Origin of the sequence: Rummeliibacillus sp. TYF005, from assembly GCF_003844195.1 — a bacterium.
In the GTDB taxonomy this organism is placed as follows: domain Bacteria; phylum Bacillota; class Bacilli; order Bacillales_A; family Planococcaceae; genus Rummeliibacillus.
The window spans coordinates 1-115343 of sequence record NZ_ML122542.1 but is presented as its reverse complement, the minus strand read 5'-3'; the positions used below and the strand labels follow the sequence as shown (position 1 = coordinate 115343).

Below are 115343 nucleotides of genomic sequence, written 5' to 3'. Positions count from 1 at the left end.
TGCTTTACCAATCCTTATTTTAAGGTATTTAGAACTTTTTCTAAATTTAATAAAATGAGCAGTCTTTTTTCTACTTTCGCAACACCTGATATAAATTCTTCTTCATAAGATCCCACTACTTCAGGTTGAGGTTCAATAGAAGATGTCGGAATATCCATTACATCGTTCGCAGCATCTACGATAAATCCTACTTCCATATCATCCAGTGTAATAATGATAATGCGTGTATTGTCATCTTCCACTGATGATTTCACATTAAAACGATCTCGAAGGTCAATAATTGGCGTAACGACTCCTCGTAAGTTGATAACGCCCTTAACATATCTTGGTGTCTTCGGTACTCGCGTAATATGCATCGTTTTTTCGATTCCTTGAACTTGACTAACAGGAATCGCATATTCTTTATCCCCTAATTGAAATATAATTACTTTTACACTTTCCACATCAAGTGTAGTTTTCATTAGTAACACCTCTTTCTAAAAAGATATATTATTTAATAAGTGAATTACAGTCTATGATCAATGCAACTTCGCCATTTCCAAGGATAGTTGCACCTGAAATAGCAAATACATTTGTCAAATAGTTTCCTAGAGATTTCAAAACAATTTCTTGTTGTCCAATAAATGAATCGACTACTAAGCCGGCCATTTTTTCTCCTTTTCGAACCAAAACTACAGAATGGAATTCATCATCAGCAGGTTCAGTACGTGTTACTTCAAATATTTCTTCTAAGAAGACAAGTGGAACCACTTTACCACGGAAATCAATTACTTTTTGGTTATGTGCATTCATAATATCTGAATTACGGATGATAGATGTTTCGATAATTGAAGATAGTGGGATTGCATAGATTTCTTTTTCGATTTCAACCAACATAACAGAAATAATAGATAATGTTAGCGGTAATTGAACAGAGAACAATGATCCTTTTCCTTCTGTAGATTCAATTGTGATGTTACCACCTAAAGATTCAATAGTAGATTTTACAACATCAAGGCCTACACCTCGTCCAGATATATCCGAAATTACGTCTGCTGTTGAGAAACCAGATGCCATGATTAACTCATTTACTTGTTTATCTGTCATTGTTTCGGCTACTTCTGGTGTGACAATCCCTTTAGAAAGGGCTTTTTCTAATACTTTTTCACGATTAACTCCTGCACCATCATCTTCCAGTTCGATAAACACATGATTACCACTATGGTAAGCACGTAATTCTACTTTACCTTCTTCTGGTTTTCCAGCAGCCTTACGTACTTCAGGACTTTCAATACCATGATCTAAAGCATTACGAATAAGGTGTACAAGTGGATCTCCTAATTCATCAATTACAGTACGATCTAATTCTGTTTCTGCACCAATTATCTGTAAATTGACTTTTTTATGTAAATCACGAGTTAACTGACGAACCATTTTAGGGAAACGATTAAATACCGTTTCTACTGGAACCATCCTCATTGTCAAAATAATATTTTGTAAATCACCTGATACTCGAGACATTCTTTCCACTGTTTCATTTAATTCACTATGATTCAATTCTGAAGCAATTGATTGTAGACGTCCGCGATCTATAACAAGCTCTTCAAATAGATTCATCAAAATATCTAATCGTTCAATATTAACACGAATTGTTTTACTACTTGCATGAGTAGCTCTCTTTTCAGGAGTTTTCTTTGGTTTTGCCTTTGTCGCTACTGGTTTTGTATTTTTAGGTTCTACGGGTTGAGTAACTTTTTCTTCAGTAGCAGTTGAAGCTAATTCTTGATGGACAAGTGATTGATAATCTAAAGCTTGAATTTTTACATCCTCAACTTCAGATACTTTCAACAATTTTTTTTGTATATCTTCAGAAGTTTCTTTAGTAACTACCGCTACGGAAAATTCACTATCAAATTGTTCTTCTTCTAACTGTTCAACGGTTGGCGATGATTTTATAACATCCCCTAATTTTTCTAAAATATCAAATACCATGTATACGCGTGCAGCTTTTAATAAGCAATCATCACGAAGTTGTATAGCAATTTCATAAGTATTAAAGCCTTGTTCATGGGATTGTTGAATAACGGTTAACTCAAACTCATCAAACTTCATGGAGTCGGTTGTTAATACCTCTTCAACTGTTGGAACTTTTTCTGATTCATTTTTATCAGTATCAGACCCAATTGCTTCACCATTTTCAATTCGTTTTAACTTAGCTACAGTTGCTGATACATCTCGTTTACCATCTCCACCGTTTGCAATATCATCTATCATCGCTTCTAAATGATCGACTGATTCGAAGACAACATCTAAAATATTTGAGTCTACCGTAATTTTTTCATTTCGAATAGCATCCAAAACGTTTTCCATCTTATGTGTTAAATCTGCTAAATCTTCGAACCCCATTGTTGCTGACATGCCTTTTAAGGTATGCGCATTACGGAATATTTCATTGACAATTGCTAAGTCTTGCGGGCTTTGTTCCAATGCTAGTAAATTTTCGTTACAAGATTGAAGATGTTCTTTACTTTCATCTAAAAAAATATCTAAATATTGGTTTGTATCCATTTAATGATCCCCCCTAAGGCAAATATCTCATTATAATAGTCGCAATATCATCAACATCTACTACTTCATCAACTAATCCTGTTGCAACAGCAGATTTAGGCATACCATAAACAACACTTGTATTGGCTGATTCTGCAACAGCAATGACATTACCTTTATTTTTTAAAGCTTGTAATCCTTTTGTCCCATCAGATCCCATGCCTGTCATAATAACAGCAATTTTATCAAAATCATTATAATTACTATTATCTTCAAACATAACATCTACAGACGGCCTATGACCTCCACGTGGTGGTTCAAGATTATCCAGTTCTATGCCATATGACATACCTATTTTGCGGATGCGCAAATGGTAGCCACCTGGTGCGATATACGCCACACCATCTTGCAATAAATCACCTTGCTCAGCCTCTTTAACGGTAATCTTGGACAAATGATCTAAACGATTCGCTAAAGATTTAGTAAAACCTGCCGGCATATGCTGAACGATCAATATAGGTGCTGATATATCTTCTGGCAATCGAGTAATCACTTCTTGTAATGCTCTAGGTCCACCAGTAGAAGTTCCAATCAGAACCATTTTCTTTGAGTGTGAGTTCCAACTTACTTCAGATTTTTTATTAACTACTTTTGAATGGTGCTCTTTATGAAATATTTCCGTAGTTGTATGAGTTGGTATTTTTTCTACTAGACTCTTAGATTTAGTTGTCTTTAACTCAACACTATGTTCTGCATGTCTTAGTTTTGAGACGTGTACAGTTACTGCGTTTTCCACAATTCGAGTAATTTCATCTTGAATCGTTTCGATGTCTAAAGAAATCGGACCACTTGGCTTTGCAATAAAATCGACTGCACCACTTGCCATTGCTTCTAAGGTTATTTGAGCGCCACTCTTTGTTGTACTTGATAGCATGACAACAGGAACTGGGCATTCCTTCATAATGACTTTTAATGCCTCAAGACCATTCATCTCTGGCATTTCTACATCCATCGTAACAACATCTGGTTGCAACAATTGAATTTTTTTAATAGCATCTTTTCCATTTCGTGCTGTACCGACAACTCGAATATAGGGATGGTCTACAAAAAACTCTGAAATCATTTTCCTCATAAACGCTGAATCATCAACTATTAAAAGTCTCTTTTGTTGGTCGACTGACAACTAATCACTTCCTTTCGAAAAAATACTCTTTAATTTTGAAATAAACTTATTGGACGAATTTCCGATTACAACTTCACTAATGTTACCTTGCATATATCTAAATGTTATCTTTTTCAACGTCTTTGTAATTTGGGCATTTGGATATAAGATAGAAAAAGGAACTTGTTTTTTAACAGCTTGACGAACTAACTTATCCTCAGGCAATGAGCCTAACACAAAGACATCTTTTGATAAGAATCGAAACATTGTTTTTTTTAATCTATTCAATGTATCGGTACCTTCTTCACTTGTTAAAACCCTATTACATAATAAATAGAAATTTTTTTCTCTATCTTTGTAATGGATATATTTCATCATAGAATAAGCATCTGTAATTGATGTTGGTTCAGTTGTAGAAACAACAATAATATCTTCTACAGCAACTAATAAATCAAGTGACCAATTCGTAGCCCCTGCTCCCATATCAAACAAAATATAATCATAACTAGCTTGTAAATTTTCAAATGCTGTCAACAATCGATCAAACATTAATTCGGACCAATCTAACAATCCTGCAAGACCAGTCCCTCCAGATATATAATGTAAATCATTAGTTCCTTCATAGATAACTTGCTCTAATGTGACGTCTCCTTGCAAATAATCTTTTAAACTACTACGTGTTCCTTTACCTAATAGAATATGGATATTTCCCATTCCTATATCCATATCAACTATAATGACCTTTTTACCACAGTTAACTAAAGTAATAGCGAAATTAGTAGTGAAATTACTTTTTCCTACACCACCTTTTCCACTTACTACGGCTATCGACTTTCCTACACTTTTACTTTGTTGCATTTTCATACGTAACGATTCAGCTTGGTCTCTCATTTGTTATCTCCTTGAAAAAGTAAATCTATAACATTTTTCACAGACCCTTCTTCAATATCTTCCGGTACTTCTTGACCATTTGTATAGTAAGCAAGTCCCTTCTTATATTTAACCATTAAATTGACTATTGAGCCAATAGTATTTGTTTCATCTAACTTTGTAAATATTAATTTTTCAACTGAAAATGCTAAGAATTGTTCAATTATTGTTGCCATATCACGTTCTTTTGCTGTTGTAGATAAAACTAAATAATTTTCGACATTTTTTTCAATATCAATTATTTGTTCCAAATCTCTTATATATTTCACTTCTTTATAATTTCTGCCGGCTGTATCAATAAATACTAAATCTAGATTTTTAAATTTCAGTAAGGCCATTTCGTAATCTGCTCTGCTATAAACAATTTCTACTGGAGCTTGTAGTAAGTTCGCATATGTTTTGAGTTGCTCAATTGCAGCAATACGATATGTATCTGTAGTGATAAAGCCTATTTTCTTTTTCTCTTTCAATACAGCATGTGCTGCCATTTTTGCAATTGTCGTAGTTTTACCAACACCAGTGGGACCTAATATATTTATATATTTCTTTTGATAAGAGATTCCTCCAAATGGTAAGTCCTTTAACAAATACGAAATTTGTTTTTTTGCCAACTCTTGCACTTCTTGTTCAGTTAAATTGTGTTTACTATTTTTCACAACCGTAAAGAGCTCATCACTTATCTTAGTGATGAGCTCGGGATCTATCTCCTGATACTCTAATTTCTCTATAACAGTTGATAATTCATCCGGATATTGTACACTTGCTGATTGATGTTTCATAGATTGCATCATTTTCTTTAAATCTGCTAGTTCTTGTTTAATCTCATTTGTTTTGTCTTCTGGAACTTTTGAATCTAACATTACAGGTTTTTGAATCGGTTTAGAAGGGTATAACATTTCGTTTCTATCCGCACGTTCAACACCTGCTATTACCTCAAAACTTTTCTTTTTAAACATTCCTAAAAAACCTTTAGAGTATACAACTTTTGAACTTGCGATAATCGCATCATCACCTAAATCGGCTTGTACCTTTTTCATCGCAGTAGCCATTGAAGATGCTATATATTTTTTCATTTTCATTAAACGTTCACCACTCCAACACTTTGAATTTCAATAGACGATTCAAGTTCATTATACGAAAGAATTGGAATTTGAGGGAAGTATCTTTCCGTCAATTGTCGTAAATACATTCGAACTGCTGGTGAGCATAAGATAACAGGTGATTGTTCAAATAGTGCAATACGTTCAACCTCTTGTGCGATTGACTCTAAAATAGTTTGAGAATCATTTGGTTCCATTGCTAAATAATTGCCATGATCAGTTTGTTGAATACTATCAGCAATAATTTTCTCCACTTTTGCTGAAACAGTTAGTACTTTTAGTTCTGTTTGTCCACCAGCATATTGTGCAGTAATTTGACGTGCTAGTGATTGACGCACATATTCCGTTAATACATCCACATCAGATGTTAGTTTAGAATAATCTGCTAATGTCTCAAAAATAACCGATAAATTTTTCACTGAAACATTTTCTTTCAATAATTTTGCCAAAACTTTTTGAATTTCACCAATTGATAGCGGTGTTGGTGTTAATTCATCCACTAATATTGGTGCTGTTTCTCTTAAGTGATCGATCAGTTGTTTTGTTTCTTGACGACCCAATAGTTCAGACGCATTTGCCCGAATAACTTCGGTTAAATGAGTTGACACAACACTAGGCGGATCAACTACTGTATAGCCCAACATTTCAGCTTCTTCTTTAACTTGTTCTGTAATCCATTTAGCTGGTAAACCGAACGATGGTTCTACTGTATCAATACCTTCTATAGAGTCGTCATCGCCAGGACTCATTGCTAAATAATGATCAAGTAATAATTCTCCATGAGCTAATTCGTTTCCCTTAATCTTAATACGATATTCATTTGGTTGAAGTTGAATATTGTCTCGAATACGAACAACTGGAATCACGATTCCTAGTTCAAGTGCTAATTGACGGCGAATCATCACAACCCTGTCAAGTAAGTCCCCACCTTGAGTTGCATCGACTAATGGAATTAAACCATATCCAAATTCAAATTCTATTGGATCTACGTTCAATAAGTTAACAACATTTTCTGGACTTTTTAGATTATCCGTTGTTTCAACCTCTTCTATTTGTTCAAGTTCTTCTATATCTTCTTTTGCGGCATGACTGATACGATACGCCACAATTGCTAATACTGCTGCAACAGGAACCGTATAGATAATCTTAATAGGGGTTACAATTCCAAGGATAAATATAGTTCCAGCCGCTATGTATATTAATGTTGGATTAGCAAATAACTGACCTGTAATATCTGTACTTAAATTACCTTCTGAAGCAGCTCGAGTTACGACAATACCTGTTGCAGTCGAAATAAGTAATGCAGGAACCTGCGATACAAGACCGTCACCGATAGTCAATGTCGTAAACAAATGAACAGCATCAGAAAAATCCATACCTTTTTGCACAATTCCTATGATTAGTCCTACGATTAAATTGATTAGTACAATAATAATTGCAGCAATGGCATCACCTTTTACAAATTTTGTGGCACCATCCATTGAACCGTAGAAATCAGCCTCATTACCTACTTTTTCTCGTCGATGCCTAGCTTCCGTCTCAGATATAAGACCCGCGTTTAAGTCGGCATCAATTGCCATTTGTTTCCCTGGCATTGCATCTAATGTAAAACGTGCAGCAACTTCTGATACACGTTCAGCACCTTTTGTGATAACAATAAATTGAATAATGATTAATATTACGAATACCACTAAACCTACAATTACGTTACCCCCTACTACGAAGGTACCAAATGTTTCAACGACATTACCCGCATCTCCATCACTTAAGATTGCTCGAGTAGTCGATACGTTTAAACCTAAACGGAACAAGGTTAATAATAATAAGAGGGATGGGAAAATTGAAAATTCTAGTGCTTCTTTCATATTCATCGCTGTTAACAATACAAGTAGTGCTAGCGTAATATTGATAATGATTAAAAAGCTTATCAACCATGGTGGTAAAGGGATGATAAGCATTGCAACAACCATAATTACTGCAGCTAATACTCCTATGTCGCGAAACTTCATGTTTGTCCCCCCGAATTAGATCTTTATATTTTTCTTTTAACACGATATACATATGCTAAGACTTCAGCTACAGCTTTAAAAAATTCATCAGGAATATGTTGTCCAATCTCAACCTGATCGTACATCGCCCGGGCTAATGGTCTATTTTCTACCATCACCACTTCATTTTCTTTTGCAATAAATTTAATTTTCTGAGCGACGAAATCTGTACCTTTTGCAACAACTTTAGGCGCATCCATCGTTTCTTCATCATATTTTAATGCAATCGCATAATGAGTTGGGTTTGTAATAACAACATCCGCTTGAGGAACTTCTTGCATCATACGACGCATAGCCATTTCACGTTGTCGTTGTTTAATCTTAGATTTAATAAGCGGATCCCCTTCGGAATTCTTATATTCATCTTTAATATCCTGCTTTGACATTTTCAAGTTTTTTTCGTACTCAAATTTTTGATAAAAATAATCGAGTACCGCTATTATTAATAAGACAACAGATGCAGCTATTCCCATAAAAACTGTTAGCTTCGATACAGTTATAAGGGTTGCCCCTGGTGTTTTAAATGACAAACTTAAAACATCATCAATATTCTTCCACAATATAGCTGTTGTGACAGAACCTATTAACGTAATCTTCAAAATAGACTTTAATAGTTCAATTAACGATTTTACAGAAAACATTCTCTTAATCCCTTTAACGGGATCAAGTTTAGTTAAATCGAATTTTAAAGGTTCTGTAGAAAACAAAAAACCGAATTGTAGAAAGTTCCCTGCAATTCCTGCAATCATTGCAATTGCCATGATTGGTAATATAATTACTGACATTTCAGATAAAACGTCTTTGTATATTTTCACAACTAGCTTGATTGATAAAGTATCGATTAGCATATATTTTGAAAAGGTCTCATTAAAAAAGGACATTATCCCATCTCGCATAGAAGTTCCTGCTATCATTAAAAATAAAAAAACTGAAAGCAAAACTAACGCACTTGTTACATCCTGACTTTTTAATACTTGCCCTTTTTTACGTGCATCTTGTCTTTTTTTAGGTGTTGCTTTTTCTGTCTTTTCTCCTGCAAAAAATTGCAAGTCTAGTTCGAGCAATTGCATCTTATCCACCACCTAAAAGCACCATAAAATCTCGCATACTAATCATCATAAAATTGAAAAGCTTTTGCATTACCGCAACCATAACGCCCATCATTACAATTAGCACGATAAAGCTTACGCCTATTTTCACAGGAAAACCAACGACAAATATATTCAATTGTGGAACTGTACGTGCTGTTATACCCAATGCTATATCTACTAAAAAAAGTGTAGCTACAATTGGAACAGACATTTGAAATGCAATTCCAAAAAGAGTCCCAAAAGTTTTAAGGATAAATCTAGGTAAATCACTAGAACCAAAAGCAGGCCATACATGATCCATTGGAATATATTGATAACTATAATAAATTCCATCTAATAGTAAATGATGTCCATCTGTGCCGATTAAAACAAGAAGAGCTAATGTGTTAAAGAATTGACCCATTAATGGACTTTGTGCTCCTGTTTGCGGATCAATTACATTTGCGATTGCGAAACCCATTTGGAAATCGATAAAACCACCTGCAATTTGAATAGCAGACATTATCAAATATCCAATAAGACCTATAGAAATACCTACAACTGCCTCTTTCAAGATTAACAATATGTATTCTCCATCAATATCAAATGGTTTTACATCCAACGTATAATACATCATCCACGATAAAACCACTGCCAATGTAATTCTAACTTTCGTTGGAATCGTTTTATAAGAGAAAAAAGGAACAGTAACAAAAAACGCAGAGATTCTAACAAGAATAAGAAGAAAGATGGTTAATTTCGGGACTAATTCTTCCATTTACTCACCCTATAAAACGTCCTAAATTTTCGAATATATCTTTTGTATATGAAGTCATTTTCGTAAGCATCCAAGGGCCAAAAAAGATAATAGCAATTAGTACTGCAATAATTTTAGGTACAAAAGCAAGCGTTTGTTCTTGAATTTGTGTAGTAGCTTGAAAAATACTAACTAAAAGACCAGTTACTAATGCAACAAGTAATAATGGACCTGATGTTAGTAGTATTACTTTAATCGCTTCTTCTGCAACTTTAATGACTGTTTCTGCTGTCATAACTTTTCATCCCCTAAAAGCTTTCTAATAGTGATTTCACAACAAGATACCAACCATCTACTAATATAAATAATAATATTTTGAATGGTAAAGAAACCATTACTGGTGGTAACATCATCATCCCCATCGACATAAGGACACTTGCAACAATCATATCAATTACTAAAAACGGTATAAAAATCATAAAGCCCATTTGGAACGCCGTTTTCAATTCACTAATCGTAAATGCAGGTACCATTGTTGTAAGTGGGATTTTTTCAATTGTCTTTGGACGTTCTTTTGCACCAGAATACTTTAGAAATAAATCTAAATCTTTTTGTCTCGTATGCTTACTCATATATTCTTTAAATGGTTTACTAGCTTTTGAGTAAGCTTCATCCAGTGTGATTTTTTCGTCGAATAATGGTTGTAATGCATTTTTATTTACATCTTGAAATGTTGGGGCCATGATGAAAAATGTCAAAAACAAAGCTAAACCTACTATTACTTGGTTCGGTGGCATTTGCTGTGTTGCCAATGCCGTACGTACAAATGATAAGACAATGACTATTCTAGTAAAACACGTCATCAAGATTAAAATACTTGGTGCTAACGATAAGACAGTTAGCATCAACATCAATTTAACTGTTGTGGAGACATTTGCTGGATTGCTATTGGAGAAGTAATTAACAAAATCACTCATTTATTTTCCCTCTCCTTCTGCTTCCATTCTTCTAATTCCTTTCGACGATCCTGTTGAATCTCTGTTAATCTTTGTTGAAACTCTTCATTAAAATCTTTGTTTGATGAATCAATTTCTGATTCAGGATGTTTTCTTTTAAATTTTGACATCATTTCTGCAATGTATGGTACTTGTGCTGTAAGCTCTTGCTTTTCATTGTATAGATTTAATAATTGAGCTTTCTCTTCTTGCGCAGTAACTTCTTTTAAAATATTCACATCATCACCAACTCCAACCAGATACAATGAATCTCCTATTTTTAGTAGTTGAACTGACTTTTGTTGGCCTAGTGAAATTCCGCCTAAATTTTGCATTAACTGACTTTGTTGATATTTGTTGTTGCGACTATTTACAAATTTAAGAACACCGTAAAGTAATGCAATTACAAAAATTAGTGCTAATACCATTTTGATATAATCCCATGTAGACAAACCGACAGCTGTCGATTGATCTTTTGGATCGACAGCTGGCGTATCATCCTTACATTCTTTAGGATTCTTATAACAATCATTCACAGAATTATTGGACTCCGCATAAACAATATTATCCTGTTGAATTGGTTGGTATGAATAAACAGTAAAAAATGATGCAAACAACATCAACTTCAATATTGTTCTATAAAACATTCTATTAACCTAACGCTTTTTGAATAGCTTCAATAACTCTATCAGCTTGGAAAGGTTTTACGATAAAGTCCTTCGCACCAGCTTGAATAGCATCAATAACCATTGCTTGTTGTCCCATTGCTGAACACATAATAATAATAGCACCTGGATCTTTTTGTTTAATTTCTTTTAAGGCTGCAATACCATCCATTTCTGGCATGGTAATATCCATCGTTACAAGATCAGGTTTTAATTCCCCATACTTTTCAACTGCTTGTGCACCGTCACTAGCTTCACCTACTACTTCAAATCCGTTTTTAGTCAAAATATCTTTGATCATCATGCGCATGAATGCTGCATCGTCTACTATTAAAATACGTTTTGCCATGATTAACTCCTCCAAAATGAATTACTATTTAAGATTATTAAGTCGATCCGCCTTACTTAAGATGTCTGTAATGCGAACACCGAAGTTCTCATCAATTACAACAACTTCGCCCTTAGCTATTAGTCTACTATTAACTAGTATATCTACTGGCTCCCCAGCTAATTTATCTAGTTCAATAATCGAACCACTTGCTAACTCTAAAATTTCTTTAACGGAACGCTTCGTACGTCCTAATTCAACAGTAACTTGTAAGGGTATGTCAAGTAGCATATCTAAATTTCTAGCTTCTGATTGTTTTAAACTTGTATTTTCGAAGCTTGTAAATTGTGCTTGTTGAACATTTACAGGTTGTTGAGGTGCACGTTGTTGCATATTGACGACTGGTTGTTCATAAACTGGTTGAGTTGATACTTGTTCAGCTTGAACTGGCTTTTGCATTTGTGGTGCATTAGGCATAACCTGTTGTTGAACTGATGGTTCTTCTTGAACAGCAGTTGCTGTTACGGCTACTTCTTCTTGTTCAGGATTCATTAATTGATGAACCAAAGTCTTACTAAATTCTAATGGCAACAATTGCATAATATTTGAATCGATTAAATTACCAATCTTTAATCGGAATGAAACTTTTACAAGTAATTCATCTGATGGAATATTTTCTGTTCCTTCATTTTGAGAAATATTCATTAGATCGATTGTTGGTGGAGAAATATCCACTTTCTTGTTAAAGATCGTTGACATGGATGTGGCTGCTGAACCCATCATTTGGTTCATAGCTTCTTGAACAGCGCTTAAATGAATTTCTCCTAAATCTTCTGAAGGTGTTTGACCATCTCCACCTAGCATTAAATCAGCGATAATTGCTGCATCAGCTTGTTTGATGACAAGTAAATTGGTGCCCATCAAACCAGTTGTATATTCAACTTGAATCGCTACATATGGATGTGGAAATTCTTCTTCCAATTTATTTCGATTAATCATACTAATTGTTGGTGTTGTAATTTCAACTTTTTGTCCTAGTAGGGAAGATAGTGCAGTTGCAGAACTTCCGAAAGAGATATTTCCAATCTCACCTAATGCATCTTGAGACATTGAATCTAAATAATCACTCACATTAAAACTATTTTCCTGAGAAGACGTTTCATCATCTGTATCGATAGATTCGCCTCTTAACAGGGCTTCAATTTCTTCTTGTGATAACATATCATCACTCATCATCGTCTCCTCCTTTCAAAGACTCTAATACTTGTACAGCCATACTTTTTTTCAACTTACCCGGTTGAACAGTAAATTTAGGGATACCGCCTACATTCAAAATTAACGGTTGACTAATTTTTTGATTGAGTTGTACAACATCACCAACTTGCATCAAAAGGAAATCTTCAATACTAATTTCAGTATTTCCTAGTTCAGCAATAACTTCCAAATCAGACTGTTTCACTCGTCTTTCAATAATTGCTGCTTGCTCTGGTGATACTTCTTTTTTGTTGGATTGCATCCAATAGCGAACAGAGAGATTTGGTACGATTGGTTCTAATACAACATGAGGAATACAAATATTAATCATACCACTTGTTTCACCAATGATTGAATTAAAAGATATAACAACTACTGTTTCATTGGGTGAAATCATTTGTAAAAATTGCGGATTAACTTCAAGTTCCGTTAATATTGGATCTATGTCCGCAATGTTCGCCCAGGCCTCTCTTAAATTATCAAATGAACGCTCAAATAGATTAGTCATAATCTTTGTTTCTATTTCTGTAAGATTATCAACGTTACTATGACTAGCCCCTGTACCTCCCATTAATCTATCTAACATTGAATACGCAATGTTAGGGTTGATTTCCATTAAAATGTTTCCATCTAAAGGTGGAACCTCAAATACATTGATTAAAGTCATATTGGGGATTGACCGTATGAACTCTTCAAATGGTATTTGATCGACTGATGCGACTGTAATTTGCACATATGTTCTTAGCTGGGCAGAGAAAAAAGTCGTTAATAAGCGTGCAAAGTTTTCGTGTATTCGGGTTAAACTTCGAATCTGATCTTTCGAGAAGCGGAGGGCACGTTTGAAGTCATAGACCTTAACTTTTTTTGACTCCTCTTCTTTCTTGATGTCATCTGCTGTCATTTCCCCGGTTGATAACGCCGATAAAAGCGCATCAATTTCGGATTGTGATAACACATCTCCTGCCATTTGCCCACCTCCATTTATGATTGTAAATACATATTATTGAATAATGTACGAAGTGAAGTATACTTGCTGAACTTCACCCTCTTGCATTAGCTCATTAATTTTTGTTTTTAATGTATTCGCAAGCATTTCTTTACCTTTAGTGCCATCAAGATCTTTCTTTGACATCTCTGATAATTGTTCTATTAAAATACTTTTTACTTGGAAATCCCGTTTTTTTAATTCTTCTGCTGAGTCTTTACTTGTTGTTTGGATTTTAAGTGCAATCTTAATATAATTATCGCCAGCTATATTGGTTGTTATTTCCTCAATGTCAACTGAAGACTCAACAATGTCATCTATATTCTGAACTTCAGCTGCTGTACCTTTATTTAACTGAGTTACAACAACTACTGCTACAACACCAATGAGTGTAATAGAAACCAAAATGATCAACATAATAGTTAGTAACTTGTTATTCTTCATCTTCTTCACCTCTTAAGTACGGGTTTGATAAGAGTTGCACACTGCGATAAAATTCAATTATTTTTTTTTGAACTTCATCTTTCGTTTCTAACACAACATACTTTCGCCCGGTCGTTAACGTGATTGTCGTATCAGGAAACTCCTCGACCGATTCTATGTATAAAGCATTTAATGAGAACGGTTTTTTATTTAGTTTCGTTAGAGCAATCATAGGATATAAGGGCCGGGTATAGAGAGCCGGCCCAGCCCCCTTCCATATCAATAAATTATTTTATTTAACGTTTTAGATTAACTAATTCTTGAAGAATTTCGTCAGAAGTTGTAATAATACGAGAGTTTGCTTGGAACCCACGTTGTGCAACAATCATTTCTGTAAATTCTTCGGATAAGTCAACATTGGACATTTCTAGGAAGCCGGATTGAACTTTTCCTAATCCTTTCTCTGTATCACCAGGATTGCCTGGTACAGGTTGACCAGAGTTATTGGATGGTTGATAATAGTTGCCACCTACTTTTGTCAAACCGCCGGGATTAGAAAAACGAGCAATTTGAATTTTACCAACTGGAGTTAACTGGGTTCCTTCTAAATAAGAAACTGTACCATCTTGCCCAATCGTTAACTGTGTAGCTGTATCCGGTATTGTAACTTCATTTGCTTCTCCTTCTCCTTCTCCAATTGCAACTTTCATGCCATCAGATGTAACAAGAGTTCCATTACTATCTAAATAGAAATTTCCAGCTCTTGTATAAAAATTCTCTGTCCCATTTGTTACAATAAAATAACCATCTCCGGTAATCGCACAGTCTAGTGTCCGGTTTGTTGTTTGTGTTGAACCAGCATCATGAATGGTGTCAATAGCTGCAAGTTGTGAACCAAGTCCAATCTGTTTTGGGTTTACACCACCAATAGTACCACTAGGGGCTGTTGCACCTTGTGTTGTTTGTGAGATTAAATCTTTGAAGACTACGCGACCTTTTTTGAAGCCAAAAGTGTTAACGTTTGAAATATTATTACCAATTACATCTAATTTTGTTTGGAAATTGCGAAGTCCACTAATTCCAGAATACATAGAACGTAACATAAAATGATTATTCTCCCTTCAATTATAGAGTGTACTACATCAATCATTCAGTAGTACTAGGCACCCTTAAAAGGTCCTGCCTATGCTAATACGATTGTTCCATCAATATTTGTAAATAATTGATCTTGAGCTTCTTGACGATCCATTGCTGTAATAACTGTTGCGTTTTTTGCACTAATTATAAGAGCTGCATTCCCTGTCAATACAAGTGAATCGTTGACGCCTTTGGCTTTTGCTTCAAATACTTTGTTGGTGATTTTTTCCCATTGTCCATCATCGATATGTATATTGCGCTCTTGAAGTCGATTAGTTGCATGTTTACTAACTCTCAATTGTTTTTCCCGTTGCTCTGCTAATAACTCACTAAACGTTGGAGTTGTTATTTGTTTTAAATTCAAAGTCTTTGGGTTATTTTTTGCATGAAACGGAAACTGGTGTTGAATATAGTTAACTGTTGACATCCCGGTCATCCTCCCTATTATTCAGAAATAGAGGATAATTGATTTGCTTTTACTTCCTTACCATTTGACAGTACAAAAAGAATGTTACCATCTGACGACTTTTTAGCAGATTTTACACTAGCAGTCGTTTCTGATGTTTCAGTGTCAGATTTGTAAGACACATTTTTTCCAATTAATAAGCTTGCTTCAACTAGTGAGTTTGAAGAACTACTCGAGTTTACAAAATTCGGATAATTATTTAAATTTTCGTTAGAACCAACTACTTCAGAGATATTTGCTGGATCCAGTGTTTTTCCATCTTCAAGTGTGATTTTCACACTATCTCCAGAAAAAGCTATTTTACTTACAATACCATTACCTGTATTGATAATTGCATTACCTTTTTCATCTTTTTTATCGCTTGCTTCATGCCAAGTGATATTTTTTCCGATAAAGCTATTATATTGCATAAGTTGTGATTGCTTAGCTATTTGGGATAATGAATCTATAGATTTAGCAACATTTTGCATTTGCTCGAGTGAAGAGAATTGTGCCATTTGAGAAATAAATTCTTTATCATCCATTGGACTAGTTGGATCTTGGTTTTGCAATTGAGTTACAAGTAATTGTAAGAACGCATCCTTATCCAAAGAGCTTTTGCCTGTTTTTTTGTCAGTGGTTTTATTTGCTAAATAATAATCCGACGATATTGTATTAGAAGTCGCCGAATTTGTTGCAGTTGTTTCAGCCATTATTTAAACCTCCAAATCCATTAAGATATCGTTGAAACTTGAGTCATCATCATCATTATCTTTTTGTTTTTTTTCTTGTTCTTCTGAATGCTGCTTAAAAGCTTGTTGGAATTGGTGCTGATGTTCTTTATCAGCTCTGTTTGTTTCAGTTAATGCTTGTGCAACATCAATTCGATCTAATTGAATATTTTGGTTAACTAATCCTTGTTTTAACTGTTGAAGTTGACTTTCAAGCATTTGTTTTCCAATATTCGTCGATGCTAAGAAACGTGCGCTCATTACTCCATCTTTTTGGATGAGTTCAACCCGGACAGATCCCAAATTCTCTGGATAAAGTTTAATTAATAACTTCGTACCTGCAGCATTATTTGAAAATTGACTACGATTCATGATTGCTTGAAATTCTTTTACAAAAGCCTCAGCTTGTGAAGCTTTATTTGTCGGTAGACTTATTGTAATACTTGTTGTAGTTGCTTTATTCGTAGGAGTTATTGCAACAGTTGTTGTGTTTTCTTTATTTATTGTTTGAATTGCGCTAATACTTTCTTTTGTATTGGTATCTACTACTTTTGAATCGGTATCTAGTAGATTAACATTTAGTTGTTGAACTTTATCGTATTTTACTAGATTCGTCTCTTCGTTAGATAGAGATTGTTCTACCTTAGTTGATAGCTGTGATAGCATCTCTTTAAGTTGGAAGATTTGATATTCTTGCTTCAACATTAAGTCTGTTTTAGGTGCTGTAAGTTCTATAAGCTTTAAGACTTGTAAAACTTGTGTCGCTTGTTGCTTAGAAATCTTAGCATTTGAATCTCCATTAATAGTAGATAGCAGATTTTGCTTAAAAGTTAGATTATTTTGATCAATATTCGCTAACATACTCCAAATATCTTCAGCAGTTGAATGATTGTCTCCTGTTAGCTGTTGAATCGCTTGTTGCAGGTCATTCTGGTCAATTCCTAAAGCTTGGAGAATATTGTCTAATGATGTTCCTTCCAAATAATCCGCTTCTTTTAAATCTAATCCTAAAGCATCGCCTAGTTGCTCTAATGATGATGCATTTAATATAGCGGAAAAATCATCGATAGAAGTCGTTTGTTCTTGCTCAGAATTGTCAACAAGTTTTGAAACGGAACCGAGTAAACCTTCTAAACCATTTGAATAATTAAATCTAAATCTACTTGATGTTTCTTTTGATTCCTTACTGTCTTCAGTATCTTCTACGCTTTTGTCCGTTTGTATTTCTTGTGGTTCAACTTTTTCTACATTTTGTTTTTTTGCAGTCATCTTATCAGAAATATTATTTTGAGAGGCATTTTGTTCTTGTTTAGCAATTGAATTATTAGCCTTTGATAGTATTTTTGAAAAATTTTTATCATGAGAGGCTGCTTTATAGGAAGTAGAATGACTATCCATAGTTTTTGATACTTTTAACGATTCTATATTCACATTTTCACCCCCTTTCAATTTAAAGTATTAATTATTGATTAATTATTTTTAGAAAGTAATTCTGTATAATGTGCCGCTTTGTCTGAAGGCATTTTTTCAAGAATTGCCGCTAATGTTGCTGGTTTTAAACTTGATAAAATTTTCATAGCTTCTGCATCTTTCATATTTGTTATGACTGGTGCGGAAGCTTTTGGTGCCATATTTTCATATGTTTTGACAATATCACTAAATTCTTTTTTTGTATCATCTTTGCCTTTTTCAAGCTTTTTGATTTGTACTTCTAATCGATGCTTTTCAATTTTTGTTTTAGCATTTGCACTCTTGGAATCCTCTACTTCCCCTTGCAATTTAGCTATTTCAGCTTCTTTTTCTTGAAGTTGTGCTTTTAAATCAGCTATTTGCTTTTCGTTATTAGAGTTTACTTTTTTTATATCGTTTGTTTTTTCAGTTGACGTTGAAGCACCAGTAATTTGTTTAGCTTTTTCAAAAACATTCGTACCAGTAACTTCTGCAGCAATCAGGAGAACAGCAGATATGAAAAGCAATGGTATTATTACCCAAAAGAAAATTTTCTGGATTAAACTCGGTTTCTTTTCTTCAACTACTTCTTCAACTTGTAATTTTGGCTTTCTTCCCTTTTTTCTAGGTTTTGTTGTTGCCATGTTCTCACCTAATTTCTTTGTTGTAATATGCTATAGATGAAAGTTCGTCTAATTCAATCATTTCTAATCGATCTTGTTCTTTGCGATATGATTGATAATCTTTTTCTTTCATCTTTTCATATTTACGACATTCTAATGATTTTTCTATTAGCTTCTCTTTATGCCATTCCATTTTTGAACGGGCTTGAATTACTTTTTGCTGTGTTTCATCTATTGATTTTTCGACACTGCTTAAAAAATTTGAATAATGATGGATTTCATTGATTGTTGATCCTTTTGCTAGTTTCTTCTCTTGGAAATCGATTAAATCTTCCTTTTTTTTTAGAAGTTTATACAGTTTAGTAGCTATATCCTCAAATGACTTTGTTGCATCCTTATAGGCCATTTCATTTTGGTCTTTTTCTTGTTGTTTTACTGTCATTACTTTATCAAAACGATATTGATAAGCCTGCATCTATTTAACACCGCCAGTCGATAATTTCACTAATTCTGCAACGCTATCTTCCATGCTAACTTTATCCATATATCCTTGTTTTAAATAAGATGTAATGAGTGGCTCATAATATATGGCTTCATCGATTTCTTTTGATGTCCCCTTCTTATAAGCCCCTATATTAATCAAATCCTCTGATTTCTCATATGTAAAATAGAGTTCTCTTAAATACTCAGCAGCCTTTACATGTTCAGGTGTTGCGATATGATTCATCAATCGGCTCACACTTTTTAAGATATTGATCGCTGGGTACTGTCCCTTATTTGCTAATGTTCTATCTAAAACAATATGTCCATCTAAAATTCCACGTACGGTATCTGCAATCGGTTCGTTCATATCATCACCGTCGACAAGTACAGTATAAAAAGCAGTAATCGAGCCTTTTTCATTTGTACCCGTTCTTTCTAGAAGCTTTGGCAATATACCAAATACCGATGGTGTATACCCTTTTTGAGCTGGTGGTTCACCAGTTGCAAGGCCAATTTCACGTTGAGCCATAGCAACACGGGTGACAGAATCCATCATTAACATAACGTTTAGTCCCCGATTTCGGAAGTACTCAGCAATTGCTGTTGCAGTAAATGCCCCTTTAATGCGCATTAATGCTGGTTGGTCTGATGTAGCAGCTACAACAATGGACCTTTTTAACCCTTCTTCTCCTAAATCTCTCTCGATAAATTCACGAACTTCCCGTCCACGTTCACCAATAAGAGCGATAACATTTAAGTCTGCAACTGTATTTCTTGCAATCATACCTAGTAGCGTTGATTTTCCTACACCAGAACCTGCGAAAATCCCTACACGCTGACCCTTTCCAACTGTTAGCATTCCATCAATTGCTTTTACCCCAACCTCAAGTATTTCATCTATCGGTGGTCTTGTAAGAGGATTAGGCGGATCTTCCTCTGTTTGAACTGTAGTTAATCCTTTTGGTAAACTACTACCATCTATCGGATATCCCATTGAATCAAGTACTTTTCCAATTAGTTCAGTACCTACCTTTACTTCTAACGGTACGCCTGTTCCTTCTACTAAGCACCCTTTTGAAATTTCACGAAGAGATGTATAAGGCATTAGCACAACAATCTCATCTTTAAACCCAACTACTTCAGCAAGAATTTCCTGGTGACCATGTTTGACCGTATTGACATGAATTTTGCAGACATCTCCTATAGAGCTATCTGGTCCTTGGGATTCAATCATTAAACCAACTACTCTTGTTACTCGTCCAAACTTTTTGAACGTTTGAACTGAAGATATGTGCTCTAATAACTCTGCTGCTTTCATTGTCCTCAATCCACGCTTTCTAAAATTTCTCCAAGTTTTAGTCTTAACTCATTTAGCTGTTGGTCTATGCTAACGATGATTCTTCCATGATTTGTTTCAATATAACAATCTGTATCACCAATTTCTTCATTGACAAAGATCATAAAAGGAACACCTATAGGAAACATTTCACTTAACTCTTCACGATGCTCTGAAACGAGCCTGTAATATAGTGGAGAGACATATAATTTAATCTCTTTCATCTCTCTTGCTTCTTTTAATCCTTTTCGAACTATATCGATAAAACGTTCAGGATTTTCTTGCAAGGCTATTCCTAATATTTTTTCTGCAGAGCGAATAGCAATTTCAAGAATGACTTCTTCTTGTTCTTGCAAATATTGCTCTGCGTTTAGTTTAGATTGAATAATTGTATTATTGGCCAATTTAATATCTTCAGCCATATTAGCTTCTGCCTTCAAACGGCCTTCTTCAAGACCTTGCTGAAACCCTTCATCATACGCTTGCTGTTGCAATTCTAATTTTTCTTGCTGCCATTTTTGTTTTTCTTCATCTAACGCTTGATTTTTTTGAAAGCATTGTTGCTCAAATGCCTCTTTTTGGCTTTGTATTTCTTGATGCGCCTCACTCAAAAGTTTATTACGCTCTTCAAAAACATGTTCTAAAGTTATATCTTCCTCTACATTTTCATGTGTACTGAATAATTCTTGTATTTCAATGGTGCGGAAATTTTCTTTATAAGCCTTCGAATCTTCAAAACGGAAAATCTTAGACAATTACGTCATCCCCTCCACCACGAGCAATAATAATTTCACCAGCGTCTTCTAATCGGCGTGTAATTCCTACAATACGTGATTGGGCTTCCTCTACATCTCTCAAACGAACAGGTCCGATTACTTCCATTTCTTCTTTAAATGACTCGGCCATACGTTGTGACATATTCTTGAAAATGATTTCTTTTACTTCTTCGCTTGAAACTTTCATCGCTAAAAGTAAATCCTCGTTTTCGCAATCCCGAATAACACGTTGGATAGAACGGTTGTCGAGTGTAACAATATCTTCGAAAACAAACATGCGCTTTTTGATTTCTTCCGCAAGTTCTGGATCTTGTATTTCGAGTGCATCGAGAATTGTTTTTTCAGTTTGACGATCTACACCATTCAGTACTTCTACGACAGCATCTACGCCACCAGTCTCTGTATAGTCTTGCGTAACCGTTGATGACAATTTTCTCTCTAATACAGATTCAATTTCACTAATTACTTCTGGTGAAGTTGAATCCATAGTAGCTATACGTTTAGCAATATCTGCTTGAACTTCTTGAGGAAGAGATGATAAAATAACTCCCGCCTGCTGCGGTTCAAGATAAGACAAGATTAAAGCAATTGTTTGTGGATGCTCATTTTGTATAAAATTAAATATTTGAGCAGGATCTGTTCTACGTGCAAAATCAAAAGGTCTTACTTGTAAAGATGACGTTAAACGATTAATAATTGCTTGTGCCTGATCATTTCCGAGTGCCTTTTCTAATACCGTTTTAGCATAGCCAATTCCGCCTTGAGAAATATAATCTTGAGCAAGTGCTATATTATGAAATTCTTCTATTATTTCTTCTTTAATCTCTGGTTCAACTTTTTTTACACTAGAAATTTCTAATGTTAGTTTTTCTATTTCCTCTTCATTTAAATGTTTATATACAGCAGCTGATACCTCTGGTCCTAAAGAAATTAATAGGAGTGCTGCTTTTTGTTTTCCTGATAGACCTTTTTCTTTCTTAGCTACCACAGCTTAACCCTCCCATTAATCTTCTGAAATCCATGTTCTTAATAATTTTGCAAATTCATCTGGCTTTTCTTTTGCCATTTTTTCAAGTTGTTTTCTTCTTAAAGTTGTTTCGGTTTCTTTCTCATCAGAAATATCTTCAATATCTAATTCTACTTCGTCTTCATAATCATATTCATCCTCATCGTACTCTTCTCTTCTAGAACGAACGATAAAGAATACTAGTAAACCAATGACAACTAATAAAATTCCACCTATTACATATATCCACCATGGGATAGAACTTTTTTGTGCAGTTGCCATTTGTGCTTTACCATTCATCTTTTCAACTGCAACTGTTACCTTTTGATTCACTTGTGCATTAGTTAGCTGGCCTGCCTCGTTTTTGTCAATTGACGTACGTACAATTGAAGCCAGCATATTTTTAATATTATCTTGTGTAGCTTGTGGCAATGAAGTTGGATCACCCGGTTTTGGTGGTTCAACTAAAACTTGAATTCCAATATCACGAACTCGATATGGACTTTCTGTAATTTTACGTTTAATACGATTAACTTCGTAATTTACTGTGTCCTCTGTTTTTTCATAATCACCATTGCCATTCGTTGTAGATTGATAATCTGTGAAATTATCCGTATTTTGATCTGCTTCAGGTGTACCACCTGCCGCATTTCCTGTACCTGTATATGTTTCGTTGATTTTTTGAGCACTTATTTGAATACCAGCCATATTTTCCTTATCTACTGGTTCAACTAAATTTTCTTCTCTTTTTTCTTGTGTAAAATCAATATCAGTTGTTACAGTAACAGCAGCTTTTCCAGCTCCCATTAACTGACCTAACATTGTTTGAACTTGACGTTGGAGATCTCGTTCAATTTGCTTTTTAATCTCTAATTGTTTATTTGAATCAGAAGATGAAATACCATCCCCAGTCGAAGCAGTTTGGGTATTTAAATCGTAGTATTCAAAATATTGATTGGTAATAACGATATTTTCTGGTTTTAAATTCGGCACACTTTTTGATGCCAAATTATACAATGTCTTAATTTGAGACTCTGTAAACTGATATCCTGGTTCGGTATTTAATACAATTGATGCACTTGCTTCCTGCTGAGTATCACTAACAAAAACACCCTTTTCAGGTAATGTAATCATTACTTTTGCATCTTTAACGCCTTTTACATCTTTCATAAGATTTGCAAGTTCGGTTTGCATTGACGCTAATTTTAATACGTTGAACTCATTATCCGTCATACCAAACCCGGCATTTTTTGAAAAGAAGGAGTAATCAATTTGCCCCGATTGCGGAAAGCCTTGCGAAGCTAAGTCTACTTTTAAATTATCGACTTGATCTTCCGGTACTGAGATAGCTGTTCCACCATTTGTTACCTGATATTTAACTCCCTTTGAATCTAATTGTTCTTTAATTTGCCCTACTTCAGCAGCTGATAAGTCCGAAAACAAAGGTGCATATGTTACTCTAGTTGTGAAATATGTAATAATTGATGCAATGAGTAATATTGCAATAATAGAACCAATAATGGTTCCTTTTTGCACTTTTGTTCGACTACTCCAAAACCCACTAAAGTTGGCTTTGATATTCTTTAGTCTTTCCTTCATTTTGAGCCTCCGGTCATAGTAAATGATTCATCGTTATAAAAAGCCGATAATCATTTCTATTAAACTGTCATTCGCATGATTTCTTGGTAAGCATCAATGACTTTATTACGAATTGATAGGGCAGTATTTAATGTAATATTCGCTTTTTGCGCCGAAATCATTACATCATGAAGCTCTACATTTTCTCCATTAACTAACTTATTAGTCATAGTATCAGAAGCTACTTGACTATCATTAACGGTTGAAATAGCATCTTTTAACATTGTTCCAAAGCTTTCCTTCTTATCAGATGGAATTGTTTGTGCAACGCTTTGTGTCATTGTTGGTTGCGTTGGTTGTAGAACCGAAATTTGTGAAATAGCCATTTCCCTTCATCCTTCCTTAATTAGAATCACCAGTTACTTACCAATTTCAAGTGCTTTAGAAAGCATTGATTTGTTTGCATTAAATACTGTTACATTTGCCTCATAAGATCTTGTTGCTGAAATAAGATTTACCATTTCTTTTAATGAATCGACATTTGAGGTTTGTACATAACCATCTTTATCTGCATCTGGATTTGTTGGATCGTATACAAGTTTATATGGCGTTGAAGTATCTTCATTTATGCTTGAAACTTTTACACCATTCCCCATTTTGCCATTTCCGCCCATAGCAACATTTAAATAATTCGAAAAACTACCTTCCTTCGGTGTTAATGTAACAGTTTTCCGTGTGTAAGGAACCCATTTCCCATTAACCCTCTTAGCACGTGTAGTATCCGCATTAGCCATATTAGATGATATAACATCCATTCGTAGACGTTGCGCTGTTAAGGCAGAACCAGTGGTGTCCATACTATGAAAAATCGACATCGCTAATTACCTCCTTTAGCAACAGTTAAAAGAGAATTCAGTTTTCCATTTTCTCTTTCAATTAATGCATTGTAATAGATTGTATTTTTCGCTAAACTCGCTTGTTCTTTATCCATATCTACACCATTTCCATTTTCTCTATAAGAGTTATTGGAATAACTATACACGCCTGGGGCTTTAGAATCTGTTTGGAAGTCAATATGCTTATCATTTGTACGATATGCCTTTATGTATGATTCTTTAGCTTCTGTCAACATCTTGCTAAAACTTACATCTTTAGCCTTATAGTTAGGTGTGTCGACATTTGCTATATTTTGTGCGATTGTTTTTTGTTTAACACTCGCATATGATAATCCACTTTCGATATTACTTATTGTTCCGCTAAATAGGCTCAAATTTTTCACCTCAATTCGACTTTTTTTGTCAAATTCTCTTAAATTTCAATACGTTATAATTGTAATAAATATGTTATAAAGTGTCTATCTAAAATAGCTTATTTTTAGTAGGCAAAACAAACTATTTTTGTTCGCAAAATAGTTTGTTTTATTTTTTAACTCAATCCTTAAATACTACTTTTCGATTATAAATGTTTTATACTATTACAATGTTAAATACGTTTAATTGCTTATTTTTAAAGAGTTAATGAAATAAACTCTATTCTTTAAAAACAGTCTGTGAAATATTATCTAGTTCTTTCGTCACTTAATATTAAAACTTTCATTTTACTAGTACTATCACACGTAAAAAATCATTTTTTTAACAAAAACAAAATATTCAGAATGAATAGAAATATTTTTCGTTCTCTCTTTTTTTATTATCTTGCGTTTATTACCTACATCGCGACTACAAATTTCGACAAATTTATATTGGATAATTTTTTACAATCATATATGTATCTTCTTTAAAACAAAAAAACTATCTTTTCTTCAAAAGTAGAAAAGATAGTTTCATCATTAATCAATAAATTTTAGCGCATTTTTATTTCTGCTAATGCAGTAAGGAATTTGTTATTTAATACTTTGATATAAGTACCTTTCATCCCTAGAGAACGTGATTCAATAACACCAGCAGATTCTAATTTACGTAACGCATTAACGATTACGGAACGAGTAATTCCCACTCGATCTGCAATTTTAGAAGCCACTAGTAAACCTTCAGAACCATCTAATTCTTCAAAGATATGTTCGATTGCTTCTAGTTCACTGTATGATAATGAGTTGATAGCCATTTGTACAACAGCTTTACTGCGTGCTTCTTGTTCGATTTCTTCAGATTTTTCACGTAAAATTTCCATTCCAACAACTGTAGCACCGTATTCAGCTAAAATTAGATCATCATCTTCAAATTTACTTTCTAAACGTGCTAGGATTAATGTTCCTAAACGTTCTCCACCACCATTGATTGGTACAATAGTAGTTAAACCTGATTTGAAAATTTCTTGAGCTTCAACCGGAAAAGCACTGTGTTGGTCAAAAACATCTAAATTTGAAGCAGTTTCTGAGAAGTCATATAAGTTGCGAGTATATTCTTCTGGGAATTGGCGTTGTTCAAGCATTTTTTTAAAACGTTCGTTTTCGATTTGTTGGTTCACTGCAATACCTAATAACTTACCTTTACGACTTACAATATATACGTTACTATCGATTACTTCACCAAGCTTTTCTGCCATTTCTTTAAAGTTAACTTGTTTTCCTGCTGATGCTTGTAGCATGGAATTAATTTTTCTTGTTTTAGCTAATAAATTCATTTTTATTTAGCCTCCTGTAAAATTTTCTTGAATTTATGCAATATTCAAAAGGTTTTAAATTTTGCGCAATACATTAGATTATAAACTATAAAATAAACTGTGACAAATCTTTATTCTTAACAATTTTGTTAAGTTTTTCATCGACATACCCTTCTGTAATTTCTATATGTGCTGGTGAAATATCTGCCGCTTCAAATGATAGTTCTTCTAATAACCGTTCAAGTATTGTATGCAAACGTCTTGCACCGATATTATCTGTATCCTGGTTAACATTTGTTGCAATCTCTGCAATGCGTTCAATTGCTGCATCCGTAAATACAATCTCAATACCCTCCGTAGCAAGAAGCGCTTGATATTGAATAATCAATGAGTGATCTGGTTCTTTTAAAATACGAATAAAGTCTTCTTTTGTTAATTTTTCTAATTCAACTCGAATTGGGAATCTCCCTTGTAATTCGGGAATCAGATCAGATGGCTTTGACATATGAAATGCTCCTGCTGCAATAAACAAGATAAAATCCGTACGAACAGGTCCATATTTTGTATTAATTGTTGAACCCTCAACTATCGGAAGTATATCTCGTTGCACTCCTTCTCGAGATACATTTGCACTTCCTCCACCACTATTACTTCTAGTAGCGACTTTATCAATTTCGTCAATGAAAATAATTCCTGTTTCTTCTGCACGACGAATTGCTTCTTCAGATACTTCGTCATTATCGATTAATTTGTTAGCTTCTTCAATCGTTAAAATTCGCCTTGCATCTTTTACTTGTAATCGGCGTTTTTTCTTTTTGGGTGGCATAAAACTTGAAAGCATATCCCCCATGTTCGTTCCACCCATATCAAGGCCACCAGGAATCATACCCATCATATTCGGTTGTTGTTCTGTTACTTCAATGGTGATCCATTCGTTTTCTAATTTTCCATCTCGTAATTTCTCAGCAATTTGAGAACGTTTTAAACGAACTTGCGAATCTTCTTCTTGTTTTTCTTCAGAGTCTTCACTTTTTTGTCCAAATAAAGCTTCAAATGGATTTTGTGTAGCTTGCTTTTTTTTCATACTTGGCACTAATAATTTCACAATTTGGTCATTTGCTAATTTTTCAGCTTGTTCTTTAACTTCTTCTTGTTTTTCTTCTTTTACAAGGCGATTGGAGATGTCCACTAAATCTCGAACCATAGATTCAACATCCCGACCAACATAACCTACTTCAGTAAATTTTGTAGCCTCCACTTTAAGAAATGGTGCTTTCGCAAGACGTGCTATACGACGAGCAATTTCAGTTTTACCGACACCAGTTGGCCCTATCATCAATATATTTTTAGGAATTACTTCATTTCGAATTTCTTCAGATAATAATTGTCTACGATAACGATTACGTAAGGCAACGGCTACAGCTCTCTTCGCTTCTGTTTGGCCGACAATATAACGATTTAAATACTCTAACATTTCTCTAGGGGTCTTTTGTTGTATCATACTTCTAGATCCTCCACGATAATATTATGGTTTGTAAATACACAAATATCTGCTGCTATTTCTAACGATGCTTTCGCAATTTCTTTCGCAGTTAATATATTTCCACTATATTGTTTTAAAGCTCTTCCGGCAGATAAAGCATAATTCCCACCAGAACCAATTGCTAAAATGCCATCATCTGGTTCAATCACTTCACCAGATCCAGATACTAATAGTAATGTCTCACTATTCATCACTAGTAAAAGGGCTTCTAACTTTTGAAGCATCTTATCCCCACGCCATTGTTTAGCAACTTCTACAGCAGCTCTTTGCAAATTTCCGTTATATTCCATCAATCTACTTTCGAACATTTCAAATAATGAAAAAGCATCTGCCACAGATCCAGCAAAACCAGCTAGCACTTTACCATTGTATAAACGACGAACTTTTTTTGCTGTATGTTTCATTACTACAGAGTTTCCTAACGTAACTTGCCCATCGCCTGCCATAGCACTTTGACCATTATGCTGTATGGCAAATATTGTTGTTGCATGCAAATCCATAATTTAAAACCTCCTCAAAATATTAAGCTCTTGGGTGAGCATTCATATATGTGTTTCGTAGATGTTCTTTTGTTACATGTGTGTAAACTTGCGTTGACGATAAATTAGAATGTCCTAATAATTCTTGAACAGTTCTCAAATCCGCCCCATTATTTAATAAATGGGTTGCAAACGTATGTCGTAACATATGTGGATATATGTTAGTATGTAACTCCGCTTGTTTCACCATGTCATTTAAAATATATCGAACGCCTCTTGCAGTTAGAGCTCCTCCTCGCATATTTACAAATAGTTTTGTATGCTTTATATCTTTAACAAGTTTAGGACGAGATTCTGCTAGATAGTGTTGCATGGCTTCAGCTGCAAAATGTCCAAATGGAACATACCTCTCTTTTCTACCTTTCCCCATCACTCTTAAGATATTCAATGAAAAGTCAACATCTTTCAGTTCGATTGATGTTAGTTCACTTACTCGGATGCCAGTTGCATAAAGAAGTTCTAATAAAGCCATATTCCTTAATGCCTTAGGGTCTTCTCCCTCATTTGACTCAAACAGCTTCGTTAGTTCCTCTTCATAAAAAAAGTGGGGTAATCTTAATTCTTTTTTGGGATGATAGAGAGCTTGGAACGCTGTATCGTCCAAATTATATTCTTTATTTAAAAATTTGAAAAAAGAACGGATTGAAGAAATCTTCCTTGATATTGTCGTTCTTGCCTTTTTTTCTTCATACAATTTCGTTACAAAAAGTCTGGCGTGTATGTATTCAACTTGCGTTAAATCTTCCACACCTTCTACTTGAAGGAATGTATAAAAATCAAGTATATCCTTTTGATAATCACGTACCGTTAATGGAGAGAAGTTTTTTTCTAATTGGATATAAGTAACAAACTGTTCAAGTGCCTGTTTAAATTGAATGTTCATAGGAACACCTCATCTACTCACGTTTTCTGTTCTATTTTCTCACTGTAACACAATTAAATAAAGCGAAAACGCTTTCCACAACTTAGACTATGGCAATTTTCAGTAGATTTATGACATTTTTTTGTATGAATATTTTATTAAACATATTTTATGTGTAGTATACCTAATTATGGAAGTATTTATCCTAAAAAAAACCGATTAAACGCAAAAAAAAATAATTGCAAAGAAAAAAGCCCTTAAAAGTATAACAACATTTAAGGACTTACGCAAACTATTAAACAAAATTTTAACAAATTTAAAATCCAAGACACTGGATAATTATATACAATATTATTTTTTATGTCTCATTTGAAATTTATTTTGGATTTTCTACTCATTAAAAGTGTAAAAATCTATAGTACTTCTATTGTGGATTTAAATTGTTTTAATGCATTTAAAGCACGTTCTGCATGCTTTTCTCCACGTTCTTGTTTTGATTTAATTTTTTCACCTAGAGCTGGGAAAAGACCAAAGTTCACATTCATCGGTTGGAAATGTTTTGGATCGGCTTCTGTTATATAACGAGCCATACTTCCTAAAGCAGTTTCAGCAGGGAAGATATATAAATCTTGTTGTAATGCTAAATGAGCTGCATTAATCCCAGCGATTAAACCACTTCCTGCTGATTCTACATAACCTTCTACACCTGTCATTTGACCAGCAAAGAAGATGTTTGGCTTACTTTTTAGTTGATATGTTGGTGCTAAAGCTTTTGGTGAATTGATAAATGTATTTCGATGCATAACTCCATAACGTACAATTTCAACATTCTCTAATCCAGGAATCATACGAAATACTTCTTTTTGTGCACCCCATTTTAAATGTGTTTGGAATCCAACGATATTATATAGTGTTCCTGCTGCATCGTCTTGACGAAGCTGAACTACTGCGAATGGTCGTTTTCCAGTCTTAGGATCTTCTAAGCCTACCGGTTTCATAGGCCCGAAAAGCATTGTTTTTGGTCCTCTTTCTGCCATAACTTCAATCGGCATACAACCTTCAAAATACTTTTCTTTTTCAAATTCGTTTAAGGGTGCTTTTTCTGCTTCAACAAGTGCTTTTTGGAATGCATAGAACTCATCTTCTGTCATAGGACAGTTTAAATAAGCAGCTTCACCTTTATCGTAACGAGATTTTAAGTACACTTTATCCATATCGATACTGTCTTTTTCAATAATAGGTGCTGCAGCATCATAGAAATATAAATAATCTTCTCCTGTTAATTGTTGGATTTTATCAGCTAAAGCTTTTGAAGTAAGTGGACCAGTTGCAATAACTGTAATCCCTTCATCCGGAATTTCTGTTACTTCTTCATGAATTACTTCCACAAGTGGGTGATTTTTTACTTTTTCTGTAATATATCCTGAGAATTCGTGTCTATCTACAGCCAATGCACCACCAGCTGGTACTGAACAATTGTCAGCAGCTTCAATAATGATTGAGTCCAATTGACGCATTTCTTCTTTAATTACGCCTACTGCATTAGTTAAATTATTTGCTCTTAGTGAATTACTACAAACTAGTTCAGCAAATTTATCTGTATGATGTGCGGGTGTTTGTTTTACTGGGCGCATTTCATATAGTCGAACTTGTACGCCTCTTTTCGCGATTTGCCAAGCAGCTTCACTTCCAGCTAAACCTGCTCCGATTACATTTACAATTGGTGTCATTCTATTATTTACCTGCTTTCTAACTAAATCATTGTGTAGGTTCTTCTTTATAATCACAACTTGTACATTGGACTTGAATACCTTTTTTAATTTTCTTTTCTACTAATAATTCATTACATTTCGGACATGGACGGTTGATAGGTTTATCCCATGAGACAAAGTCACAATCTGGATAGCGGTTACATCCGTAAAAAATGCGTTTTGTCTTACTTTTTCTTTCGACGATTTCGCCCTCTTTACATTTTGGACATTTCACACCGATCTCTTTCACAATTGCTTTTGTATTACGGCATTCTGGGAAATTACTACAAGCCATAAATTTTCCATATCGTCCTAACTTAAAGACCATAGGTGATCCACATTGTTCGCAATCCTCACCTGCTGGTTCATCCTTAATCTCTACTTTTTCCATTGCAATTTCTGCATGTCTCAAATCCTTTTCAAATTTCCGATAGAAATCATCAATAATTTGAACCCATTTGACGTTACCATCTTCAATACTATCTAAGTCTTTTTCCATTTGCGCAGTAAATTCAATATCAATAATTCCCGGGAAAAATTCAAGCACTAATGAATGGACAATTTCCCCAAGTTCAGTAGGAACAAATCGTTTCGCTTCTAATGTAACGTAGCCACGCTTTTGAATAGTGTCTAATGTTGGTGCGTAAGTAGATGGTCTTCCTATACCTAGCTCCTCTAACGTTTTAACTAGACGTGCTTCTGAGAAGCGTGGTGGCGGTTGAGTGAAATGTTGTTTCGGTTCAATTTCTAAACTATTCACAACATCACCTTGCTCCATTGGAGGCAGAAGTTTATCTTTTTCTTCTTTTTGATCATCAGAACCTTCAATATAGAGCTTCATAAAACCAGGGAATTTTACATTTGAGCCAGATGCACGGAAGATGATTTCACCATTTTGTAAATCTGTGGTTACTGTATCTAATATTGCTGGTGCCATTTGGCTTGCAACAAATCTTTCCCAAATCAAACGATATAATCGCAATTGATCTCTAGATAAGACTGCTTTCAATTGATCAGGATGACGCAATGTACTTGTAGGTCGAATAGCTTCATGTGCATCTTGTGCATTTTCTTTATTTTTTGCTTGTTGAGTAATTAAAGTCGTATACTCAGATCCATAATTTTGTTCAATATATTCATGAGCTTCTTTTTTAGCTGTTTCAGAGATACGTGTAGAGTCTGTACGCATATATGTGATTAAACCTACTGTACCTTCTTTTCCAACATCTATACCTTCGTATAATTGTTGCGCAAGCATCATTGTTTTTCGAGCACGGAAATTCAACTTTCTAGCAGCTTCTTGTTGTAAAGATGAAGTAGTAAATGCAGGTGAAGCATTTCTTTTACGTTCTCTTTTAACAATTTTTTTCACTTGAAAATCGTTGCCATTGATTTGGTTAAGAATTTCTCCTACTTCTTGTTCATTTGATAATTTAATTTTTTCTTTTGCTATTCCATAAAATGAGGCATCAAATGTTTTTTTGCCTTTTTGGAAATTCCCCTCAATTGTCCAGTATTCTTCCGGTTGGAAGTTCTTGATTTCATTTTCACGGTCAATAATCAGACGTAATGCTGTGGATTGAACACGACCTGCTGATAATCCTTTTTTAACTTTCTTCCATAATAAAGGGCTAATATTATATCCAACAAGCCTATCTAAAATTCTTCTTGCTTGTTGCGCATCAACTAAATCCATATCAATTGGACGTGGATGCTTAAAGGACTCTTTAATCGCATCCTTTGTAATCTCATTAAATACTACACGGCAATCTGATTCAATATCAATATTCAAAGCAGTTGCTAAGTGCCAAGCTATTGCTTCCCCTTCACGGTCTGGATCGGCTGCGAGATATATTTTCTTTGCTTTCTTCGCTGCAGATTTCAAATCTTGTAAAACGGGGCCTTTACCACGAATCGTTATATATCTTGGTTCGTAATTGTTTTCTGTATCAATAGCCATTTGACTTTTTGGAAGGTCGCGTACATGACCTATTGAAGCTTTTACTTTATATTTTTTTCCTAAATATCGCTCGATTGTTTTTGCTTTTGCGGGCGATTCCACTATAACTAAATAATCCGACATTAGATTTCCCCCTTATAGAGGTGTTGTTTCATTTTCCAAAAGAAATACCTGTTGCAAAATGTATAACAGAATTTGTATTTTTGCAACCCTTTTTCATTTAGAAAGTAGAAATCCTTCTATTTCTTCTATAATTTGATAACCGTTCCACACAGGCATTGCACCTTCTAATAGCAATTTATGTGGTCCCTTAGAAAGTGGTTTTGTTATATCACCTGGCACAACGAATATATGCTTACCGTTTTCTAAACCATGATCAATCGTACTTAAAGTACCACTTTTTTCCGCTGCCTCAGTAACAAGTATCCCTTCAGACATACCACTTATAATACGATTGCGCATCGGAAAATGCCATTTTTGTGGTTTTACATATGGCGGATATTCGCTTATAAGCAAATGTTCTTTCTCCATAATTTCAGCTAATTTACGATTTTCTTTTGGATAAAGGTGAAACAAACCATGACCTAATACTCCAATTGTTTGACCAGAAAATTTTATTGTTGCTTCATGAGCCATGCGATCTGCACCTTTAGCTAACCCACTAACAATAACATACTTTTGTTCTACTAATGGTGGTATTATATAGTTTAATATTTTTTCAGAATAATTTGTAGCTTGTCTTGAACCAACTATTGCAATTCTACGCCAATTCTTCAAAATATCAACTAATCCTTTTGTATAAAGTACAACTGGTGGGTCATATAATGCAAGTAATTTGTTGGGATATAATGAATGATGAAAAGGTATGGGGAAGATATTATGTGCCATATACGCTTCATTTAATGGGGAATTAAGCGTTTTTATATAGTTTTCTTGTAAAATTCCAGCTTTTTCGACAGATAAATTCAAATATCCAGCTAGTTTTTGAGTAGATATTTGATCTAATTGTGTTAAATCTGGGTCTACTTCAAACAATTTCTGCAACCTGTTAAGGGGAACAGGAAACACATAATGTAGTGCAAGTAATCTTTCTGTAAAATTTACATCGTACATAACTTCCCTCCATTAATATGCAATTATACTTTAAACAAACAAGCTTTATCAAAGACTATTTATAAAGAAAGTGCAGTACTATTTTAGTACTACACTCTCATTCTAATGGGTTTTACACTTTTCGTACAAGCCCTTTTCTTTAATCACTCGAATAAATGTTTCGCCAATAACTGATGGTGTTGGAGCTACTTCGATACCGCATTCATTCATCTTTTTGATCTTTTCTTTTGCAGTACCTTTACCACCTGAAATAATAGCTCCTGCATGCCCCATACGTTTACCAGGAGGTGCTGTTTGACCACCGATGAATCCTACAACAGGTTTTGTCATGTTTGCTTTAATCCATTCTGCAGCTTCTTCTTCAGCTGTACCACCGATTTCTCCAATCATGATAACTCCATATGTTTCTGGATCTGCTTCAAATTCTTTTAATACATCTATGAAGTTTGTGCCGTTTACAGGGTCCCCACCAATTCCGACTGCTGTAGTTTGGCCAATGCCTTCTACCGTTAATTGATGTACTGCTTCATATGTTAATGTACCAGAGCGAGATACAACACCAACATGACCTTTTGTATGAATATATCCTGGCATAATACCAATTTTACATTCATCTGCAGTAATAACTCCAGGACAGTTTGGTCCAATTAAACGCGTTTTCTTCCCTTCCATATAGCGTTTAACTTTGACCATATCAAGTACAGGAATATGTTCTGTAATACAAATCACCAAATCTAGTTCAGCATCTACAGCTTCTAAGATTGCATCTGCTGCGAATGGTGCTGGAACATAAATGACAGAAACATTCGCTCCTGTTTCATTAATTGCATCAGCAACCGTGTTAAATACAGGTACTCCTTCAACTGAAGTACCCGCCTTACCTGGCGTTACACCTGCTACTATTTTAGTACCGTAATCTAGCATTTGTTTTGTATGAAAAAGCGCAGTCGAACCTGTAATACCTTGTACCAATACTTTTGTATCTTTGTTGATATAAATACTCATCTTGATTCCGCCCTTCTTAGCCTACAAGTTCTACGATTTTTTGAGCACCGTCACCCATGGAATCTGCAGCGACAATATTTAAGCCTGATTCTCTCAGTAATTTTTTCCCTAAATTAACATTAGTTCCTTCAAGACGAACAACTAATGGTACTTTTAATCCTACTTCTTTTGCAGCTGTGATTACGCCTTCTGCAATGACATCACATTTCATAATACCACCGAAAATATTAACAAAAATTCCTTTTACATTGCGGTCAGACAGTATTATTTTAAATGCTTCCGTTACTTTTTCAGCAGTTGCACCACCACCAACGTCAAGGAAGTTTGCCGGACGCCCGCCATAGTAACTAATTGTATCCATTGTAGACATCGCTAGACCTGCTCCATTTACCATACAACCAATGTTACCGTCTAAAGTTACATAGTTTAAATCGTATTTTGAAGCTTCTATTTCTTTTGGATCTTCTTCATCAAAATCTCGCAATTCAACAATATCTTTATGGCGATATAACGAATTACTATCAAAATTAAATTTGGCATCTAACGCTTGTACTTCATTTCCCCCTGTTATTGCTAGAGGGTTAATTTCTAAGATAGATGCATCTTTTTCTGTAAACGCTTTATATAAACCTAGCATTAAATTTGCTGTTTTATTGATTAATTTATTAGGAATATTCATATTAAATGCAAGGCGTCTTGCTTGGAAACCAGTAAGACCTATAACTGGGTCAACGACTTCTTTGAAAATCTTTTCCGGTGTCTTTTCCGCTACTTCTTCGATGTCCATACCGCCTTCTTCTGAACCCATTACTGTTACTTTTGAAGTAGCTCGATCTACTAAAAAGCTAAGATAATATTCTTTTTGAATATCAGAACCAGCCTCTATGTATAGGCGCTTGACTTCTTTACCTTCTGGACCTGTTTGATGCGTGACTAGTACTTTACCTAACAATTCTTTAGCATAAGAACGGACTTCATCTAAATTCTTAGCGATTTTAACCCCGCCAGCCTTTCCACGACCACCTGCATGGATTTGTGCTTTTACCACTATAACCTTTGAATCTAATTCTTTCGCAACTTTTACTGCTTCTTCTGGTGAGAATGCAACTCGACCTGAAGGAACCGACACCCCATATTGACGAAGAATTTCTTTTCCTTGATACTCATGGATGTTCATACTTAATCCTCCCATCTAAATTTCATAATATTATGAAATACAAGTATATTGTATAAAAATCAGACAATAATGTCCATAGTCTACTTCACTACATTTCTTTCTGCAAAAATAACAGATTATCCCATAATCTAAAAAGCCACTAATTTTATATAAAAATTAGTGGCTTTTTTCTAAGTATTTTTCATGTAATTGATCCAGTCTATAGATAAATGCAAATACTTCCGCAACAGCTTGATATAGTTCATCTGGAATAGCTTCATTTAAATCTAACTGACCTAATAATTGGACAAGATTTGGATCTTCTTGAATCGGAATATTATGATTCTTTGCTTGTTCCAATATATTTTCAGCAACTTTCCCCTTTCCTTTTGCAATAACCTTTGGTATATCTGCCTTCAAAGGATTATAGGAAAGGGCAACAGCTTCTTTTCTTGTTTGTTGTCTTTCATTCATATACGTATATCGACTCCTTGCGTATGCAATTCTGATGCCGATGATTTCTTACTATTGGTATTCATTTGTTCCTTCGAATATTTTTTTATAAAAACACCCGAAAGTTGATAATCATGTTGTGATAGTCCTGTTTTAAGAATGCTTTTTAATGGCTCTGCTAAAGACTTCAAGTTGTCATTTTCGTTATAAATAGTAACCGAAACAACTCGACTTTGCACTTGCATATCAATGACTGTTTCTTGAATAGAGCTAAGTTGCAAGTAAAAGAGTATGCGTGCATAATCAGCATCAATTTTACCTTCTTTTTTCATACGGCCATTCCATTGTAAAGTTGCCTCTGTCTTTTTTCCGAAGAACTCTAACGGTACTTGCATAATTAGTTGATGTTGCGGTCCGTTTTCACCTGATAAATATTGCATACCATTCATCCGAGCTATGACTTGTTCTGCTACATTTTTGGTCGTACTTGAAACAGAATCCTCCTGCAATAGTCCTAATAATTGGGGCTTTAACTGACTCGAGATTTGTTCTAGATTTGAAGAATTCTCACTTAGTTTTGCTTCATAGCTCAGTCCTAAGTTTTGTAAAGTTTGTTTGATTGCTGTTTCAAATGTTTTACCATCTAGTTGTTGCGCTAACTGTTCTTCAGTTTTCATCAACATTTGTTGAATAAAGTCTGATTTTGAACTAGTTGTTACTTGTACTAATCTTGCAAAAGCATTGTGATCATTTGAAGTATCTGCATTTAAGATTTGCATCATTTGTTGCTTAGCTGTCATTCCTTGCTTATCTTCTTGAAACGGTTGGAATTGTGCTGAATCCCCAAAAGCTTTCAATAATTGGTTATGTAATTCCTTCACCACTGATTGAATTGACTGAGATGCATTTTTTTCATTATCAATCTTTTGTATCGTTTGAAGTAATTCTTCCTTTTGTGTTGAAGTTAACAAAGTCTGCTCTTGAATTGCATTTTTTAGCTGCGGTAGCAATTCTGTCATTTCTTTTTTGGACGCCGTGTACAAAGCGGCTGTTAGCGTTTGAATAGTTGATTTTTGTAATGTTGTTTCGAGATGCTTTGTAACTGCTTGAACATTCTCAACTGTGGGCTGTGTAATTGCCTTTGTTATAGATTGATGAATCCCCAGTTTTTGAGAATCAGATAATGATAAATTTCGTTGTACTGATTCTTTAACTTGCTGGAGTAACGATGTCACTTCCTTAACATTACCTGCTAGTGACTCAGAAGAAAGTTGTTGCAAAAGTCGATTATTATTTGATGGTTGAATATTAGTATTCCAGTTAAGTAAATTTGCACTTTTCGGTATAATTCCCGAGTCTTTTAGTAGTTGTAAAACCGTTAATTTATCTGCTGGAGAAGCTGACGAAGACGATATTACATCTAACATCTTTGCTAGTAATATGCCTCCAGTTTCTAAGGCCAACGGTTTATTGATCAATTGTAGTTGATTTTGAAGCTGTTCTCGCATTGTTGGAGGAATGGAATCGTCTTGGAGTAATAATTGTTGTAGGTTCCCCAAAACCTCTGTAAAACCTTGTTTCATACTACCCTGTAACACAGCTTGAAATGTATTTTGTTGGATTGGTAATTTTAGTTCAATCAATTTTTGTATAACATTCAATGCCTCTCTTGAACTAATTGTATCAGGTAATGTCTTCATTATTTGTTCTGCTTGTTGCATTTGTTCTTTAGTCATTGGCAAATCATTTTTTAGTAAATGAGATGCTATTTGTTTCATCTCATTTGTTTGTGGTAATCTCATAGAATCTAGTAATTGAGTAACTTGCTGTGACATGGGTGCTGATGGTGTCATTGGCCCTGAAATCACTTTAAGTTGCAAATCTGGTTCAACCCCTGATACTTGGAAATAATGCGAATTCCCAGCTTGTAGAGGGATTTCTAATTTAGCCATCATCCGTTGTCCACCAACTTGAACTTCTGCAATTTGGTCTGGATATAATTGTTTAATCGTTCCATGAATCACTTGCCCTTGTTTTAAAACCAATGGATGTCCATTCATTGGCCCACTTGACTGTTGCAGATGAACTGATGTCAATGATGGATAATTCAACTCTATTCACCCCTTCTGAAGAATCATAGATTTAATCGGTTCAAACGTTTTTCGATGAATTTCTGTAGGCCTATATTTTTTTAGTGCTTCCAAATGTTGTTTTGTTCCATAACCTGCATGCTTTTCAAATCCGTACTCTGGATATTGCTGTGCCATTTTCTCCATATAATGATCCCTAGCTGTTTTGGCAAGAATGGAAGCTGCTGCGATTGCTAAGCTTTTGGCATCTCCTTTTATAATGGATTGCTGTGGTATATCAATCGGCAGTGTCATAGCATCTGCTAATACAAAATCTGGTTTTGTTGTTAATGATTCAATTGATATTTTCATAGATTGTTTTGTCGCCTCATATATATTAACCTCATCAATCACACTAGCAGGTTGAAAGTGAATAAAAGAAGCGATGGCACATTCATTTATTTTTTCAATAAAACTTTCTCTCATTTCTTTAGATAACTGTTTTGAATCATTTAACCCGATTAGTGTTGGGCAGTCCTCCGGCAATATGACAGCTGCTGTTACAACTGGTCCTGCCAATGGTCCTCGGCCTGCTTCGTCAGTACCCGCTACAAGTGCATGAGGAAAAGGTCTATATGATTCATCAAATGCAAGTTTCTTCTTGTGTTCTGAAAAGAGTAAATCGTATTTTGCTTTACGACGATGCCACTGTTCCAACGCCTTAACAATACCTTGTCTTTTGTCGGTTTCTAATTCAGACATCCAAGGTTGCCACTCCGTTTCTCTTAATAGTGCATCTTTAATTTCTCTAATGGTACTCACTTAAATTTCTCCTTTTGCTAAGCCTGATTGGTTCATTAATAATCGGTGAAGATGAAGTTAACTTACACACATTAATAATTACACCTATCAATATCCTTTTTATCGGCAATCTTTTTTTAAAGTACAGAAAAAACCTTCTTTACACACTGGTAAAAAAGGTTTGTTTTTTTATGCAAAATCCTCTACAAAATCAAAGGTTAGCTTACCGAGTTGTTGACCACGAATATCTCTTACAATTAGTTCTGCTACTTGATCATAATCAATTTCGCCACCAGATATATAAACGTTTCGTAATTTTCCTATATGATCAAATGTCTCAACAATTTCTTCACTTAAGCTAGAAATTTGATATCGTTCTTCCATACGTCCAGGATAATGATCACTTAAAAAATTCAAGCCATAAATAGCAAGGTCATCCATATTCGTAATCGTATCTTTTATAGCTCCAGTTAAAGCTAATTTATATCCAACTTCTTGATCCTCAAATTTCGGCCATAAAATCCCTGGAGTGTCTAACAATTCTAATTCCTTACCAACTTTTATCCATTGTTGAGACTTTGTAACACCAGGGGTATTACCTGTTTTTGCAATATTTTTCTTTGCAAGACGATTGATAAGTGTAGATTTACCTACATTTGGTATACCTACAATCATCGCACGAATAGCTCTTGTTTTTAAACCTTTTGCTTTCATACGTGCCCATTTGTCTGCTAATAACTCCTGTGCAGCTTTTGTTACCAACTTCAAACCTTTTCCATCTAATGAATTAATAGCTATAGCTTTATGACCTTTTTGCTCAAAATAAGCAAGCCATTTTTTCGTTTGAGTTTCATCTGCCATATCAGCTTTATTTAATATTAATAATCTTGTTTTTTGATGAATGACTTCGTCAAGCATCGGATTTCTGGATGACATAGGCAGGCGTGCATCGATTAATTCAAAAATAATATCAACAAGCTTTAAATTTTCCGTAACTTGTCTGCGTGCCTTGGCCATATGTCCAGGAAACCATTGTATAGTCAAGTTTTTCACTCCTATTTGTTAATTCACTTTGCCTATTTGTTCAAAAGGCCAAAAGACAACATTTGTTTTTCCAATAATTTTATCAATAGAAACAATACCAATATGTCGACTATCTTTGCTATATCGTCGATTATCTCCCATAACAAAAACATATCCTTGTGGAATGGTATCACCATGTACACTTGGAATATCTTTTAATGAAAAATCTTCGGTTAAAGTTCCACCATCTGTAATTTCATTTTTAAATTTTTGTAAATATGGTTCTTCAATTGCTTTTCCATTTATATATAGTTGATCATTTTTATACATTAACTGATCACCAGGTAAACCTATTACCCGTTTAATATAATCCCTTTTTTCAGGAGCATGAAATACTACTATATCAAATCGATGTATATCTCCTATTCGATAACCAATTTTGTTCACTATCATGCGATCCCCATTTTCAAGCGTTGGCATCATCGATTCACCCTCAACTACAATTGGTGTAAATAATAAGTAACGAATTCCAGCTGCAAGTGCAAATGCAATAATAAGTGCTTTTGTCCATTCCCACAACTCATTCTTTTCCTTTTTTTGCTTTTCCATCATTGATGCCCCCTTGATATTTCTACTTATATTGTACAAGGATTTATCATTTCAGGCAAAAAGAAAGAGAGCTTGAAATGCAAGCTCTCCAATCTTCAAAAATAAGCTTATCGAATTTCTTTAATACGAGCAGCTTTACCACGTAAGTTACGTAGGTAGTATAATTTAGCACGACGTACTTTACCACGACGAGTAACTTCTAGTTTAGCGATTTTTGGTGTGTGTAATGGGAATGTACGTTCAACTCCAACACCGTAAGAAATTTTACGAACTGTGAAAGTTTCACTAATACCGCCACCACGACGTTTGATAACTACACCTTCGTATACTTGGATACGTTCGCGAGTACCTTCGACTACTTTAACGTCGATTTTTACTGTATCTCCAGCACGGAATGCAGGGATGTCAGTACGAAGTTGATCTTTAGTGATTTCTGAAATAATGTTTGACATTGTTTTCTCTCCTTAGACAGATGCTCTTGCAGGTCACTGTGGTTGCTACAGCGGAACACCGTAATACGGCATCTCCATAGAAATGCATCTCAAATATTAGCATATATTTTAAGCTGTTGCAAGTGTTTATACTTTACAGTTTTTTTAGTTTTTCAAGATATTTTTGCTGTTCTTTTGTTAACTCTATATGTTCTAGTAAATCTGGTCTACGTTCAAATGTACGTTTTAACGATTGTTCCATTCGCCATTGTTCAATTTTCGCATGATTACCTGATAATAATACATCAGGTACTTTCATACCGCGAAAATCTGCAGGACGAGTGTAATGTGGATGTTCAAGTAATCCAGTTGAAAAAGAGTCAAGTACAGGTGAATCATCATTTCCAAGAACACCAGGTAATAACCTTACAACACTATCGATTATTGTCATAGCCGCTAATTCTCCGCCTGTTAAAACGAAATCACCAATTGAAAGCTCGTCCGTCACTAAATACTGACGAATTCTTTCATCATAACCTTCATAATGACCACATACAAAAACCAATTCTTCTTCTTGTGCTAATTCTTCAGCTTTTGCTTGTGTATAGCGTTCTCCTTGTGGACACATAAGAATGATACGTGGCTTCTTTCCCTCTTCTACAAGAGCCTCTACAGCGTTAAATAGAGGTTCTGGTTTTAGTACCATTCCCGCTCCTCCACCATATGGATAATCATCTACCTGAGCATGCTTGTTATTAGAAAATTGTCTAAAATCAGTGACTGATAATTGTACAGCTTGCTTTTCTTGTGCTTTTTTTAATATGGAAGATCCAAACACACCTGTGAACATTTCAGGAAATAAAGATAAGACGTGAATATTCATCATGATAATAACCCTTCTATTACTTCAATGACTATTTTCTTTTCATCAATATTGATTTCTTTGATAAATTCATCTACAACCGGAATGTAATGATCTTTTCCATCTAATCCTTTAACTGTCCAAACGTCATTTGCAGCCGTTTCAAAGATTTCTTTCACTTTGCCGATTTCTTTTCCCTCTTGATCGTATACTGTACAACCAACTATTTCATGGTAGTAGTATTCGTTATCTTGTAATTGATCTTCTTCTAGTTGTTTTTCACTGACTTTAAGTATTCCGTCTCGGAACGATTCTACATCATTGATATTAGGATATCCTTCGAATGATAATAGAATAAAGTTTTTATGTGGACGTGAAGAAGCAATGGTTAATAAGATTGGCTTTTTCTCACCTTGTTTAAAAAGACCTAGTTGTTGACCAACAGCATATCTTTCTTCTGGAAAATCAGTTTGAGAAATAACACGAACTTCTCCTCGAATACCATGCGTATTAACAATTTTCCCTACGTTATACCATTCCATATGGTTCACCTCTTTAAATATTAGGTTGTTTAAACGAGCGCGTTCCGCTTTTATTTGACTACTCCACACGCTAGCCCCTCGAGGGTACACAGGACGTGTACCCGATAGCCGTTGCGACACGATGTCGCGTATCTAGGCTATCTCCCTTAAAATCAATCCCTTGGTCAAAAGCTAAAGCTTTTGAGTCGGGCTCTCCAGCACTTGTCGGGGATCGCTTTTATTATTAAATATAAAATATAAAAAAGGAAGGAACGTTTGCTCCTTCCTAGTTTTTTTAATCTAGAATATCGATATAAGTTTTCTTATGATGATGGCTGCCTGCGGCTGAGTAAACAATTGTTCGAATTGCTTTAGCAACTCGCCCTTGCTTGCCAATGACCTTTCCAATATCACTTGGATTTACAGAAAGTTTATAAACAATACGATTGTCGTTTTCGTCAGTAATAATTTTTACTTCGTCTGGATAATCGACTAAAGGTTTTACGATTGCCTCAATCAGCTGCTGCATAATGCCACCTCCGATTATTTACCGATTTTAGAGTTATGGAATTTTTCCATAATGCCTTGTTCTGAGAACAAGTTACGTACAGTATCAGATGGTTTCGCACCATTTCCTAACCAAGCTAATGCTTTAGCTTCGTCAATTTTAACTTCTTCTGGAGAAGTTAGTGGATTGAAAGTACCGATAGTTTCGATTGAGCGACCATCACGTGGTGAACGTGAGTCTGCTACTACGATACGATAGAAAGGAGATTTTTTAGCTCCCATACGTTTTAAACGAATTTTTACTGCCATTGTTTAATTGCACCTCCGAATAGTTTCACACAAGATAGTATAATAGCAAGCTTTGGATTGTTTGTAAAGTGTTTTTTCTTAACACACTATATTTTAGCGTATTTTTTTTATTTAAACAAGGAATCCAAGCCAGGAAGTTTCATTTTTTTCTTTCCTTTTTGCGCCATACCTGTCATTTGTTTCATCATTTTTTTCATATCTTCAAATTGTTTGATTAGTCTATTTACTTCTTGAACGGATGAACCAGAGCCTTTTGCTATACGTTTTCTACGACTTGCATTAATAATTTCAGGATTTGTTTTTTCAGCTGGAGTCATTGATAAAATAATTGCTTCTATATGCCCAATTTGTTTATCATCAATTTTAGCATTTTCAAGTCCTTTAATTTTATTTGCACCTGGTAGCATTTTTAATATTTCATCCAAAGGTCCAAGTTTTTTCACTTGACTCATTTGTTCAAGAAAATCATCTAATGTAAATGATTGGGTTTTGAATTTTTCTTCTAACGCCTTGGCTTGTTCTTCGTCGACTGTTGCTTGAGCTTTTTCGATTAACGTCATGACATCGCCCATACCAAGAATTCGTGACGCCATTCGTTCAGGATGGAACGGTTCTAGTGCATCCATTTTTTCGCCCATACCTACAAATTTAATCGGTTTGTTAGTTACAGATCGAATAGATAATGCAGCACCACCACGAGTATCACCATCTAGTTTTGTTAAAACAACCCCTGTAATACCAACAGCTTCATCAAAGCTTGCAGCAACGTTTACTGCATCTTGACCTGTCATTGCATCAACTACTAAAAATACTTCATCTGGTTCTTTTAATGCTCGAATATCTTTTAGTTCTTGCATTAGTTTTTCATCAACATGTAATCGACCAGCAGTATCGATCAATACAACATCATGATGTTCTTCTTTTGCTTTTTCTATAGCTTGACGCGCAATTTCAACAGGAGAAATATCAGTACCTAAAGAGAATACCGGTAAGGACAATTGCTTTCCTAGCGTTTGCAATTGTTTCACTGCTGCTGGACGATATATATCAGCTGCTACTAGTAATGGTTTACGGTTATATTTTTTTCGTAATATATTTGCCAGCTTACCAGTTGTTGTTGTTTTACCGGCACCTTGCAAACCGACCATCATTATAACAGTAGGTGGTTTTGTCGCAAATTTAATCGGACTTTGTTCGCCACCCATTAAATCTGTTAGCTCATCTTTTACAATCTTAATAACTTGTTGACCAGGGGTTAAGCTTTTCATAACATCCTGACCTACAGCACGTTCGCTAACTTTTTTTACAAAGCTTTTTACGACTTTCAAGTTAACGTCAGCTTCGATTAAAGCAAATCGAACTTCACGCATCATTTCTTTAACGTCTTGTTCGTTTACTTTACCTTTGCCTTTAATCTTGTTAATCGTTCCTTGGAGTCGCTCCGCTAAACCTTCAAATGCCATGCATGTCGCCTCCTAATCACATTGCTTTAGTTGTTCAATTAATGATAGTTGTTCTGCATTGTTTGTTTGAACTACTGCTATACTTTTTTCTAGTTTTGAAAGTATTTGTTGTCTGTTCTGGAATTTTTCAAAAAGTTGAAGTTTTTCCTCGTATTCTTCAAGCATTGATTCTGTTCTACGGATATTATCATAAACAGCTTGACGCGAAACATCATAAGATTCTGCAATTTCTCCAAGTGACAAATCATCTAGATAATAGAGTTGCATATAACTACGTTGTTTTTCTGTCAATAATGCTTGATAAAAGTCAAAGAGAAAGTTCATGCGTGTTGTTTTTTCAAGTAGCATTTCGCAACCTCTCCTCTTTTTTACATATTCTCCTGTATCATAAAGATAATTATTATTTCTGTCAAGTAAAAATACTTGTCTATTTTATTTTAAGCTAATAGAGAACCAATACCCTTATTATTTTCCTTAAAAAGAAAAAGGAGCTACCAAAATTTTCTTTTGGCAACTCCTTTCACTATTCTTGATTTTATTCTTCAGCCTTAGCTATTTGTTCATCAAGTGCATCAGCAAATAAGCCATATACATAACGTTCAGAGTCGAATGGTTGTAAATCATCCATTTGTTCTCCAAGACCAACAAATTTTACTGGAATATGCAATTTGTTACGTATTGCAAGAACAATACCACCTTTTGCAGTACCGTCTAGTTTTGTCAAAACAATCCCTGTAACATTTGTCGCATCTTTGAAGATTTGCGCTTGTTGTAACGCATTTTGTCCTGTTGTAGCATCAAGCGCAAGTAAAACTTCGTGCGGAGCCGACGGAATTTCCCGGGAAATGACACGATGGATTTTTTCTAGCTCGTTCATCAAATTGACTTTGTTTTGCAAACGACCAGCAGTATCACAGATCAATATATCTGCTTTGCGGTTTTTGGCTGCACGAATAGCATCATACATAACCGCAGCTGGATCCGATCCTTCAGATTGTTTTATAACTTCGACTCCTACTCGATCTCCCCATACTTGCAATTGGTCGATAGCACCTGCACGGAAAGTATCCCCTGCCGCTAGCAACACATTTTTACCTTGTTTTTTAAAACGATGTGCTAGCTTACCGATTGTAGTCGTTTTCCCAACACCATTCACACCTACGAACAAGATTACTGTTAAATCGTCTTCTTGAATATTCAACTCTGTAATATCTTCTTCACCTTGTTCATAAATCTCTACAAGTTTCTCAGATATTAATGCTTGTATACCTTCTGTATCTTTTATATTTTTTCGTTGTACTTCAAAACGGAGTTTTTCGGTTAACTCCATAACAGTTTCCATACCAACATCTGCTTGAAGTAATAAATCTTCAAGTTCTTCAAAGAATTCTTCATCAACATGGCGGTAGCGTGCTACTAAGTCATTCACTTTTGAAGTGAAAGAATTACGCGTTTTAGCTAAACCAGATTTGAACTTTTCTGTAATAGAGAAGGCTGAAAATCCTTTTTTGTTTTTTACTTCCTTTTGGTGATTATCTTCTGTAATCTCTGTTGTTTCTGGCTCTATTATTTTAGGGCTTTCAACAGGTATTTCTTCTACTACTTCAGTTGTAGTATGTTCTACAACCTCTTGTTCTTCTGTTGCTTGATCCAATAGCTCTTCTTTTTCAGTTTTTGAGCTACCCATCAACTTCTCTTTCATACGTTTTAAAAAGCTCATATTGTTTCGCTCCTTTATCTTACGATGGAACAGGTTCTTCCTGTTCTAATTTAACAGATACTAGCTTAGAGACACCAGACTCTTGCATAGTAATACCATACAATACATCTGCACCTTCCATTGTCCCTTTACGGTGAGTAATGACGATAAATTGTGTTTCTGAGCTAAACTTTTTCAAATATTGACTATAACGAGCAACGTTTGATTCGTCAAGGGCAGCCTCAACTTCATCAAGAATACAGAATGGAACTGGGCGTGTTTTTAAAATTGCAAATAGTAAAGCAATTGCTGTTAATGCCCTTTCTCCACCTGACAACAAGCTTAATCGTTGAAGTTTTTTACCTGGTGGTTGTGCCACAATTTCAATACCCGTTTCTAGGAGATTATCAGGATCGAGTAATTCTAAATCAGCGTGGCCTCCTCCAAATAATTCACGAAATACATTTTGGAAATGTTGTCGAATTTCATAAAATGTACTGCTAAAACGATTCGTCATTTCTTCATCCATCTCACGAATTGCTTCATTTAACGTTTCTTGTGCTTCAAGCAAATCATTCCGTTGGTTCGATAAGAATGTATGGCGTTCTGAAACTGTAGCATATTCTTCAATGGCACTAATATTAACAGTGCCCAATTCTGCTATAGACTGTTTTAACAACTTAACTTTTCGTCGAGCGGTATCAACATCTACATCTAGCGAAGGTTCAAGTAATGCTTCTTCAAATGTAAGCTCATATTCTTTTTCAAGTTGTTTGGCTAAATTCTCATGTTCAACATCCAAACGATTTAATTTCACTTCGTAATTACGTAATCCGTCAAGAAGTCCTTGATGCACCCGCTGTAATTCTTTCAACTCAATATCTATTGCATCAATTTGTTGTTGAACTTCAGTACGTTGTTGCTTTGTTTGTTCAACAGTTTTAACAAGTTCTTCTCTTCGATTTTGTAACTCTGTAATTTTAACAATTATTTCTTCTTCAGAAGGACCATTAATGTCTCCACCATTGGTAATCCATTCTATTTCTTTTGATATATTCGTAACTTCTTCATTAGCTTGTTGCGATTGAGATACAGCATCTGATACTGCTAATTTCAGTTGGGATACCTGTTCATGTAAAACAGCTAAATCTGAGCGTTTTAAAGCATATTGTTCTTGTAAAACATCTCGTTCTGATTCACTTTGTTGTTTTAAAACGTTCAATTCTTCAATCGTTTGATTGATTTCTGTTAACTCTTTTGATAACTCTTCTTTACGACGATTAAAATCCGCTAATTGTCCTTCTAGTCTTGATTTACGACCAGATGCATCTTGTTGTTCATCACTGAACATAGAAACTCTTAATGACAATCGTTTTGTAGTGGCTTCTAATTCGCGATGGCGAGCACTTAACTCTACCTCTTCTGCGCGTATTTCCTCACCTTCTATACGCAACCGTTCAAGAAGTGTAGTCTTTTCGGCTACTTGTTCTTTCCATTCTGCAACTACCTTTTCTGCATTTCCGATAGAAGTTTGCATTTGAGATAATTGTGATGTTAGGTTTTCAAGTTCAGCTTTACGACTAAATAATGATGCCTGTTGCTTAACAGAACCTCCCGTCAAAGAACCTCCTGTATTAACAACATCACCATCCAAAGTGACAACGCGATAACGATAACCACAAGTTTTTGCAATTTGAGAAGCACCTTGCAAATCTTTTGATACTAGTACATGTCCTAACAAGTTCTCTGCAATTGTACGAAATGCAGGATCATATGTTGCCAATTCATCTGCTGTACTAATAAATGAAGGATGGTTTACAACAGTTTGTAATACATTTGTAGGTACTTTACGAGATTTCATCACATTTTTAGGTAAAAATGTTGCTCTACCTGCATGTTGTTGTTTTAACCATGTTATTGCTTTACGTGCATCCACATCCGTTTCAGTTACAACATGTTGCATTGCAGCACCTAAAGCAGTTTCAACAGCTCGAGCATATTCGCCATCAACATGAATTAGTTCTGCTACCGCACCATGAATACCTTGTAGTTGTTGCTTTTCACGTGCAACTAGAACTGCTTTTACACCTTGATAAAACCCAGAAAAATCTGCTTCCAGTTCAGCAAGTGTTTCTTGACGAGATTTCAACTGTTGTAAATGTTGGTAGCCTTTAAATAACATGGATTGTTGTTGATCGTACTGTCTTTTAGCATTTTGCACATCTTGTTGACAATTTTTATATTCCTCAAGCTTCAAGGCCACCTGTTTTTCTACCTTTTGCAATTTCTCTGCTACCATTTGTTGCTCTTGTTGTAAACTTTTGAGCTCAGTAACCATTTCTGTGGATTGGCTTGAAATTTTCACAGAATTCTCAGCTTGCTCTGCTAATTGTCTTGTAACATTTTTTACTTCGTTTTTGACAGTAGCTTCTTCATTTAAACGGTCAATATATGTGTCTTTCCATTGATTAATCTCTGCTTCAATTTCAGAAGTTGAACGATTCAAATTATCTTCTAGTTGTTTTACTGTTTTCTTTAAATCTTGGAGCTCTTGTTGACGCTCTACCAATTGCTTTTCTTTATCACTTCTCAATTTATTCCAACTATTACTAGAGGATTCTGCCTTTTGAAGTGATTGTTGTAATTTTGTTAGTTGTGCTGCTGCATTTATTCGTTTTTCAGCCATTAATACTTTCCGGCCTTCAAAACGTTCAACTTCAGCACTCACATCTACAAGATGATGTTGTGACTCATCTAATAAACTATCTAATTCAGTTAATTGCTTTCGAAGTTTTGTAATATAGGATTCTTTTTCTGTAATTTGTGCAGCATGAACTTGTTCTTTTGAAAACAGATTTTCCTTCTCTTTCGCAATACTCTCCATAGCACTGTTTAATTGCTCCATATCATGAACTAAAACAGCTATATCGATATCTTTTAGCTCAGTTGACATTTTTAAGTAATCTTCCGCTGCAGATGCTTGGATATGTAATGGTTCGATTCGTTTATCCAACTCATGTAAAATATCTAATACACGATTTAAATTATCATCTGTTTCAAATAATTTGTGCTCAGCCTTTTTGCGACGCTGTTTATATTTTAAGACACCGGCAGCTTCTTCAAAAATTGTACGTCGATCATCAGGACGACTATTTAGTATTTCATCAACTCGTCCTTGAGAAATAATTGAGAAAGCTTCTTTTCCTAATCCTGAATCTAAAAATAGATCTGTAATATCTTTTAATCGACATTGTTGCTTATTAAGCAAATACTCGCTTTCCCCAGAACGATAAACACGACGAGTAACGCTTACCTCGTTATATGGAATCGGTAAGCGTTCGTCTTCATTGTCTAAAATTAATGATACTTCTGCAAAGTTAAGCGGTTTGCGTGAATCACTTCCGGCAAAAATAATATCTTCCATTTTTGCACCACGAAGGGACTTAGCTGATTGTTCACCGAGTACCCAGCGAATCGCATCTGTTACGTTACTTTTACCACTACCATTCGGGCCAACGACAGCAGTAACGCCAGGTACAAAGTCTATACCTATTCGATCAGCAAAAGATTTAAAACCAATCACTTCAAGCCGTTTAAGAAACAAAATTAACCCTCCTGATCATTCGCTATTTGTACTTTTAAAGCACGCATAGCGCATTGTGCTGCTTTTTGTTCCGCTTCTTTTTTAGATTTACCGTTGCCTACTCCAAGTTCTTTGTTATTTAACAACACTTGAGAGACGAATGTACGGTTATGTGCTGGACCATTTTCTTTAATGATTTCATATTGTAATGTACCAGAATTATTTTGTTGTACCATTTCTTGTAATTGACTCTTAAAGTCCATAACATGTGAAAATGCACCGAGCTCGACTTTTGGGAAAACAACTTTTTCCAAAAAGCCAACAACTGTTTCTAAACCTTGGTCTAAATATAAAGCACCTATAAATGCTTCAAAACAATCCGCAAGTAATGCTGGACGTTGACGACCACCTGTGATTTCTTCTCCTTTACCTAGTAATACGTATTTACCAAAATTCAACTCATTAGCAAATATCACTAGGGATGGCTCGCAAACCATTGCTGCACGCAATTTTGTTAGTTCGCCTTCAGTCATCTTAGGAAATTTAAGAAATAAAAACTTAGAAACAGTTAGCTCAAGCACAGCGTCTCCTAAAAATTCAAGACGTTCATTGTCTTCAAAAAGCTTTCTACGATGCTCATTTACAAATGATGAATGTGTAAATGCGTTGTATAACAAATTAGGATTATTGAAGTGTAAGCCCAATAAATCTTGTAATTCAGCGAATTTTAGACGTGCCTGCTCTGAAATTGCGCCATTCTTTTGTGAGAGTCCTTGTATTCTCATCTTTTATCAACCTTCTTATTTTCCATTTGGTACAATCTATAGTTTACCTTTTTATTATACAATGTGCAAAAATAAAAAGATAACTTCCCTCACTTTAGAAAAGCGGGGAAGTTTTAAGTATTGTATATTATACGTGAAATTAGCCGAGTTTGCTTTCGATAAAGCTTACTGCATCACCTACAGTAGCAATTTTTTCTGCGTCCTCGTCATCAATTTGCATATCAAATTCTTCTTCAAATTCCATTACTAATTCTACTACGTCTAATGAGTCCGCACCCAAATCATCACGGAAAGAAGCTTCTAGTTTCACTTCGCTTTCGTCAACACCTAAACGGTCAACGACAACTTTAGATACACGTTCTAATACTGTTGCCAAATTGTTCACCTCCTCTCAATGATTTCTTATACATACAAGACGTCTACATGACCATACCGCCATCTACATGAAGCGTTTGACCTGTCATATAGCTTGCTTCATCAGAGGCTAAAAATGCAACTACTTTTGCGACATCTTCTGGTTTACCTAATTTAGCTAGCGGAATTTGAGTAAGCATTTGTGCTTTAATCTGTTCAGGTAACTCTTCTGTCATTTCAGTATCTATAAATCCAGGAGCTACAGCATTGACGTAAATATTACGAGCTGCTAGTTCTTTCGCTGCTGTTTTAGTTAGGCCAATAACACCTGCTTTTGCTGCAACATAATTTGCTTGACCAGCATTCCCTGCAACTCCGACAATGGAAGCAATATTAACAATACGACCTGCACGTTGTTTCATCATTTGACGTGTAACAGCTTTAGTACATAGAAAGACACCTTTAAGATTCGTATTCATAACAGCATCCCAGTCTTCTTCTTTCATACGCATAAGTAAATTATCACGAGTAATGCCAGCATTATTTACTAAAATATCAAGTTTACCATAGTTTTCTATAGCTTGCTTCATCAAATTTGCAACAGCTTCTGCATCTGTAACATTCGCTTGAACTGCAATCGCAGAACCACCTGCATCCTCTATTTCAGATACAACTTCTTCTGCTTTTGTTTGACTACCACTATAGTTCACAACAACTTTAGCTCCTAGTTTAGCTAAGTGAAGTGCAATTGCACGTCCAATTCCTCTAGAGCCACCTGTAATAACAGCTACCTTATTCGTTAAATCTGCCAATTAAGCCCACTCCTTTGCCGCTTCTATTAGTTGGTTGAATGTTGCTTCATCATAAACACAATATGTTTTCACTTTACGATCCACTTTTTTGACAAGTCCACTTAAAACTTTACCGGGACCACATTCAATAAAGACATCTACCCCTTCAGCAAGTAAAGTGCGGACTGAATCTTCCCATAGTACTGGAGAATACAATTGTTCAACTAATTGGTTTAAAATCACTGCCTTTGAAGTAACAGGTTGTGCATTAACATTAGCTATAACTGGTACATTAGCATCTTGCATATCAATTTTAGAGAGCATTTGTTGTAGCTTGCTAGCAGCAGGTCTCATTAGCTCGGAATGGAAAGGACCACTAACAACTAATGGAATAGCACGTCTAGCACCTACTTCTTTGGCTTTTTCAGAAGCCAATTCTACACCTTTAGCTGTACCAGAAATAACAATTTGACCTGGACAGTTGAGATTGGCAAGCTGAACAATTTCCCCTTCAGCTGTAACACTATCAGTAACTTGTTTCAGTTCATCACGATTCAAGCCTAAAATGGCAGCCATTGCACCTTCGCCAGCGGGTACTGCTTCATTCATATAAATACCACGATTATGTACAGCTTGTACACCATCCGCAAAGGTCATAACACCTGAAGTAACAATTGCAGCATATTCACCTAAGCTATGTCCAGCAGTAAAATCTGGTGTAATCCCAGCTTTTTTTAACTTTTCAGCGATCATAACACCAGTGGTTAATAATGCTGGTTGCGCATGGTAAGTTAGTGTTAAGTCTTCTTGAGGACCTTCTAACATTAACTTCGATAATTCAATCCCTAAAAGTTGATCTGCTTGATCATAAAATTCCTTACACGCAGATTCCTGAGAAATAAATTCTTGACCCATTCCTACAGTTTGTGAACCTTGCCCTGGAAAAATAAAAGCAATTTTCGTCATTTTACATTCCCCTTTGTATAACAACATTAAAAAAGTTATTGTTCATTTTGTTTAGATTTCATAATGGTTGCATCGATTGTTGGAATAACATTATAGTCGACCATTTTGCGTGCTTGACGAATTGCACTTGCAAAAGCTCTTGCATTAGAAGAACCATGTGCTTTAATCACCGGTGCTTTTAAGCCAAACAATGCTGCACCACCGTACTCTGTGTAATCCATTTTATTTTTAAGATTTTTCAAATCATTTTTCATCATCAATGCTGCGACTTTTGATTTTGTGGAAGACATAAAAGCTTCTTTCATCATTTTAAAAATAGCGCCTGCTGTTCCTTCAATGGTTTTTAATACCATATTACCTGTAAAACCATCCGTTACGACTACATCAGCAGCATGATTTAATAATTCTCGCGCCTCTACATTTCCGATAAAATTCACTGGCGCATCTTTTAATAAAGTGAAAGCATGTTTTGCTAGGTCATTGCCTTTTTTATCTTCAGTACCAATATTCAACAAACCTACTGTTGGATTTTGAATACCACGTACTTGTTTTGCATAAATGCTTCCCATTATAGCATATTGCACTAGATTTTCCGGCTTTGCATCTGCATTAGAGCCCAGGTCCAACATATCAAAACCACTACCATCTAACGTAGGTAATGTTGTTGAAAGCGCTGGACGGTCAATACCATCAATACGATGCACAATAAATAATCCAGATGCCATTAAAGCACCCGTATTCCCTGCTGAAATACAAGCTTCTGCTTCACCATCTGCAACAGCTTGAGCCATTTTCACCATTGATGCATCCTTTTTACGTCGTACTGCACGAACAGGCTCATCTGTTCCTTCAATTTCTTCTTGGCAATCTATAATTGTAATACGATTCATATCTTTTAAAAATGGTTGCATTTTTTCTTTTGAACCATATAGTAAAACTTCTAAATCTTTGTTTTCTTCAAGTGCTTCATATACACCATCGATTATGGCTTGAGGTGCGTTGTCCCCACCCATACCATCAACTGCTAATTTCATTTACTTTTCACCTTTACCTTTCGTTCGATACATCTCAAATTGTCCCGTAAAAACTGTATTTCCATCTACTGTAGAGGTAACGGTGACGAACGTACGATTTTTTTCATTATCTTTTCCTGTAACTACGGCTTTAGATACTACGCGTTGCCCTGCTTTTACTGGTTTCAAAAAATGAATGTCAGAATGGACTGTTAATGCAAGATCATCATCAATAACGGCTACTGCTAAAGAATTCGCTTGGGCGAACAAGTGATGTCCTCTTGCAATGCGGTTTCTTTGAAAGACATGTTCTTCCCCAACATCAAAAATAGATAACGCACGTTCATCCAATTCAATATCGATAATTTCTCCAATAACTTCATCTATAGGTAAGGTTTTAACTTCATTTTCAAAATTATTGGCGGCTACATCCTTAATCCGTTCACGCAATTCTGGAATGGATAACTCCATACGATCAAGTCTAATCGTCTGAACACTAACATTAAACTTTGTAGCAAGCTGTTCATCCGTGACGAATGGGTTTTCTTGAATCGTTTGCTGCAATAATAGTTGTCGTTCTTTCTTTGAGTACTTCATATTATTCTTCGTCGCCCCTTAATATTAGCACTTGGTACTAATATCAGTATATAAATATAAAAAAGAGAATGCAAGTGTTGTTTTTCAAAACAGCTTTGCATCCCCCACTTTTAATCAATTCTTTCGCCATCAAGAGCACCCGATGAAGCAAGATATTCTCGTAAAGCTTTATATTCTTCACTTCGCCAAAATTTAGGTGATTCAATAAGTTTCACTGCATCTTGCCTTGCTACTTCTAACGCTCTATAATCGTGGACTAAATCAGCCATTTTAAATTCCGGTAAGCCACTTTGTTTTTTTCCAAAAAAATCACCAGGTCCACGGAGTTCTAAATCCTTTTCCGCTAAACGGAAACCATCATTCGTTTCCGTCATAGAAATCATACGCTCTTTACCCTCTTCACTTTTCGGATTTGCAATAAGTATGCAGTAAGATTGATGATTTCCCCGTCCTACTCGACCTCGTAATTGATGAAGTTGAGCTAAACCAAATCGCTCAGCATCATATATTACCATAAATGTTGCATTTGGAACATTTACCCCTACTTCTACAACAGTTGTAGAAACGAGAACATCTAGTCTTCCTTCACTAAAAGCACGCATTACCTCATCTTTCTCATTTGCGGGTAAACGTCCATGCATAAGACCTATTTTGAATTTATTTTTATAAATAGTTGAAAGTTGTTGATAAACATCTACTGCATTTTGCACATCAAGCTTATCTGATTCTTCAATGAGCGGACAAATAATATAAGCTTGACGACCATTGGCAAGTTCTTTCGCCATTCGGGTTAGCACTTGATTGAATTGTTCATTTTTTACCCAATGAGTTTCAATTTTCTTTCTTCCTGCTGGCATTTCATCAATGATTGAAACGTCCATTTCTCCAAATGCTGTAATCGATAATGTACGCGGAATAGGCGTTGCGGTCATAAAAAGCACATCCGGATTTTCCCCTTTTTCACGCAAAACTCTGCGTTGCTCGACCCCAAAACGATGTTGTTCGTCAGTTATAACAAACCCTAATTTTTTAAATGATACATCCGGTTGTATCAATGCATGTGTTCCAACAAGAATATCAATGTCTCCATTTGATACTCTCTCTAACAACTCTCTTCTTGCCTTTCCCTTAACCGATCCGGACAATAATGCAACCTTGACACCAAAAGGATGCAACCATTCATCAAGTGATGCTGCATGTTGTTCTGCTAAAATTTCAGTTGGCGCCATTAATGCACCTTGAAATCCAGCTGTAACTGAGGAATACAATCCTATTGCTGCCACCACAGTTTTCCCAGATCCTACATCCCCTTGCAATAATCGATTCATGCGTTGGGGGATTAGTAAATCACGTGATATTTCATTGACAACACGTTTTTGGGCATTTGTTAACTCGTATGGTAAAGAACTGATGAATTCACGAACCTTTTCTAAATCATATTGAATGATAATACCATGTTCTTGCTCTCTCCGAGTTTTTCTTAATGCTTGAATTTTCAACTGGAATTGTAACAGCTCTTCGTAAACAAATCTTCGACGTGCTTGTTTTGCATGATTTGCATTTTTTGGAAAATGGACACCTTCTAAAGCATCTGAAAGGGGCAGTAATTTATACTCATTTCTTAACTGTTCAGGTAAAGTCTCTGGAAGCTGATTTTTTGATAAATCCAAGGCTTGACGGATAAATTGGCGGAATTTTTTTTGAGTCAACTTACCCTTTAAACTATATACTGGTTCAAAATCTGCCTGATCTGTTTTAGGGCCAAATGACACATTACTTCCATTTATGATTTGACGGCCCCTATCCCATTTACCTGTTACGGTTACAATGGTCCCGAGTGTTAATTTACTTCGTAAATATCCTTGATTGAAAAAAACAACTTTTATCAAATGTCGTCCAACCAACATACGTACTTGTAAGCGTGATTTATTTTTACCTAAATAAAGAACAGTTGGTTCACTTTCGATACGTCCTTCTACTGTAACTCTTTCATTGTGTGGTGTTTCTGCTAAATCTTTTAGACGAAAATCTTCATGACGATACGGAAACGTTAATATCAAATCTTTTATCGTTGCAATGCCCATCAAACTTAATGTATCAGCAGATGTTTTCCCAACACCTTTTAAATCAGTTACTGAATCCAGTAGGTTAGTCACGATGTAACACGGCCCCACCAAAAATCTTCGCTTGAATTGCCTTAGCTGTTGGTGTTGCTGCTAATCCACCTTGTGCGGTTTCCTTTAAAGCTACAGGCATTGTTTGACCAATACGGAACATTGCACCGATTACTTCGTCTGTTGGAATACGACTCGTGATACCTGCCAATGCCATATCTGCTGCTACCATAGCATTTGCAGCTCCCATTGCATTTCTCTTAACACAAGGAACCTCCACTAATCCTGTTACCGGATCACATACAAGACCAAGCATATTTTTAAGTGAAATTGCAAATGCATGTGAACTTTGAGAAGGTGTACCGCCAGCCATTTCAACAATGGATGCAGCAGCCATCGCAGCTGCCGAACCTACTTCAGCTTGACAGCCACCAGCTGCACCTGAAATAGATGCATTATTAGCTACAACAAAACCGAAAGCACCTGCAGTAAACAAATATCGAATCATTTGTTCTCTTGTAGGATTCAATTTATTTTTCACGGCAAAAAGTGTACCTGGTACAACTCCTGCAGAACCTGCAGTGGGTGTTGCACAAATTGTTCCCATGGCTGCATTGACTTCGTTTGTAGCAACAGCTTTACTGACAGCGTCTAGTAAAAGATTTCCTGAAAGTCCTTTACCTGATTGTATATATTTTTGTAATAATACGGCATCTCCACCTGTTAAACCTGTTACGGAACGTACTCCTTTTAAACCTCTTTCAACAGCCTCTTCCATGACAGTAAGATTTCGAGACATTTGTTCCATTATTTCATCTCGGCTTCTTTCTGACATTAAAATTTCTTGTTCGATCATAATTTCTGAAATGAGTTTATTTTCTGTTTCTGCACGTTCTACCAATTCTCTAACATTACGAAATAATACTTCCATTTTTTATACCTCCTAGTTTTTAATACGAGTCACTTTCGTAATATTAGGAAGATTTTCGATTTCTCCTAAAATAGAATGTTCGATATTTTGATCTACTTCTATGACCATTAATGCCATATTTCCTCGTTCTTTACGTGACACTTCCATATGACCAATATTAATATTATGTTTTGCAAGGCAATTAGCTACATTGGCGATACAACCAGCTCTGTCATCGTGTACTACTAAGATTGCTGGCATGCCTCCTGATAATCGAAGTGGGAATCCGTTAAGTTCAGTAATTTCAATCGCACCACCACCAATTGAAATACCAACCATTGACATTTCCATATCATCATCACCAATTACGATTCTTGCTGTATTTGGATGCTCTGTATGATCTGTTTCAGGTATGAATTCAAAAGTTAATCCTGCCTCTGCTGCTTCTTTAAATGCAGTCTTAATTCTTTCATCGTAAGTATCATAATCCAGTAATCCACCGATTATTGCTACATCAGTTCCATGTCCCTTATACGTCTCTGCAAAAGAACCATACAAGTGGATTTTAGCCCATTTAGGTTGACGTCCAAATAAATCTCTGGCAACGCGACCAATTCGAGCCGCTCCAGCAGTATGTGATGAAGAAGGACCAATCATGACCGGACCGATAATATCAAAAACGGATGTAAATTTCATAATTTCTCCCCACGCATTTCTAGTAATATTCAAAACTTATCTTACACGAATATTCTCATATAACCAAACATTTTAGTCTTTTTCTATTTGACCTCAAACAAGCTATACATAGAAAAACGGCCAAGATTTTTTTCTTAGCCGTTTTACATAGGTTGTTATGATTAATAATTCTAATTGTGACTTATTCTACAGAAATGATATAAGGATATAATGGTTGTTTCCCATCATGTACCTCTACTTCTACATCTGGATATTTTTGTTCTATAAATTCAACATATTCATCAACAGTTTGCTTTTCAACGTCTTCGCCGTATAGTACTGTGACAATTTCTGAATCTTCATCAACCATATCGCTTACTAATATTTCAGAAGCGACTTTTAAAGAAGGTGTAGCTTGGATAATTTGCCCTTCTTTAATAGCCATGAAATCATTTTTGTGAATTTCTACTCCATCAATTGAAGTATCACGTACTGCAAATGTAATTTGTCCTGATTTAACATTTGCATATGCAGCTGTCATATGTTTTTTGTTTTCCTCAACTGATAGCTCTGGGTTGAATGCAAGAATTGCAGACATACCTTGTGGAATTGTTTTTGTTGGTACAACAGCAGCCTCAATATCTAATAATTCAGTTGCTTGTTCAGCTGCCATTACTATATTTTTATTATTTGGTAAGATTAATACTTTTTCTGCCCCTACTTCTTTAATAGCATTGACAATATCTTCTGTAGAAGGGTTCATTGTTTGACCGCCTTCTATCACATATGATGCGCCAACACTTTCTAGAAGTTGTGCAACACCTTCACCCATTGCTACTGTTACGATTGCATATGGTTGTTTTTTCACTTCTTTTTTGGCTACTTTATGATCTTCTCCAACGATTGCTGTATGTTGAAGACGCATGTTATCTACTTTAACTTTTACTAAACTACCATATTGTTGACCATAAGAGATAACTTTCCCTGGTGTTTCAGAGTGAACGTGGATTTTCACCACTTCATCATCAGAAATAACTAGTAGTGAATCACCGAAGTGGCTCATATCTTCTCGGAATTCTGATTCATTAAATGGTTTTTTATCGTCTTCAAAACGCACCATAAATTCTGTACAGTATCCATAGACGATTTCAGAAGTATCCATAAAATCTTGCGCTTTATGATGTTCTGCATTTACTAAATCATCGATTGAATCTATTTTCGTTGGAGCAGGAATTGCTTCACCTTTTAAGGATGCTGCAAAGCCTTCATATACAAAGACTAAACCTTGGCCACCACTATCAACCACTCCTACTTCTTTCAGTACTGGTAATAGGTCAGGTGTTTTAGCTAGCGCTTCTTTTGCTGCAGCTAAAGTTTGTTCCATAATAACAACAATATCTTCTTCTGTTTTTGCAACTTCCACTGCTTTTTCAGCAGCAACACGTGCAACTGTAAGAATTGTTCCTTCAACAGGTTTCATAACGGCTTTATAAGCTGTTTCTACCCCACTTTGAAATGCTTGCGCAAATTTTACTGCATCTAATTCAGTTTCTTTTTCGACAGCTTTACCAAATCCGCGGAATAATTGAGATAATATAACACCTGAATTACCTCGTGCTCCCATTAGCAATCCTTTTGATAATGCTTGCGCTGTCTTTCCAATGTTTGCTACCTTGTTAGCAGCAGTTTCTTTTGCACCTGATGTCATCGATAAATTCATATTCGTTCCTGTATCTCCATCAGGTACAGGGAATACATTTAACGAATCAACATATTCCGCATTTTGAGCTAAATGGCTTGAACCAGCTTGTACCATTTCCGCGAATTTAATCCCGTCTAACGACTTCATTTGAATAAGTTCCTCCTCTTACACGTTCGCTACGCGAACACCTTGCACGTAGATATTAACAGATTTAACTGCCATTCCTAATGTTTTATCTAGTGTATATTTTACTTTTGATTGTACTTGATAGGCTACTTCTGAAATTTTAGTTCCGTAACTAATAATGACATACATATCGATATGTAAATCTTCACCATCTTGACGAACGATTACTCCTTTTGCGAAATTCTCCTTACGAAGAATATCTGTTAAGCCATCACGAATTTGGTGTTTACTTGCCATACCGACGATGCCATAGCATTCAATCGCTGCTCCACCTGCTATTTGTGCAACAACATCATTAGAGATATCAATACTACCGAATTCATTTTTCAATTCTACTGACATTAGAATGCCTCCTGATTTCTTTTTGACTATCTCTTATTGTACTATACAAATTTTGATTATAAAAGAAAACCTATCAATTCGTCTACATTTAGACTGTAAAGGTTTTTTTCTTGAAAGTCTATCAAAATCAGTTGCATTAGGTAAAAGTGTGTGTTAAATTATTAAAGTATGTGAAATACCGAAGTGAAATCATGAATCTTTCAACTTCTTTATGAGGAGGGAAATAATATGCCAAAAAAATGTGTCATTACTGGACGTAAAGCTGTGTCTGGTAACAACCGTTCTCACGCAATGAATGCTAACAAACGTACTTGGGGCGCAAACCTTCAAAAAGTTCGTATTTTAGTAAACGGCAAACCAAAACGTGTATGGGTTTCTGCTCGTGCATTAAAATCAGGTAAAGTTGAACGCGTTTAATCCGTTCTTCCAAATAAAACGCCAAGTTGAAGTTATCAACTTGGCGTTTTTTCGTTTCCTTTTTTCTTTCTAGTAGCTGTTTTTTTAGGACCTGCAGGATCATTTGAAACCATCTGTAAACAAAATCGGGCAAAATTGCTAACTACTTTTGGTAATTGAAATGTGTATACTTTCAACTGGTCACTCCTTATCATCAATACTTCTTATCATTAAACATATGCCACTAGAAAATGAAATAGACGCATAATCGCCTACTATTTCATTACTTGTAAATCGAGTAGTCCCTATATCAATGACTTCATCTGTCGTTTCATAAAAAACATTTCGTAATGTTACATTTCTCACGACATCACCAAATGCAAAAAACGAAAGATATTTGAAATAGTGATCTGATACTATCTTATGTTCTCCAGGCAACAAAAATTGCAAACAATTAAAATTATTTATTATTTTTATTTCAATAGATGGATACATTTTTTGAACACGATATAAAATGTGTAAATTTGCTTCGTAATGGTCGAGTCTTCCACCTGTAACACCTGTTAAAAGAATCTCAGTCGGATTGAATTCTAATGCTTTCAATAGCGCTAGTTCTGTATCTGTTTCATCTTTTTCAGGTTTATGGCGTTGTATATTTGGTACGCGCTCATGAACCAATTGCCACTCTTCATTCGTTAATGAATCGAAGTCACCTACTGCTAAATCTGGAATAATCCCTCTATTCAACAAATAAACAGCTCCGTGATCAGCTCCGATAAATTTAACATCTTGGAAAGAAAAGAGGAAATCGTTCGATACGACTTCCTCCTCTGGACCTCCAGCACATATTATGACAACAGTCATCGTATAGACTGTTCTCCTGCCTCTAGAATGCTTTGTAATGCTTCTTTACGATTTTCTTTACCATAAATCGCAGAACCTGCTACAAAGATTGTAGCACCTGCTTGAGCGCATGGCACGATGGTTTCTGTGTTAATACCGCCATCTATTTCTATTTCCACATTTACATCCTTTTCTTTAATCAAAGCTGAAAGTTCTGCTATCTTTGGTACAACAGAATGAATGAATTTTTGTCCACCAAAACCAGGATTGACTGTCATTAATAATACTAAGTCAACATCTTCTAAAATATGTTTAATGGATTCAATTGGTGTATGTGGATTTAACACAACTCCAGGTTTCACTCCGAAAGAACGAATTAGTTGAATTGTTCGATGCAAATGACGGCATGCTTCAACATGAACAGTAATATAGTTTGCACCAGCTTTTGCAAAATCCTCTATATATTGATCTGGATTTTCAATCATTAAATGGACATCTAACGGAAGATTGGTTATTGGGCGCAATGCTTCTACAACAATTGGTCCCATAGTAATATTAGGTACAAAGTGGCCATCCATGACATCAATATGGATTAACTTAGCTCCTGCTTCTTCTACTTCTTTTACTTCATCTGCTAATTTTGAAAAATTAGCAGCTAAAATAGATGGTGCAATTTGAATCATAGTTTAGTACCTCGGCTTTCTATCAATAATTTCTTGTAAGAATTGTAGGTAATGATCATAACGATATTGTTCTACTTTTTTCTCTTCTACGGCTTTTTTTACTGCACATTTTGGTTCTTTTAAGTGCAAGCAGCCTCGAAATTTACAACTTTCCGATAATACAAAAAACTCAGGGAAACATTGAGTTAATTCTTCTTTTTCTATTCTATCAAAGTCAAAAGAGCTAAAACCAGGAGTATCAGCAATTAACCCTCCAGCTATTTCAATTAGCTCTACATGACGAGTTGTATGCTTTCCTCGACCAAGCGCTTCGGATATAATCCCCGTTTTTAGTTCTAGTTCTGGCATTAGTGTATTAAGTAATGTAGATTTACCAACACCTGATTGTCCCGCTAAAACAGTTAATTTACTTTGTAATAAAGGTATCATTTTAGTTAGTAAATTCGGGTCATCTTTATATGTCTCGATTATTCTATAACCAATTGCTTCATAATTGGCTTTATATTTTTCAATCTCTTGTAGTTCTTTTTCAGATAGTAAATCCGTTTTCGTCAAACAAATGATTGGATGCACTTGAAAGGATTCTAAAACCACTAAAAAACGATCCAGTAAAATCGTGTTAAATGCAGGTTCTTTCGTTGAAAATACAAGGATTGCTTGGTCAATATTTGCAACAGGAGGACGTACAAGTTCATTTTTACGTTCTAAAATAGCAGTAATTGTACCATCATTATTTCCTTCAACTTCATATTCTACATAATCTCCTACTAGCGGTGTTATTCCCTTATTACGGAAGACTCCGCGCCCCCGACATTGAATCAGTTGTTCACCATCTTGGACATAATAAAAGCCACTTAAAGCTTTTCTGATTTGGCCTTTTGGCATGTCCTTCCTCCTTATTTTAGAATTTAATATGCTACCTTTTCATTAATGATTACTTTACCATCACGCTCTACTTTGTATCTAGCCTCTTGCCCTTCTTCAATTTGAAGTTGAATCCTTTTCTGCTGAGTAGAATATAATTGAAATTCTTGTTCCACATCTTTAATTGAACGTGTATGGTCTTGAATATATATTCTTACCTGTTGAGGTTCACCTTCAACTTCTGGTTCGTAAGGAATCACTACAGATTTAACAAACAATTTAAGAGGTTTTGGTTCTTTTCCTTTTGATAGAACGACATCGATTTTACTACCTATAGCAACTTTTGTCCCTGCTTTTGGCGTTTGAGAAATAACTTGTCCTTTCGGAACGGTCTCTGAATATTCATCGCTTCCAATATGAATATTAAACCCTGAGGTTTTTGCATAAGAATCTAATGCTGTTTTGTCATATCCAAGTAAACTTGCAACTAATTCCTGTTCAACACCTTTACTTATTGTTAGGGTGACTGTCGTGTCTTTTGCTATAACACTTTCCCCTTCTTTAGGAGATTGTTGAATAATTGTCCCTTCAGTTTCATCGGAATAAGATTCTTTAACATTCACATTAAAGCCTTGCTTTTCAAGTAGTTGTTTTACTTGTGTAATATCCTTGCCAACATAATTAGTAATTTCCGTTTTTTTCGGTCCTTCGCTAATAGTTAAGTCAATCTCTGTTCCTTTCGTTCGTTCTTTCCCCGCTACAGGATTTGTCGAAATAATTTTATCTTCTTTAATGTCATCTGAATTTTGCTTTGTTTGGTCCCCGATAACAAATCCTGCATTTTCTAAAGTGCGGATTGCTTTGTCTACGTTTTGATTCGTTACATCTGGTACTTCATATCTTTTTTCAGAAAATAAATCTGGATATAAAAATAATACAATTAGAAAAACAAGTAAAAGACTAAGTAACAATCCTACAAAGATTAAAACTTTGTTTTTTCTTTTTCCTTTTTTCTCTTTTTTTTCATCATTGTACGAATCTTTTTCTTTTATAGGAATAGCTTTTGTCTTTTCTAAATCTTGTATGCTGTCAATTTCAGCTTCTTTTATAACAGGAATAAGCTTCGTCGCATCCTCATCGAAAGGTGGGATGAATTTTGTTTCATGACTTCTTTCATCAGATAAAACCGTTTCTAGATCTTCTTTCATCTCTTCAACTGATAAGTAACGATGAAGCGGATCTTTAGCAGTAGCTTTCAAGACCACATTTTCTAAACTTTGAGGTATTGATGGGACTATAGATCGTACAGAAGGTGTATCTGATTGTAAGTGTTTCAATGCAATTGCAACAGCAGATTCCCCAGAAAAAGGTAGTTCGCCTGTCAATAACTCATAAAGAACAATTCCTAAAGAATAAATATCAGATTTTTTTGTTGCGGTACCACCACGTGCTTGTTCTGGAGATAAGTAGTGTACTGTTCCTAAAACTGAATTGGTTCTTGTAAAGGAAGTATCCTCCAAAGCCATTGCAATACCAAAATCAGTAATTTTCACATTGCCAGATTCGTCCATTAAAATATTCTGTGGCTTAATATCTCTATGAATAATTTGATTTTGATGTGCGCTTGCAATTGCTGAAGTCAATTGTTTCATGATATTCACACATTTAACAGGGGCTAGTGGGGCGTATTTTTGTATGTATTGTTTTAATGTCTGCCCTTTCACGTATTCCATGACTAAATAATGCATATCCCCGTCTTCACCAACATCATAAATACTAACAATATTCGGATGTGTAAGACTAGTGGCTGATAAAGCCTCTCGTTGAAAACGTCGATGCATCTCTTGTTCATTTGAAAAATTATAATGCAATACTTTAATCGCAACATCGCGATCTAAAATCATATCATGTGCTAAGTAGACATTTGACATTCCACCGCCACCAATGACGTCAAGAATTTTATAACGTCCACTGATTCTTTTTCCAACGAGCATCCTTACACCTCCTCAATGTCTTTTGATAGCAGGATGAGTGTAATGTTGTCCTCTCCACCATTATCATTAGCTAATTGCACAAGTTGGCTACCTTTCTCTTGAAGGGTAGCTGAACTCATTATTATATTGTGCATTTCAATATTTGATATTTTGTTGCTTAGACCATCCGAGCAAATTAACATAAATGAATCGTCAAGAATCTCAACTTTATAGCTATCTGGTTCGATAGTAGATTCTGTTCCTAATGATTTAATAATATAGTTTTTCTTTGGATGACTTTCAGCCTCTTCCTCACTAATTTCACCGTTATCTACGAGAATATTGACATACGAGTGATCTCTAGTGACAAGGCGATTCTCTTCTTTAGTAACAAAGTAAACACGACTGTCACCTACATGACAAATAGTCGCATCATTTCCATTAAAAAGAACAGCAATAAGTGTAGTACCCATACCTTGGCAATCTTCATGTGTTAACGAGTATTGATAAAGTATTTTGTTAAGTTCTTTTACTGTTGAAACCAACCATTCTTCAATTGATTCATTTGTTTCAAAACGGGCTTTATCCGCCTTTAAAAATAACTCTTCAAAATGTGTAACAGCCATACGACTTGCAACATCACCTGCATTATGACCACCCATACCATCTGCTACAATAGCCAGTTGGTATGAGTCATCACGCGAGATAAAAGTTGCTGAATCTTCATTTACTGCTCTTTTCTTTCCAATATCACTTACAACAGTATATCTCACAACGTATCACCTCATTAGTGGGTCGTCTCTTCTTTTCTCTCCTTCGCACGTAATTGACCACAAGCTGCATCAATATCTGAGCCGTGCTCACGACGAATAGTAACATTGACACCATGTTTTTTTAGCGTTCTTTCAAAATCGAAAATCTTATTTCTTGGTGTTCGTACATAGTCACGTTCTGGTACATAGTTTACTGGAATTAAATTGACATGACATTTAATATCCTTAACAAGTTGTGCTAATTCCTCTGCATGTGCAACTGTGTCATTAACACCTCCAAATAAACCGTATTCAAAACTGATTCGGCGACCAGTTTTTTCAGTATAATATTTCACTGCTTCGATTAGTTCTGGTAGTTTGTAAGCTTTTGCAATCGGCATTAATTGTTGACGTAATTCTTGGTTCGGTGCGTGTAATGATAAAGCAAAGTTAATTTGTAATTGTTCATCTGCAAATTTATAAATCTTAGGAATAATACCACTTGTAGAAACGGTAATATGGCGAGCTCCAATATTTAACCCTTTCTCATGATTGATGACATGTAAGAATTGCATCATCGAATCATAATTATCAAATGGTTCACCAATTCCCATAATAACAACTGAACTTACACGTTGTTCCTTTTCATCTAATGCTTGTTGCACTTTCACAACTTGTTCTACAATTTCTCCAGGTAAAAGATGGCGTTTTAGCCCGCCTAAAGTTGATGCACAGAATGTACATCCAATACGACATCCAACTTGGGTTGTTACACATACAGAATTCCCATAATCATGAGCCATTAGTACAGTTTCAATTGAATACCCATCTTGTAATTGAAACAAAAACTTGATGGTACCATCTTTAGATTCTTGTTTTACTAAAGTATTCAATGTACTAAATGCAAATTTTTGTTGCAATTTTTCACGTAATCCTTTTGAAAGATTAGACATTTCTTCAAAACTTTTTACTCGTTTTATATATAACCAATCAAATATTTGAGCAGCTCTAAATGGTTTCTCTCCATTTTCTTTTAACCATTCTTGTAATTGGTCAGGTAATAATGAATAAATCGATTCGCGAAGTTGTGGTTTTTCTTTTTTAACTCTTGCTGTTGTTTTTATTTCTTGATCCATTAGTTTGTGGATCCTCCTTTTTTTCTGAAAGCAGCAACAAAAAAGCCGTCACTACCAAAATCTTGTGGAAAGACTTGCATCATACCTACTGTTTTTAATGCAGTTAATACTTCTGGTACATCTTTGATTGGAGATAACTCCATATCTGGATGAGCTTGTAGGAAAGCTTCAACAGTACCGTTGTTCTCCATTTTATCAATTGTACATGTACTGTAAACCATTTTGCCTTCATTTTTTAATAAAGTATATGCAGTATTTAATAGTTGAAGCTGAATTTTTTGTAAAGATTCAAAATCCTCTTCTTTTTTGGTGTATTTAATATCCGGTTTACGACGAATAACACCAAGGCCACTACAAGGTGCATCCACCAAAATACGGTCAAATGATTCCTTCTCAAATATTGAACTAGCTTTTCTTCCATCTAAAACTTGAGGTTGAATGATTGATAAACCTAAACGATCCGCATTTTGCTCAATAAGCTTAATCTTATGTGGATGTAAATCTGTTGCGATTAGTTCACCTTCGTTATTCATTTTTTCAGCAATATGCGTTGTTTTTCCTCCTGGAGCTGCACACATATCTAAAACTCTCATACCAGGAAGCACTTCTAACGCATATGAAGGTAACATTGAACTTTCATCTTGTATCGTTATAAGTCCTTCTTTAAATGCTTTAGAACGAGCAGCTTGTCCTTCTATGATGTGAAGACATTCAGGTATCACAGTACTGCGTTTAACTGAAAATTTTTCATCCCATAGACTACGTAAAGCTTCGTCAACTGTCGCTTTTGCAGTATTGACACGCACAGTTTGGATAGGGGGCAAATTATTTTCAAATAACATATTGGATGTTTTTTCTAATCCAAAACCATCAATATATCGACGTACTAGCCATTCAGGATGACTCGTCTCAATCGCTAAACGTTTAGCATCGTCTTCAATATTTGTTGTATCACGAATACCATCACGTAAAATAGAACGCAATATTCCATTAACCGTAGCACTAATACCACGATGACGTGCACGATGTTTTGCAATTTCTACTGCTTCGTTCACAGCTGCATGGTCAGGTATTTTCGTTAAAAATACAATTTGATACAAAGATATTCGTAATAGCCAGCGAACCCAATCCTCCAGCTTACCACGTACATATGGCTCCAAATAATAATCGAGAGTCATTTTATATTGCAATGTACCATACGTAATTTCTGTTAACAAACCACGATCTTTTGCATCGATTTTATATTTTTCTATTGTTTGATGTAACAACAAATTACTATAGGCTTGCTGTTTATCAACAGCAAGTAATATCGTCAATGCTGCATCACGAACATTACCATCCCAGATAGGCATGTTTTTTTTACTTTTACTCATTCAAAGCGGTCCCCTATCTGTAATTTTGAACCTACACCATTTAGGTAATTGACAGCTTCCATACGCTTTTTACCAGCAGGTTGTAAATCCATAATATCGATTGCTTGTCCTTCACCAGTTGCAACAGTAAAGAACTTTTTAGAAATACCAATAACTGTACCAGGTTGTTGCTGATGTGAAACAGAGGATTTTTTTGCCCACCAAATCTTCACATTTTGACCATCAAGAGTTGTATAAGCAGTTGGCCATGGATGTAAACCACGAATTTGGTTGTAGATAGCTGTATTATTTTTTGACCAATCAATACGTTCTTGTTCACGTGAAATATTATGTGCAAAAGACACTTTTGACTCATCTTGAGGAATTCGTTGATTTGTACCATCAATAATAGATGGAAGCGTAGCTTTAAGTAGGTCTCGGCCAACAATACTTAATTTTTCAAATAGGAGGCCTGTATAGTCTTCTTCTTCAATAGTTAGCGCTTGTTGTGCAATAATATCTCCTGCATCTAATTTTTCTGCCATATACATAATGGTTACGCCAGTTTCTTTTTGACCATCAATAACTGCTTGATGAATTGGAGCGCCACCACGATATGCTGGAAGTAATGATGCGTGTACATTTATGCATCCCAATTTAGGTGTATCTAACAATTCTTTCGGTAAAATTTGACCAAATGCTGCCGTAACGATTAAATCAGGATTTAATGCAATAATTTGTTGTAATTGTTCTGATCCTTTTAATCGTTCAGGTTGAATAACAGGTAATCCAAGTTCTACAGCAGCTGCTTTTACAGGTGGAGGAGTTAGAATATGCTTACGTCCAACGGGGCGGTCTGGTTGTGTAACAACTGCTTTTATGTCATACCCTTCGTCATGTAGCATTTGTAGGACAGGAACAGAGAAATCAGGAGTTCCCATAAAAACGATTGATATCATTGTTCTTCATCCTCCTCTGCATACATTTCTTCTATTTCTTGCAATGTATAAATTCTCGTGATTTTTTTATCAAATAAAATACCATGTAAATGATCAATCTCATGTTGAATAACACGTGCATCGTAGTCGTATGCTTCTAATTCATATAATGCTCCAGTACGGTCTTGTGCTTGTACTTTTACATATAGAGGACGTTCAACATCTCCATATAAATCTGGAAAACTTAAGCAACCTTCCATATCAACTCCTGTGTCTTCAGAAACTTCTACGATTACAGGATTAATAAGCTCTAGTACATCACGTTCTTCTCCAAGTTCTACCACTGCAGCCTGGATACTTTTATTTACTTGTGGAGCCGCAATACCCACACCATCATTTTCTAGCATTGTTTCATACATATCATCAAGTAATTTAGCTAGATCAGCATTGAATTTTGTCACTTCAGCTGCTTTTGTTTCCAATATCTTCGCGGGATTTTTCACAATTTCTAACAGTGCCATTTGGAACCTCTTTTCTTTATCTTCAAAATTAAATGGTAGAAGGATCTAAATCAACGGTAAGTTGAATACCCTTTTTAATCCATTCTGTACGATATATCCGAATCAATTGTTGTAATGTCTCAATTAAATTCGGTTCTTTTTTATATTTTATCAAACATTGATAGCGATATCGATTTTGCACTCGACTTATAGATGCAGCAGTAGGGCCTATTAAACCTACTTGAGTGGATAATTTCAATTTTAACCAATCCATCACTTTACCTGCATACTCTGCAGCCATCATAACATCTTCATGTGTTACTTGGATTAGTACAACATAAAAGTATGGTGGGTAAGCAAACTTATGTCGCATTGCCATTTCTTGTTCATAGAACGGTTCATAATGCTGCTCTTTTGACAATTGAATCGCATAGTGCTCTGGACTATACGTTTGAATAATCACTTCACCAGGTAAATCATGTCTTCCAGCACGTCCACTAACTTGAGTTAACAATTGGAAAGTACGTTCTGCAGCACGAAAGTCTGGAAGGTTTAAGGACGTATCTGCACTTAAAACCCCTACTAATGTGATTTTAGGAAAATCTAGACCTTTCGCAATCATTTGCGTTCCTAGTAGAATATCCGCCTTACCAGCGCCAAAATCATCCAAAATTCGTTCATGTGCACCCTTTTGCCTTGTTGTATCAACGTCCATTCTTAACACTCTTGCTTCAGGGAACACTTTATGAATTTCAGCTTCAATTTTTTGAGTACCCGTCCCAAAAAAGCGAATATGCTCACTGTGACACTCTGGACATTCTGTTGGAACATGTTGTTCATAACCACAATAATGACATTTTAAAGTTTCAGTTGAACGGTGATATGTCATAGAGATATCACAGTTCTTACATTGTACAACAGTTCCGCAATCGCGACATAAAACAAAAGAAGAATAGCCACGTCGGTTTAAAAATAATACCATTTGCTCCTTTCGAGCAAGTCTTTCTTGAATCGCTTCCGTTAAAGAGGTAGAAAACATCGAACGATTCCCACTATGAAGTTCTTCTCGCATATCTACTACCTGTACACTAGGAAGAGATTGTTTTTTAGCTCTCTCTGATAAAGTGAGCAAAGTGTAAACATTTTTCTTAGCCCTTGCAAAAGACTCAAGTGAAGGTGTAGCACTGCCTAAAATTACAGGACAATGATGAAAATGGCTGCGCCAAATTGCAACATCTCTAGCGTGGTAGCGAGGTGTATCTTCTTGTTTATAAGTAGATTCATGTTCTTCATCTAAAATAATAAGCCCTAGATTAGTAAAAGGAGCAAAAATAGCGGATCGAGCCCCTACTGCTACTTTTACTTCCCCACGGCCGATTTTTCGCCATTCATCATACTTTTCACCCTTAGATAACCCACTATGCATAACTGCTACTAAATCCCCGAAACGGGCTCGAAATCGTTCAGTCATTTGGGGAGTCAATGAAATCTCAGGTACTAGAACGATTGCCTCTTGCCCCTGATTAATAGCCTCTTGAATGGCTTGCAGATATACCTCTGTTTTACCACTACCAGTGATACCGTGTAATAAGAAGGTAGTTGCGGCTTTTTCTTTCATAGATTGCAGGATTTGCGTTAATGCTTCAGTTTGCTCGCCGGTCAATTCAAGTGCTTTCGATTTGTGTGCATCTTTTGCAAATGGATTGCGGTATACTTCCTCTTTGAAATAGCTAGCTGCTCCTTTTTCAATGACTCCATTTAATACGGCCGATGTAATATTTAACATTTCACAAAGCTCATGAGGGATAAACTCCTCACCTGCATGCTCTACCATCCATTCTGCAACTTGCACTTGTTTCTTTGCGCGTGTAGGGATGGATGTAGCAATTTCTTGCAATTTAAACACATCGTCCAATACTTTCACTTTGCGAACAGCTTTTACTTTTCCTTGCTGTTTTACAACTGTTTTCTGTTCAACGAATCCCTGCTTCATACAATATTTAAGGAGTTTTAAAAGATTAGCTGCTTCAACTTTTTTATAAGGAATCATTTCTTTTTGACCAAACAATGACTGCAATTCGTCAGGTAAATTGGTCAGTTCAGTCGTTAGCTTAATCGTTTTCTCATACTTTGCCCGTAATGCAGAAGGTAGCATCACTTGTAAGGCATCTATTTCATAGCATAGAGTATGCACTGTCATCCATTTAGCGAGTTCAAGCATCTCTTCAGTTAGTACTGGTTCTATATCTAATAATTGTGTAATGGCTTTTAGTTTATTGTCAGGCACATCAGTTTGGTCTTTCAATGATATGATAAATCCAAGCACATTTCTCGGACCAAAAGGCACTTTAACACGACAACCAACTTCTACAAGTTCCTCAAGTTCAGCAGGAACTAAATAGTCAAACGGCCTGTCCACAGGATAAGCAGAAACATCAACAATAATTTGCGCAATCATTGTGATATACCTTCTCTTTTTAGGATAGTCAAAAATAACTCAGTAGCAAGTTGTTCCTTAGGCATTGATGCATAGCTTTTTTGGAAATCTTCTTTTCCAACTATTGTAACTGTATTGGAATCTGTTCCAAAGCCGCGATCTAATTTAGAAACATCATTTGCAATAATATAGTCCGCATTTTTTTTGATTAGTTTTCCTTTTGCATATTCTAATACATTATTCGTCTCCGCAGCGAAGCCGATAAGTAACTGATGTTGTTTCCGTTCACCTAAAGTTAGTAAAATATCAGTTGTTCTTTCAAGTTCAATACTTGTATCGCCAGCTTGCTTCTTCATTTTCTGAGGTAGATTCGTTTTAGGACGATAATCTGCAACTGCTGCCGCTTTTACAACAATATCTGAACCATCATATTCTCTTAAAATAGCTTGTAACATTTCTTCAGCGCTTTCTACAGAAATGAGTTTGACACCTACTGGAGGAGTAATATCAACAGGTCCTGAAACAAGTATCGTTTCTGCACCTAACTTCTGTGCTGCTGCAGCCATTGCATACCCCATTTTTCCAGAAGAAAAGTTTGTTAAATATCGTACTGGATCTATTCTTTCTCTAGTTGGGCCAGCAGAAACAACCACTTTTTTTCCTTTCAAAGGCAAGAATTTTGGTTTAAAAAATTGTTCTACTAAGGAAACAATTTTTTCTGGCTCTTCTAAACGACCCTTTCCAACATATCCACAAGCTAAAATCCCTTCAGCAGGCTCTATAAATTCATAGCCATCTTTCACTAAACGTTCAATATTTCGTATTACTGCCGGATGATCATACATATGTACATTCATCGCTGGAGCTATCCAAACTGTTGATGTTGTTGCAAGTAAAGTAGTTGTTACCATATCATCTGCAATACCATTAGCTAGTTTACCAATAATATTAGCTGTTGCTGGGGCAACGATGACAAGATCTGCCCAGTCTGCTAAATCAATATGTGCGATTACTCCTGAATCTTTCTCATCGAATGTATCTGTGTAAACATCATGTTTGGACATAACTTGAAAACTTAAAGGCGTTACAAAACGGGTTGCAGATTCTGTCATCATTACTTTCACATGTGCACCTGCTTGAGTAAGTTTACTAACTAGTGCAACTGCCTTATAAACTGCGATTCCACCTGATACACAAAGTAAAATGTTCTTATTTGCAATCATGTTTTTCTCCCTCTCGAAACAACACAAGCTCCCAAAGAAATAATTCTCTGGGAGCTACAGCGTTTTAGTTAATCAATTACACATCCGGCAAAATACACTAAGATTTTGTCAAATTGTTTTGACTAATATTCATCAAAATCCGTGTCAACTGCCAGAAGTCCAACCCTAATTAATAAATACGATTGAATAATGGTTAAACTTCATCTTCATAAACTTTATTTACATCTTGGTCTTCTATTGAAAGAACACCTGCAGCTACTTCTTCAAGGGCTTTCCCAACATTTTTGTCAGAAACATATGAAGATAAATGTTCTGAACTACCTTCTTGCATAGCACGAGCTCTTTTAGAAGCAAGGCTTACTAGTGAATATTTTGAATCGATTTTAGTTTTTAAAACGTCAACAGATGGAAATAGCATCTATTATTCTCCTCTCAACATAGCTAAATATTGTTTTTCTACACGTTCACGTCTACAATGTTCTGCAAGAACAATCGCATTTACTCGTTCACATGCTAATTGTACTTCATCGTTTTCCACGACATAATCGTACAAATTCATCATTTCTAATTCTTTGTTCGCAGCAGCTATACGTGTTGCAATTACTTCTTCAGTTTCAGTCCCACGGCCTATCAAACGTTGTTGCAATTCAGAAAGACTTGGTGGTGCTAGGAAAATGAATAAACCGTCTGGTACTTTTTCACGAATTTGTGCTGCACCTTGAACTTCAATTTCAAGGAATACATCACGTCCCGCATCCAAAGTAGCATTTACATAGTCAATAGGTGTTCCATAATAATTTCCTACGTATTCAGCATACTCAAGTAATTTACCTTGATCGATTAGCGTTTCAAATTCTTCTCTACTTTTAAAGAAGTAATCCACGCCATCAACTTCTCCCTCACGTGGTTTACGCGTGGTCATAGAAATAGAATATTCATAATTGGTATCTGGTTGTGAAAATAACTCTTTTCTCACTGTTCCTTTGCCGACTCCCGACGGACCAGATAAAACAATTAACAATCCACGTTCTCTTCTCATTATCTCTCCCTCATCGTTCCAAAAAGTTAATCATACAATAATTATTGCTATTATTCAATATTTTGAACTTGTTCTCTCATTTTTTCTATTATTGCTTTGGCTTGTACAACAGCATTTGCTGCATCAACTGACTGGTTTTTTGAACCAATCGTATTAATCTCGCGATGTATTTCTTGCATTAAAAAGTCAAGTTTACGACCAATGGAAGTATCCTCTTGCAATGTTTCATCTAATTGTTTTAAATGACTTGCTAAACGATCTAATTCTTCTGCTATATCCGCTTTTTCAGCAAAAATAGCGACCTCTGTTAAAAGACGGTCTTCTAAATAATCTGCTTGACTAATTTCCTTTATACGCTCTATAAGTTTATCACGATATTTCTCCACAGCTTGTTGAGAAACTTCTTTTATAATAACAATTTGCTCTTTTAAAGCTTTTTTGAAACCTAAAATAGTTTCTAATAATTCCTGACCTTCTCTTTGTCGCATTTGAATAAGAACTTGAGCCGCTTCTTCGACAGCTACTTCCACAGCATTTAAAATTTCTTCTTTTGAAACTTGTTTCATTTCTAAAATCAATGCTTGATCAAGTTGTAAAATTTCAGACATAGACCATTTTTCATCTAGTGGAACTTGTTTTCTTAACTCATCTCTTGCTTCTTTATAAGTATTAACCAAATTCCAATTGATTTTCACAGTTTGTCCAAGTGGCTCTAATTCTTTCACGTAGACGGATACATCTAACTTTCCCCTCGAAACTTTTGTAGAGAGTACTTTTTTTGCAAATACTTCCGCTTCAGTCCATTCTTTTGGAAATCGTGTAGAAATTTCTAAAAAGCGATGATTTACCGAACGGATTTCTACGGTTAACTGCAATTGATCCGTTGTTGTGACACCCCTGCCAAATCCAGTCATACTTCGTACCAAGGTCAGTCACATCCTTCTTTGCATACTATCCATAAGTATATCATAAGATAAAGTTATTGTGCATAATCATAAATTGGTTTAGAAACATTCTGCATTTCGAATATGTAATAGACATATTTCTATGAAAAAATGTTAAGATAGAGCAAAACGCTTTGAAAGAGGAATTTACATATGGCATATGATGGCTTATTTACACTAGCAATGACAAAAGAATTGCAACAACTGGTCACAGGTCGTATAGCTAAAGTGCACCAACCAAATGCACAAGAAATTATTTTAACAATACGAGCTAATGGCGGTAATCATAAATTATTATTTTCAATCCATTCATCTTACGCACGTGTTCATTTGACAAGTCAAACTGTCGAAAACCCTGCCGAACCACCCATGTTTTGTATGTTGTTACGAAAACATATTGAAGGTGGTTTTATAGAATCGATTGAACAAATCGATGGAGACCGAATAATTGTTTTAACAATCACAAGCAAAAACGAAATTGGAGATCCAATTACAAGAGAACTCCATGCTGAAATAATGGGACGACATAGTAACCTTATTTTGGTTGAAAAAGAATCGAAAAAAATCGTAGATAGTTTAAAACATTTACCACCTGCTATGAATAGCTACCGAACTGTTCTTCCAGGTCAAAATTATGTTGCACCTCCAGCGCAAAATAAAGTGAATCCGGCAGCTGTATCTCCCAAAGAGTTACAAACATTCTTCTCTACTGAGAAAACAGCACAAGAAATTGTTCAACATTTCACCGGCTTTTCTCCACTGCATGCCAATGAATTTTTATATCGTGTGAAAAACGGTGAAAAAACTGCGGTGGAACTTTTCCCTTCCTTTATACAAGAGTTTTCAAATGGTGGTAATTTACCAACTTTTGTGGAAGTGAACGGAAAAACACAATTTTCTCCTATAGAACTTACTCATTTAGAAGGCAAACCAACTACATATCCTTCTTTAAGCACATTACTCGATCGTGTGTTTTTTGCTAGAGCTGAACGTGACCGCGTGAAACAACAAGCCGGGGATCTTGAAAGATGGTTGCAAAATGAAATTAGTAAGTTACGCTTAAAACTAAAAAAACTTCAAAAGGATTTAAATCATGCCTCAAAATTAGACCAATATCAATTATTTGGTGAGTTATTGATGGCCAATCTCTATAACTTTGAAAAAGGACAAAAAGAAGTTACTGTTGCCAATTATTACGATGAGAATGGTGCAGAAGTGAAAATCCCTTTAAGTGAACGAAAAACACCAATTGAAAATGCACAAAGTTATTACACAAAATATAACAAGGCAAAAAATGCATTAATTATGGTGCAACAACAAATTGATAAGACAAATGAAGATTTAGCTTATTTTGAAATGCTTTCACAACAAGTTCAACAAGCAGCTCCACATGATATTGAAGAAATTCGAGAAGAATTAGCAGAACAAGGTTTTATGAAGCTACGTGCTTCTAGACGACGTAAAAAACCGACAAAACCTTCTCCTGAAGAATTTATATCTTCAACTGGAATTCAAATTTCAGTAGGTAAAAACAATAAGCAAAATGATTATCTAACGTTCAAATTAGCAAGAAAATATGAGATTTGGATGCATACAAAAGATATTCCAGGCTCTCATGTCGTCATTCATAGTGCAGAGCCAGATGAACAAACTATAAGAGAAGCTGCTACTTTATCAGCTTATTTCAGTAAAGCGCGTGATTCCTCATCGGTACCGGTCGATTATACTGAAGTTCGTCAAGTGAAAAAGCCTAATGGTGCAAAACCAGGTTTCGTTATTTATTTTGAACAAAAAACAATTTATGTAACTCCTGATGAAGAATTAGTGATGACATTGAAACAAGATTAATATGTAAAATAACAAAGAGGTCGACAGCATAACAAAGGTCGACCTCTTTTAAAAATTTGATTATAAATTATCGGCAAAAAATACTAATCGATTACCACTTGGATCGTTAACAGCAAAATACGTTTCTAAATCTTGCATTTGGATAAACTGTTTTACATGATTTTTCATCTTATAATATGCAGCTTTTGATGGTAATTGAAATTGCACTTCTTGTAAGCCACTGTGTATAGCAATAGGATGTGCAATATTAGTACCAGACCAAGTATTTCCGGCAATATGATGATGATAACCACCTGCTGATACGAAAAATGCATCATCTAAAACAAGCTGAGATTCAAACCCTAATACTTGATTGTAAAATGACAACGTTTCTTTTAAGTTATCTACTCGCAAATGTACATGTCCAACCGTTGTACCTTGTGGTAATTTACCATCGCTTTCAAATTGAGCAATTTTTGCAAGCTCTTTAAAATTTAACGGATTACTCCCTTGAGGGTGCTGATTCCACTCTTCTTTTGGTCGATCAGCGTAAATTTCAATGCCATTACCTTCCACATCCGATAAATAGAATGCTTCACTATAACCGTGATCACTTGCACTATCTAATTTAGCAATTGGAATGATACGTTCGAAATGAGGAAAACGGGTTTCTTGTTCTTGAGGACTATCTACTGTTTGTTTATTTCTCAAAATTTCGAAGAACTTTGTTGCAAATGCCTCTCTACTTGGTACTAGAAAGGCGATGTGAAATAACCCTGTACTTTTTGCGGGTTGCAACTTTTCAGCTGTTTTCCGCAATTCTAAAAGCACCTTTGAATCCCCTTTTACGCCTAAGTATGCATAACTTTCAGTACTACTAAGTAACTCTAAACCTACGACTTGTTCATAGAAAGCTATCTGTCTTGCTAAATCAATCACTTTAAGTACAACTCTTTTAATATTTGTTTGTGGATTAATAGTATACTGAGGTAAAAATTCTTCTAATTGTTCAGCCATTTTCAAACCCTTTCTAAAACCATAGTTTTTTGATAGGTTTTCTTTATTTTAATGTAGTTTGAACAATATGACAAATAAAAAGATTTGTCCGTGGGTAAAATATTGGACGTTTATTGTTAATAAATTGGTTTAAGCGAGAAAGCTCCTATCTCTTGGACAATCTTCTAAGAAATAAGAGCATCTCGCTTTTTATAAACAGCATTATTTTAAATCACTTTATAATTTTCCAGCTTTTAAATCTTTATGCCATTGGAGTAATGCGGGGATATCATTTTCTTGTATTGCACCTGTTTCTTTAGCAGCATCTACAAGTGCTTCAAAATTTGATAAGCTTTTATATGGGACACCTGCTTCATCAAAGTTTTGTTGTGCACGAGGTAGCATATAAGAATAAACAGAAACTACACCTAATACTTCTGCTCCTTCACGACGAAGTGCTTCGACAGCAGTAATACTTGAACCACCTGTTGAAATAATATCTTCGACAACCACTACTTTTTGTCCCTTATGTAATCTACCTTCTGTTTGGTTGCCTCGACCATGATCTTTTGGTTTTGAACGTACATAGACCATAGGTAAATCTAGAATATCGCTAACCCATGCCGCATGAGGAATTCCTGCTGTCGCAGTTCCAGCAACAACTTCAGTTTCAGGAAAGTTTTCTTTGATCAACTCAGCAAGACCATTTGCGATTGTTTTTCGTACTTTTGGATAAGAGATTGTAAGTCGAGTATCACAATAGATTGGTGATTTTATACCTGAAGCCCACGTAAAAAGCTCTGTTGGATTTAACTCAACTGCTCCTACCTCTAACATACCTTGTGCTACATCTTTTTGAATTGTCATTTTATTGTCCTCCCCATGTTGATTGTACGATATGATAGGCTTCCACCACATCATTAGCTTGTGTGATCGCACGACCTACTACGATGTGTGTAGAACCATTTTCTTTTGCAAACGATGGTGTTGCAACACGTTTTTGATCATGTAATGCACCACCAGATAAACGAATGCCAGGTGTTACTTTAAGAAATTCTTTACCACAAACTTTTTCGATAGCTTTTGCCTCTAAAACAGAGCAGACAACACCATCTAGCCCGGATTCCTTTGCTAACTTTGCATAATTTAGAACAGATTCTTCCAATGTAGTTGTGATTTTTTGCTCGCGATGCATTTGCTCCTCACTTGTTGAAGTAAGTTGCGTCACTGCTATTAAGGCTGGGCGTTTTCCCCCTACCGGCGTTCCTTCTTGCAAACCTTCTAATGCCGCTTTCATCATTTCGCTACCTCCAGCAGCATGAACATTAACCACATCTACACCAAGCTTCGCCAAACCTCTCATTGCAGATTTAACAGTATTGGGTATGTCGTGAAGTTTTAAATCAAGAAAAACTTCATGACCTTGCGCTTTTATCTTTTTAATGATGGATGGGCCTTCTTGTAAATAAAGTTCTAGTCCTACTTTCACAAATAATGATTCTTGAAATTGAGATAGAAATTGAAAGACTTTCTCTTCAGACGGAAAATCTAAAGCAATTATCGGCTTATCTGTCATCTATCGATAGCTCCTTCCAACAAGATCTGATATTTTTTCACAGTTTAGTTCATCTAACTTTTGAGGTAACTCGTCGATGATATTCGGGCATACAAAAGGATCCACAAAGTTTGCAGTACCAACAGCAACAGCACTTGCCCCCGCAGATAAGAAATCAATGACATCTTCAGCATTTGTTATACCACCCATACCAATGATTGGAATATTCACTTGTTGACTTACATCATATACCATTCTAATAGCTACTGGTTTAACAGCTGGACCTGATAATCCACCAGTACCATTTGCAATAATAGGCTTTCCTGTTTTTGGATGTAGTCTCATACCGATTAATGTATTAATCATGGTAATACCATCTGCGCCACCAGCTTCAACTGCCTTTGCAATTTCTACTATATTTGTAACATTCGGAGATAACTTCACATATACAGGAACTTTGGATACAGCTTTAACGGCTGCTGTTAGTTCACTTGCTGTTTTAGGATCTGTACCAAATTGAATCCCACCACATTTGACATTCGGACAAGAAATATTTAACTCCAATGCTTTGACATTTGGTGCAGTTGAGATTTTTTCAGCTACAGCTACATAATCAGTTGTATCAGTTCCAGCGACATTTGCGATAATCGGGACATCATATTGTTCAAGCCAAGGCAATTCATATTCCATTACATGTGCCAACCCTGGATTCTGCAGCCCAATCGCATTTAACATTCCAGAAGATGTCTCAGCTACACGAGGTGTTGGATTTCCTTTACGAATCTCCAACGTTGTTGCTTTAATCATAATTGCTCCAAGTTTCGATAAATCATATAATTTTGCATACTCTTGACCAAAGCCAAAACACCCAGATGCAGGTATAATTGGATTTTTCAATGATAATCCTGGCAACTCAACTTGTAATCGATTCATAATGCAACCACCCCTCTCGGAAAGACAGGACCATCTGAACAAACTTTCAAATAGTCATTTTCAACTGCATCAGTTGTTTTACAAACGCATGCATAGCAAGCACCTAGACCGCAGCCCATTCTTTCTTCAAAAGATAGAAAGCCTTTTTTATCAGGATATGTTTGCTCCAAAGCCTTTAACATTGGTAGTGGACCACAACTATAAAAAACATCAAACTCTGGGTTCAGTTGAGCTAATAAATTCGTTACAAAACCTTTTGTGCCGTAGCTTCCATCTGCTGTTACAATGTAAGTCTCACCAAGTTCACTAAATTGTTTTTCATAAAAAACATTATTAATCGATTGGAACCCTAGTACATGGATTGTACGAACACCCTTAGCATTTAGTTGTTTAGATAACTCATACAATGGCGGTACACCGATCCCCCCACCAACTAACAAGGCTGTCTCTCCTGTATTTGCCTCTTCTACAGGAAAACCATTTCCTAATGGACCAAGTATATCTACTTCGTCTCCTGGTTGTTTTAATGATAATAATTTAGTACCTCTACCACCAGCACGATACAACATAGTAAATTCCATATGTTCTGGGTCAATTGAACAAATGCTAATTGGTCTTCTTAATAATGGTTCGAAACTATCAGAGACACGGATATGTACAAATTGTCCAGGTTGTTTCATTTCAAGGGAAAGCTGACCAATTAAGGTCAGCTCAAAAATATCATCTGCTATTTGTTTATGACGTACGACTTTCATTCTCTCTTGTTTAATCATGCATGCACCTCTAATTCTGCCTTTGGCATAGCACTAGCTGTAAATGTCATGGATTCAATAACTCTTAAAATAGCATCTGCTGTATCAAGAGAAGTAAGACAAGCAACACCATTTTCTACGGACTCACGACGAATTCTAAAACCATCACGAGCTGGTTGTTTGCCTTTTGTTAGTGTATTAATAACTAATTGAGCATTACCATTTTGTATTACATCTAGTAATGTCGGGCCATTTGAGCCTATTTTATCAACAATCGTTGACTTAATACCGGCTTGTTTTAAAGATTCTGCTGTTCCAGGTGTTGCTAAAATGGAATAACCGATTTCTACAAAACGTTTTGCGAGTGTAATAGCTTCAGCTTTGTCTTTATCTGCAACGGTCATAAGCACTGCACCATGATCTTCAATTTTCATACCTGCTGCTACAAAACCTTTATACAATGCCTTTTCTAATGTGCTATCCTTACCCATTACTTCACCTGTGGACTTCATCTCAGGTCCTAAAGTTGTATCTACACGACGCAATTTTGCAAAACTAAATACCGGTACTTTTACAAAAACTCCTTTTTTAACTGGCGCTAATCCTGTTGGATAGCCTTGTTGTGGAATTGTATGGCCCAATATAGCTTTGGTTGCTACATTCGCCATAGGAATATTGGTAATCTTACTTAAAAATGGTACTGTACGTGATGCACGTGGATTTACTTCAATTACATAGACAACATCTTGAGAAATGACATATTGAATATTCATAAGTCCAATAATTCCTAATCCTTTTGCCAATCGAGTTGTATAGTCTACTAATGTATCTATATGTTTTTGTGATAAGTTTTGTGGCGGATATACTGCGATTGAGTCACCTGAGTGTACACCTGCACGTTCGATATGTTCCATAATTCCTGGAATTAACACATTTTCGCCATCACAAATTGCATCTACTTCAATTTCTTTTCCTGTTAAATAACGGTCTATTAATACCGGATGTTCTGGTGATGCTTCTACGGCATTTTCCATATAGTGTTTTAATTCATCTGTATTATAGACGATTTCCATTGCACGGCCACCTAGTACATAGGAAGGTCGAACTAAAACCGGATAGCCGATCCCTTCTGCAATTGCAATCGCTTCAGGTGTGTTAGTTGCTGTTTTACCTAGAGGTTGTGGAATACCTAGTTCGTGTAGTGCTTCTTCAAAGCGGTCACGCGATTCAGCTCTATCGATTGAATCAAGTGAAGTCCCTAGAATTTTCACACCACGTGCTTCTAATTTGTCTGCTAGGTTAATCGCTGTTTGACCACCAAATTGAACAACTACCCCTTTTGGTTGTTCTAAATCGATAATATGCATAACATCCTCAATAGTTAGTGGTTCGAAATAAAGCTTATCTGAAATCGAGAAGTCAGTGGATACTGTTTCTGGATTTGAGTTAATAATGATAGCTTCATATCCAGCTTCTTGTATAGCCCATACTGAATGTACCGTTGCATAGTCAAACTCAACCCCTTGACCAATGCGGATTGGGCCTGAACCTAAAACAATTACAGATTCTCGTTCTGAACGGATGGATTCATTTTCATCTTCATATGTTCCATAGAAGTATGGTGTTTCAGACTCAAATTCTGCTGCACATGTATCAACCATTTTGTAAACAGGTATGATGCCATGTTCTTTACGGAAATCATATACTTTGTTTGCTTGTGTATTCCAAAGTTTCGCGATTGTTTCATCTGCAAAGCCTAATTTTTTCGCTTTACGACATACATCTGGATTATTCGGATTCTCTTTTAAAACAGTTTCATAATCAATGATATTTTTAAATTTATCTAAGAAGAATAAATCGATTTGGCTCCATTCATGAATAGTTTCGATTGTGACACCTCTACGTATTGCTTCAGCAAGGAAAAATAGACGTTCATCTCCTGCCTTTTTAACACGTTTTTTAATCCATTCATCGGTTAAGTCTTCTGCATGTTTCATCTCGATATGTTTATGGCCTGTTTCAAGTGAACGTACTGCTTTAAGAATGGCCTCTTCAAAGTTACGGCCAATTGCCATTACTTCACCTGTTGCTTTCATTTGAGTACCTAAGTTTCGCTTTGCAGTTTCAAATTTATCAAATGGCCAACGAGGGATTTTTGCTACGATATAGTCTAAAGCTGGCTCGAAGCACGCATATGTTTTTCCAGTTACAGGGTTAATCATTTCATCTAGCGTTAAGCCAACAGCAATTTTTGCTGCAAGTTTGGCAATTGGGTATCCTGTTGCTTTTGATGCAAGTGCGGATGAACGGGATACACGAGGATTTACCTCGATAATATAGTAATTAAAGCTATTCGGATCAAGGGCTAATTGAACGTTACATCCACCTTCAATACCCAAAGCTCGAATTATTTTCAATGAGACATTTCGTAGCATGTGATATTCACGATCTGATAATGTTTGAGATGGCGCTACAACTATTGAATCACCTGTATGGATACCAACCGGGTCCACATTTTCCATGTTACATACTACAATTGCATTGTCTTTAGAATCACGCATTACTTCATATTCAATTTCTTTAAAACCAGCAATTGATCTTTCCAATAAACATTGAGTAACTGGTGAGTAGTTTAATCCTGAAGTAACAATTTCATGAAGATCTTGTTCGTTATAACAAATACCACCACCAGTACCGCCAAGCGTAAACGCTGGTCGAACGATGACTGGATAGCCGATTCTCTCAACAAACGCTTCGGCTTCTTCAAGGTTATGAATGATATCAGACTCAGGTGTCGGAACACCTAATTCATACATTAAATTTCGGAATAAATCACGGTCCTCAGCTTGGTTGATCGCATCTAATTTTGTCCCTAAAATTTCAATTCCTAGCTCATCTAAAATCCCTGAATTATGGAGCTCAATTGCCATATTTAAACCTGTTTGCCCCCCTAGTGTAGGTAGGATTGCATCAGGACGTTCCTTACGTAAAATTCTAGAAACAAATTCAAGTGAGATTGGTTCTATGTATACTTTATCTGCAATCTCAGTATCTGTCATAATAGTAGCTGGATTTGAGTTTATAAGAATAACTCGGTAACCTTCCTCTTTAAGAGATAGGCAGGCTTGTGTACCTGCATAGTCGAATTCTGCAGCTTGACCAATGACAATAGGGCCAGAACCGATTACTAAAATGGATTTAATATCTTGGCGTTTAGGCATGTTGTTTTTGCTCCTCTCTAGTATTGTTATTCATTAACTCTATGAACTCATCAAATAAGTGGTTAGGATCTTCTGGTCCAGGTGAAGCTTCAGGGTGATATTGTACAGTGAATACAGGATATTTTTTATGTCGTAATCCTTCACATGTTCCATCATTTAAAGCGATATGTGTCACTTCCAAATCCGTTCCTTCAAGTGAATCACTATCAATTGCGAAGCCATGGTTTTGAGAAGTTAACTCTGTACGACCAGTACGAAGATCCTTTACAGGATGGTTTGCCCCTCTATGACCAAATTTCAACTTAAATGTCTTAGCGCCACATGCAAGTCCGAACAGCTGTTGACCAAGGCAAATCCCGAAGATTGGCACTTTTCCGATTAGTTCTTTTACAGTTTCTATTGCTTCAGGAACATCTTGTGGATTTCCTGGGCCATTCGATAGCATAATACCATCAGGATGATATGCTAAAACTTCTTTTGCAGTTGTGTTGTACGGTACTACAATAACATCACAATCACGTTTGTTTAGCTCACGGAGAATTCCGTGTTTCATCCCAAAGTCCATCAATACAACACGTTTTCCACGTCCAGGGGAAGGATATGCGCTTTTAGTAGAAACTTGTGCAACTTGATCTGTTGGTAATGTTGTATGACGAAGTTGTTCCACTACTTCATCTATATTCACTTCTTCCCCAGCCGCTGAAAGATAACCTTTTACAGAACCTTCGTTACGTATTAAACGAGTTAATTTTCTTGTGTCTACACCTTCAATTCCTGGAATATCCTTCATTTTGAAATAGTCATCTAATGTTCCTGCATTACGGAAATTCGATGGAGCTTTTGCCAATTCATGTACGACAAATCCCTTAATTGCTGGTGAAATGGTTTCAAAGTCATCTCGGTTAACGCCATAATTTCCGATTAAAGGATATGTCATTGTAACAATCTGCCCGCAAAATGAGGGGTCAGAAAGCGTTTCTTGATAACCTGTCATCCCTGTAGTAAATACGACTTCGCCTTGTGATCCTTTTTCGCTACCGAAAGCCTGCCCTTCAAATACTTCGCCTGTTTCTAAAATGAGTTTTCTTGTTGTCATTGTGCATCCTCCCATACAATATTTCCTTTTGAAATTGTTAAGACTGGAAAACCTTTTGCCTTCCACCCATTAAAAGGTGTGTTTCTTCCTTTTGAGGCAAATTCTTCTGCATTTACGACTTTCTCTTCTTTCAAATCTAATAGAACTAAATCTGCTGATGCTCCAACTTCAATTTTCCCATATGGTAAATTGAAAAGTTTAGCTGGTTTAATAGACATCCAATCAATTAATTGCTTAAGAGTCCATTTTCCAGTTTCAACAAATTGTGTATATAAAAGCGGGAAAGCTGTTTCAAATCCAACGATTCCAAATGGTGCACCTACCATTCCGCAGCATTTTTCTTCCTGTGTATGAGGTGCATGGTCTGTCGCAATACAATCTATAGTACCGTCAAGTAATCCTTCATGTAGCGCTTGCCAATCGTCATTTGCTCGGAGTGGTGGATTCATCTTCCAATTTGCATCATCAGATGGAATATCCATCTCTTCTAATAACAAATGATGCGGACAGACTTCAGCGGTCACATTGATACCAGCTGCTTTTGCGTCCCGTACCACTCGTACGGATTCTTTTGTTGAAACATGACACACATGATAATGAGCTCCTGCCGCTTCTGCTAAGAGCACATCACGTGCAATTTGAACAGATTCACAAATAGAAGGAATTCCAGGTAGATTCAATTCCTTGTTACGTTTTCCTTCATGCATAACACCGTTATAAATTAGCGAGTTATCTTCACAGTGAGCAACAACTGTCATACCAATTTTTGCAGCATCTTTCATTTGTTCATACATAGTTGCCGCTTCTTGAACACCTACACCATCATCTGAAAAGGCGACAGCACCATGTTCTTTTAAAGCTCTTAAATCTGTTCGAGCATCACCTGATTGTGCTACTGTAAGTGAGCCATATGGAAGTACTCGAACAATCGCACTTTTTTCTATTAAACCATTGATCATATCCAAGTTTTCTATAGAATCAGGTACTGGTTTTGTATTTGGCATTGCACAAATTGTAGTAAATCCACCCTTTGCAGCTGACATAGTGCCTGTTGCAATTGTTTCTTTGTGTTCAAAACCTGGTTCACGTAAATGGACGTGAACATCTACGAACCCCGGCGCAATCACATGACCTTTTCCATCAATTGTTTCATCAGCATTTCGCTCTAAATGCTCACCGATTGCAGCAATTTTACCATCCTCGATAAAAATTTCAGTGGCATTTAAATCTCCTTGCTCATCTAGCATCAGAACGTTCTTTAAAAGTTTTGTCATGGTTAGTTTCGTCCCTTCAAGATATTTTCGACAATTGCCATTCTTACAAAAACTCCATTTTCTATTTGCTTGAAAATCCGTGATCGCTCACATTCTACAAGTGATGAGTCAATCTCTACTCCACGGTTTACAGGTGCAGGATGCATAATAATTGCCCCATCTTTCATTCGTTTCTCTCTTTCCTTTGTCAAGCCATATCTTTTATGGTAACTTTCATCGGAATATCCCTCAAATGCAGCATCTCGTTCGTGTTGTACACGCAACAGCATAATTACATCACTAGTTTCAAGTAAGTCATCCCAATCATGATGGGCTTCAAATTCCGCTTGCCATTGGGGAGGACAAACAATATTGACGTTCGCACCTAGACGACGAAGGGCAATAATATTCGACTTTGCTACTCTACTATGAGACACATCACCTGCTATTGTAATATTTAAGCCTTCAAATTTACCAAACTCTTTGAAAATTGTGTATAAATCTAGCAGAGATTGAGAAGGATGTTGGCCTGCCCCATCTCCTGCATTAATAATCGATACGTTAATACCCTCTAATAATTCTTCATAATAGGCATCCTTTTTATGACGAATAACTACTGCATCCATTCCAATCGACTCTAACGTTTTCACTGTATCGTACAATGTTTCGCCTTTTAAAGTACTTGAAAATCCTGCTTCAAAAGGAATGACGGTTGCACCAATTCGGCGTTCGGCAGTTTCAAAACTTGTTTTTGTTCTTGTACTTGGCTCAAAGAATAGATTTGCTACTAAGTAGTCTCGTTCTAGTTGTGATTTTGATCCTGCTTCAAACTCTGCAGCGCGTTTTAGAATCGCTTCGATTTCTTCGTTAGATACACTTTCCATTGACAGTAAATTTTTCATCATGTGCCTCCTAATATTTATGTAAATAAAAGCCTCCTTGGAATATCAAGGAGGCTCAGGAAGGATATGACATGATAGACTATTACTTTTCACCTATCGTATCAATTCACCCTTCTGTGCCTCTCTGGGCAACTTTTAAAAGGTTGTCTTATTTAATTTTTTTTATGTTTTTCTTGTTCTTCATCAGCTAGTAATTCTAAATCAGGTTGTGCTTTACCGGGTAAAATAAGGTTTAACACAACTCCTACGATGGCAGCTAATGCCATTCCTTGAATTGAGAATGTTTCAGAAAAGATGATCTTCGCACCACCAATACCTAGAATCAGGATTACGGAAGCTATGACTAAATTTCGTTTATCATCAAAATCGATTTTGTTTTCTACTAACATTCGTAAACCACTTGACGCAATTATACCGAATAGTAGGATAGAAACTCCACCAAGTACTGGTGTAGGAATTGTTCCTACTAGTGTCATTAACTTACCCGAAAAGGCTAAGATTATTGCACTTACTGCTGCACCGCCAATTACCCAAACACTGAATACGCGAGTCAAAACAAGTACACCGATATTTTCACCATAAGTCGTTTTTGGAGGTCCACCGATTAATGAGCTAATTAATGTTCCAAGACCGTCACCTAATAATGATCGGTTTAACCCAGGTTCTTTAATGAAGTTACGGCCAACTACTTTACCTAAAACCAACTGATGTCCAATATGCTCTGAAATCGTTACGATGACGATTGGAACCATTGCTAAAAGTAATGTTGATGTAATGTTGAAGTCGTAATCAATTCCAGGAATCAAGAAATCTGGTGCTTGAATCCATTTAGCCTCTATCACTTTGTTGAAGTTGATTAAGTGCGTTCCAAATACAGCATCTGAAATTAGAGATGCAATGTAACCCACAACCATCCCTATCAAAATTGGCATTGTACTAATAACACCCTTAAAGTAGTTGTTACAAATAATAGCTGCGATTAAAGTAATTAAAGCTACTGTAAAGTATGGCAGACTATAAACTGCATCTGGTGTGTTGGCATTTTCATACATTGCCATATTAACTGCAGTGACTGCTAAGCCTAAACCGATTACCATAATAACCGGTGCCACTACAATCGGTGGTAAGATTTTCATAATCCATTTATATCCTGTTTTCCAAATGAATAATGAAACGAGTCCGTATACTAAACCAACGGCCATTGCACCAATCATCGCACTTCCAGGTCCTCCTGCAGCAGATGCTACTTGGATAGGTGCAATAAATGCAAATGATGATCCTAAATAAGCTGGAACTTTAAACTTAGTTACCAATAAAAAAACTAAAGTAGCAATACCACTTGTTAGTAGTGCGATTGCAGGTGATAAATTTGTTAATGTTGGTACAAGAATTGTTGAACCGAACATCGCAAACATATGTTGTAAACTCAACGTAATTAGTTGCCCGGTTTTTGGCTTATCGTTGATATCTAAAACAGCTTTTGACATATCTATAATTCCTCCGTATTTAAAGCTTCATATCTATTCGTAAATGGCTACTAAATCTTGATCATCAACTTCTACCATACTTACGACAATTCGTTCATGGCTTGCTGTTGGAATATTCTTTCCTACAAAGTCTGCTCGTATTGGGAGTTCTCTGTGACCACGGTCTACTAAGACTGCAAGTTGGACTTGTGAAGGTCTACCGATATCCATTACAGCATCCATTGCTGCTCGTACCGTTCTACCAGTATAAAGAACATCATCAACTAAAATTACTTTTTGATTTGTTACATCATAAGTAATATCCACTTGTTGTACAAGAGCTTCTTCATTGATCGTTTTAACTGATAAATCATCTCGATACAAAGAAATGTCCAATTCACCTGAACGAATTTCTTTCTTTTCGATTGTATTTATTTTTTGGGCTAAACGTCTCGCAAGAAAGGCACCTCTTGTTTTAATCCCAACAAGAATACATTCATCAATTCCTTCGTTACGTTCAATAATTTCATGAGCAATTCGCGTTAATGCTCTGTTCATCGCTGCTTGGTCTAGAAGCTCGGCTTTTTTAGTCATATATTTTGCCTCCTTTCTTGGCTAAAAACAAAAAACTCTTGAGCTAAGAGCCCAAGAGGATATAGGTATACTTATAGATATGTCAAATAGACTGTAACTCGTACAGTAATCTCACATTCTTCGCATCCCTTCTCAGCCTCTCTGGACTGTCTTTAAAAGGTGAATATTAGATTTTCACTGAACTAAGTATATTCTTTTATGACTTAAGTAGTCAATAGTTATTTTTCAATTCTTCTAGCAACTGTTGGTAATCTGCAGGAAGCGGTGCTTCAAATTCCAAATATTCTTTTGTTCTTGGATGCACAAATCCTAAAATGCCGGCGTGTAATACTTGACCTCCAAAGTCGATAGTCTTTTTAAGACCATATTTTGGATCTCCAACTAAGGGATAGCCGATATAATTCATATGCACACGAATTTGATGTGTACGCCCTGTTTCTAATCGGCATTCGATTAGTGTATAGTCAACACCAAAGCGGCCAATTACTTGGAAATGTGTGACAGCATGTTTACCATTATCAACAATGCCCATTTTTTGACGATCTTTAGGATCACGACCGATTGGCGCATCAATAGTTCCTTTATCATGTGGAATATGACCATGAACCAATGCTGTGTAACGGCGAGTTACGGTTTTATCTACTAATTGTTGTACAAGAGATTCATGTGCTTGGTCATTTTTCGCAACCATTAAAAGGCCTGAAGTATCTTTGTCAATCCGATGGACAATTCCAGGACGCATCACACCATTAATGCCCGATAAATCTTTACAATGATACATTAGCCCATTTACTAAAGTACCTTTTGTATGACCAGGCGCTGGATGTACTACCATACCTTTCGGTTTGTTAACAACTAAAACATCTGAATCTTCATAAACAATCTCAAGATTCAAATCCTCAGCAATAATTTCAAGTGGTTCTGGTTCAGGCGGATTTACCTCTATAACGTCCCCTACTTGAACTTTATATTTTCGATTTACTTCCTGTCCATTTACGTTGACAAAACCTCCTTGTACAAAACCTTGAATTTGAGTTCGTGACCATTCTTGTTGCATAGAGGCAAGTGCTTTATCAATTCGTTCACCGTTTACCTCTTCTGTTGCAGTATATATTACTGACATTACTTCACCTTTTTCTTTTCTAATTTATCTTCAAACACCATATAAATAATTAGCAAAATAACACCAAAAGTTAGAGATGCATCTGCAATATTAAATATCGGAAAATCATAATTGATCACCGGAATAATTACATGTACAAAGTCTACTACTTCCCCACGGAATAATCGATCGATAAAGTTTCCAATTGCTCCGCCTAATAATAGCATTAGACTTACTTGAAACATCGGTTTTCCTTTTGCTTCTTTATGGTAGTAATATATAATACCCGCAATTACTATCACTGTGACAAGTGCAAATAACCAAAATTGACCTTGCAACATCCCCCATGCTGCACCACGATTTCGATGTGATAATAATCCAAAATAAGGATCCAAAATCGAAATACTTTCCCCATAATGCATATTCTCAACAATACTCCATTTTGACAGTTGATCAAGTATGATCACGAAAATAGCTATTCCATAATATTTATACACAGCAAGTCCTCCGTTTACTCCCGAATCTAACCTATTTTATCATATAATGTCCAGAATCGAAAAAAATGGCCGTCCACAAGTTGTGAACGGCCATTTTAGTATTTATTATTCTACATCTGCGTAATATTTTTCTACAGTTTCTGCACAATGTTCACATAAAGTAGGGTGGTTATGATTATGACCTACTGTTTTAGAAATTGTCCAGCAACGTTCACATTTTTCGCCTTCTGCTTTTTCTACTACTACTGCAACTTTATCAGTTTTAACAGCATTTTCTGGAGCATCAGCTAAAGAACCTGCTACTACAAATTCAGAGACAATATTTAATTGAGCGAAGTTAATATTCGCATCATTTAGTAAAGTAACAACTTCTTCAGTGCCATAAACTGTTACTTTAGCTTCCAATGATTTACCGATTGTTTTTGCATTACGCGCTTCTTCTAATGCTTTTAAAACAACATTACGGATATTCATAATTTTTGTCCATTTATCTGTTAATGTTGCAAAGTTTTCTTTTTGAACGGCATCTGGCATATCAGTCAATTGGACACTTTCTACGTCTTTGTATTGTAAATATGACCATAATTCATCAGTAGTATGTGGGATAATTGGAGTCATTAATTTCAACAAAGCATGTAATGTATCGTACATAACAGATTGCATAGCACGACGAGCATGATTATCTGCACCTTCGATATAAACAACATCTTTTGCAATATCTAAATAGAATGAACTTAATTCTGTTGCAATAAAGTTATTCACTGCTTTATAAACAGTTGCAAATTCATAATGATCATATGCTTCACGAGAAGTTTTGATCAGATTTTGTAATTCCATATACATATATTGATCTACTTCACGTAAATCTTCATATGCTACATAATCTTTTTCTGGGTTGAAGTCATGTAGGTTACCATGTAAGAATTTAAGGGTATTACGAATCTTACGATAAACTTCAGACACTTGTTTTAACATATCCATTGAGATACGAACATCAGCAGTATAGTCAACAGATGCAACCCAAAGACGTAAGATATCTGCACCATATTGTTTCATCACTTTACTTGGTGCAATGATATTACCAATTGATTTACTCATTTTACGTCCTTCACCATCAAGTACGAAACCATGAGATAGTAGACCTTTATATGGAGCGTGACCATTCATCGCAACAGAAGTGATTAGAGAAGAGTTAAACCAACCACGATATTGGTCAGAACCTTCTAAGTATAAATCTGCTGGGTATCGTAGTTCAGGGCGTTCTTCTAATACGCCTTGGTGAGTTGAGCCTGAGTCGAACCAAACGTCCATAATGTCATTTTCTTTTGTAAATTCGCCATTTGGAGAACCTGGGTGAGTAAATCCTTCAGGAAGTAACTCTTTTGCAGTTCTTTGGAACCAAATGTTTGAACCATGTTCACGGAATAATTCTTGAACGTGAGCAATTGTTTCTTCTGTAATAATTTCTTCACCGTTTTCAGCATAAAATACTGGGATTGGAACACCCCAAGCACGTTGACGAGAAATACACCAGTCACCACGATCACGAATCATATTATAAAGGCGAGTTTCACCCCATGCTGGTGTGAAGTTTGTGTCACGAATTGCTTGAAGTAATTCAGGACGGAATTTATCAATTGATGCAAACCATTGTGGTGTTGCACGGAAAATAACAGGTTTTTTTGTACGCCAGTCATGTGGGTATGAGTGTGTGAAGAAAGAAAGACTTAATAATGCGCCTACTTCTTCTAGTTTTTCACAGATTGGTTTATTTGCTTTGTCATAGAACATACCAGCAAATTCTCCTGCTGCTTCAGTTAAGCATCCTCTATGATCGACTACAGAAAGAATTTCTAAACCATATCGTTTACCTACTTGATAGTCATCTTCCCCATGTCCAGGAGCTGTATGAACACAACCAGTACCTGCTTCAAGAGTTACATGGTCACCAAGCATTACAAGTGATTCACGATCAAATAATGGATGTTGAGCAGTCACATTTTCAAGATCTGCGCCGTTAATTTCACGATCGATTTCAGGGTTTTCCCAACCAAGCTTTTCAGCTACTTTTTCAAGCAGGCCTTTAGCGATAATATATTTTGAACCGTTTGCTTTTATTACAACGTATGTGAATTCAGGGTTTACAGAAATACCAAGGTTAGCTGGCATTGTCCATGGAGTTGTAGTCCAGATGATAAATTTCTCATCATTATTGACAACCCCTTTACCGTCTTTTACATCAAACGCTACATAAATTGAAGGTGATTTGATATCTTTATATTCAATTTCTGCTTCAGCTAATGCAGATTCACTAGATGGAGACCAGTAAACCGGTTTTAAACCTTTGTAGATATAACCTTTTTTAGCCATGGCACCAAATACACCAATTTGGCGTGCTTCAAATTCAGGTTTTAACGTAATATAAGGGTTTTTCCAATCACCGCGAACACCAATACGCATGAATTGTTCACGTTGACGACTTACCTGTTCATAAGCATAGTCTTTACATAATTCACGGAATTCAGCGATAGACATTTTCTTACGGTCATGGCCTTTATTTGTTAATGCTTGCTCGATTGGTAAACCATGAGTATCCCAACCAGGTACATAAGGTACATAGTAACCAGTCATTGAACGATGACGGTTGATCATATCTTTTAAAACTTTGTTTAATGCATGACCCATATGAAGATCACCATTTGCATATGGAGGGCCATCATGAAGGATAAAAGCAGGACGATCTTTTGTACGTTCAAGTACTTTTGTATTAATGTCCATTTCTTCCCATTTTTCTTGCATTTTAGGTTCGTTATTTGGCAGATTTCCACGCATAGGGAAATCCGTTTTTGGCATCAATAAGGTATTCTTGTATTCCATATTGAAAATTCCTCCTTTTAAATATAGGTACTTTTACTAAATAAAATAAAAAAACTCCCCATCCCAAAAAGGGACGAGGAGGAGTCTTCTCGCGGTACCACCCTAGTTGCGTCATTGTTCATGACGCCGCTTTAGACACCGTAACGTGGTGTTGACGAGATTGCTTACTTTTCTTTCGTTCAGCAATCTAGTTCAGGAGTGATTTTCTTTTAAAAGTGTTTCGTTTGAGCTTTCACTATCCTCAAATCGCTTAACCGCACTTAAAAAATACTGTCTCCATCATAACCTTTTCATACATATATGATGACATTATAGAAAACGATACGCATACAGTCAAGTACTACGATTAATCTTGTGGTAAATCTAATCGTTCTAACTCTGTTGTATCTACTTCATATTCCATCAAATGATCCCAGTCATCTGATTCGATTAAATCTAATTGCGCTTCCACAATCATCTTAAAGCGATTTCGGAACACTTTTGATTGTTTTTTCAACTCTTCTATTTCTAATGCAATTCTTCGAGCTTTAGAAAGTGCCTCATTAACAATACGATCTGCATTTTTTTCTGCTTCTTTTACGATAAGTTTAGCTTCTTTTTGCGAGTTACGGCGCACTTCTTCTGCAGCTTCTTGAGCAATAACAATTGATTTTTGTAATGTTTCTTCGATGGAGTTGTAATGACCAATCTGTTCATTACTTGATAAAAGTTTTTCTTCTAATTCCTTTTTCTCTTTTAGAATAAGTTCATAGTCTTTAATAATTTGTTCTAGAAACTCGTTTACTTCATCTTCGTTGTAACCTCTAAAACCACGGGTAAATTCTTTGTTATGTATGTCAAGTGGTGATAATGGCATGTTTTGCACCTCTCCTTAACAGCATTTATTAATTATTATACATTTGTATAAAAGTAAGTTCACTAGAAAAACATAATTTTTAACAAAAATTATTATTTCCGTTCAATTCGACCAATTTTAATGCGCAATTTATCTTTTTTTGTTCTTCCCTCAATGGTTCTTATGACTATTCTACCATATCCTCTAATGGATAATAGATCCAATTCATGTAATTCAAACGAAACTTGTTCTCTCACTACAAAATTCACTTTTACTTTACCAGCATTAATAAGTAAAGCTGCCTTTTGACGAGAAATCGGATAAACTGATGACAATACGGTATCTAGACGCATAGAACTTGTTGTAAGGACTTGCTCTATCCATTTTGACTCTGGTGGCAAAAGAGGTGAATTTTGTTGCAATTCTTTTACTTGTACTTTTGCTTTTCCTACACTATCGAGATTAACACGTACATAATCCAATATCTCATTAGCTATTGCAAACTGAATAGTTGAATCACTTAATCGTATATCTCCAAACTTAGAACGGTCTATTCCTAGCGAAATAATTGCACCTAATACATCAGGATGTTTCAATTGGATAAACTTTGAAGGAAATGTCATTTCACAAATTGTTATATAAAAATCTTCATCACTTGGTTGATAATAATTTGGATAAATAATCAAACGTTTTCTTTCTGCTTCGCTAAAACGGCCACTTTCAGCTACCATAATATCTCCATTTTTTCCGATTATAGATTGGACAATTAGACGTTCGCGTGGATCCAGAAAATCTGTCAACTTTGGTGCATAAAAATCTTCTACTTCTTGTTTCCATCCTATCACTTGTTCGATAAATACTTTTTCTTCCGTTCTAAAATGTTGGAATATTTCTTCCATATACTATTTCCTTTCTTTTTGTCAAAAACGCTATCCAATCGTAAATCAATAGTAACGTCATTCTAATTTTTTATCATCTTTTAAGATGAATATCATCTTTTTAAACAAAAAACCCCACCATGAAAGGAGTGGGGATTAGATTTTATAAGATATAACCTAGTACATTGAATACGCCTGCTCGGATTAAATTTAAAACGATTAGTGCAGCAATTGGTGAAATATCAATCATTCCAATTGGTGGGATAAATCTTCTAAAGAAATCTAAGTATGGATCACAAATCTTCGCTAATAATCTTCCAAATTTGGAATCATACGCTGTTGGAACCCAAGACATTAATATATAGATAATTAGCGCTATCGAATAAAATTGAAATAAGTAATTTACGATTGTAAATATCAATAACATGGACATTTAAACTCCTCTATTGTAAATCTTCATAGTAGTAATCTGAAATATTACCATCTACTTCTACATTATCTGGTGTACATAAAAATATATCTGTACCAATTCGCTTGATGTCCCCACCTAAAGCAAAAATAGTTCCACTTAAAAAGTCTATAATTCGTAAGCCTTGTTCTCGATCAATTCTTTGTAAATTCACAACAACTGCTCGCTTATTTTTCAAATTGTCAGCAATATCTTGAGCCTCCGCGTACACACGAGGTTCCGATAAAATTACTTTTGACGTTTTTTGTGTAATACTCACTATATTAGGGATACTTGAGTGTTCTACTTGTTTAGCACGTTCTCTAACTGCGGGTTTCTTGACCACTGCAGGTCTACTTACAGCTGGTTTTACTTGCTTTCTTTGTACGGCCGGCGCTGCCTGTTGTTGAATAGATTCTTGTTGTTTAACGTTTTCTTCTACGTAGTCATCTTCCTCTTCTAAATAGAAAAAGTTTTTAAGTTTATCCTTCATTTTCATAAGAATCCCTTCTTTCATTCCCAACTAGAGCAGTGCCAATACGGACGAATGTTGCACCTTCTTCAACAGCTATTTCATAGTCGTTAGACATTCCCATTGACAGTTCAGTACATGGAGCATATTCATATCCCTTACTAGCAATCTCTAACTGTAATTTTTTTAGTTTTTTAAATACATTTCGAATTATTTCTTTATCTTCCGTATTAGGCGCCATTGTCATTAATCCGACAATACGAATATGAGTAAAATCTGCTAATTGATCGATAAATTCTGGTACTTCTTCTGGAGTTAGCCCATGTTTAGACTTTTCACCTGATACATTAACTTGTACAAAACAACTAATAATAGAATCGGCACGTTTCTCAATTTCTTGAGCTAAACTTATACGATCAAGTGAATGTAAATAATCAATTTGGTCTATAACTTTTCGTACTTTTCTTGTTTGCATTGAACCTATATAATGCCATGTTGCTCTATTTGCAATCATCTCATGTTTTTCTAATAACCCTTCAGGTCTATTTTCACCTAAATTAGTCAAGCCGGCTTCTAACGCTTCAATTGCTCGCTCTGTTGAAACTTGTTTCGTAACAGCAATTATTGTGACATCTGATGGTTCTCTGCCAGCTTTAAGACAAGCATTTTCAATATTTTGTTGAATATCTTGTAAATTTTCAATAATTAATGTCATAATAGCCTCATCTTTTCATAGGTACTTGTTTTTTTATTGTATCAAGCATACTACAATTTATCAATGAATAACCATATTTTTCAATCTAATCCCTTAACTAAAATGACATCTTTACCAACAACAATTATATCTTCAATTGGTATTTTTAAGGCATCCTTTTGAGCACCTGAAAATGACATAAATTTTTTTGGCTCTGCAACCACAAAGGCTTCAACATATCCTGTATCTTTTTGAACGACAGCATCTTCAACATATCCTAGAAAGCGCCCACTACTAGCAGCAATTATCTCTTTACGCTGAATATCTGAAAAGCGCAATTCGCATCCCTCCTAACGTATTTTATTATGTATATATATGAAAAAGAAGCATCAATCTTGATTATGATTGATGCTTCTCGTTAGTCGATTGAATATTATTTTTCACTAGCCTGTTCTTGAATTGTTTTTAAAGCACTTTTTTCCAATCTTGAAATTTGTGCTTGAGAAATACCTAGATCTTTTGCAATTTCTGTTTGAGTATGGCCATAATAATATCGTTTGGAAAGAATATTTTGTTGTCTTCTATCTAATTTTTGTATTTGTTCTTTAATAGCAACATACGTTAACCAGCGATCTTCAGAAACTGTTTGGTCCTTTAATTGGTCCATCATATAAACAGGATCTCCACCATCAGCATATATAGGCTCATGAAGTGACATTGGCTCTTGTATTGCATCTAGTGCAAATAATATATCCTCTTGAGGTAAACCTGTCATTCTTGCTAAATCAGTTAACGTTGGTTCTCGTAATTCCTCGGTTAAAAATTGCTCTTTCGCTTGCATAGCTTTATATGCAATATCGCGTAGAGATCTTGAAACACGTAGTGGATGGTGATCTCTCAAATGTCTTCTGATTTCACCAATAATCATAGGAACAGCATAGGTCGAAAATCGAACATTATGTGATAAGTCAAAATGGTCTATTGATTTTAGTAAACCAATACAGCCTACTTGAAACAAATCATCAGCCTGTTCTCCTCTATAAGCAAAACGTCCGACTATACTTAATACTAACCGTAAATTCCCCATCACTAGTTGTTCTCTTACTTCCTCTTGTCCATTTTGCAATGCCACAAATAATTGTCGCATTTCTTCATGCTTCAAAACAGGTAACGTGGATGTATCAACACCACATATTTCAACTTTTGTTCGCATATTTTGTCCTCCGGATGCTTTATCACTGTTAGTAAGTTCAGTCTGTCCGAATCGAATAATAATATGCGTGTTTTTTCTTTCCAAATTCAACCGTTATGACGTTAATTGATTTAAATGATTCCGCAATTCTTGAATTATTTTCTTTTCTAAACGGGAAATATATGATTGAGAAATGCCTAGATGATCAGCCACTTCTTTCTGTGTCATTTCTTCTTTACCAGCTAATCCAAAACGGCATTCCATAATATAACGTTCTCTTTCATCTAATTTTTGAATGGCATGGAACATATGTTGACGTTCCATCTTCTTTTCTACGTCGTCGGTAATAAGATGTTCATCTGTTCCTAAAATATCAGATAGTAATAACTCATTGCCATCTCCATCTGAATTTAATGGCTCATCAAGCGACACTTCGCCTTTCATACGACTTGTTTTTCGCAAGTGCATCAAAATTTCATTTTCGATACATCTTGATGCGTAAGTAGCTAATTTGATTTTTTTATCGGCATTAAATGTTTCTATTGCCTTTATTAAACCAATCGAGCCAATACTAATAAGGTCTTCTATTGGCGTTTTTGCATTATCAAAACGTCGCGCAATATAAACAACAAGCCTTAAATTATGCTCGATTAATATATCTCTAGCATGCATATCACCATTTTTGAAAGCTGCAATCATCTCTTGTTCTTCTTCTTTTTTTAAAGGTGTCGGTAAAGATTCATGACTCCCAATATAAAAGGTACCTGTTCTTCTAAAGCTTGCAATAGTCTCTATTAACCAACGCCAAAATCGACGAATCATATTATTAAATCCTCCATTCATTAAATGTGATATAAAGCAGTAAAATGTAATATGGCATCTGCTTCTTGTGGAAACGGGGTATTTTGGATGGTAATAATAAAAAAGCCTGGTGATATAGGACGGGCTTCCTCTTCTTTTAAAAGCCATTTATCATATCGAAAAGCTAAACTATACGTTTTTTTCTCTTGAACAGTTGTAATTGGAATAACAGCCACCTTTTTCCGAAAATATTCCGGAAACATTTCCAAATCATATGGCTCATTTACATTCCATTGAAACAATGCCATTTTAAAGTTTTCAGGTAAGGAATGTTCTATTGCTTTATAACATACAAAATGAACAGGTTTTCCTGATAGTGGCTCAACTGTCGTGTTTCCTGTATCTATAAAACATTTTAAAGTTACGGTAATTTCTCCCAATTGCAATTCACATAATTGCATTAAACTTTGTTGCAAAGTATCTCCTCTTGCTACTAGCAAACGGTTTTTCAATAAAAAGAGGCCTGCCGTTGCAACGATTCCACTTACTAACAACAAAGTGAATACTGAAGTATTAATCCACAATGGCTCGAACGCAGTAAATAGCCCACCTGCAAACAAAGCCGCCACAAAGCACATGAGGGCACCTTTCCACCAATTGCGAATTTGCCAACCAAATGCAACCGTGATCATCAATATAAATACAATAATTAATATAAGAAAATGGTGTCCAAAAATAACAATACAAATTCCTGCAAGGAAAGCACTGATAAGCAACCTTCCTTTTGATTGTTGTAGAAAGCATATTGAGTTTGCAAAAGAAAGAATGACATAGTTAAAAATTGCATTCATTAATATCAGTACTTCGCCATACAATTCACCACCTCCCGCATAGACAAGATATCATAATATGCCTACAAAAAATGTCAAAGGGTGACTGTAAAATAGAGAAACTTTCCGACATAATCATTCAATTTTCTAAGTAATCTTTTAGCAAAAAAAAGATTAATCAAACTCTTCTTTTAAATAAGAAGCCATGAGAATTTAAATTAATAAATTCCATGGCTTTTTATTCTATATATCCGATTAGAGTATCATCTTTTTCACATGTTCGATATAAACACTAAAGGGAAATTGCATAGTGCAATTTCCCTTTTTAAGTGCGTTGAGACTACTTTCTCACAATCTATAGCATTTATCTGGATTAACGACGTTTATTGCGATTACGTAGGAATGTTGGTATATCCAATGTATCGTCTTGTGCTTGGTTATTTGTTTGATATTGTGCAGTTTGGCGTGGCATCTCTTGAGTTGGTTGAACCACTTCTTCCGAACGCACTTCACGTCCTGTCACTTGTTGGACTGGTGACTGTTGTTGACGAAGAGAACCAATTCCAGTGCGATTTAAGTTATTATGAGTGTCAAATTGATTTTCATCTTCTGTAAACTCAGTTGCAATAACAGTGACAACAATTTCATCTTTTAAATTGTCATTAATAACAGCACCGAAGATAATATTTACGTCTTCATCTGAAGCAGATGAAACGATATCAGCAGCTTCTTGTACTTCGTATAAGCTTAAATTAGAACCACCTGTCATATTCATAAGGACACCTTTTGCTCCATGAATAGATGTTTCAAGTAATGGACTTGAAATAGCCTTTTTAGCAGCCTCTATAGCACGTGTTTCACCTGAAGCAATACCAATACCCATTAAAGCAGAACCTTTGTCAGACATAATTGTTTTAACATCCGCAAAGTCTAAGTTAATAAGACCTGGTACTGCGATTAAATCAGAAATACCTTGTACACCTTGTCGTAGTACATTATCAGCTTCACGGAATGCTTCAAGCATTGGTGTGTTTTTGTCAACAATCTCTAATAATTTATCGTTAGGAATAACGATTAATGTATCAACAGCCTCTTTCATAGCAGCTGTACCTGAAAGTGCTTGTTTTTGACGTTTCTTTCCTTCAAATGTAAATGGACGAGTAACCACACCAACAGTTAATGCACCAAGATCTTTGGCGATTTGAGCGATTACAGGTGCTGCACCAGTACCTGTACCGCCACCCATACCAGCAGTTACAAAGACCATATCTGCACCACTTAATGCTTCCTCGATTTGTTCTTTACTTTCTTCAGCAGCTTTTTTCCCCACTTCTGGGTTAGCACCTGCACCTAATCCACGAGTAGATTTTGCACCGATTTGTAATTTTATTTCAGCGTTTGATAGTTTTAGCGCTTGTGCATCAGTATTAACGGCGATAAATTCCACACCTTGTACCCCATGTTCAATCATTCGGTTTACAGCATTATTACCGCCACCACCAACACCGATGACTTTTATAACAGCAAGTTGATCATCACTTGTTTCAAATTCTAACATCTCTATTCCTCCTAATTCAGCTCATAATGTGTAGAGTAAATCGCCATGATTTTTATATTATTCTAAGAATCTATTAAAAAATCCCTTAACTTTTGTGAGTACATTGTCTTTTTGCTCATGTGTTTCAAATACTGAAGTACCTTTTGTTTGTTCTGACTGTTGTTCTTCATGCATTACCGGGCCAAGCGGAACATTATCACTAAATTCATGATTGAATTGTGATTCTTTATGTGCATAGCGTATTAAATTTACAGCTGATGTATATTCAGGTTCCCTTACACCAATATAATCCGGTGCATAAATTTTAACACTTGTTTGTAGTACATGACGCGCTAATTGAGGTAATCCTTCTAATTTTGCTACACCACCAGTCAAAACCACACCCCCTGGCAGATCTTGAATCCCCATTCGATATAATTCATCAATGATTAAATCGAATAATTCTTCAAGTCTTACACCAATAATTTCGGATATGTATCTTTGACTAAATTGCTCTTTTGTATCTGCACCTATTACAGGAACTTCAAACAATTCATCATCAGAAGCATCATCATAATATGCATGTCCAAATTCTAATTTTATCTTTTCAGCTTGCTCAGTTGGCGTTTTTAAAACAATTGATAAATCTTTTGTAATATGTTCACCACCAACAGGTATCATTGCAGTGTGTATAAAATGACCATCTTTAAATACTGCTAGAGTAGTAGAGCCACCACCTATATCAATATAGGCAGTACCGCGATTACGATCATCTTCATTTAGCGCAAATTGTCCTGCGGCTAATGGTTGTAAATAAATCTGTTGGATTTCTAAACCTGCTTTTTCAACACATCTTAAGAAATTATGCAATACAGTCTTTGATGTTGTAACCATCGTACCATCCATCTCTAGACGAATACCAATCATACCTCTCGGGTCATTAATCCCATCTAATCCATCTACTATATACTGTATTGGAACTATATTCACCAACTCACGATCAGGTGGTATAGACATTAACTCAGCAGATTCGATTACACGGTCTAAATCTACATCTGTAATTTCTCGATTTTCACTGTTTACAGCAACTACACCTTTTACGGGGTGTAATTGTACTTGATTAGCAGGGATTCCTAGAATCACCTTATTAATCGTCAAACCAACCATTCTTTCTGCTTGATCAACAGCTTTCTTGATAGATTGTACAGTAGCATCAATATCTACAATACTTCCTCTACGAATCCCTGATGACTTGACATTGCCTACTCCAATAACATGCACAGTCTCATCATTGACTTCCCCTATTAGAACCTTTATAGATGAAGATCCTATATCTAATGAAACATATAATTCTGAATGACTCAAACTGTGGCACCTCCTTCAACAACTCTTAATAAATATTCTATTGTAAAAATACGAACTTGTCTAAGTAAATTCATGACAACTACCTAAAATTCCTTCATTTACACTGTTTTTTTAACCTTTGATGCATTTTTTATTATTTTCATGGTACAAAATGCTAATAAAATTATAAATTTTGACTTGATTTAGGGCCAAACTAAGAATTACGATTTAAAATTGCTATCTTTATTTCTTTTAAGCTAAGATTACTACATTTAAAGTCTATTTAAAACCTATTAATAGAAGAATTAGAATAATTTTAGAGTTTTTATGCATGTTATGTAATATAATTCAATTTCTATTCATTTTTAGTTTTACCGTATTCAGTTTTATAAGAACGATAGAACGTACCCACTTCTAAGTCAATAACGCCTTTTTCGCCTTTTTTAACTTGAGAAACGATTGATGGGTAATATTTTAATTTTGAAGCGAGAGAAGGTATTGAAGCCCTTACTTCAAAACCGTCATTCATGAACATTTGAATAGCATAGGGATTGGATTTATCAGGAATCGCATTTACTTGAGAAATTAAGCCAATTAATTCATTATTCAATTTACTTAATTGTTGAATCATTTTGATCCTTGTCTTTTCGTCTTCAAATCCTACTAAAATAGGCATTTTAAAACTTGATGGGATTTTAGACATATTTAAAATTGTACCATTATCTAATACTAAATTATATTGGTCATTTTCTTTCAACAAAGCAACTTGCTTATACTCTTTTACGGAAATGGTCACATTATTGATCCATTTTCTTTTAACTGTTACTTGTTTTACTACTTTCTGTTCTTTTAGTAGATTCTCAACCCTACCATTATTAAACTCCCATAGTGAATCATTTGTTCGGAGACCGCTATGCTTTATGTAATAATCAGTACTCTTTAAATTATTCCCTTCAACTGTAATTTTGTTTATATGACTTAGAGGTGATTGAAAATACAGAAGTGTCAGTAAGGTAATGACGAAAATAACAATAAGTAGTGTGAATCGACGATTTGTTCTTTTTTTACGGCGTTCTTTTAATGTCGGAATTCGTTCTTCTATATCAATAATTTTATCCAAACTGAACACTCCTTTCTAAAAATTATCTTTCTTTAGAGAAATTCCAAACTATTCCAATTGCAATCCATGTAACAACTAGCGATGTACCTCCATAACTAATAAATGGTAATGTAACACCTGTTACTGGTAATAATCCAGAAACAACTCCAATATTTAAAAAAGCTTGAAACCCTATCATACCGATTAATGTTGCAATACAATATAACGAAACTTTGAGACTAGATTTAAAAGCTAATTTAAACCCAGCATAAAGCAACACACCAAAAGCTAATATGATGGCCACAGCTCCGATAAAGCCCATTTCCTCTGCAATAATAGAAAATATAAAATCATTCTGTGGTTCTGGCAAATACAAATACTTTTGACGGCTATTTCCGAAACCAAAACCATACAATCCAGCTGGGCCGATTGCAAGTAAGGACTGAATTGCTTGAAATCCACTTCCGAGAGGATCAGACCACGGATCTACAAAAGCCTCTATTCGTTTAAGACGATATGGCGCAGAAAGGATTAACCCTACTAATCCTAAAATACCTGCAATGATAAGAAAAACATAAAAACGAATTGGGTAACCTGCTATAAAAAAAAGTAAAAAAACTGAAACGATTAGGATAAACGCTGAACCAAAATCTGGTTGCAACATTATAAGACCTACCGGTATAAACAAATATAAAAAATGCCGCCAATGAATCTTAGGACCAGTAGATTTTTGGTTTGCCAAAACAAAACTAAGCTTTACAATTGTAGCAATTTTGGTAAGTTCAGATGGCTGTAAACTAAGTGGGCCAACTGCAATCCAACTTTGTGATCCATTTCGGACAACACCAATTCCTGGCACTAAGACTGCGACAAGCAAAAGTATAGATAGCCAATATAGAAGTGTCCAAGTCTTTTCCGATTGCAGGCCGTTATACCGACCGCAAAAAGAGAAAACTAATAATGCCACTCCAAGAAAGACTAGCTGTTTAACTAAAAAAGGTGCTGTTTGTCCATAGTGAACTTTTCCCCAGTAAGAACCAGCAGAATACACAAAAACTATGCCAATGACAGTCAAAAATAAGGTTGCAATCATTAACGAGAGTCTTTCACGTTGTATCAGGCAAGGCATCCTTCCTATACTTTTTAGTGGCAACTATTTCAATAACATAGCTGCTTCGATAAATAAATCTCCTCTTGTTTCGAAATTAGGATATTGGTCCCAACTTGCACATGCTGGTGATAGTAAAATAACATCCCCAGGTTCAGATAATTCAGCAGCTTTCGGTACAGCTTCTTGAATATTTTTTGCATGAACAATTGTTTTAACGCCACATGAAGACGCAAATTCTGCGAAACGATCTGCAGTTTGTCCAGATACTACAATCGCATGCACATTCGCCATAAATGGTCTTAACTCTTCAAACGAATGTCCACGATCTAAACCACCTGCTAGTAATACGATAGGTTGTTTAAATGCGGCAAGTGCACTCTTAGTAGCTAATGTATTAGTTGCTTTAGAATCGTTGTAAATTTTGCGTCCTTGCCATTCACGGATAAATTGCGTACGGTGTTTAACTCCAGTAAATGAATTTAAAACATGTTCCATTTTATCCTTAGGACAATTCACAATAATAGCAGCTGCTACAGCGGCAAGTACGTTTTCTAAATTGTGTTTTCCAGGTAATGCTATAATATCCCGTTTCATAAATGGTTTACCTAACCAATAAATCATGTCATCATCTGCACTAATTCCATCTTCAATAACACGAGTTGATGAAAATGGAATTAGATGTGCTTTAGACTTTTTAGCGTAAGAAGAGACAATTTCTTGGTCTGCATTATAAATTAAATAATCAGATGCATCTTGGTTTTTCGTAATGTTGAATTTTGCATTACCATACGCTTCCATAGAACCGTGATAGTCAATATGTGCTTCAAACAAATTTGTCCATATAGCAATCTTCGGTTTAAATGTTTCAGTACCCATAAGTTGGAATGATGATAGCTCAGTCACAATTATATTATCGGTAGTAGCTTTTTCTGTTACAGTACACGCTACTGTACCGATATTACCAGCGATTAAAGGATTCAAACCACCTTGGTTTAAAATATGATATAACAAAGTTGTTGTCGTTGTCTTCCCATTTGAACCTGTAATACCAATCATTGGTGCTTCGCTAATTAAATAAGCTAACTCCACTTCTGTCCATACAGGGATTCCTCTTTTTACTGCGTCTTGAACAATAATGTTTGTATAAGGAATACCAGGGTTTTTGATGACTAGTTCAAACCCTTCATCTAACAAATCTTCTGGATGGCGACCACAAATAACGGTAATTCCTTGTTGTAGAAGCTGCTGAGCATCTTTGTTTTCTTCAAAAGGTTTTGCATCATTTACTGTGACAAAAGCGCCCATTTTATGAAGTAACTCTGCAGCAGCTACACCACTTTTAGCTAAACCTAGTACTAATACTTTTTTGTGTTCCATTATGGTTAAGTTTTTCATTATAATACCTCCGGAACCACTGCAATCAATGCTGCCACTAATGCTGTTAACCAGAACGTTAGGACAATTCGCCATTCAGACCAACCTGAAAGCTCGAAATGGTGATGTAGTGGACTCATTTTAAAAATTCTTTTACCTGTTAATTTGAAACTTGTTACTTGCATCATAACAGATAAAGTTTCAAGTACAAAAATTATTCCAATTAATAATAATAAAAGTTCTTGACCAACTAAGATTGATAACATGGCTAAAGCTCCACCTAATGCTAGTGAACCAGTATCCCCCATAAATACTTTTGCAGGGTTTGCATTAAAGATTAAGAAACCTAGTAGGGCACCTACAACTGAAAATGCGAATATAGCTGCATCTAATTGATCATTTAAAAGTGCTAAAACACCATAAGCTGCAAAAGCAATAGAAGCAGTACCTGAGACTAAACCATCTAATCCATCTGTTAAATTGACTGCATTAGAGAAGCCTACTAACCAGAATACTAAGAATAGTACATAGGTTAAGCCTAAATGTATTGCAAAATCAGTAAATGGTATTTGAACTGTATTATGAAACGTCCCCATTTTCAATAAAAAATAGGCCGCAATTGAAATAACAATTTGTGCAATTAGTTTTTGTAAAGAAGTTAATCCTAAATTACGTTTGAAGATGATTTTAAGTCCATCATCTAAAAAGCCAACAACTCCAAAACCAATAAGTACGAGCACTAAAATAATGGTTTGAGATGTAAAAGCACCTTTTACTAGACTCATAATAACGGTAGTGGCAATAATTGATAATAAGAAAATGACACCACCCATTGTAGGGGTACCTGCCTTTTTCATATGTGATTTTGGACCTTCTTCACGAATACTTTGACCAAATTTAAAGCGTCTTAATAATGGAATGATAATCGGCCCTAATATGACCGAAATAATAAATGAAATTGCTAAAATAATTAGCATTGTTGCGATTGACATGAAAAAATTCTCCTTCTATCCTTCTTTAGTACATGTACTATCATAGTAGTTTCAGATTCATTTTTAAAGACTAAGATTACTCTTTTTCTAAATAAACGTGAATAGTCCCATCTTTAACGATTTGTGCGTCAGCTTTTGGAAGTTGAGATGCTATTTTATCGCCTTCTCCATGCCACTCTAATCGGAATGGATATAACATTCCAGATATCTCTTTTTTCGTTTTACCAACCAAGTTGGGAACTCGGACTTTTTCGATATCTCCCCAACGATACTGTTTCTCAATTTGTTCTTTACGATCAGTAATTCCCACAATTGGATGAATATCTTCAATTATTTGACCAACAATCGGTGCGGCTATAACACCACCAAATTGCGGGCCATTTTTTGGATTATCAATTGCTACATATACCACTACTTTAGGGTCATCTGCTGGTGCAAATCCAATAAAAGATACAATGTATTCTCCGCTCTTGTAGCGCCCATCTTCAGCCTTTTGAGCTGTACCTGTTTTACCACCAATTCTTAAATGATCACGATAAGCCCCTCTACCTGATCCATTTGCAACTACCGATTCTAATGCTTCACGAACTTTTGCAGATGTCTCAGATTTTATGACTTGCCGTTTTTCAGTAGGTTCATATGTTTTTAAAACTTGACCATTGTCACCATTAAGAATTTTTTTAACGATATATGGTGTCATTAGTTTTCCACCATTAACAGCTGCAGATACGGCCTGAACTTGTTGAATTGGCGTGACAGAGATACCTTGACCAAATGACGTGGTTGCATGTTCTACAGGTCCATAATTTTTAGGTGCAAATAGAATACCTGTTGATTCGCCAGCCATATTAGAACCTGTCACCTGACCAAATCCAAAATCACGAATATACTGTTGAAGTTTAGTAGGTCCTACCCGTCTTCCCAATTCAATAAAACCAGGATTACATGAGTTTTCGACTACTTCCATAAATGTCTCTTGTCCATGACCTTCCCTTTTCCAACATCTAAGTCTAGCACCTTCAACTAAGGTATAGCCTTGATCATAAAAAGAATCTTTTTTCAAATCCACTACATCTTCTTCTAATGCAGCACTTAGTGTAATAATTTTAAAGGTAGACCCCGGCTCATACGTCATCCATACTGGTAAATTGCGATTATAAATCTTAGAATCTACTTTTTGATACTCTGCAGGATTATATGTAGGATAAGAAGCTAATCCAAGAATCTCTCCAGTATTAGGATCCATAGCAATTCCTATCGCTTGATCTGCATCATACTTTTCCATGGCTTGAGACAATTCTCTTTCAATAACCTTCTGAACATCGACATCAATGGTTAGTTCTAACGTAGCACCATCTTGCCCTTCCTTCCAGCCATCTTCAACATGAGGTAAATTTGCACCTTTTGCATCAGTAAATAAACGAATAGCAGATTCTTTTCCTAATAACAAATCGTTATACTGATATTCTAACCCTGCTAAGCCTTGCATGTCACTACCAGTAAATCCTAATAATCTTGAGAGTAAGACTCCATATGGATAATCTCGAATATAATCCAACCCAGTATAAAGGCCAGGAATTTGTAATTGCTGGATTTTTTCTGCTAATTCATAAGAAATATTTTTTCCTTGGGGTGTAATCTTTACAATGGTCACCCTTTTGTTTAGCTTTTCTGCTAATTCTTTTTCGTCCATTTGTAAGATAGGTGCGAGTTGTGCTGCAACTTTATCTGGTTCTTTATTTTGTGCTGGCATAAAGTAAAGCGTTGGCGCGAGTTTATTGCCTACTAAAAGCTTGCCACTTCGATCCACAATATTCCCTCGCAAGCTTTTCATAGGCACTTCACGGTCCCAATTTTCTTCCGCCTTTTTTGTTAAAAATTCATGTTGAATAAATTGAACAATAACTAATTTTCCAATAAGCAATAACCCTAAGCAAATGAATATCATCATGACAATTTTCAATCTAACACTTACTTTTTTAGTAACCCACATAGTTGGACAAATCACACCTTTTTACATTCAAAGTATGATTTTCAAAGGGTAGCTATGCTTCTTTTCGAACTATTTATACTGTTCTTGTGGTTTGACCATTTTTAATATAACTTTTTGATTTCCTTCATAAATTGTACCAGCTTTAATATTTTGCTTTTGTACAAAACCGTCCCCTTGGATACTAATCTTCATCCCTGAGAGGGTTTGGTACGTTATAATATCCCGCAATGACCATCCAGTGAAATCTGGTATTTTTATATTGCCAGATGTTTTGATGAAAGCATGACTATTGTATAAAACTTTTTGGCCTTTATTTGGGTATTGATTTGTGACTTTACCTTCTGAGCCAATTAATACTGTTTGGATATTCTTAGACTCTAAATCTGTTATAACTTCAGAAGATTCTCTTCCGACTAAGTCATCCATTACAATAGATTTAGTAGTACTCGTTTTGGAAGGCTTGATATTCAAATACTTTAAGCTGCTTTCCATAACAGTATTAAACACTTTAGAAGTAGGTTCTGATCCAACTTCTGTTACACCTAAATTTGGTTTTTCAATTGCGACATACATGATTAACTTCGGATCTTTAACAGGAGCCATTCCTAAGAAAGAATATAGGAAATTATTTTTCCCCCAATAATAACCACCTGTTGGTTTTGGAATTTGAGCTGTACCAGTTTTTCCTGCTACCTCGTACTCCTTACTTGCAAAATTTTGTGCGGTCCCTTTTTCAGAAGTAACTGTTGTTGCTAATGTTTCTCTCACTTGTTTAGCAGTATCTGCAGAAATTGGTTTTCCTTTAACAATTGGGTTATGTTCTTTCACAATATCGCCTGTGTTAGGGTCTACAATTTTTTTAATAACATAAGGCTGCATCATTTTTCCGTCATTTGCGACAGCTGTAAGTGCTTGAATTAACTGAATTGGCGTAACAGTAGATCCTTGGCCATAGGTTGTTGTAACGCGGTTAATAGGATATTCATCTAAAATCTTCCCAGTTGCTTCGTTTGGTAAATCAATACCTGTTTTTTGACCAAAGCCAAATTTCTTTAAGTAACTAATAAAAGTTTTATCTCCTATTTTTTTCAATAGATTTGCCATTCCTACATTTGAAGAACGTTGAATTCCTTCTAAATACGTAATTGTTCCCCAACCTACTTGGTTAGCATCTCGAATTATACGATCATACACTTTGTATTGACCAGATTGATAGACTTCATTTGGATTCCATTTTCCCTCTTGAATTGCAGTCGAAAGTGTAAATGTTTTCATCGTTGAACCTGGTTCTAACGTAGTTTCAGTCATTTCATTAATCCAACTACTATTTAAACCTTCACCTGTTTGTGGGTTAAATGTTGGTCGTTGTGACACCGCCAATATTTCGCCCGTTTTAGGATTGGCAACAACTGCAACCATCGATTCCGGTTTATATTGTTCATATACTTTACTCATAGAATCTTCAAGGAAATTTTGTATTGTTTTATCAATTGTTAAGTATACATTCTTACCATTCTGCGCCGGTTGTACCATTTTTTCGCTATTTGGCAATAGATAGCCAAACAAGTCACTTTTATATTGAACATGACCATTCACTCCGGAAAGCTCTTTGTTATAAATAGCTTCCAGTCCCATTTTCCCTACAGTTTGCGCTTGCGCGTTTTCTTGATTTTCTTTTCTGGCGATACCGATTAAATTAGAAGCAAACACGCCATTTGGATAAAACCTTTTGTTATCTTCTTCGAAAATAATACCAGGTAATTTCTCTTTTGAAATTTCCTCCATTACAGTATGACTAATATTACGCCCTGCTGAACCAAATTCGACTTGGGAAAGTTCTCTTTTTCCTTTTTCTGTTTCAATATACTTTTTCGTCAATATTTTATATATACTTTTTTCATCCATATTGATATATTTGGACAAAATCATTGCTGTCATTTTTGGATTTTGCACATGTAGCACCTTATTAGTTCCTTCTGATGCTTTTGGGTTAATAACTGCTACAAGACGATAACTTATCCCATCTTTTGCAATAACTTGCCCCTGTCTATCGTAAATATTTCCTCGATTAGCTGTAATGATTTTCGATTTTTCATATCTAGCTGCTGCTTTTGCTGCTAATTGTTGTCCCTCAGCCTGTCCTGTTACTTGAATATAGAAAATTCTAAAAAACATTAAAAAAAATAGGAGCCCATAGATGATTAGCATCGTGGAGGCTCCCCATTGAAATTTACTCTTTTTCATTGTCCTGACACTACTTTCACGTTTTTTTCGTTAAGTTTTAAGCCCATAGCTTTTGCTTTTTTCCAAATACGATCATATGTCGAAAGTTCGCTTACTTCCATTGACAACTCTGAGTTTTGCTTTTTAATGTCATCTATATTATTTTCAGTCTTTTGTATTTCAACTGTTGTGCTATTAATAGAAGATTGCACATTTAAATTCATGACTGCAATTACAGTAATTACTGCAACCATACCAATCATAAGTAGCTTTTCTATCTTCGTTACTCTACTTTTGATAGGCCTTGTTACATTCTTTTGGACAGTTTTTTCTGGAGCCATGGGTTGCAATATATAATTATGCTGTTCTTCTCGCTCTTGTAGTGCCACATTTATCAACTCCTCTTAGTCTTTTATTCTTTCTGCAATGCGAAGTTTTGCAGATCTCGCACGATTATTCGCTTCAAGTTCTTCATCTGATGGTAATATCGGTTTTCTTGTTACAAGTTTTATAGATGGTGTTAGTTCTTTTGGTATTACTGGTAATCCAGGCGGAAGATCCGGTAAAGAAGATGCTTCTTTAAAAATTGACTTACACAAACGATCTTCAAGAGAGTGGAAAGTAATAACACTCACTCTACCACCTACACCAATGACCTCTAGTGCTTGTTGCAAAGATTCTTCTGCTGCACCTAACTCATCATTAACAGCAATTCGAATTGCTTGGAATACTCTTTTCGCAGGATGTCCACCTTTACGTCTGGCTGCCGCAGGTATTCCTTCTTTAATAAGTTCTACTAGTTCACCTGTTGTACGAATTGGTTCTTTATTTCTTGCTTCTTCTATTTTCCGAGCAATCTGTTTAGAAAATTTTTCTTCACCATAACGGTAAAAAATTCTCACTAAATCATTGTAATCCCACTCATTAACAACATGAAAAGCTGTTAGTTCAGCTGTTGTATCCATCCTCATATCCAATGGTGCATCTTGATGGTAGCTAAACCCTCTATCAGCATTATCTAGCTGTGGAGATGAAACTCCTAAATCATATAAAACGCCATCTACTTTGGATAATCCTAAATTTGCAAGTTCTTCTTTTAAATAACGGAAATTTGAATGGACAAATGTTACACGATTGATGTAAGGGGCTAATCTAATTTTCGCATTTTCAATAGCAGATAAATCTTGATCAAAACAGATGAGGCGACCTTCATCAGACAACTGTCTAACAAGGTACTCACTATGTCCTGCGCCTCCTAAAGTACAGTCTACATATATACCGTCAGGACGAATGTTCAATCCATCAACGGTTTCTTTCAGTAATACGGTCGTATGATTGAACAACTGAAATCCTCCTCTTTGTTGCTATATATCAAAGTCAATCATATTCTCAGCAATCTCATTAAAAGAATCCTCAGATGTTGTAAAGTAATCTTGCCAAGATTGCTGTGCCCAAATTTCAATACGATTGGACACTCCGAGAATGACGCATTCTTTTTCTATATGGGCGTATGATAACAAATTCATGGGAATATTAATGCGGCCTTGCTTATCAAACTCTACCTCGGTTGCACCTGAAAAGAAAAATCGTGTAAATGAACGTGCATCCTTTTTGGTCACAGGTAAGTTCTTCAATTTCTCCTCAAGTTTTCGCCATTCCTCCATAGGATATCCAAACAAACATTGGTCTAATCCACGTGTAATGACAAAACCTTCTTGGAAATAATCTCGGAATTTTGCCGGTATAATCAAGCGGCCTTTGGCATCGATGTTATGTTGATATTCCCCCATGAACATGGTACTCACCCCACTATATGAAAATAGATTACCACATTCCCCCACATTCCTCCACTAATTCATAAATAATTCAAAGATAAACTTTAAAAATACGTAAATTGTCCTTGAAATCCTTTTTTACTCTACATTTTTAATGGAATTTTCTTATTTTTCTCCTATCTATTGCTTTGCAAAATTTATAAAAACAAAACTATTATCTTTTTCTATTACTTTTCTCATGCAAAAAGGATACCTCAATGAGATATCCTTTAGATATAAGATATTTTTTTATCATCAAAACATCAAAAATTTATTTCAATGCAAATCATTCTATGTTTAATTAGTGATACTTTGTCAAATTAAGTGCAACAGTTCTTCCTCAAAGGCCTCGTGTGCAGTTTTCCAACCAAGGCATTTTCTTGGTCGATTATTAATGAGTTGAAGTGCTTGGTTCATCTCATCTGGGGTAACGTGATCGAAATTTGTTTTCTT

114 protein-coding genes, 1 pseudogene and 1 other annotated feature are annotated in these 115343 nt (G+C 35.5%); of the genes and pseudogenes, 2 read left to right on the top strand and 113 right to left on the bottom strand.

Annotated features, from left to right (window positions below):
* Positions 1–14: 14 nt before the first annotated feature.
* From CW357_RS02480 to CW357_RS02170, 63 genes are all read right to left on the bottom strand, one after another.
* Entirely contained in the window at positions 15–461 is a 447-nt protein-coding gene (locus CW357_RS02480) for a chemotaxis protein CheW (protein WP_124217261.1), read from the bottom strand.
* A 28-nt stretch (positions 462–489) separates the two neighbouring features.
* Positions 490–2547, bottom strand: a complete 2058-nt coding sequence (locus CW357_RS02475) for a chemotaxis protein CheA (RefSeq protein ID WP_119414305.1) — start codon at positions 2545–2547, stop codon at positions 490–492.
* Positions 2548–2560: 13 nt separating this feature from the next.
* A complete protein-coding gene (locus tag CW357_RS02470; protein ID WP_233547999.1) occupies positions 2561–3658 on the bottom strand; it encodes a protein-glutamate methylesterase/protein-glutamine glutaminase in 1098 nt (365 codons plus the stop codon).
* A 51-nt stretch (positions 3659–3709) separates the two neighbouring features.
* Entirely contained in the window at positions 3710–4579 is an 870-nt protein-coding gene (locus tag CW357_RS02465) for a MinD/ParA family protein (protein WP_124217260.1), read from the bottom strand.
* Positions 4576–5697 (bottom strand): flagellar biosynthesis protein FlhF, encoded by a 1122-nt coding sequence (flhF, locus tag CW357_RS02460; protein ID WP_124217259.1) that lies wholly within the window; start codon positions 5695–5697, stop codon positions 4576–4578. Before flhF ends, CW357_RS02465 begins: the two co-directional genes overlap by 4 nt.
* A complete protein-coding gene (gene flhA / locus CW357_RS02455; RefSeq protein ID WP_124217258.1) occupies positions 5697–7727 on the bottom strand; it encodes a flagellar biosynthesis protein FlhA in 2031 nt (676 codons plus the stop codon). Before flhA ends, flhF begins: the two co-directional genes overlap by 1 nt.
* A 23-nt stretch (positions 7728–7750) precedes the next feature.
* Positions 7751–8836, bottom strand: a complete 1086-nt coding sequence (gene flhB, locus CW357_RS02450; protein ID WP_124217257.1) for a flagellar biosynthesis protein FlhB — start codon at positions 8834–8836, stop codon at positions 7751–7753.
* A gap of 1 nt (position 8837) precedes the next feature.
* On the bottom strand, positions 8838–9614 hold the full coding sequence (fliR, locus tag CW357_RS02445; RefSeq protein ID WP_124217256.1) for a flagellar biosynthetic protein FliR: 777 nt from the start codon (positions 9612–9614) through the stop codon (positions 8838–8840).
* 4 nt (positions 9615–9618) lie between these two features.
* On the bottom strand, positions 9619–9888 hold the full coding sequence (fliQ, locus tag CW357_RS02440; protein WP_119414298.1) for a flagellar biosynthesis protein FliQ: 270 nt from the start codon (positions 9886–9888) through the stop codon (positions 9619–9621).
* 13 nt (positions 9889–9901) lie between these two features.
* On the bottom strand, positions 9902–10570 hold the full coding sequence (gene fliP, locus CW357_RS02435; RefSeq protein ID WP_124217255.1) for a flagellar type III secretion system pore protein FliP: 669 nt from the start codon (positions 10568–10570) through the stop codon (positions 9902–9904).
* Positions 10567–11235: a flagellar biosynthetic protein FliO gene (locus CW357_RS02430; RefSeq protein WP_124217254.1), complete on the bottom strand. Its 669-nt coding sequence runs from the start codon at positions 11233–11235 to the stop codon at positions 10567–10569. The genes fliP and CW357_RS02430 overlap by 4 nt, the downstream gene beginning before the upstream one ends.
* A 4-nt stretch (positions 11236–11239) precedes the next feature.
* Positions 11240–11602: a response regulator gene (locus CW357_RS02425; protein ID WP_119414295.1), complete on the bottom strand. Its 363-nt coding sequence runs from the start codon at positions 11600–11602 to the stop codon at positions 11240–11242.
* Positions 11603–11626: 24 nt separating this feature from the next.
* A complete protein-coding gene (gene fliY, locus CW357_RS02420; RefSeq protein WP_119414294.1) occupies positions 11627–12814 on the bottom strand; it encodes a flagellar motor switch phosphatase FliY in 1188 nt (395 codons plus the stop codon).
* Positions 12807–13802: a flagellar motor switch protein FliM gene (fliM, locus tag CW357_RS02415; RefSeq protein ID WP_119414293.1), complete on the bottom strand. Its 996-nt coding sequence runs from the start codon at positions 13800–13802 to the stop codon at positions 12807–12809. Before fliM ends, fliY begins: the two co-directional genes overlap by 8 nt.
* A 33-nt stretch (positions 13803–13835) precedes the next feature.
* Positions 13836–14264: a flagellar basal body-associated protein FliL gene (fliL, locus tag CW357_RS02410; RefSeq protein ID WP_124217253.1), complete on the bottom strand. Its 429-nt coding sequence runs from the start codon at positions 14262–14264 to the stop codon at positions 13836–13838.
* A complete protein-coding gene (locus CW357_RS02405) occupies positions 14254–14475 on the bottom strand; it encodes a flagellar FlbD family protein (protein WP_119414291.1) in 222 nt (73 codons plus the stop codon). Before CW357_RS02405 ends, fliL begins: the two co-directional genes overlap by 11 nt.
* 64 nt (positions 14476–14539) lie before the next feature.
* The gene (gene flgG / locus CW357_RS02400) at positions 14540–15346 is read right to left on the bottom strand and encodes a flagellar basal body rod protein FlgG (RefSeq protein WP_119414290.1); all 807 of its coding nucleotides are present in this window, start codon (positions 15344–15346) and stop codon (positions 14540–14542) included.
* A gap of 80 nt (positions 15347–15426) precedes the next feature.
* Positions 15427–15807 carry a TIGR02530 family flagellar biosynthesis protein gene (locus tag CW357_RS02395; RefSeq protein WP_119414289.1) on the bottom strand — a complete coding sequence of 127 codons (381 nt, stop codon included), beginning with the start codon at positions 15805–15807 and terminating at the stop codon, positions 15427–15429.
* A 17-nt stretch (positions 15808–15824) separates the two neighbouring features.
* On the bottom strand, positions 15825–16538 hold the full coding sequence (gene flgD / locus CW357_RS02390; RefSeq protein ID WP_119414288.1) for a flagellar hook assembly protein FlgD: 714 nt from the start codon (positions 16536–16538) through the stop codon (positions 15825–15827).
* Between the two features lie 3 nt (positions 16539–16541).
* Complete coding sequence (locus tag CW357_RS02385) at positions 16542–17987, bottom strand: flagellar hook-length control protein FliK (protein WP_124217252.1); 1446 nt, start codon at positions 17985–17987, stop codon at positions 16542–16544.
* A gap of 38 nt (positions 17988–18025) precedes the next feature.
* Entirely contained in the window at positions 18026–18649 is a 624-nt protein-coding gene (locus CW357_RS02380) for a MotE family protein (protein ID WP_119414286.1), read from the bottom strand.
* Between the two features lie 4 nt (positions 18650–18653).
* Entirely contained in the window at positions 18654–19103 is a 450-nt protein-coding gene (gene fliJ, locus CW357_RS02375) for a flagellar export protein FliJ (protein WP_119414285.1), read from the bottom strand.
* Positions 19104–20429 carry a flagellar protein export ATPase FliI gene (gene fliI / locus CW357_RS02370; RefSeq protein ID WP_124217251.1) on the bottom strand — a complete coding sequence of 442 codons (1326 nt, stop codon included), beginning with the start codon at positions 20427–20429 and terminating at the stop codon, positions 19104–19106.
* A gap of 5 nt (positions 20430–20434) precedes the next feature.
* Positions 20435–21202, bottom strand: coding sequence for a flagellar assembly protein FliH (gene fliH, locus CW357_RS02365; protein ID WP_124217250.1), 768 nt, complete (start codon positions 21200–21202; stop codon positions 20435–20437).
* Positions 21195–22211 (bottom strand): flagellar motor switch protein FliG, encoded by a 1017-nt coding sequence (gene fliG / locus CW357_RS02360; RefSeq protein WP_119414282.1) that lies wholly within the window; start codon positions 22209–22211, stop codon positions 21195–21197. Before fliG ends, fliH begins: the two co-directional genes overlap by 8 nt.
* Before the next feature lie 15 nt (positions 22212–22226).
* Positions 22227–23828 carry a flagellar basal-body MS-ring/collar protein FliF gene (gene fliF / locus CW357_RS02355; protein WP_124217249.1) on the bottom strand — a complete coding sequence of 534 codons (1602 nt, stop codon included), beginning with the start codon at positions 23826–23828 and terminating at the stop codon, positions 22227–22229.
* Between the two features lie 59 nt (positions 23829–23887).
* The gene (fliE, locus tag CW357_RS02350) at positions 23888–24193 is read right to left on the bottom strand and encodes a flagellar hook-basal body complex protein FliE (protein WP_119414280.1); all 306 of its coding nucleotides are present in this window, start codon (positions 24191–24193) and stop codon (positions 23888–23890) included.
* A gap of 33 nt (positions 24194–24226) precedes the next feature.
* A complete protein-coding gene (flgC, locus tag CW357_RS02345; protein WP_124217248.1) occupies positions 24227–24682 on the bottom strand; it encodes a flagellar basal body rod protein FlgC in 456 nt (151 codons plus the stop codon).
* Positions 24683–24684: 2 nt separating this feature from the next.
* Complete coding sequence (gene flgB / locus CW357_RS02340) at positions 24685–25077, bottom strand: flagellar basal body rod protein FlgB (protein WP_124217247.1); 393 nt, start codon at positions 25075–25077, stop codon at positions 24685–24687.
* Positions 25078–25649: 572 nt separating this feature from the next.
* Positions 25650–26429 carry a GTP-sensing pleiotropic transcriptional regulator CodY gene (codY, locus tag CW357_RS02335; protein ID WP_119414277.1) on the bottom strand — a complete coding sequence of 260 codons (780 nt, stop codon included), beginning with the start codon at positions 26427–26429 and terminating at the stop codon, positions 25650–25652.
* A gap of 85 nt (positions 26430–26514) precedes the next feature.
* Positions 26515–27909 (bottom strand): ATP-dependent protease ATPase subunit HslU, encoded by a 1395-nt coding sequence (gene hslU, locus CW357_RS02330; RefSeq protein ID WP_119414276.1) that lies wholly within the window; start codon positions 27907–27909, stop codon positions 26515–26517.
* Positions 27906–28454 (bottom strand): ATP-dependent protease subunit HslV, encoded by a 549-nt coding sequence (hslV, locus tag CW357_RS02325; protein ID WP_124217246.1) that lies wholly within the window; start codon positions 28452–28454, stop codon positions 27906–27908. Before hslV ends, hslU begins: the two co-directional genes overlap by 4 nt.
* 19 nt (positions 28455–28473) lie before the next feature.
* Positions 28474–29373 carry a tyrosine recombinase XerC gene (gene xerC / locus CW357_RS02320; RefSeq protein WP_119414274.1) on the bottom strand — a complete coding sequence of 300 codons (900 nt, stop codon included), beginning with the start codon at positions 29371–29373 and terminating at the stop codon, positions 28474–28476.
* A gap of 392 nt (positions 29374–29765) precedes the next feature.
* On the bottom strand, positions 29766–31082 hold the full coding sequence (gene trmFO / locus CW357_RS02315; protein WP_119414273.1) for an FADH(2)-oxidizing methylenetetrahydrofolate--tRNA-(uracil(54)-C(5))-methyltransferase TrmFO: 1317 nt from the start codon (positions 31080–31082) through the stop codon (positions 29766–29768).
* A 28-nt stretch (positions 31083–31110) separates the two neighbouring features.
* Positions 31111–33186, bottom strand: coding sequence for a type I DNA topoisomerase (gene topA / locus CW357_RS02310; protein ID WP_119414272.1), 2076 nt, complete (start codon positions 33184–33186; stop codon positions 31111–31113).
* 93 nt (positions 33187–33279) lie between these two features.
* Positions 33280–34176, bottom strand: coding sequence for a DNA-processing protein DprA (gene dprA, locus CW357_RS02305; RefSeq protein WP_124217245.1), 897 nt, complete (start codon positions 34174–34176; stop codon positions 33280–33282).
* Between the two features lie 102 nt (positions 34177–34278).
* Positions 34279–35181 carry a succinate--CoA ligase subunit alpha gene (sucD, locus tag CW357_RS02300; protein WP_124217244.1) on the bottom strand — a complete coding sequence of 301 codons (903 nt, stop codon included), beginning with the start codon at positions 35179–35181 and terminating at the stop codon, positions 34279–34281.
* Between the two features lie 16 nt (positions 35182–35197).
* Positions 35198–36358, bottom strand: coding sequence for an ADP-forming succinate--CoA ligase subunit beta (gene sucC / locus CW357_RS02295; RefSeq protein WP_124217243.1), 1161 nt, complete (start codon positions 36356–36358; stop codon positions 35198–35200).
* Between the two features lie 156 nt (positions 36359–36514).
* On the bottom strand, positions 36515–36811 hold the full coding sequence (locus tag CW357_RS02290) for an EscU/YscU/HrcU family type III secretion system export apparatus switch protein (protein ID WP_124217242.1): 297 nt from the start codon (positions 36809–36811) through the stop codon (positions 36515–36517).
* Complete coding sequence (locus CW357_RS02285) at positions 36808–38901, bottom strand: hypothetical protein (protein ID WP_124217241.1); 2094 nt, start codon at positions 38899–38901, stop codon at positions 36808–36810. The genes CW357_RS02290 and CW357_RS02285 overlap by 4 nt, the downstream gene beginning before the upstream one ends.
* A 6-nt stretch (positions 38902–38907) precedes the next feature.
* Positions 38908–39681, bottom strand: coding sequence for a ribonuclease HII (locus tag CW357_RS02280; RefSeq protein WP_124217240.1), 774 nt, complete (start codon positions 39679–39681; stop codon positions 38908–38910).
* Positions 39682–39849: 168 nt separating this feature from the next.
* Positions 39850–40704: a ribosome biogenesis GTPase YlqF gene (ylqF, locus tag CW357_RS02275; protein ID WP_124217239.1), complete on the bottom strand. Its 855-nt coding sequence runs from the start codon at positions 40702–40704 to the stop codon at positions 39850–39852.
* Positions 40705–40722: 18 nt separating this feature from the next.
* Positions 40723–41292 carry a signal peptidase I gene (gene lepB / locus CW357_RS02270; protein WP_124217238.1) on the bottom strand — a complete coding sequence of 190 codons (570 nt, stop codon included), beginning with the start codon at positions 41290–41292 and terminating at the stop codon, positions 40723–40725.
* A gap of 107 nt (positions 41293–41399) precedes the next feature.
* A complete protein-coding gene (gene rplS, locus CW357_RS02265) occupies positions 41400–41744 on the bottom strand; it encodes a 50S ribosomal protein L19 (RefSeq protein ID WP_066785363.1) in 345 nt (114 codons plus the stop codon).
* 133 nt (positions 41745–41877) lie between these two features.
* A complete protein-coding gene (gene trmD, locus CW357_RS02260) occupies positions 41878–42606 on the bottom strand; it encodes a tRNA (guanosine(37)-N1)-methyltransferase TrmD (RefSeq protein ID WP_124217361.1) in 729 nt (242 codons plus the stop codon).
* Positions 42606–43127, bottom strand: a complete 522-nt coding sequence (gene rimM / locus CW357_RS02255; RefSeq protein ID WP_124217237.1) for a ribosome maturation factor RimM — start codon at positions 43125–43127, stop codon at positions 42606–42608. Before rimM ends, trmD begins: the two co-directional genes overlap by 1 nt.
* A 274-nt stretch (positions 43128–43401) precedes the next feature.
* Positions 43402–43635, bottom strand: coding sequence for a KH domain-containing protein (locus CW357_RS02250; protein WP_124217236.1), 234 nt, complete (start codon positions 43633–43635; stop codon positions 43402–43404).
* Between the two features lie 14 nt (positions 43636–43649).
* Positions 43650–43922: a 30S ribosomal protein S16 gene (gene rpsP / locus CW357_RS02245; RefSeq protein ID WP_124217235.1), complete on the bottom strand. Its 273-nt coding sequence runs from the start codon at positions 43920–43922 to the stop codon at positions 43650–43652.
* Positions 43923–44029: 107 nt separating this feature from the next.
* Complete coding sequence (gene ffh / locus CW357_RS02240; RefSeq protein WP_124217234.1) at positions 44030–45385, bottom strand: signal recognition particle protein; 1356 nt, start codon at positions 45383–45385, stop codon at positions 44030–44032.
* A 12-nt stretch (positions 45386–45397) separates the two neighbouring features.
* Complete coding sequence (locus CW357_RS02235; RefSeq protein WP_124217233.1) at positions 45398–45733, bottom strand: putative DNA-binding protein; 336 nt, start codon at positions 45731–45733, stop codon at positions 45398–45400.
* Positions 45734–45920: 187 nt separating this feature from the next.
* Positions 45921–47105, bottom strand: a complete 1185-nt coding sequence (ftsY, locus tag CW357_RS02230; RefSeq protein ID WP_124217232.1) for a signal recognition particle-docking protein FtsY — start codon at positions 47103–47105, stop codon at positions 45921–45923.
* A 19-nt stretch (positions 47106–47124) separates the two neighbouring features.
* Positions 47125–50688 (bottom strand): chromosome segregation protein SMC, encoded by a 3564-nt coding sequence (smc, locus tag CW357_RS02225; RefSeq protein WP_124217231.1) that lies wholly within the window; start codon positions 50686–50688, stop codon positions 47125–47127.
* 2 nt (positions 50689–50690) lie between these two features.
* Entirely contained in the window at positions 50691–51452 is a 762-nt protein-coding gene (gene rnc, locus CW357_RS02220) for a ribonuclease III (protein WP_119414255.1), read from the bottom strand.
* 139 nt (positions 51453–51591) lie between these two features.
* Positions 51592–51828 carry an acyl carrier protein gene (locus CW357_RS02215; RefSeq protein ID WP_119414254.1) on the bottom strand — a complete coding sequence of 79 codons (237 nt, stop codon included), beginning with the start codon at positions 51826–51828 and terminating at the stop codon, positions 51592–51594.
* 43 nt (positions 51829–51871) lie between these two features.
* Complete coding sequence (gene fabG, locus CW357_RS02210) at positions 51872–52618, bottom strand: 3-oxoacyl-[acyl-carrier-protein] reductase (RefSeq protein WP_124217230.1); 747 nt, start codon at positions 52616–52618, stop codon at positions 51872–51874.
* Positions 52619–53563, bottom strand: a complete 945-nt coding sequence (fabD, locus tag CW357_RS02205; protein ID WP_124217229.1) for an ACP S-malonyltransferase — start codon at positions 53561–53563, stop codon at positions 52619–52621.
* Positions 53564–53598: 35 nt separating this feature from the next.
* A complete protein-coding gene (plsX, locus tag CW357_RS02200; RefSeq protein ID WP_119414251.1) occupies positions 53599–54597 on the bottom strand; it encodes a phosphate acyltransferase PlsX in 999 nt (332 codons plus the stop codon).
* Complete coding sequence (fapR, locus tag CW357_RS02195) at positions 54598–55173, bottom strand: transcription factor FapR (protein ID WP_119414250.1); 576 nt, start codon at positions 55171–55173, stop codon at positions 54598–54600.
* Between the two features lie 110 nt (positions 55174–55283).
* Positions 55284–57329, bottom strand: a complete 2046-nt coding sequence (gene recG, locus CW357_RS02190) for an ATP-dependent DNA helicase RecG (RefSeq protein ID WP_369973721.1) — start codon at positions 57327–57329, stop codon at positions 55284–55286.
* Complete coding sequence (gene sdaAA, locus CW357_RS02185) at positions 57322–58218, bottom strand: L-serine ammonia-lyase, iron-sulfur-dependent, subunit alpha (protein WP_124217228.1); 897 nt, start codon at positions 58216–58218, stop codon at positions 57322–57324. Before sdaAA ends, recG begins: the two co-directional genes overlap by 8 nt.
* A 12-nt stretch (positions 58219–58230) precedes the next feature.
* Entirely contained in the window at positions 58231–58893 is a 663-nt protein-coding gene (sdaAB, locus tag CW357_RS02180) for an L-serine ammonia-lyase, iron-sulfur-dependent subunit beta (RefSeq protein WP_119414248.1), read from the bottom strand.
* 181 nt (positions 58894–59074) lie between these two features.
* Positions 59075–60721 carry a DAK2 domain-containing protein gene (locus CW357_RS02175; RefSeq protein WP_119414247.1) on the bottom strand — a complete coding sequence of 549 codons (1647 nt, stop codon included), beginning with the start codon at positions 60719–60721 and terminating at the stop codon, positions 59075–59077.
* Positions 60722–60739: 18 nt separating this feature from the next.
* Positions 60740–61102 carry an Asp23/Gls24 family envelope stress response protein gene (locus CW357_RS02170; RefSeq protein ID WP_119414246.1) on the bottom strand — a complete coding sequence of 121 codons (363 nt, stop codon included), beginning with the start codon at positions 61100–61102 and terminating at the stop codon, positions 60740–60742.
* A 228-nt stretch (positions 61103–61330) separates the two neighbouring features.
* On the opposite strand from CW357_RS02170, the gene rpmB reads away from it, so the two are divergent.
* Positions 61331–61519, top strand: a complete 189-nt coding sequence (rpmB, locus tag CW357_RS02165) for a 50S ribosomal protein L28 (RefSeq protein ID WP_102692702.1) — start codon at positions 61331–61333, stop codon at positions 61517–61519.
* A gap of 35 nt (positions 61520–61554) precedes the next feature.
* Here the strand turns inward: rpmB and spoVM are convergent, their stop codons facing one another.
* From spoVM to CW357_RS02090, 15 genes are all read right to left on the bottom strand, one after another.
* Positions 61555–61695, bottom strand: a complete 141-nt coding sequence (gene spoVM, locus CW357_RS18510) for a stage V sporulation protein SpoVM (protein WP_233547996.1) — start codon at positions 61693–61695, stop codon at positions 61555–61557.
* A 4-nt stretch (positions 61696–61699) separates the two neighbouring features.
* On the bottom strand, positions 61700–62362 hold the full coding sequence (locus tag CW357_RS02155) for a thiamine diphosphokinase (RefSeq protein WP_119414245.1): 663 nt from the start codon (positions 62360–62362) through the stop codon (positions 61700–61702).
* The gene (rpe, locus tag CW357_RS02150; protein ID WP_119414244.1) at positions 62359–63024 is read right to left on the bottom strand and encodes a ribulose-phosphate 3-epimerase; all 666 of its coding nucleotides are present in this window, start codon (positions 63022–63024) and stop codon (positions 62359–62361) included. Before rpe ends, CW357_RS02155 begins: the two co-directional genes overlap by 4 nt.
* A 3-nt stretch (positions 63025–63027) precedes the next feature.
* Positions 63028–63909 carry a ribosome small subunit-dependent GTPase A gene (gene rsgA, locus CW357_RS02145; RefSeq protein WP_119414243.1) on the bottom strand — a complete coding sequence of 294 codons (882 nt, stop codon included), beginning with the start codon at positions 63907–63909 and terminating at the stop codon, positions 63028–63030.
* Between the two features lie 23 nt (positions 63910–63932).
* Entirely contained in the window at positions 63933–65882 is a 1950-nt protein-coding gene (gene pknB / locus CW357_RS02140) for a Stk1 family PASTA domain-containing Ser/Thr kinase (RefSeq protein WP_119414242.1), read from the bottom strand.
* A gap of 2 nt (positions 65883–65884) precedes the next feature.
* Entirely contained in the window at positions 65885–66634 is a 750-nt protein-coding gene (locus CW357_RS02135) for a Stp1/IreP family PP2C-type Ser/Thr phosphatase (protein ID WP_119414241.1), read from the bottom strand.
* A 14-nt stretch (positions 66635–66648) separates the two neighbouring features.
* On the bottom strand, positions 66649–67749 hold the full coding sequence (rlmN, locus tag CW357_RS02130) for a dual-specificity RNA methyltransferase RlmN (protein ID WP_119414240.1): 1101 nt from the start codon (positions 67747–67749) through the stop codon (positions 66649–66651).
* The gene (gene rsmB / locus CW357_RS02125) at positions 67749–69122 is read right to left on the bottom strand and encodes a 16S rRNA (cytosine(967)-C(5))-methyltransferase RsmB (protein ID WP_124217227.1); all 1374 of its coding nucleotides are present in this window, start codon (positions 69120–69122) and stop codon (positions 67749–67751) included. The genes rlmN and rsmB overlap by 1 nt, the downstream gene beginning before the upstream one ends.
* Positions 69119–70060: a methionyl-tRNA formyltransferase gene (fmt, locus tag CW357_RS02120; RefSeq protein WP_119414238.1), complete on the bottom strand. Its 942-nt coding sequence runs from the start codon at positions 70058–70060 to the stop codon at positions 69119–69121. The genes rsmB and fmt overlap by 4 nt, the downstream gene beginning before the upstream one ends.
* Positions 70057–70560 (bottom strand): peptide deformylase, encoded by a 504-nt coding sequence (def, locus tag CW357_RS02115; protein ID WP_119414237.1) that lies wholly within the window; start codon positions 70558–70560, stop codon positions 70057–70059. Before def ends, fmt begins: the two co-directional genes overlap by 4 nt.
* A 28-nt stretch (positions 70561–70588) precedes the next feature.
* Positions 70589–72997, bottom strand: coding sequence for a primosomal protein N' (gene priA / locus CW357_RS02110; RefSeq protein ID WP_124217226.1), 2409 nt, complete (start codon positions 72995–72997; stop codon positions 70589–70591).
* Complete coding sequence (gene coaBC, locus CW357_RS02105; RefSeq protein WP_124217225.1) at positions 72994–74199, bottom strand: bifunctional phosphopantothenoylcysteine decarboxylase/phosphopantothenate--cysteine ligase CoaBC; 1206 nt, start codon at positions 74197–74199, stop codon at positions 72994–72996. The genes priA and coaBC overlap by 4 nt, the downstream gene beginning before the upstream one ends.
* 193 nt (positions 74200–74392) lie before the next feature.
* Entirely contained in the window at positions 74393–74617 is a 225-nt protein-coding gene (rpoZ, locus tag CW357_RS02100; RefSeq protein WP_119414234.1) for a DNA-directed RNA polymerase subunit omega, read from the bottom strand.
* 3 nt (positions 74618–74620) lie between these two features.
* Complete coding sequence (gmk, locus tag CW357_RS02095; RefSeq protein WP_119414233.1) at positions 74621–75238, bottom strand: guanylate kinase; 618 nt, start codon at positions 75236–75238, stop codon at positions 74621–74623.
* A 50-nt stretch (positions 75239–75288) separates the two neighbouring features.
* Positions 75289–76164 (bottom strand): YicC/YloC family endoribonuclease, encoded by an 876-nt coding sequence (locus tag CW357_RS02090; RefSeq protein WP_119414232.1) that lies wholly within the window; start codon positions 76162–76164, stop codon positions 75289–75291.
* Between the two features lie 171 nt (positions 76165–76335).
* Between CW357_RS02090 and CW357_RS02085 the strand changes: the two genes are divergently transcribed.
* The gene (locus CW357_RS02085; RefSeq protein ID WP_124217224.1) at positions 76336–78030 is read left to right on the top strand and encodes an Rqc2 family fibronectin-binding protein; all 1695 of its coding nucleotides are present in this window, start codon (positions 76336–76338) and stop codon (positions 78028–78030) included.
* A 60-nt stretch (positions 78031–78090) separates the two neighbouring features.
* Here the strand turns inward: CW357_RS02085 and CW357_RS02080 are convergent, their stop codons facing one another.
* The 35 genes and pseudogenes from CW357_RS02080 to CW357_RS18505 form a co-directional block, all read right to left on the bottom strand.
* Positions 78091–79026 (bottom strand): VOC family protein, encoded by a 936-nt coding sequence (locus tag CW357_RS02080; RefSeq protein WP_124217223.1) that lies wholly within the window; start codon positions 79024–79026, stop codon positions 78091–78093.
* Between the two features lie 216 nt (positions 79027–79242).
* Positions 79243–79872 (bottom strand): orotate phosphoribosyltransferase, encoded by a 630-nt coding sequence (pyrE, locus tag CW357_RS02075; protein ID WP_119414229.1) that lies wholly within the window; start codon positions 79870–79872, stop codon positions 79243–79245.
* A gap of 1 nt (position 79873) precedes the next feature.
* The gene (gene pyrF, locus CW357_RS02070) at positions 79874–80581 is read right to left on the bottom strand and encodes an orotidine-5'-phosphate decarboxylase (RefSeq protein ID WP_119414228.1); all 708 of its coding nucleotides are present in this window, start codon (positions 80579–80581) and stop codon (positions 79874–79876) included.
* Positions 80582–81493 (bottom strand): dihydroorotate dehydrogenase, encoded by a 912-nt coding sequence (locus CW357_RS02065; protein ID WP_124217222.1) that lies wholly within the window; start codon positions 81491–81493, stop codon positions 80582–80584.
* Positions 81490–82266, bottom strand: a complete 777-nt coding sequence (locus CW357_RS02060; protein WP_124217221.1) for a dihydroorotate dehydrogenase electron transfer subunit — start codon at positions 82264–82266, stop codon at positions 81490–81492. Before CW357_RS02060 ends, CW357_RS02065 begins: the two co-directional genes overlap by 4 nt.
* Positions 82263–85466, bottom strand: coding sequence for a carbamoyl-phosphate synthase large subunit (gene carB, locus CW357_RS02055; RefSeq protein ID WP_124217220.1), 3204 nt, complete (start codon positions 85464–85466; stop codon positions 82263–82265). Before carB ends, CW357_RS02060 begins: the two co-directional genes overlap by 4 nt.
* Positions 85459–86562, bottom strand: coding sequence for a carbamoyl phosphate synthase small subunit (locus CW357_RS02050; RefSeq protein WP_119414224.1), 1104 nt, complete (start codon positions 86560–86562; stop codon positions 85459–85461). Before CW357_RS02050 ends, carB begins: the two co-directional genes overlap by 8 nt.
* Positions 86559–87836 (bottom strand): dihydroorotase, encoded by a 1278-nt coding sequence (locus CW357_RS02045; RefSeq protein ID WP_124217219.1) that lies wholly within the window; start codon positions 87834–87836, stop codon positions 86559–86561. The genes CW357_RS02050 and CW357_RS02045 overlap by 4 nt, the downstream gene beginning before the upstream one ends.
* A 2-nt stretch (positions 87837–87838) precedes the next feature.
* On the bottom strand, positions 87839–88717 hold the full coding sequence (locus tag CW357_RS02040) for an aspartate carbamoyltransferase catalytic subunit (protein ID WP_124217218.1): 879 nt from the start codon (positions 88715–88717) through the stop codon (positions 87839–87841).
* Positions 88718–88869: 152 nt separating this feature from the next.
* Entirely contained in the window at positions 88870–90204 is a 1335-nt protein-coding gene (locus tag CW357_RS02035) for a uracil-xanthine permease family protein (RefSeq protein WP_119414221.1), read from the bottom strand.
* Positions 90205–90237: 33 nt separating this feature from the next.
* Positions 90238–90777: a bifunctional pyr operon transcriptional regulator/uracil phosphoribosyltransferase PyrR gene (gene pyrR, locus CW357_RS02030; RefSeq protein ID WP_119414220.1), complete on the bottom strand. Its 540-nt coding sequence runs from the start codon at positions 90775–90777 to the stop codon at positions 90238–90240.
* 211 nt (positions 90778–90988) lie between these two features.
* Positions 90989–91900 (bottom strand): RluA family pseudouridine synthase, encoded by a 912-nt coding sequence (locus tag CW357_RS02025; protein WP_124217217.1) that lies wholly within the window; start codon positions 91898–91900, stop codon positions 90989–90991.
* A complete protein-coding gene (gene lspA / locus CW357_RS02020; RefSeq protein ID WP_119414218.1) occupies positions 91900–92376 on the bottom strand; it encodes a signal peptidase II in 477 nt (158 codons plus the stop codon). The genes CW357_RS02025 and lspA overlap by 1 nt, the downstream gene beginning before the upstream one ends.
* Positions 92377–92481: 105 nt before the next feature.
* Entirely contained in the window at positions 92482–95253 is a 2772-nt protein-coding gene (gene ileS / locus CW357_RS02015; protein ID WP_124217216.1) for an isoleucine--tRNA ligase, read from the bottom strand.
* 66 nt (positions 95254–95319) lie between these two features.
* Positions 95320–95545: a binding site (T-box leader), on the bottom strand.
* 54 nt (positions 95546–95599) lie between these two features.
* The gene (locus CW357_RS02010) at positions 95600–96109 is read right to left on the bottom strand and encodes a DivIVA domain-containing protein (protein WP_119414216.1); all 510 of its coding nucleotides are present in this window, start codon (positions 96107–96109) and stop codon (positions 95600–95602) included.
* Positions 96110–96201: 92 nt separating this feature from the next.
* Positions 96202–96987, bottom strand: a complete 786-nt coding sequence (locus CW357_RS02005) for a YlmH family RNA-binding protein (RefSeq protein ID WP_124217215.1) — start codon at positions 96985–96987, stop codon at positions 96202–96204.
* Positions 96988–97129: 142 nt separating this feature from the next.
* Positions 97130–97393: a YggT family protein gene (locus CW357_RS02000; RefSeq protein ID WP_119414214.1), complete on the bottom strand. Its 264-nt coding sequence runs from the start codon at positions 97391–97393 to the stop codon at positions 97130–97132.
* A 16-nt stretch (positions 97394–97409) separates the two neighbouring features.
* Positions 97410–97913 carry a cell division protein SepF gene (locus tag CW357_RS01995; protein ID WP_119414213.1) on the bottom strand — a complete coding sequence of 168 codons (504 nt, stop codon included), beginning with the start codon at positions 97911–97913 and terminating at the stop codon, positions 97410–97412.
* Positions 97897–98601, bottom strand: a complete 705-nt coding sequence (locus CW357_RS01990; protein ID WP_119414212.1) for a YggS family pyridoxal phosphate-dependent enzyme — start codon at positions 98599–98601, stop codon at positions 97897–97899. Before CW357_RS01990 ends, CW357_RS01995 begins: the two co-directional genes overlap by 17 nt.
* 80 nt (positions 98602–98681) lie before the next feature.
* Positions 98682–98918: a PRC-barrel domain-containing protein gene (locus CW357_RS01985; RefSeq protein WP_119414211.1), complete on the bottom strand. Its 237-nt coding sequence runs from the start codon at positions 98916–98918 to the stop codon at positions 98682–98684.
* A gap of 95 nt (positions 98919–99013) precedes the next feature.
* The gene (sigG, locus tag CW357_RS01980) at positions 99014–99793 is read right to left on the bottom strand and encodes an RNA polymerase sporulation sigma factor SigG (RefSeq protein WP_119414210.1); all 780 of its coding nucleotides are present in this window, start codon (positions 99791–99793) and stop codon (positions 99014–99016) included.
* A 93-nt stretch (positions 99794–99886) separates the two neighbouring features.
* Entirely contained in the window at positions 99887–100594 is a 708-nt protein-coding gene (sigE, locus tag CW357_RS01975; RefSeq protein WP_119414209.1) for an RNA polymerase sporulation sigma factor SigE, read from the bottom strand.
* A 20-nt stretch (positions 100595–100614) separates the two neighbouring features.
* Positions 100615–101448, bottom strand: coding sequence for a sigma-E processing peptidase SpoIIGA (locus tag CW357_RS01970; protein WP_164489527.1), 834 nt, complete (start codon positions 101446–101448; stop codon positions 100615–100617).
* Between the two features lie 328 nt (positions 101449–101776).
* Positions 101777–102961, bottom strand: a complete 1185-nt coding sequence (gene ftsZ, locus CW357_RS01965; protein WP_124217213.1) for a cell division protein FtsZ — start codon at positions 102959–102961, stop codon at positions 101777–101779.
* 57 nt (positions 102962–103018) lie between these two features.
* Positions 103019–104305, bottom strand: a complete 1287-nt coding sequence (gene ftsA, locus CW357_RS01960; protein ID WP_124217212.1) for a cell division protein FtsA — start codon at positions 104303–104305, stop codon at positions 103019–103021.
* 334 nt (positions 104306–104639) lie between these two features.
* Positions 104640–105404 (bottom strand): cell division protein FtsQ/DivIB, encoded by a 765-nt coding sequence (locus tag CW357_RS01955; RefSeq protein ID WP_164489526.1) that lies wholly within the window; start codon positions 105402–105404, stop codon positions 104640–104642.
* Between the two features lie 22 nt (positions 105405–105426).
* A complete protein-coding gene (gene ftsW / locus CW357_RS01950) occupies positions 105427–106512 on the bottom strand; it encodes a putative lipid II flippase FtsW (RefSeq protein ID WP_124217210.1) in 1086 nt (361 codons plus the stop codon).
* Between the two features lie 24 nt (positions 106513–106536).
* Positions 106537–107889: a UDP-N-acetylmuramoyl-L-alanine--D-glutamate ligase gene (murD, locus tag CW357_RS01945; protein ID WP_119414204.1), complete on the bottom strand. Its 1353-nt coding sequence runs from the start codon at positions 107887–107889 to the stop codon at positions 106537–106539.
* Positions 107889–108860, bottom strand: coding sequence for a phospho-N-acetylmuramoyl-pentapeptide-transferase (gene mraY / locus CW357_RS01940; protein ID WP_124217209.1), 972 nt, complete (start codon positions 108858–108860; stop codon positions 107889–107891). Before mraY ends, murD begins: the two co-directional genes overlap by 1 nt.
* Before the next feature lie 76 nt (positions 108861–108936).
* Positions 108937–110853 carry a stage V sporulation protein D gene (locus CW357_RS01935; RefSeq protein ID WP_119414202.1) on the bottom strand — a complete coding sequence of 639 codons (1917 nt, stop codon included), beginning with the start codon at positions 110851–110853 and terminating at the stop codon, positions 108937–108939.
* 69 nt (positions 110854–110922) lie between these two features.
* Positions 110923–113061: a penicillin-binding transpeptidase domain-containing protein gene (locus CW357_RS01930; RefSeq protein WP_233547995.1), complete on the bottom strand. Its 2139-nt coding sequence runs from the start codon at positions 113059–113061 to the stop codon at positions 110923–110925.
* Positions 113062–113093: 32 nt separating this feature from the next.
* The gene (gene ftsL / locus CW357_RS01925; protein WP_119414200.1) at positions 113094–113465 is read right to left on the bottom strand and encodes a cell division protein FtsL; all 372 of its coding nucleotides are present in this window, start codon (positions 113463–113465) and stop codon (positions 113094–113096) included.
* Between the two features lie 15 nt (positions 113466–113480).
* Positions 113481–114419: a 16S rRNA (cytosine(1402)-N(4))-methyltransferase RsmH gene (gene rsmH / locus CW357_RS01920; RefSeq protein ID WP_119414199.1), complete on the bottom strand. Its 939-nt coding sequence runs from the start codon at positions 114417–114419 to the stop codon at positions 113481–113483.
* Positions 114420–114440: 21 nt separating this feature from the next.
* Positions 114441–114872: a division/cell wall cluster transcriptional repressor MraZ gene (mraZ, locus tag CW357_RS01915; protein WP_124217360.1), complete on the bottom strand. Its 432-nt coding sequence runs from the start codon at positions 114870–114872 to the stop codon at positions 114441–114443.
* Positions 114873–115205: 333 nt separating this feature from the next.
* Positions 115206–115343: pseudogene (locus CW357_RS18505) on the bottom strand (IS30 family transposase); the annotation flags it as partial.

Coding starts and splice junctions, on each gene's coding strand:
- CW357_RS02480 (WP_124217261.1), bottom strand. CDS start 461: ATGAAAACTACACTTGATGTGGAAAGTGTAAAAGTAATTATATTTCAA.
- CW357_RS02475 (WP_119414305.1), bottom strand. CDS start 2,547: ATGGATACAAACCAATATTTAGATATTTTTTTAGATGAAAGTAAAGAA.
- CW357_RS02470 (WP_233547999.1), bottom strand. CDS start 3,658: ATGAGGAAAATGATTTCAGAGTTTTTTGTAGACCATCCCTATATTCGA.
- CW357_RS02465 (WP_124217260.1), bottom strand. CDS start 4,579: ATGAGAGACCAAGCTGAATCGTTACGTATGAAAATGCAACAAAGTAAA.
- flhF (WP_124217259.1), bottom strand. CDS start 5,697: ATGAAAATGAAAAAATATATAGCATCTTCAATGGCTACTGCGATGAAA.
- flhA (WP_124217258.1), bottom strand. CDS start 7,727: ATGAAGTTTCGCGACATAGGAGTATTAGCTGCAGTAATTATGGTTGTT.
- flhB (WP_124217257.1), bottom strand. CDS start 8,836: ATGCAATTGCTCGAACTAGACTTGCAATTTTTTGCAGGAGAAAAGACA.
- fliR (WP_124217256.1), bottom strand. CDS start 9,614: ATGGAAGAATTAGTCCCGAAATTAACCATCTTTCTTCTTATTCTTGTT.
- fliQ (WP_119414298.1), bottom strand. CDS start 9,888: ATGACAGCAGAAACAGTCATTAAAGTTGCAGAAGAAGCGATTAAAGTA.
- fliP (WP_124217255.1), bottom strand. CDS start 10,570: ATGAGTGATTTTGTTAATTACTTCTCCAATAGCAATCCAGCAAATGTC.
- CW357_RS02430 (WP_124217254.1), bottom strand. CDS start 11,235: ATGTTTTATAGAACAATATTGAAGTTGATGTTGTTTGCATCATTTTTT.
- CW357_RS02425 (WP_119414295.1), bottom strand. CDS start 11,602: ATGGCAAAACGTATTTTAATAGTAGACGATGCAGCATTCATGCGCATG.
- fliY (WP_119414294.1), bottom strand. CDS start 12,814: ATGAGTGATGATATGTTATCACAAGAAGAAATTGAAGCCCTGTTAAGA.
- fliM (WP_119414293.1), bottom strand. CDS start 13,802: ATGGCAGGAGATGTGTTATCACAATCCGAAATTGATGCGCTTTTATCG.
- fliL (WP_124217253.1), bottom strand. CDS start 14,264: ATGAAGAATAACAAGTTACTAACTATTATGTTGATCATTTTGGTTTCT.
- CW357_RS02405 (WP_119414291.1), bottom strand. CDS start 14,475: ATGATTGCTCTAACGAAACTAAATAAAAAACCGTTCTCATTAAATGCT.
- flgG (WP_119414290.1), bottom strand. CDS start 15,346: ATGTTACGTTCTATGTATTCTGGAATTAGTGGACTTCGCAATTTCCAA.
- CW357_RS02395 (WP_119414289.1), bottom strand. CDS start 15,807: ATGTCAACAGTTAACTATATTCAACACCAGTTTCCGTTTCATGCAAAA.
- flgD (WP_119414288.1), bottom strand. CDS start 16,538: ATGGCTGAAACAACTGCAACAAATTCGGCGACTTCTAATACAATATCG.
- CW357_RS02380 (WP_119414286.1), bottom strand. CDS start 18,649: ATGGCAACAACAAAACCTAGAAAAAAGGGAAGAAAGCCAAAATTACAA.
- fliJ (WP_119414285.1), bottom strand. CDS start 19,103: ATGCAGGCTTATCAATATCGTTTTGATAAAGTAATGACAGTAAAACAA.
- fliI (WP_124217251.1), bottom strand. CDS start 20,429: ATGAAAGCAGCAGAGTTATTAGAGCACATATCTTCAGTTCAAACGTTC.
- fliF (WP_124217249.1), bottom strand. CDS start 23,828: ATGAAGGAAAGACTAAAGAATATCAAAGCCAACTTTAGTGGGTTTTGG.
- fliE (WP_119414280.1), bottom strand. CDS start 24,193: ATGGCTATTTCACAAATTTCGGTTCTACAACCAACGCAACCAACAATG.
- flgC (WP_124217248.1), bottom strand. CDS start 24,682: ATGTCGATTTTTCATAGTATGGACACCACTGGTTCTGCCTTAACAGCG.
- codY (WP_119414277.1), bottom strand. CDS start 26,429: ATGAATTTATTAGCTAAAACAAGAAAAATTAATTCCATGCTACAAGCA.
- hslU (WP_119414276.1), bottom strand. CDS start 27,909: ATGATACAACAAAAGACCCCTAGAGAAATGTTAGAGTATTTAAATCGT.
- xerC (WP_119414274.1), bottom strand. CDS start 29,373: ATGAACATTCAATTTAAACAGGCACTTGAACAGTTTGTTACTTATATC.
- trmFO (WP_119414273.1), bottom strand. CDS start 31,082: ATGACACCAATTGTAAATGTAATCGGAGCAGGTTTAGCTGGAAGTGAA.
- topA (WP_119414272.1), bottom strand. CDS start 33,186: ATGTCGGATTATTTAGTTATAGTGGAATCGCCCGCAAAAGCAAAAACA.
- dprA (WP_124217245.1), bottom strand. CDS start 34,176: ATGTACGATGTAAATTTTACAGAAAGATTACTTGCACTACATTATGTG.
- sucD (WP_124217244.1), bottom strand. CDS start 35,181: ATGAGTATTTATATCAACAAAGATACAAAAGTATTGGTACAAGGTATT.
- sucC (WP_124217243.1), bottom strand. CDS start 36,358: ATGAACATCCATGAGTATCAAGGAAAAGAAATTCTTCGTCAATATGGG.
- CW357_RS02290 (WP_124217242.1), bottom strand. CDS start 36,811: ATGAATGAAAGACAACAAACAAGAAAAGAAGCTGTTGCCCTTTCCTAT.
- lepB (WP_124217238.1), bottom strand. CDS start 41,292: ATGGAAAAGCAAAAAAAGGAAAAGAATGAGTTGTGGGAATGGACAAAA.
- rplS (WP_066785363.1), bottom strand. CDS start 41,744: ATGTCAAACATTATTTCAGAAATCACTAAAGATCAACTTCGTACTGAC.
- trmD (WP_124217361.1), bottom strand. CDS start 42,606: ATGAATATTCACGTCTTATCTTTATTTCCTGAAATGTTCACAGGTGTG.
- rimM (WP_124217237.1), bottom strand. CDS start 43,127: ATGGAATGGTATAACGTAGGGAAAATTGTTAATACGCATGGTATTCGA.
- CW357_RS02250 (WP_124217236.1), bottom strand. CDS start 43,635: ATGCAGCAGCTGATTGAGGCAATCGTAAAACCTTTAGTCGATTATCCA.
- rpsP (WP_124217235.1), bottom strand. CDS start 43,922: ATGGCAGTAAAAATTCGTTTAAAACGTATGGGAGCTAAAAAATCTCCT.
- ffh (WP_124217234.1), bottom strand. CDS start 45,385: ATGGCATTTGAAGGTTTAGCGGAGCGACTCCAAGGAACGATTAACAAG.
- CW357_RS02235 (WP_124217233.1), bottom strand. CDS start 45,733: ATGCTACTTGAAAAAACAACACGCATGAACTTTCTCTTTGACTTTTAT.
- ftsY (WP_124217232.1), bottom strand. CDS start 47,105: ATGAGCTTTTTAAAACGTATGAAAGAGAAGTTGATGGGTAGCTCAAAA.
- rnc (WP_119414255.1), bottom strand. CDS start 51,452: ATGAGAATACAAGGACTCTCACAAAAGAATGGCGCAATTTCAGAGCAG.
- fabD (WP_124217229.1), bottom strand. CDS start 53,563: ATGACGAAAATTGCTTTTATTTTTCCAGGGCAAGGTTCACAAACTGTA.
- plsX (WP_119414251.1), bottom strand. CDS start 54,597: ATGAAATTAGCAGTTGATGGTATGGGTGGGGACAACGCACCTCAAGCC.
- fapR (WP_119414250.1), bottom strand. CDS start 55,173: ATGAAGTACTCAAAGAAAGAACGACAACTATTATTGCAGCAAACGATT.
- sdaAA (WP_124217228.1), bottom strand. CDS start 58,218: ATGGAAGTATTATTTCGTAATGTTAGAGAATTGGTAGAACGTGCAGAA.
- sdaAB (WP_119414248.1), bottom strand. CDS start 58,893: ATGAAATTTACATCCGTTTTTGATATTATCGGTCCGGTCATGATTGGT.
- CW357_RS02175 (WP_119414247.1), bottom strand. CDS start 60,721: ATGAAGTCGTTAGACGGGATTAAATTCGCGGAAATGGTACAAGCTGGT.
- CW357_RS02170 (WP_119414246.1), bottom strand. CDS start 61,102: ATGTCAGTAGAATTGAAAAATGAATTCGGTAGTATTGATATCTCTAAT.
- rpmB (WP_102692702.1), top strand. CDS start 61,331: ATGCCAAAAAAATGTGTCATTACTGGACGTAAAGCTGTGTCTGGTAAC.
- CW357_RS02155 (WP_119414245.1), bottom strand. CDS start 62,362: ATGACTGTTGTCATAATATGTGCTGGAGGTCCAGAGGAGGAAGTCGTA.
- rpe (WP_119414244.1), bottom strand. CDS start 63,024: ATGATTCAAATTGCACCATCTATTTTAGCTGCTAATTTTTCAAAATTA.
- rsgA (WP_119414243.1), bottom strand. CDS start 63,909: ATGCCAAAAGGCCAAATCAGAAAAGCTTTAAGTGGCTTTTATTATGTC.
- pknB (WP_119414242.1), bottom strand. CDS start 65,882: ATGCTCGTTGGAAAAAGAATCAGTGGACGTTATAAAATTCTTGACGTC.
- rlmN (WP_119414240.1), bottom strand. CDS start 67,749: ATGGATCAAGAAATAAAAACAACAGCAAGAGTTAAAAAAGAAAAACCA.
- rsmB (WP_124217227.1), bottom strand. CDS start 69,122: ATGAGTAAAAGTAAAAAAAACATGCCTATCTGGGATGGTAATGTTCGT.
- fmt (WP_119414238.1), bottom strand. CDS start 70,060: ATGATATCAATCGTTTTTATGGGAACTCCTGATTTCTCTGTTCCTGTC.
- def (WP_119414237.1), bottom strand. CDS start 70,560: ATGGCACTGTTAGAAATTGTGAAAAATCCCGCGAAGATATTGGAAACA.
- priA (WP_124217226.1), bottom strand. CDS start 72,997: ATGATTGCGCAAATTATTGTTGATGTTTCTGCTTATCCTGTGGACAGG.
- coaBC (WP_124217225.1), bottom strand. CDS start 74,199: ATGATTGCAAATAAGAACATTTTACTTTGTGTATCAGGTGGAATCGCA.
- rpoZ (WP_119414234.1), bottom strand. CDS start 74,617: ATGCTATTTCCATCTGTTGACGTTTTAAAAACTAAAATCGATTCAAAA.
- gmk (WP_119414233.1), bottom strand. CDS start 75,238: ATGAGAAGAGAACGTGGATTGTTAATTGTTTTATCTGGTCCGTCGGGA.
- CW357_RS02085 (WP_124217224.1), top strand. CDS start 76,336: ATGGCATATGATGGCTTATTTACACTAGCAATGACAAAAGAATTGCAA.
- CW357_RS02080 (WP_124217223.1), bottom strand. CDS start 79,026: ATGGCTGAACAATTAGAAGAATTTTTACCTCAGTATACTATTAATCCA.
- pyrE (WP_119414229.1), bottom strand. CDS start 79,872: ATGACAATTCAAAAAGATGTAGCACAAGGTATGTTAGAGGTAGGAGCA.
- pyrF (WP_119414228.1), bottom strand. CDS start 80,581: ATGACAGATAAGCCGATAATTGCTTTAGATTTTCCGTCTGAAGAGAAA.
- CW357_RS02065 (WP_124217222.1), bottom strand. CDS start 81,493: ATGAATCGATTACAAGTTGAGTTGCCAGGATTATCATTGAAAAATCCA.
- CW357_RS02060 (WP_124217221.1), bottom strand. CDS start 82,266: ATGATTAAACAAGAGAGAATGAAAGTCGTACGTCATAAACAAATAGCA.
- carB (WP_124217220.1), bottom strand. CDS start 85,466: ATGCCTAAACGCCAAGATATTAAATCCATTTTAGTAATCGGTTCTGGC.
- CW357_RS02050 (WP_119414224.1), bottom strand. CDS start 86,562: ATGACAACAAGAAAACTCATTTTAGAAACAGGCGAAGTATTTGAAGGG.
- CW357_RS02045 (WP_124217219.1), bottom strand. CDS start 87,836: ATGACAAAACTTTTAAAGAACGTTCTGATGCTAGATGAGCAAGGAGAT.
- CW357_RS02040 (WP_124217218.1), bottom strand. CDS start 88,717: ATGAAAAATTTACTGTCAATGGAAAGTGTATCTAACGAAGAAATCGAA.
- CW357_RS02035 (WP_119414221.1), bottom strand. CDS start 90,204: ATGTCAAAAGCTGTTTTAGATATCAACGATAAGCCAAAAACCGGGCAA.
- pyrR (WP_119414220.1), bottom strand. CDS start 90,777: ATGACTAAAAAAGCCGAGCTTCTAGACCAAGCAGCGATGAACAGAGCA.
- CW357_RS02025 (WP_124217217.1), bottom strand. CDS start 91,900: ATGTCAGTAATATATACTGCAACAGAAGAGGTAAACGGTGAACGAATT.
- ileS (WP_124217216.1), bottom strand. CDS start 95,253: ATGGAATACAAGAATACCTTATTGATGCCAAAAACGGATTTCCCTATG.
- CW357_RS02010 (WP_119414216.1), bottom strand. CDS start 96,109: ATGCCATTATCACCACTTGACATACATAACAAAGAATTTACCCGTGGT.
- CW357_RS02005 (WP_124217215.1), bottom strand. CDS start 96,987: ATGGAAGAAATATTCCAACATTTTAGAACGGAAGAAAAAGTATTTATC.
- CW357_RS02000 (WP_119414214.1), bottom strand. CDS start 97,393: ATGTTATTGATATTTACAATCGTAAATTACTTATTTCAATTTTATTCG.
- CW357_RS01995 (WP_119414213.1), bottom strand. CDS start 97,913: ATGAAAATGAAGGATAAACTTAAAAACTTTTTCTATTTAGAAGAGGAA.
- CW357_RS01990 (WP_119414212.1), bottom strand. CDS start 98,601: ATGACATTAATTATTGAAAATTTACAAGATATTCAACAAAATATTGAA.
- sigG (WP_119414210.1), bottom strand. CDS start 99,793: ATGCGAACAAAAGTTGAAATATGTGGTGTTGATACATCCACGTTACCT.
- sigE (WP_119414209.1), bottom strand. CDS start 100,594: ATGATTCGTCGATTTTGGCGTTGGTTAATAGAGACTATTGCAAGCTTT.
- ftsZ (WP_124217213.1), bottom strand. CDS start 102,961: ATGTTAGAATTTGAAACAAGTGATGATCAACTTGCTGTTATAAAAGTC.
- ftsW (WP_124217210.1), bottom strand. CDS start 106,512: ATGCCTTGCCTGATACAACGTGAAAGACTCTCGTTAATGATTGCAACC.
- murD (WP_119414204.1), bottom strand. CDS start 107,889: ATGAAAAACTTAACCATAATGGAACACAAAAAAGTATTAGTACTAGGT.
- mraY (WP_124217209.1), bottom strand. CDS start 108,860: ATGTCAATCGCAACAATGCTAATTATTTTAGCAATTTCATTTATTATT.
- CW357_RS01935 (WP_119414202.1), bottom strand. CDS start 110,853: ATGTGGGTTACTAAAAAAGTAAGTGTTAGATTGAAAATTGTCATGATG.
- CW357_RS01930 (WP_233547995.1), bottom strand. CDS start 113,061: ATGCTAATCATCTATGGGCTCCTATTTTTTTTAATGTTTTTTAGAATT.
- mraZ (WP_124217360.1), bottom strand. CDS start 114,872: ATGTTCATGGGGGAATATCAACATAACATCGATGCCAAAGGCCGCTTG.